Annotated in this window: 105 protein-coding genes and 6 tRNA genes (2 of these 111 cut by a window edge); 78 read left to right on the plus strand and 33 right to left on the minus strand. The window is 70.2% G+C overall.

Annotated elements, in window-relative coordinates:
• Positions 1 to 818: the 5' portion of a SirB1 family protein gene (locus tag VZL07_RS24370; RefSeq protein WP_426757369.1), read on the minus strand. It extends 7 nt beyond the left edge of the window; the window shows 818 of its 825 coding nt (coding positions 1–818); the start codon lies at positions 816 to 818; the stop codon falls past the left edge of the window.
• A gap of 84 nt (positions 819 to 902) precedes the next feature.
• Complete coding sequence (locus tag VZL07_RS24375; protein WP_426750027.1) at positions 903 to 1,178, minus strand: hypothetical protein; 276 nt, start codon at positions 1,176 to 1,178, stop codon at positions 903 to 905.
• A 330-nt stretch (positions 1,179 to 1,508) separates the two neighbouring features.
• On the opposite strand from VZL07_RS24375, the gene VZL07_RS24380 reads away from it, so the two are divergent.
• From VZL07_RS24380 to VZL07_RS24390, 3 genes are all read left to right on the plus strand, one after another.
• Positions 1,509 to 1,826 (plus strand): DUF2795 domain-containing protein, encoded by a 318-nt coding sequence (locus VZL07_RS24380; RefSeq protein ID WP_426750028.1) that lies wholly within the window; start codon positions 1,509 to 1,511, stop codon positions 1,824 to 1,826.
• A 79-nt stretch (positions 1,827 to 1,905) separates the two neighbouring features.
• Positions 1,906 to 2,811, plus strand: coding sequence for a hypothetical protein (locus tag VZL07_RS24385; protein ID WP_426750029.1), 906 nt, complete (start codon positions 1,906 to 1,908; stop codon positions 2,809 to 2,811).
• Positions 2,808 to 3,251: a CoA-binding protein gene (locus VZL07_RS24390; protein ID WP_426750031.1), complete on the plus strand. Its 444-nt coding sequence runs from the start codon at positions 2,808 to 2,810 to the stop codon at positions 3,249 to 3,251. Before VZL07_RS24385 ends, VZL07_RS24390 begins: the two co-directional genes overlap by 4 nt.
• A gap of 228 nt (positions 3,252 to 3,479) precedes the next feature.
• Here VZL07_RS24390 and VZL07_RS24395 read toward each other — a convergent pair whose 3' ends face one another.
• Positions 3,480 to 5,087 carry a S8 family peptidase gene (locus VZL07_RS24395; protein ID WP_426750032.1) on the minus strand — a complete coding sequence of 536 codons (1,608 nt, stop codon included), beginning with the start codon at positions 5,085 to 5,087 and terminating at the stop codon, positions 3,480 to 3,482.
• Between the two features lie 296 nt (positions 5,088 to 5,383).
• On the opposite strand from VZL07_RS24395, the gene VZL07_RS24400 reads away from it, so the two are divergent.
• A complete protein-coding gene (locus VZL07_RS24400; RefSeq protein WP_426750033.1) occupies positions 5,384 to 6,094 on the plus strand; it encodes a hypothetical protein in 711 nt (236 codons plus the stop codon).
• A 3-nt stretch (positions 6,095 to 6,097) separates the two neighbouring features.
• On the opposite strand, the gene VZL07_RS24405 is transcribed toward VZL07_RS24400, so the two are convergent.
• A complete protein-coding gene (locus tag VZL07_RS24405) occupies positions 6,098 to 6,988 on the minus strand; it encodes a patatin-like phospholipase family protein (protein ID WP_426750034.1) in 891 nt (296 codons plus the stop codon).
• 97 nt (positions 6,989 to 7,085) lie between these two features.
• Here VZL07_RS24405 and VZL07_RS24410 point away from each other — a divergent pair, with 97 nt between their 5' ends.
• Complete coding sequence (locus tag VZL07_RS24410) at positions 7,086 to 7,982, plus strand: ArsR/SmtB family transcription factor (RefSeq protein WP_426750036.1); 897 nt, start codon at positions 7,086 to 7,088, stop codon at positions 7,980 to 7,982.
• On the plus strand, positions 7,979 to 11,494 hold the full coding sequence (metH, locus tag VZL07_RS24415) for a methionine synthase (protein WP_426750037.1): 3,516 nt from the start codon (positions 7,979 to 7,981) through the stop codon (positions 11,492 to 11,494). The genes VZL07_RS24410 and metH overlap by 4 nt, the downstream gene beginning before the upstream one ends.
• 9 nt (positions 11,495 to 11,503) lie before the next feature.
• Here the strand turns inward: metH and VZL07_RS24420 are convergent, their stop codons facing one another.
• The gene (locus tag VZL07_RS24420) at positions 11,504 to 12,103 is read right to left on the minus strand and encodes a hypothetical protein (protein ID WP_426750039.1); all 600 of its coding nucleotides are present in this window, start codon (positions 12,101 to 12,103) and stop codon (positions 11,504 to 11,506) included.
• Positions 12,104 to 12,242: 139 nt separating this feature from the next.
• On the opposite strand from VZL07_RS24420, the gene VZL07_RS24425 reads away from it, so the two are divergent.
• The 3 genes from VZL07_RS24425 to VZL07_RS24435 all read left to right on the plus strand — a co-directional run bounded on the left by VZL07_RS24425 (position 12,243) and on the right by VZL07_RS24435 (position 14,675).
• Entirely contained in the window at positions 12,243 to 13,334 is a 1,092-nt protein-coding gene (locus VZL07_RS24425) for a hypothetical protein (protein ID WP_426750040.1), read from the plus strand.
• Positions 13,335 to 13,427: 93 nt separating this feature from the next.
• Positions 13,428 to 14,279, plus strand: coding sequence for an FRG domain-containing protein (locus tag VZL07_RS24430; RefSeq protein WP_426750041.1), 852 nt, complete (start codon positions 13,428 to 13,430; stop codon positions 14,277 to 14,279).
• A gap of 231 nt (positions 14,280 to 14,510) precedes the next feature.
• Entirely contained in the window at positions 14,511 to 14,675 is a 165-nt protein-coding gene (locus tag VZL07_RS24435) for a hypothetical protein (protein ID WP_426750043.1), read from the plus strand.
• A 101-nt stretch (positions 14,676 to 14,776) separates the two neighbouring features.
• Here VZL07_RS24435 and VZL07_RS24440 read toward each other — a convergent pair whose 3' ends face one another.
• From VZL07_RS24440 to VZL07_RS24450, 3 genes are all read right to left on the minus strand, one after another.
• Positions 14,777 to 15,001 carry a DUF2934 domain-containing protein gene (locus VZL07_RS24440; protein ID WP_426750044.1) on the minus strand — a complete coding sequence of 75 codons (225 nt, stop codon included), beginning with the start codon at positions 14,999 to 15,001 and terminating at the stop codon, positions 14,777 to 14,779.
• Between the two features lie 155 nt (positions 15,002 to 15,156).
• Positions 15,157 to 16,443, minus strand: a complete 1,287-nt coding sequence (gene mutY / locus VZL07_RS24445; protein ID WP_426750045.1) for an A/G-specific adenine glycosylase — start codon at positions 16,441 to 16,443, stop codon at positions 15,157 to 15,159.
• Positions 16,440 to 17,267 (minus strand): SDR family oxidoreductase, encoded by an 828-nt coding sequence (locus VZL07_RS24450; RefSeq protein ID WP_426750047.1) that lies wholly within the window; start codon positions 17,265 to 17,267, stop codon positions 16,440 to 16,442. The genes mutY and VZL07_RS24450 overlap by 4 nt, the downstream gene beginning before the upstream one ends.
• A gap of 96 nt (positions 17,268 to 17,363) precedes the next feature.
• On the opposite strand from VZL07_RS24450, the gene VZL07_RS24455 reads away from it, so the two are divergent.
• A complete protein-coding gene (locus tag VZL07_RS24455; protein WP_426750048.1) occupies positions 17,364 to 18,347 on the plus strand; it encodes a PD-(D/E)XK nuclease family protein in 984 nt (327 codons plus the stop codon).
• A gap of 10 nt (positions 18,348 to 18,357) precedes the next feature.
• Here the strand turns inward: VZL07_RS24455 and VZL07_RS24460 are convergent, their stop codons facing one another.
• Both VZL07_RS24460 and VZL07_RS24465 read right to left on the minus strand, forming a co-directional pair.
• Complete coding sequence (locus tag VZL07_RS24460; protein ID WP_426750049.1) at positions 18,358 to 19,224, minus strand: tRNA threonylcarbamoyladenosine dehydratase; 867 nt, start codon at positions 19,222 to 19,224, stop codon at positions 18,358 to 18,360.
• 28 nt (positions 19,225 to 19,252) lie between these two features.
• Positions 19,253 to 20,050, minus strand: coding sequence for a TatD family hydrolase (locus VZL07_RS24465; protein WP_426750050.1), 798 nt, complete (start codon positions 20,048 to 20,050; stop codon positions 19,253 to 19,255).
• Positions 20,051 to 20,171: 121 nt separating this feature from the next.
• Here VZL07_RS24465 and VZL07_RS24470 point away from each other — a divergent pair, with 121 nt between their 5' ends.
• Entirely contained in the window at positions 20,172 to 21,668 is a 1,497-nt protein-coding gene (locus VZL07_RS24470; RefSeq protein WP_426750052.1) for a TolB family protein, read from the plus strand.
• Between the two features lie 159 nt (positions 21,669 to 21,827).
• A complete protein-coding gene (locus tag VZL07_RS24475; protein WP_426750053.1) occupies positions 21,828 to 22,079 on the plus strand; it encodes a hypothetical protein in 252 nt (83 codons plus the stop codon).
• Between the two features lie 58 nt (positions 22,080 to 22,137).
• Here the strand turns inward: VZL07_RS24475 and VZL07_RS24480 are convergent, their stop codons facing one another.
• Entirely contained in the window at positions 22,138 to 22,323 is a 186-nt protein-coding gene (locus VZL07_RS24480; protein ID WP_426750055.1) for a hypothetical protein, read from the minus strand.
• A gap of 464 nt (positions 22,324 to 22,787) precedes the next feature.
• Here VZL07_RS24480 and VZL07_RS24485 point away from each other — a divergent pair, with 464 nt between their 5' ends.
• Together VZL07_RS24485 and VZL07_RS24490 are read left to right on the plus strand one after the other, a co-directional pair.
• Complete coding sequence (locus tag VZL07_RS24485) at positions 22,788 to 23,843, plus strand: zinc ribbon domain-containing protein (protein ID WP_426750056.1); 1,056 nt, start codon at positions 22,788 to 22,790, stop codon at positions 23,841 to 23,843.
• A 13-nt stretch (positions 23,844 to 23,856) separates the two neighbouring features.
• Complete coding sequence (locus tag VZL07_RS24490) at positions 23,857 to 24,819, plus strand: hypothetical protein (protein WP_426750057.1); 963 nt, start codon at positions 23,857 to 23,859, stop codon at positions 24,817 to 24,819.
• Between the two features lie 97 nt (positions 24,820 to 24,916).
• Here VZL07_RS24490 and VZL07_RS24495 read toward each other — a convergent pair whose 3' ends face one another.
• On the minus strand, positions 24,917 to 25,498 hold the full coding sequence (locus tag VZL07_RS24495; protein ID WP_426750058.1) for a Maf family protein: 582 nt from the start codon (positions 25,496 to 25,498) through the stop codon (positions 24,917 to 24,919).
• A 105-nt stretch (positions 25,499 to 25,603) separates the two neighbouring features.
• Between VZL07_RS24495 and VZL07_RS24500 the strand changes: the two genes are divergently transcribed.
• Positions 25,604 to 26,833, plus strand: coding sequence for a metallopeptidase family protein (locus tag VZL07_RS24500; protein WP_426750059.1), 1,230 nt, complete (start codon positions 25,604 to 25,606; stop codon positions 26,831 to 26,833).
• Between the two features lie 5 nt (positions 26,834 to 26,838).
• The gene (locus VZL07_RS24505; protein ID WP_426750060.1) at positions 26,839 to 28,026 is read left to right on the plus strand and encodes a class I SAM-dependent rRNA methyltransferase; all 1,188 of its coding nucleotides are present in this window, start codon (positions 26,839 to 26,841) and stop codon (positions 28,024 to 28,026) included.
• A gap of 25 nt (positions 28,027 to 28,051) precedes the next feature.
• Here VZL07_RS24505 and VZL07_RS24510 read toward each other — a convergent pair whose 3' ends face one another.
• Complete coding sequence (locus VZL07_RS24510) at positions 28,052 to 28,549, minus strand: caib/baif family protein (protein ID WP_426750061.1); 498 nt, start codon at positions 28,547 to 28,549, stop codon at positions 28,052 to 28,054.
• Positions 28,550 to 28,565: 16 nt separating this feature from the next.
• Positions 28,566 to 29,048 carry a hypothetical protein gene (locus VZL07_RS24515; protein ID WP_426757370.1) on the minus strand — a complete coding sequence of 161 codons (483 nt, stop codon included), beginning with the start codon at positions 29,046 to 29,048 and terminating at the stop codon, positions 28,566 to 28,568.
• A gap of 127 nt (positions 29,049 to 29,175) precedes the next feature.
• Between VZL07_RS24515 and VZL07_RS24520 the strand changes: the two genes are divergently transcribed.
• From VZL07_RS24520 to VZL07_RS24535, 4 genes are all read left to right on the plus strand, one after another.
• Complete coding sequence (locus VZL07_RS24520; protein ID WP_426750062.1) at positions 29,176 to 31,251, plus strand: ATP-dependent helicase; 2,076 nt, start codon at positions 29,176 to 29,178, stop codon at positions 31,249 to 31,251.
• A gap of 213 nt (positions 31,252 to 31,464) precedes the next feature.
• Positions 31,465 to 31,911, plus strand: coding sequence for a 50S ribosomal protein L13 (gene rplM, locus VZL07_RS24525; RefSeq protein ID WP_426750063.1), 447 nt, complete (start codon positions 31,465 to 31,467; stop codon positions 31,909 to 31,911).
• Between the two features lie 14 nt (positions 31,912 to 31,925).
• Positions 31,926 to 32,327 carry a 30S ribosomal protein S9 gene (gene rpsI, locus VZL07_RS24530; RefSeq protein ID WP_090491960.1) on the plus strand — a complete coding sequence of 134 codons (402 nt, stop codon included), beginning with the start codon at positions 31,926 to 31,928 and terminating at the stop codon, positions 32,325 to 32,327.
• Positions 32,328 to 32,459: 132 nt separating this feature from the next.
• Complete coding sequence (locus VZL07_RS24535; RefSeq protein WP_426750064.1) at positions 32,460 to 33,878, plus strand: type IV pilus twitching motility protein PilT; 1,419 nt, start codon at positions 32,460 to 32,462, stop codon at positions 33,876 to 33,878.
• 51 nt (positions 33,879 to 33,929) lie between these two features.
• On the opposite strand, the gene VZL07_RS24540 is transcribed toward VZL07_RS24535, so the two are convergent.
• Entirely contained in the window at positions 33,930 to 34,667 is a 738-nt protein-coding gene (locus VZL07_RS24540) for a hypothetical protein (protein ID WP_426750065.1), read from the minus strand.
• 35 nt (positions 34,668 to 34,702) lie between these two features.
• Between VZL07_RS24540 and VZL07_RS24545 the strand changes: the two genes are divergently transcribed.
• From VZL07_RS24545 to VZL07_RS24605, 13 genes are all read left to right on the plus strand, one after another.
• A complete protein-coding gene (locus VZL07_RS24545) occupies positions 34,703 to 35,209 on the plus strand; it encodes a regulatory protein RecX (RefSeq protein ID WP_426750066.1) in 507 nt (168 codons plus the stop codon).
• Between the two features lie 10 nt (positions 35,210 to 35,219).
• Positions 35,220 to 35,996 (plus strand): outer membrane protein assembly factor BamD, encoded by a 777-nt coding sequence (locus VZL07_RS24550; RefSeq protein WP_426750067.1) that lies wholly within the window; start codon positions 35,220 to 35,222, stop codon positions 35,994 to 35,996.
• Positions 35,993 to 36,697: a hypothetical protein gene (locus VZL07_RS24555; RefSeq protein WP_426750069.1), complete on the plus strand. Its 705-nt coding sequence runs from the start codon at positions 35,993 to 35,995 to the stop codon at positions 36,695 to 36,697. Before VZL07_RS24550 ends, VZL07_RS24555 begins: the two co-directional genes overlap by 4 nt.
• A 39-nt stretch (positions 36,698 to 36,736) precedes the next feature.
• On the plus strand, positions 36,737 to 37,459 hold the full coding sequence (locus tag VZL07_RS24560; RefSeq protein WP_426750070.1) for a tetratricopeptide repeat protein: 723 nt from the start codon (positions 36,737 to 36,739) through the stop codon (positions 37,457 to 37,459).
• A gap of 5 nt (positions 37,460 to 37,464) precedes the next feature.
• Positions 37,465 to 38,403, plus strand: a complete 939-nt coding sequence (locus VZL07_RS24565) for a DUF4388 domain-containing protein (RefSeq protein ID WP_426750071.1) — start codon at positions 37,465 to 37,467, stop codon at positions 38,401 to 38,403.
• A 58-nt stretch (positions 38,404 to 38,461) separates the two neighbouring features.
• Positions 38,462 to 39,520 (plus strand): selenide, water dikinase SelD, encoded by a 1,059-nt coding sequence (gene selD, locus VZL07_RS24570; protein WP_426750072.1) that lies wholly within the window; start codon positions 38,462 to 38,464, stop codon positions 39,518 to 39,520.
• 50 nt (positions 39,521 to 39,570) lie between these two features.
• A complete protein-coding gene (locus VZL07_RS24575; RefSeq protein WP_426750074.1) occupies positions 39,571 to 40,380 on the plus strand; it encodes an N-acetylmuramoyl-L-alanine amidase family protein in 810 nt (269 codons plus the stop codon).
• Between the two features lie 86 nt (positions 40,381 to 40,466).
• Positions 40,467 to 41,180 (plus strand): ribonuclease PH, encoded by a 714-nt coding sequence (gene rph, locus VZL07_RS24580; RefSeq protein WP_426750075.1) that lies wholly within the window; start codon positions 40,467 to 40,469, stop codon positions 41,178 to 41,180.
• Positions 41,177 to 41,770 (plus strand): RdgB/HAM1 family non-canonical purine NTP pyrophosphatase, encoded by a 594-nt coding sequence (gene rdgB, locus VZL07_RS24585; RefSeq protein WP_426750076.1) that lies wholly within the window; start codon positions 41,177 to 41,179, stop codon positions 41,768 to 41,770. The genes rph and rdgB overlap by 4 nt, the downstream gene beginning before the upstream one ends.
• 76 nt (positions 41,771 to 41,846) lie before the next feature.
• Positions 41,847 to 41,920, plus strand: a tRNA-Pro gene (locus VZL07_RS24590).
• 36 nt (positions 41,921 to 41,956) lie between these two features.
• Positions 41,957 to 42,030: transfer RNA gene (locus VZL07_RS24595), tRNA-Arg, on the plus strand.
• A 98-nt stretch (positions 42,031 to 42,128) separates the two neighbouring features.
• Positions 42,129 to 42,202, plus strand: a tRNA-His gene (locus VZL07_RS24600).
• Positions 42,203 to 42,221: 19 nt separating this feature from the next.
• Positions 42,222 to 42,295 (plus strand) — tRNA-Arg (locus VZL07_RS24605).
• A gap of 87 nt (positions 42,296 to 42,382) precedes the next feature.
• Here VZL07_RS24605 and bet read toward each other — a convergent pair.
• On the minus strand, positions 42,383 to 43,522 hold the full coding sequence (bet, locus tag VZL07_RS24610) for a phage recombination protein Bet (RefSeq protein ID WP_426750078.1): 1,140 nt from the start codon (positions 43,520 to 43,522) through the stop codon (positions 42,383 to 42,385).
• Between the two features lie 383 nt (positions 43,523 to 43,905).
• Here bet and VZL07_RS24615 point away from each other — a divergent pair.
• The 15 genes from VZL07_RS24615 to VZL07_RS24685 all read left to right on the plus strand — a co-directional run bounded on the left by VZL07_RS24615 (position 43,906) and on the right by VZL07_RS24685 (position 59,732).
• Positions 43,906 to 43,978: transfer RNA gene (locus tag VZL07_RS24615), tRNA-Lys, on the plus strand.
• A gap of 103 nt (positions 43,979 to 44,081) precedes the next feature.
• Positions 44,082 to 44,163: transfer RNA gene (locus VZL07_RS24620), tRNA-Leu, on the plus strand.
• A 105-nt stretch (positions 44,164 to 44,268) separates the two neighbouring features.
• Positions 44,269 to 45,546: a trigger factor gene (tig, locus tag VZL07_RS24625; RefSeq protein WP_426750079.1), complete on the plus strand. Its 1,278-nt coding sequence runs from the start codon at positions 44,269 to 44,271 to the stop codon at positions 45,544 to 45,546.
• A gap of 21 nt (positions 45,547 to 45,567) precedes the next feature.
• Positions 45,568 to 46,188, plus strand: coding sequence for an ATP-dependent Clp endopeptidase proteolytic subunit ClpP (gene clpP / locus VZL07_RS24630; protein WP_011552098.1), 621 nt, complete (start codon positions 45,568 to 45,570; stop codon positions 46,186 to 46,188).
• A 217-nt stretch (positions 46,189 to 46,405) separates the two neighbouring features.
• Positions 46,406 to 47,689, plus strand: coding sequence for an ATP-dependent Clp protease ATP-binding subunit ClpX (gene clpX, locus VZL07_RS24635; RefSeq protein WP_426750080.1), 1,284 nt, complete (start codon positions 46,406 to 46,408; stop codon positions 47,687 to 47,689).
• Between the two features lie 194 nt (positions 47,690 to 47,883).
• On the plus strand, positions 47,884 to 50,049 hold the full coding sequence (locus tag VZL07_RS24640; protein ID WP_426757371.1) for a prolyl oligopeptidase family serine peptidase: 2,166 nt from the start codon (positions 47,884 to 47,886) through the stop codon (positions 50,047 to 50,049).
• Between the two features lie 198 nt (positions 50,050 to 50,247).
• Entirely contained in the window at positions 50,248 to 52,707 is a 2,460-nt protein-coding gene (lon, locus tag VZL07_RS24645) for an endopeptidase La (RefSeq protein ID WP_426750081.1), read from the plus strand.
• Positions 52,708 to 52,846: 139 nt separating this feature from the next.
• The gene (locus VZL07_RS24650) at positions 52,847 to 54,553 is read left to right on the plus strand and encodes a peptide ABC transporter substrate-binding protein (protein WP_426757372.1); all 1,707 of its coding nucleotides are present in this window, start codon (positions 52,847 to 52,849) and stop codon (positions 54,551 to 54,553) included.
• Between the two features lie 232 nt (positions 54,554 to 54,785).
• Complete coding sequence (locus tag VZL07_RS24655; RefSeq protein ID WP_426750082.1) at positions 54,786 to 55,670, plus strand: ABC transporter permease subunit; 885 nt, start codon at positions 54,786 to 54,788, stop codon at positions 55,668 to 55,670.
• A complete protein-coding gene (locus VZL07_RS24660) occupies positions 55,667 to 56,479 on the plus strand; it encodes an ABC transporter permease subunit (protein ID WP_426750083.1) in 813 nt (270 codons plus the stop codon). Before VZL07_RS24655 ends, VZL07_RS24660 begins: the two co-directional genes overlap by 4 nt.
• Before the next feature lie 104 nt (positions 56,480 to 56,583).
• Entirely contained in the window at positions 56,584 to 57,045 is a 462-nt protein-coding gene (locus VZL07_RS24665) for a response regulator (RefSeq protein ID WP_426750084.1), read from the plus strand.
• Between the two features lie 71 nt (positions 57,046 to 57,116).
• Positions 57,117 to 57,662, plus strand: coding sequence for a YqgE/AlgH family protein (locus tag VZL07_RS24670; RefSeq protein ID WP_426750085.1), 546 nt, complete (start codon positions 57,117 to 57,119; stop codon positions 57,660 to 57,662).
• Complete coding sequence (locus tag VZL07_RS24675; RefSeq protein ID WP_011552107.1) at positions 57,662 to 57,919, plus strand: BolA family protein; 258 nt, start codon at positions 57,662 to 57,664, stop codon at positions 57,917 to 57,919. Before VZL07_RS24670 ends, VZL07_RS24675 begins: the two co-directional genes overlap by 1 nt.
• 14 nt (positions 57,920 to 57,933) lie before the next feature.
• Positions 57,934 to 58,254 (plus strand): Grx4 family monothiol glutaredoxin, encoded by a 321-nt coding sequence (gene grxD / locus VZL07_RS24680; RefSeq protein ID WP_426750086.1) that lies wholly within the window; start codon positions 57,934 to 57,936, stop codon positions 58,252 to 58,254.
• An 86-nt stretch (positions 58,255 to 58,340) separates the two neighbouring features.
• On the plus strand, positions 58,341 to 59,732 hold the full coding sequence (locus tag VZL07_RS24685; RefSeq protein WP_426750087.1) for a DUF2914 domain-containing protein: 1,392 nt from the start codon (positions 58,341 to 58,343) through the stop codon (positions 59,730 to 59,732).
• Positions 59,733 to 59,740: 8 nt separating this feature from the next.
• Here the strand turns inward: VZL07_RS24685 and VZL07_RS24690 are convergent, their stop codons facing one another.
• From VZL07_RS24690 to VZL07_RS24705, 4 genes are read right to left on the minus strand one after another with little or no spacing between them, the layout of a single operon-like run.
• Complete coding sequence (locus VZL07_RS24690) at positions 59,741 to 61,300, minus strand: aminopeptidase P family protein (RefSeq protein ID WP_426750089.1); 1,560 nt, start codon at positions 61,298 to 61,300, stop codon at positions 59,741 to 59,743.
• A gap of 31 nt (positions 61,301 to 61,331) precedes the next feature.
• Positions 61,332 to 62,096, minus strand: coding sequence for a 16S rRNA (uracil(1498)-N(3))-methyltransferase (locus VZL07_RS24695; RefSeq protein ID WP_426750090.1), 765 nt, complete (start codon positions 62,094 to 62,096; stop codon positions 61,332 to 61,334).
• Positions 62,097 to 62,139: 43 nt separating this feature from the next.
• Positions 62,140 to 62,373: an FUSC family protein gene (locus tag VZL07_RS24700; protein WP_426750091.1), complete on the minus strand. Its 234-nt coding sequence runs from the start codon at positions 62,371 to 62,373 to the stop codon at positions 62,140 to 62,142.
• Entirely contained in the window at positions 62,370 to 62,834 is a 465-nt protein-coding gene (locus VZL07_RS24705) for a MarR family transcriptional regulator (protein ID WP_426750092.1), read from the minus strand. The genes VZL07_RS24700 and VZL07_RS24705 overlap by 4 nt, the downstream gene beginning before the upstream one ends.
• 90 nt (positions 62,835 to 62,924) lie before the next feature.
• Between VZL07_RS24705 and VZL07_RS24710 the strand changes: the two genes are divergently transcribed.
• Positions 62,925 to 64,163 (plus strand): tRNA-uridine aminocarboxypropyltransferase, encoded by a 1,239-nt coding sequence (locus tag VZL07_RS24710; RefSeq protein WP_426750093.1) that lies wholly within the window; start codon positions 62,925 to 62,927, stop codon positions 64,161 to 64,163.
• 61 nt (positions 64,164 to 64,224) lie between these two features.
• Here VZL07_RS24710 and VZL07_RS24715 read toward each other — a convergent pair whose 3' ends face one another.
• Positions 64,225 to 65,904, minus strand: coding sequence for a FecR domain-containing protein (locus tag VZL07_RS24715; RefSeq protein ID WP_426750094.1), 1,680 nt, complete (start codon positions 65,902 to 65,904; stop codon positions 64,225 to 64,227).
• Positions 65,891 to 66,559 (minus strand): RNA polymerase sigma factor, encoded by a 669-nt coding sequence (locus VZL07_RS24720; protein ID WP_426757373.1) that lies wholly within the window; start codon positions 66,557 to 66,559, stop codon positions 65,891 to 65,893. Before VZL07_RS24720 ends, VZL07_RS24715 begins: the two co-directional genes overlap by 14 nt.
• A gap of 239 nt (positions 66,560 to 66,798) precedes the next feature.
• Here VZL07_RS24720 and VZL07_RS24725 point away from each other — a divergent pair, with 239 nt between their 5' ends.
• A complete protein-coding gene (locus VZL07_RS24725; protein WP_426750095.1) occupies positions 66,799 to 67,947 on the plus strand; it encodes a Dickkopf N-terminal cysteine-rich domain-containing protein in 1,149 nt (382 codons plus the stop codon).
• An 18-nt stretch (positions 67,948 to 67,965) separates the two neighbouring features.
• On the opposite strand, the gene VZL07_RS24730 is transcribed toward VZL07_RS24725, so the two are convergent.
• Positions 67,966 to 68,952, minus strand: coding sequence for a class I SAM-dependent methyltransferase (locus tag VZL07_RS24730; protein WP_426750096.1), 987 nt, complete (start codon positions 68,950 to 68,952; stop codon positions 67,966 to 67,968).
• Between VZL07_RS24730 and VZL07_RS24735 the strand changes: the two genes are divergently transcribed.
• The 7 genes from VZL07_RS24735 (at position 68,951) to VZL07_RS24765 (ending at position 74,315) form a co-directional block, all read left to right on the plus strand.
• Positions 68,951 to 69,637 (plus strand): UdgX family uracil-DNA binding protein, encoded by a 687-nt coding sequence (locus VZL07_RS24735; RefSeq protein ID WP_426750097.1) that lies wholly within the window; start codon positions 68,951 to 68,953, stop codon positions 69,635 to 69,637. The two genes, VZL07_RS24730 and VZL07_RS24735, sit on opposite strands and share 2 nt — an antisense overlap.
• 52 nt (positions 69,638 to 69,689) lie before the next feature.
• Positions 69,690 to 70,451: a crotonase/enoyl-CoA hydratase family protein gene (locus tag VZL07_RS24740; RefSeq protein WP_426750098.1), complete on the plus strand. Its 762-nt coding sequence runs from the start codon at positions 69,690 to 69,692 to the stop codon at positions 70,449 to 70,451.
• 47 nt (positions 70,452 to 70,498) lie between these two features.
• Complete coding sequence (locus VZL07_RS24745) at positions 70,499 to 71,644, plus strand: cystathionine gamma-synthase (RefSeq protein WP_426750099.1); 1,146 nt, start codon at positions 70,499 to 70,501, stop codon at positions 71,642 to 71,644.
• A gap of 154 nt (positions 71,645 to 71,798) precedes the next feature.
• Complete coding sequence (locus tag VZL07_RS24750) at positions 71,799 to 72,221, plus strand: hypothetical protein (protein WP_426750100.1); 423 nt, start codon at positions 71,799 to 71,801, stop codon at positions 72,219 to 72,221.
• A gap of 107 nt (positions 72,222 to 72,328) precedes the next feature.
• Positions 72,329 to 73,318 (plus strand): hypothetical protein, encoded by a 990-nt coding sequence (locus VZL07_RS24755; RefSeq protein ID WP_426750101.1) that lies wholly within the window; start codon positions 72,329 to 72,331, stop codon positions 73,316 to 73,318.
• A gap of 3 nt (positions 73,319 to 73,321) precedes the next feature.
• Positions 73,322 to 73,861: a hypothetical protein gene (locus VZL07_RS24760; protein WP_426750102.1), complete on the plus strand. Its 540-nt coding sequence runs from the start codon at positions 73,322 to 73,324 to the stop codon at positions 73,859 to 73,861.
• A gap of 10 nt (positions 73,862 to 73,871) precedes the next feature.
• On the plus strand, positions 73,872 to 74,315 hold the full coding sequence (locus VZL07_RS24765; RefSeq protein ID WP_426750103.1) for a MaoC family dehydratase: 444 nt from the start codon (positions 73,872 to 73,874) through the stop codon (positions 74,313 to 74,315).
• A 93-nt stretch (positions 74,316 to 74,408) separates the two neighbouring features.
• Here VZL07_RS24765 and VZL07_RS24770 read toward each other — a convergent pair whose 3' ends face one another.
• Positions 74,409 to 75,776: a cystathionine beta-synthase gene (locus VZL07_RS24770; RefSeq protein WP_426750104.1), complete on the minus strand. Its 1,368-nt coding sequence runs from the start codon at positions 75,774 to 75,776 to the stop codon at positions 74,409 to 74,411.
• Positions 75,777 to 76,066: 290 nt separating this feature from the next.
• On the opposite strand from VZL07_RS24770, the gene VZL07_RS24775 reads away from it, so the two are divergent.
• Both VZL07_RS24775 and VZL07_RS24780 read left to right on the plus strand, forming a co-directional pair.
• Positions 76,067 to 77,107 (plus strand): aminoglycoside phosphotransferase family protein, encoded by a 1,041-nt coding sequence (locus VZL07_RS24775; protein ID WP_426750105.1) that lies wholly within the window; start codon positions 76,067 to 76,069, stop codon positions 77,105 to 77,107.
• Between the two features lies 1 nt (position 77,108).
• Positions 77,109 to 78,137 (plus strand): nucleotidyltransferase family protein, encoded by a 1,029-nt coding sequence (locus VZL07_RS24780; protein ID WP_426750106.1) that lies wholly within the window; start codon positions 77,109 to 77,111, stop codon positions 78,135 to 78,137.
• Between the two features lie 10 nt (positions 78,138 to 78,147).
• On the opposite strand, the gene VZL07_RS24785 is transcribed toward VZL07_RS24780, so the two are convergent.
• Positions 78,148 to 78,912, minus strand: a complete 765-nt coding sequence (locus VZL07_RS24785) for a Stp1/IreP family PP2C-type Ser/Thr phosphatase (protein ID WP_426750107.1) — start codon at positions 78,910 to 78,912, stop codon at positions 78,148 to 78,150.
• A gap of 117 nt (positions 78,913 to 79,029) precedes the next feature.
• The gene (locus VZL07_RS24790; protein ID WP_426750108.1) at positions 79,030 to 79,386 is read right to left on the minus strand and encodes a DUF192 domain-containing protein; all 357 of its coding nucleotides are present in this window, start codon (positions 79,384 to 79,386) and stop codon (positions 79,030 to 79,032) included.
• A gap of 17 nt (positions 79,387 to 79,403) precedes the next feature.
• Here VZL07_RS24790 and VZL07_RS24795 point away from each other — a divergent pair, with 17 nt between their 5' ends.
• The 5 genes from VZL07_RS24795 (at position 79,404) to rsmA (ending at position 90,629) form a co-directional block, all read left to right on the plus strand.
• A complete protein-coding gene (locus VZL07_RS24795) occupies positions 79,404 to 79,907 on the plus strand; it encodes a tRNA (cytidine(34)-2'-O)-methyltransferase (protein ID WP_426750109.1) in 504 nt (167 codons plus the stop codon).
• A 34-nt stretch (positions 79,908 to 79,941) separates the two neighbouring features.
• The gene (locus VZL07_RS24800; RefSeq protein ID WP_426750110.1) at positions 79,942 to 85,500 is read left to right on the plus strand and encodes a J domain-containing protein; all 5,559 of its coding nucleotides are present in this window, start codon (positions 79,942 to 79,944) and stop codon (positions 85,498 to 85,500) included.
• Positions 85,501 to 85,699: 199 nt separating this feature from the next.
• Positions 85,700 to 88,726, plus strand: coding sequence for a response regulator (locus VZL07_RS24805; RefSeq protein ID WP_426750111.1), 3,027 nt, complete (start codon positions 85,700 to 85,702; stop codon positions 88,724 to 88,726).
• 50 nt (positions 88,727 to 88,776) lie between these two features.
• The gene (gene tsaD, locus VZL07_RS24810) at positions 88,777 to 89,772 is read left to right on the plus strand and encodes a tRNA (adenosine(37)-N6)-threonylcarbamoyltransferase complex transferase subunit TsaD (protein ID WP_426750113.1); all 996 of its coding nucleotides are present in this window, start codon (positions 88,777 to 88,779) and stop codon (positions 89,770 to 89,772) included.
• Positions 89,773 to 89,786: 14 nt separating this feature from the next.
• Positions 89,787 to 90,629, plus strand: coding sequence for a 16S rRNA (adenine(1518)-N(6)/adenine(1519)-N(6))-dimethyltransferase RsmA (gene rsmA / locus VZL07_RS24815; RefSeq protein WP_426750114.1), 843 nt, complete (start codon positions 89,787 to 89,789; stop codon positions 90,627 to 90,629).
• A 7-nt stretch (positions 90,630 to 90,636) separates the two neighbouring features.
• Here the strand turns inward: rsmA and VZL07_RS24820 are convergent, their stop codons facing one another.
• Positions 90,637 to 90,915: a hypothetical protein gene (locus VZL07_RS24820; RefSeq protein ID WP_426750116.1), complete on the minus strand. Its 279-nt coding sequence runs from the start codon at positions 90,913 to 90,915 to the stop codon at positions 90,637 to 90,639.
• Between the two features lie 210 nt (positions 90,916 to 91,125).
• On the opposite strand from VZL07_RS24820, the gene VZL07_RS24825 reads away from it, so the two are divergent.
• From VZL07_RS24825 to VZL07_RS24845, 5 genes are all read left to right on the plus strand, one after another.
• Complete coding sequence (locus VZL07_RS24825; RefSeq protein ID WP_426750117.1) at positions 91,126 to 91,770, plus strand: deoxynucleoside kinase; 645 nt, start codon at positions 91,126 to 91,128, stop codon at positions 91,768 to 91,770.
• Between the two features lie 163 nt (positions 91,771 to 91,933).
• Complete coding sequence (panB, locus tag VZL07_RS24830) at positions 91,934 to 92,845, plus strand: 3-methyl-2-oxobutanoate hydroxymethyltransferase (RefSeq protein ID WP_426750118.1); 912 nt, start codon at positions 91,934 to 91,936, stop codon at positions 92,843 to 92,845.
• A gap of 2 nt (positions 92,846 to 92,847) precedes the next feature.
• Positions 92,848 to 93,726: a pantoate--beta-alanine ligase gene (gene panC / locus VZL07_RS24835; RefSeq protein ID WP_426750119.1), complete on the plus strand. Its 879-nt coding sequence runs from the start codon at positions 92,848 to 92,850 to the stop codon at positions 93,724 to 93,726.
• Positions 93,723 to 94,211 (plus strand): SsrA-binding protein SmpB, encoded by a 489-nt coding sequence (smpB, locus tag VZL07_RS24840; protein ID WP_426750120.1) that lies wholly within the window; start codon positions 93,723 to 93,725, stop codon positions 94,209 to 94,211. Before panC ends, smpB begins: the two co-directional genes overlap by 4 nt.
• Before the next feature lie 33 nt (positions 94,212 to 94,244).
• Complete coding sequence (locus tag VZL07_RS24845) at positions 94,245 to 94,766, plus strand: ClpXP protease specificity-enhancing factor SspB (protein WP_426750122.1); 522 nt, start codon at positions 94,245 to 94,247, stop codon at positions 94,764 to 94,766.
• A gap of 168 nt (positions 94,767 to 94,934) precedes the next feature.
• Here the strand turns inward: VZL07_RS24845 and VZL07_RS24850 are convergent, their stop codons facing one another.
• From VZL07_RS24850 to VZL07_RS24875, 6 genes are all read right to left on the minus strand, one after another.
• Positions 94,935 to 96,821 carry a protein kinase domain-containing protein gene (locus VZL07_RS24850; protein ID WP_426750124.1) on the minus strand — a complete coding sequence of 629 codons (1,887 nt, stop codon included), beginning with the start codon at positions 96,819 to 96,821 and terminating at the stop codon, positions 94,935 to 94,937.
• A 15-nt stretch (positions 96,822 to 96,836) separates the two neighbouring features.
• The gene (locus VZL07_RS24855; RefSeq protein ID WP_426750125.1) at positions 96,837 to 97,175 is read right to left on the minus strand and encodes a DUF971 domain-containing protein; all 339 of its coding nucleotides are present in this window, start codon (positions 97,173 to 97,175) and stop codon (positions 96,837 to 96,839) included.
• A gap of 56 nt (positions 97,176 to 97,231) precedes the next feature.
• Entirely contained in the window at positions 97,232 to 98,938 is a 1,707-nt protein-coding gene (locus tag VZL07_RS24860; RefSeq protein ID WP_426750126.1) for an HD domain-containing phosphohydrolase, read from the minus strand.
• Positions 98,939 to 98,957: 19 nt separating this feature from the next.
• Entirely contained in the window at positions 98,958 to 99,857 is a 900-nt protein-coding gene (locus VZL07_RS24865) for a peptidoglycan-binding protein LysM (RefSeq protein WP_426750127.1), read from the minus strand.
• A complete protein-coding gene (locus tag VZL07_RS24870; RefSeq protein ID WP_426750128.1) occupies positions 99,854 to 100,306 on the minus strand; it encodes a FecR domain-containing protein in 453 nt (150 codons plus the stop codon). The genes VZL07_RS24865 and VZL07_RS24870 overlap by 4 nt, the downstream gene beginning before the upstream one ends.
• Positions 100,307 to 100,402: 96 nt before the next feature.
• Complete coding sequence (locus VZL07_RS24875) at positions 100,403 to 101,206, minus strand: carbon-nitrogen hydrolase family protein (RefSeq protein WP_426750130.1); 804 nt, start codon at positions 101,204 to 101,206, stop codon at positions 100,403 to 100,405.
• Between the two features lie 207 nt (positions 101,207 to 101,413).
• Between VZL07_RS24875 and rimP the strand changes: the two genes are divergently transcribed.
• From rimP to pnp, 9 genes are all read left to right on the plus strand, one after another.
• On the plus strand, positions 101,414 to 101,899 hold the full coding sequence (gene rimP / locus VZL07_RS24880) for a ribosome maturation factor RimP (RefSeq protein ID WP_426750131.1): 486 nt from the start codon (positions 101,414 to 101,416) through the stop codon (positions 101,897 to 101,899).
• A 62-nt stretch (positions 101,900 to 101,961) separates the two neighbouring features.
• A complete protein-coding gene (gene nusA / locus VZL07_RS24885; protein WP_426750132.1) occupies positions 101,962 to 103,662 on the plus strand; it encodes a transcription termination factor NusA in 1,701 nt (566 codons plus the stop codon).
• A gap of 58 nt (positions 103,663 to 103,720) precedes the next feature.
• Positions 103,721 to 104,017 (plus strand): YlxR family protein, encoded by a 297-nt coding sequence (locus VZL07_RS24890; protein ID WP_426750133.1) that lies wholly within the window; start codon positions 103,721 to 103,723, stop codon positions 104,015 to 104,017.
• Between the two features lie 81 nt (positions 104,018 to 104,098).
• Positions 104,099 to 107,323, plus strand: a complete 3,225-nt coding sequence (infB, locus tag VZL07_RS24895; protein WP_426750134.1) for a translation initiation factor IF-2 — start codon at positions 104,099 to 104,101, stop codon at positions 107,321 to 107,323.
• Positions 107,324 to 107,440: 117 nt separating this feature from the next.
• Complete coding sequence (locus VZL07_RS24900; protein ID WP_426750135.1) at positions 107,441 to 108,058, plus strand: DUF503 domain-containing protein; 618 nt, start codon at positions 107,441 to 107,443, stop codon at positions 108,056 to 108,058.
• The gene (gene rbfA, locus VZL07_RS24905) at positions 108,055 to 108,414 is read left to right on the plus strand and encodes a 30S ribosome-binding factor RbfA (protein ID WP_426750136.1); all 360 of its coding nucleotides are present in this window, start codon (positions 108,055 to 108,057) and stop codon (positions 108,412 to 108,414) included. Before VZL07_RS24900 ends, rbfA begins: the two co-directional genes overlap by 4 nt.
• 32 nt (positions 108,415 to 108,446) lie before the next feature.
• On the plus strand, positions 108,447 to 109,316 hold the full coding sequence (gene truB, locus VZL07_RS24910; protein WP_426750137.1) for a tRNA pseudouridine(55) synthase TruB: 870 nt from the start codon (positions 108,447 to 108,449) through the stop codon (positions 109,314 to 109,316).
• A 209-nt stretch (positions 109,317 to 109,525) separates the two neighbouring features.
• Positions 109,526 to 109,795, plus strand: a complete 270-nt coding sequence (gene rpsO, locus VZL07_RS24915) for a 30S ribosomal protein S15 (RefSeq protein ID WP_426750139.1) — start codon at positions 109,526 to 109,528, stop codon at positions 109,793 to 109,795.
• Positions 109,796 to 110,183: 388 nt separating this feature from the next.
• Positions 110,184 to 111,130, plus strand: the beginning of a protein-coding gene (gene pnp / locus VZL07_RS24920) for a polyribonucleotide nucleotidyltransferase (RefSeq protein ID WP_426750140.1). Its footprint extends 1,225 nt past the window's final position; only the first 947 of its 2,172 coding nucleotides appear in the window; the start codon lies at positions 110,184 to 110,186; its stop codon lies beyond the right edge, outside the window.

Consider the following 111,130-nt stretch of genomic DNA (forward strand, 5'->3'; position numbering starts at 1 on the left):
AGCAGCGCGGCGCGCTCCCTCAGCTCGCGAGCCGTCATCTCCAGGCGCTCGCGGTCGGGGGCGTCGGGCGACAGCTCCAGGCAGCGCTCCACGTCCTTCAGCGCCGCGCGGTAGGCGCCCAGGCTGCCCAGCAGCGCCGCGCGCGTGCGCAGCTCGCCCGGGTGGTCCGGCGCGAGCAGCAGCAGCATGTCCACCACCGCCAGCCCGCGCTCGCAGTCCTCACGGCCCAGGTACACGCGCCGCAGGTTGGACAGCATCCGGTACGCAATCAGCTCCACCGGCGCGGGCGCCAGCATGCTGCGGTCGAACTTGAGCTGCGGCGCCACGCGCTTGAGCAGCTCCGCGCAGCCGTGCTCGGTGAGGATGTCCCCGTGGTGGAACGGGTCCATGACGAGCTTGTGGTCCCCCGCGTCGTGCGCGACCAGGAAGTGGCCGGGGAAGGGCACCCCGTACAGGGAGATGCCCGCGCGCCGCGCCACCTCCAGGTAGACGACGGACAGCGTTATCGGCAGCCCCAGCTTCCGCTCCAGCACCTGGTCCAGGAAGCTGTTCTCCGGCGAGTGGTAGTCGTCCTCGTTGCCGCGGAAGCCCTCGATGTCCGCCAGCACGTGGCGCAGCGCTCGCAGCGGCGCCAGGACCTCGCCCTTCTCGCTGAGTCGCTCCGCCTCCACCTGCACCCGGCACGCGAGCACGTCCAGCATGTGCAGACATCCGGGGGCGTCCAGCAGGGGTTTGTCCAACGTGGCGATGGCCAGGGCCGCCAGGTCCAGCCGCGGGGGCTCCGCGGCCAGGGCCGATACCAGCCGTTCCCGGGCCAGCGGCGGGCTGAATCCAGAGGGAATGCTCACGGCGGGAACCAGTAACCCACGAGGGCTCGGACGGCAAAGGCAGGCAGCCGAGCGTCAGAATGCAGGAGGTTCAAGCGGCAGCCGTCCCTTGATTTCCGCCCGGAGGGCAATCTGGGCCGCAATCAGCCCGGACAGGATTCCATCCTCGAACTCGAATGTAGGATGTTCCTTGAGCTCCGGGAAGTCGTGGGAATTGCGCACCTCTTCCGGGGAGATGTTGGGGACGGCCTCACGGGCCAGGCGCAGGACCTTGGCCTGCTGTTGGGAAATCATCTTGTCGAAGAGCTGGGTGGACAGCTGCAGCATCTCTTCGGCCATCTGCTCCGTCATGGTTGTGTCGACTCCTGGGCGATGTCCCATCTGGCACGGCGGTAGCTGTAACGGAATGCGGCGGCGTCCGCCTCCCTCACATTGACTTCCGACCGGCCACACGGACCCGGGAATGCGCAGCGCACCAGGTCCGGGGGAAGACGTCCTGCATGGACGGCGTCGCGGGCACTCTACCCCGGGAGGCGAGCAAGGCGGCTGGCTCCCTGGACGTGCGGCGGCGCGGACGGGGGCGCCCGGGTGGTCTGGCGCCCCGGTCATCCCCAGGTTGTCAGGGCACACGAACGCACCGGGGCCGGGGCCAGGGCGCCCGGGCAGAAAGGCAGACGCACGATGGCTTATGGACTCGCGGAGGATCCGGCGCTCTCCATCACCCCGCATCTCGACGCCGTGGACTACCCCGTCGAGCGGGAGCAACTGGTGGCCGCCGCCGCGGACGCAGGCGCTCCCCCCGACATCATCAACCTCTTCAAGAGCCTGCCCCGCCAGGACTACGCCAGCCGTGAGGCGGTGATGCGGGACCTGGCCGAGGCTGCTCGCCGGTCCGCCCAGGGCGGCCTGAAGGACGACGACGGGGTGAACCGGGACCGCCGCAACATCGGCCGGGACCTGGTGGAGGACGCGCCGGAGGGCCAGACGCGTCATCCTTGAACAGGAAGGCGCCCCTGGTGGACGCCCGCTGGTGGAAGCGCTCGCGGGCGCGGGCGCTTTCTGCCAGCGTGCAGCCGCGATGCGTCCCGGGCCCTTGTCGTGCAGTCTCATGCTGTCGCTGACCGTCACCGCTTGCAGCCACAGGGCGTCGCTCTCGGTGCCGCCCTCGGAGCCGCGGCCGGCGACGGTCCGGCTGGACTTCCAGCCGCCGGTGGACCGCGTCCTCACGGAGACGCAGCGCAGCGTGCGCTCGGTGGAGCGCGGCGGCGAGGCCCTTCGCGAGGAGGTGGAGCTGACCACGCAGACGCGCTTCACGCCCTCGGAAGGCGGCTGGCTGCTGGCGCAGGTGGTGCCCCGCTCGCGGCTGTGGCGCAACGGCCAGGAGGTGCCTACCAGTGTGGCGGACGTGCTGGCCCGCTTCACGCTGCAGGCCTGGCTGGCGGCGGATGGAACCTTCGTGAAGCTCGTCGAGCCCGAGGCCGCCCAGGAGGCGCTGCGCCAGGTGGCGCCCACGGGCACGGAGGCCGGTGTGCTGGAGCGCTTCTTCGAACCCGAGGAGATGGAGGCCCGCGCGCGCCGCGAGTGGGAGGTGAAGTTCTCCGGCCTGCTCCAGCGCAACCTCACCGAGGGACAGCGCAGCTGGGCCGTGGACCTGGTGCCCATGGGCGACAGCCAGGTGGCCTACGTCCTGGAGCGCACCGTGCAAGGCACTCGCAACACGCCGCTGGGAGACGCGGTGGTGCTGAGCCTGCGCTGCCTGGACGCGCTGCCAGAGGAGGCGCCGGACGCGCTGACGGATGCGTGGGTGATGGCGGGCCGCCCGGAGCTCACGCCGGGCGTGTCCTGCGAGGGAGAGCAGCTGGTGGCGCGAGGGCGCTTCGTGCCGGTGAGCCGCCAGCTCACGGTGCGGGCGACGGTGGCGGGCGAGGCGTGGACTGTCACGACGGAGTCCCGGGCAGAGGGGCTCCAGGAGGAGGCGCGATGACCTGGGAGCAGAACCTCATCGAGGATGAAGCGGGCGTGGAGCGCGTGGTGAAGAGCGCGCGGCGGGTGGCCGTGCTGGGCATCAAGACGGAGCAGCAGTCGGGCCAGCCGGCCTACTACGTGCCGGACTACCTGGCGCGCGCGGGCGTGGAGGTGGTGCCGGTGCCCGTCTACTACCCGGACGTGACGCACATCCTCGGCAAGCCGGTGTACCGGCGGCTGACGGACGTGCCCGGCGAGCTGGACCTCGTGGACGTGTTCCGCCGGCCGCAGGACATCGACGCGCACGTGGACGAGCTCATCGCCAAGAAGCCGAAGGCGGTGTGGTTCCAGTCCGGCATCCGCAATGACGCCGCCGCGGAGAAGCTGGCGAAGGCGGGCATCCAGGTGGTGCAGGACCGCTGCCTGATGGTGGACCACCGGCGCTACGGCGCGCGGTAGGGACCGACGAAGCCGCACTGGGTGGCCGCGCTGCTTGGAGGCAGTGCCCCCAACATTCCGAATGGGCGGTGGGACCGACGAAGCGAGGGCGGCCGCGCTGCTTGGAAGCAGTGCCCTCGTCGTTCCGTGGACGGTGGGGACCGACGCGGCCGGGCTCGGTGGCCGCGCCTCGTCTATGGGCCTGCCGCCACCGTCTCAAGCGGGCGGCGGGCACCGGCGCGGCCTGCTTCAGTAGTCGCCGGCGATGACCCGGGGCAGGGCGTTGCGCAGGTTCGGCAGCGGGCCAATCTGCCGCGCGTTGGAGGCCTGCGGCGTTCCCGTCTCGCGCAGCAGCGCGCGCATCTGCGCGCTCGTCAGCCGGTCGCCGTTGGCCAGGGCCACGCCCTGCGCGCTGGCGGCGGCGCCCACCACGATGGGCGAGGCGCTGGAGGTGCCGCTGAAGCTGGACGTGTAGTACTGGTCCTCGCCGTGGCTGGAGCCGAACACGTTGCCGTAGCCCATGCTGTAGACGCGCTCGCCCCAGCCGTGCACGTCCACGCGACTGCCGTAGTTGGTCCAGCACATGGGCGCGCGGGTGGTGGCGGTGCTGGCGCCCACGACGATGGCCTCCGAGTCCCGCGTGTCGCGGTTGAACCGACCGCCGTAGGCGGACGCATCCAGGTTGGCGCTCCCGTTGCCCGCCGCTTCCACGACGATGACGCCGTTGGCCGTGGCCGTCTTGATGGCGTCGTAGTTCGCCTGCCAGTACTCCATCGCGATGTAGTTGCACTGAGTGGCGTTGCACGTGCACGCCGTGCCGTCGGACGGGCCTGTTGAGTGCAACTCGATGAGGACGATGCCGCCCCTGCCCACCGCGGCGGCCGCCCGGGAGATGGCGCTCGCCGTGCTCTGCGAGCCGATGGACTCGTAGCCCGCCTGGGCCTGGTGCGCGACGCCCGTCACGCCGTACGCATTGGGCGCGCCGACAATCTCGCCCAGCACCGCCGTGCCGTGGTTGCGCCAGCCCAGGTCGGAGTACTGGGTGCCGCCCATGTGGAAGAGGTCTGGCATGTCCTCGTGCGTGGTCCGCCAGCCGCCTTCGATGTCCACCACCTTCACGTTCTGCCCTTGGCCACCGGTGACCGTCCACGCGTACTTCGCGTCGACGCCGCCGGGCGCGGCGTTGAGGTAGCCCTGGTTGCTCTCATAGAGCGGGGTGGTGGGCGGGAGGTCCGAGGCGGCGAGCAGGCTCCGCACCGCCGCGTCCATGCCGAAGTTCACCATCGCCGGCTCGGGAGGAGGCTCGGCGTAGGCCACCTCCACGCCGTCCAGCGCGTTGAGCGCGGCGACCAGGTCGGCCACGCGCTCGGACGTGGTGCCGGGCAGCAGCGGCACCTCGAAGTAGAGGTTCAGGTCCGCCAGTTGCTCTCCGCTTCGCCGTTCGCCTTCGGCCTTGCGCGCTTCCAGCGTGGCCTCGGGCTCGTCGAAGAGCCGGGCTGGAGCGCCGGTGCGCGGCGCGCGCGCCAGCAGGGACTCCACCCGGGTGAGGTCGCCCTGGAGGCGTGCGTCATCCAGGCTCCGTCCGGCGAGGAGCGAGCGCTCCGCCGCGTCCCGCTCGGACGCGAGGGCCACCAGCCGGTGGTCGCGCAGGCGCACGCGGCTGCCCTCGTGGAACTTCACCACGATGCGCTCCACGTAGGTGTCCGCGGCCAGCTCGCGGCCGGTGGGCTTGGCGATGAGCTCGCGAGGCTTCAGGGCCTTCGGCGCCGCGTCCGCGGTGGGCGCGAACGCCAGCATCGACAGGGACAGCAGCGCGTAACGCAGGGGGCGCATCGACAGGAACGACGACGTCGTCATGGACAGCCTCCACTCCGGAAAAGGGGACGGCCGTGACGGGGCGCCAGCGTGGATGTCCAGGGGCCCGAGTCACCCGGACATCTTGCATTTCCATTCTGTCAGGAAATGAGGTGGCGCCCATCTCAGCCGTCCGGAACCGGACACCGCGCCGCCCTTCAGGAGGACGCGCGTGGGGCCCGTGGCTGGGGCCATCCCTGGTGCGAAGCCCGCCTGCATGGAATCGTTGCCCGACCCTGGAACCGGCGCTTCGCCGCTGCGGGGCACTGTGGGCGGTCTCCGCCCGGGAGCATCCGTCGATGCGCGTCGTGCGTGTGGTGGGGCAGGGGCTGCGAATGGCCTTGCTGTTGATGGGGGCAGGCCTGCTGGGGGCGTTCAAGGGCGGCGTGCTCTTCGGCCTGGTGGGGCTGGCTGTTGGCGCGGGCACCTGGTTCCTGCCGGGGTGGCTGGGGGGGGCGCCCCCGCCCACGTGGCTGGTGGTGCTGGGCGTGGTGCTGCCCCCGCTGGCGCTGTCCGTGTCGGGCGGCTACGCGTTCATGCTGCAAGCCGTATCGGGGCGGCTGGCCCACGAGGCGAAGGAGCGGGGTGTCGTGGGCCGCATGTACGCGGTCCTCAAGCCCGTCACGGTGCAGGTGTCGCGGCGGCTCCAGGGCACAGGCTCGCTGTCGCGCGAGGAGCTGTCGCGCGTGGTGGATGAGTCGCTGAGCGAGCACCTGCGGCAGGTCGAGCAGGCCCGGAGCGAAGCGTCCTCCTCGCGCATGGCGGAGGTGGAGCGCTTCCTCATGGAGCAGTCCCGCCGCGTCCTGGGCGTGCTGGCGCTGCGTGCTGTCGTCTCCGCGCCGGACTCCGCCACCGCGGTGCGGAACCTGGAGGCGCTGGGTATCGAGCGCGTGGAGATGACGCTGATGGAGCGGCTGGAGGACCTCTTCTTCCTCCAGGTGCTGCTGGCCTTCGGGGCGGGCGCGCTCGTCGCGGCCACGCCCGCGCTGCTCACGCTGTGGCTGCGCTGAGGCTCACCACTCCGCGTCCGCGAAGGACACCGGAGGCCGCGCCAGGGCGCGCTCCGCGGCGAGCTTCGCCTGGTCCAGCGCGTCGAAGCCGCGCTCCATGGTGGTGGGGGACACGGGTGGCAGGTTGGAGACGACGACGTAGACGGGCACCTGCTTCTGCTCCAGCACGGTGAGCTGGAGGCGGAAGTGGTCCTGCCGCAGCGCCGCCGAGCCCGCGGCGAGCCCCTGCGCGTACGCCATGGGGCCGCCCACCACCTTGCGCGTCTTGCTGGGCAGGTAGTGCACGAGGATGGCGTCCAGCTCCGCGCCCACGGCGCTCTCGTGCAGCGACAGCGCGGGGGCCTTGTCCACGAGGCCACCGTCCCAGTACAGGCTGCCCTCCAGGGGCACCGCGCGGAACAGGCCGGGGTACGCACACGTCGCGTGGACGCGTGGGGCCAGCTCGCCCGAGGTGAACACGTCGTGGCGGCCCAGCGTGAGGTTGGCGCCCACCAGCAGCAGCGGGTGCGGCAGCTCCTCGAAGGTGCGCACCGGCAACGTGGCGTCCAGCAGCTTGCGGAAGCGCTCGCCCTTGAGCAGGCCCGTCAGGCCGTGCCCGGCCGCGTCCGCGTTGAGCACCGCCCCAATGGGGTCCGGGTCCCAGAAGTTGGCGCGCGTCTGCCGCAGCACCAGCTCCTCCAGCTCACGTACCGGCGTGCCCGCCGCCGCGTAGGCCGCCACCATGCCGCCCGCGGAGGTGCCCGCGTAGGCGTGGGGCTTGAGGCCCGCGGCCGCCAGCCCCTTGAGGAAGCCGGCGTGACCGTAGAAGCCGAAATATCCAGCGGAGAGGACGAGCCCGAACCGCTTGCCTTCGAGGCGTTCGTGAAGAGTCGGGGTGTGGGTGGGAGTCGCCATGTTCCGCCCTGTACGCCACTGAACGAGGACAGGCAACGCGTCGCGTCTAGAGAATGCTGGCCTCCAGGCCGGCATCGACATATGTTGATGCAGCGATATGGAAGAGCTGTCCCAGTCATTCCGGGTCCTCGGGGACCCGACGCGCCTGCGCATCCTCCGGCTGGTGGCGGAGGCTCCGTTGAACGTGACGGAGCTGGTGTCGCTGGTGGGCGTGGCGCAGTCGTCCGTCTCTCATCACCTGGGCAAGCTGAAGGGGCTGGGGCTGCTGCGCGAGGAGCGCCACGCGGGCTACAGCTACTACTCGCTGGCGCTGGGGCAGTCGGACGCCCGCTGGCCGCTCATCCAGATGGCGCGCGAGGCGGAGGATGCGGCGGGGGACTCGGCGCGGCTGAAGGACCTGCTGCGGGCGCGTGAGGACCGGCAGGCCCTCAACGAGCGGCTGCTGGAGCCCGGGCAGTCCTGGTTCCTGTGGGCGGGCGCGCTGGCGTCGTTGCTGCCGCCGCTGGAGGTGGCCGACTTCGGCTGCGGCACCGGCGTGCTGAGCGTGGCGATTGCCCGCTGGGCCCGCCGCGTGTGGGCCATCGACCAGAACGCCGAGGCGCTGGAGCAGGCGCGGGAGCGCGCCGGCCGCGAGGGCCTGGAGAACATCCGCTTCCTGCGCGAGGACCTGCACCGCCTGTCGCTCGCGTCCGCGAGCCTGGACCTGGTGGTGATTTCGCAGAGCCTCCACCACGTGGAGGAGCCGCACGCGGTGCTGGCCGAGTCCGCCCGCCTGCTCAAGCCGGGCGGCCGGCTGGTGGTGCTGGAGCTGATGCCGCACGACGAACGCTGGGTGCTGGAGCGGCTGGGCCACCGGCACCTGGGCTTCGCGCCCGAATTCCTCGAAGCCGCGCTGCGCGAGGCGGGCTTCACGTCCCTCACTCGCGAAACCCATGCCCGGGATGGGGCCAGCCCCTTCCGCGTCTTCCTGCTCACCGGAGTCAAACCGTCATGACGAGCCATGCCCCCACCGCCCTCCCGCTGCCCCCTGGTGAGAATGGCCGCCGCGTGGAGGCGCTGCGCGCCGCGATGCGCGAACGCGTGCTGGTGCTGGACGGCGCCATGGGCACGCTGCTCCAGAACGAGAACCTCAAGGCGGCGGACTTCGGCGGCCCGGAGTACGAGGGCTGCAACGAGCACCTCGTCCTCACCCGGCCGGAGCTGGTGGAGGGCATCCACGCGCGCTACTTCGCGGCCGGCGCGGACGTGACGGAGACGGACAGCTTCGGCGGCACGCCGCTGGTGCTGGCGGAGTTCGGCCTGGGCCACAAGGCGCTCGAAATCAACGAGGCCTCCGCCCGCCTGGCGCGCAACGCCGCCGCCGCCGCCGAGGCGAAGGACGGGCGCATTCGCTGGGTGGCGGGCTCCATCGGCCCCACCACCAAGGCCATCAGCGTCACCGGCGGCGTCACCTTCGACGAGCTGGTGGACAACTTCGCCGTGCAGGCCGAGGGGCTGGCCCGGGGCGGCTCGGACTACCTGCTGATCGAGACGGCGCAGGACACCCGCAACGTGAAGGCGGCGCTGCTGGGCATCGAGCGCGCGTTCCAGAAGCTGGGCTACGCGCTGCCGGTGGCGGTGTCCGGCACGATTGAGCCCATGGGCACCATGCTCGCGGGGCAGAGCGTGGAGAGCCTGGCGGCGTCGCTGGAGCACGCGGACCTCCTGTACCTGGGCCTCAACTGCGCCACGGGCCCGGACTTCATGACGGACCACCTGCGCTCGCTGTCGGCGATGAGCGCGTTCCCCGTGTCGTGTGTGCCCAACGCGGGCCTGCCGGACGAGAACGGCCACTACCTGGAGACGCCGGAGATGCTGGCGCGCTCCGTGCGGCGCTTCTGTGAGCAGGGCTGGCTCAACGTGGTGGGCGGCTGTTGTGGCACGCACGCGGGGCACATCGAGGCGCTGGCCAGGGCCGTGGAGGGCCTGAAGCCGCGCACGGGCTCGCCGCGCCCGCGGGCCTCGCTGTCCGGCGTGGACTACCTGGAGGTGACGGACGAGCAGCGGCCCCTCATCGTGGGCGAGCGCACCAACGTCATCGGCAGCAAGAAGTTCAAGGAGCTCATCGTCGCCGGCCAGTTCGACGACGCGTCGGAGATTGCGCGCGCGCAGGTGAAGCGGGGCGCGCAGGTCATCGACATCTGCCTGGCCAACCCGGACCGCGACGAGCTGGAGGACATGCGCAGCTTCCTGGAGGTGGTCGTCAAGAAGGTGCGCGTGCCCTTGATGATTGACTCCACCGACGAGCGCGTCATCGAGATGGCGCTCACGTACAGCCAGGGCAAGGCCATCATCAACTCGGTCAACCTGGAGGATGGCGAGGAGCGCTTCGAGAAGGTGGTGCCGCTGGCGCGCCGCTTCGGCGCGGCGCTGGTGGTGGGCTGCATCGACGAGGTGGGCATGGCCGTCACGCGCCAGCGCAAGCTGGAGGTGGCGGAGCGCTCGTACGAGCTGTTGACGAAGAAGTACGGCATGAAGCCGGAGGACCTGTACTTCGACCCGCTCGTCTTCCCCTGCGCCTCCGGCGACGCGCAGTACACCGGCAGCGGCGTGGAGACGATTGAGGGCGTGCGCCTCATCAAGCAGCGCTTCCCGCGCTGCAAGACGGTGCTGGGCATCTCCAACGTGTCCTTCGGCCTGCCCACCGCGGGCCGCGAGGTCCTCAACTCCGTCTTCCTGTACCACAACGTCCAGGCGGGCCTGGACATGGCGCTGGTCAACTCGGAGAAGCTGGAGCGCTACCCGTCCCTGCCGGAGGAGGAGCGCAAGCTGGCGGAGGACCTGCTCTACAACCGGGGCGAGGACCCGGTGACGCCCTTCGCGGCGCACTTCCGCGAGCGGAAGGCCGCGCGCGTCCAGGTGAGCACGCTGCCCCTGGAGGAGCGGCTCCAGCGCTACATCATCGAGGGCACGCGCGACGGCCTCACCGCGGACCTGGAAGCGGCCATGCAGAAGTACACGCCGCTGGAAATCATCAACGGGCCGCTGATGAAGGGCATGGACGAGGTGGGCCGCCTCTTCGGCGCCAACGAGCTGATTGTCGCGGAGGTGCTCCAGAGCGCCGAGTCCATGAAGGCGGCGGTGAGCTTCCTGGAGCCGCACATGAGCAAGGCCCAGGCGGCCCAGCGCGGCAAGGTGGTGCTCGCCACGGTGAAGGGCGACGTGCACGACATCGGGAAGAACCTGGTGGAAATCATCCTGGCCAACAACGGCTTCCAGGTGGTGAACCTGGGCATCAAGGTGCCGCCGGAGCAGCTGGTGCAGGCCGTGCGCGAGCACCAGCCGGACATCCTCGGCCTGTCGGGCCTGTTGGTGAAGAGCGCGCACCAGATGGTGGCCACCGCGGAGGACCTGAAGCGCGCGGGCGTGGACACCCCCATCCTGGTGGGCGGCGCCGCGCTCAGCCGCAACTTCGTGGACCGCAACATCGCGCCCGCCTACGGCGCTGGCACCGTGGCCTATGCGCAGGACGCGATGAACGGCCTCGAGCTGGCCAAGCAGATCGTGGACCCGGCCGCGCACGAGAAGCTCCGCGGCGACCTGGCCGTTCGTCGGGAGAAGCTGGCGCGCGAGGTGAAGGAGCGTCCGGCGCCGGCGGCGGTGGTGTCGCGTGGGCGCAGCGCGGAGGTGAAGGTGCTGGACAGCGTGCCGTCCGCGCCGGACTGGGAGCGGCACGTGCTGACCAACACGCCGCTGGACCACATCTGGAAGTTCATCAACCCGGTGATGCTGTACGGCCGGCACCTGGGCCTGCGCTCCTCGTCGCGCGTGTTGGGCACGCCCGCAGAGGCGGAGCTGGCGAAGACGGAGGAGGGCCGCAAGGCGCTGGCGCTGAAGGAGGCGGTGGAGGAGCTGAAGGGCTACCTGCGCGGCGGCGTCATGCAGGCGCGCGCGGTGTTCCAGTTCTTCAAGGCGGGCAGCGACGGCAACCGGGTGGTGCTCTTCGACGGCGCCACGGGCAAGGAGGCCGCGGCCTTCGACTTCCCGCGCCAGGACCGTGAAGGCGGGCTGTGCCTCGCCGACTACCTGCGGCCGCTGGAGGGCGGCGTGCCCACGGACAACGTGGCCATGTTCGTCGTCACCGCGGGCGCCGGCATCCGCGAGCTGTCCGAGCAGCTGAAGACCCAGGGTGAGTTCCTGAAGATGCACGCGGTGCAGGCCCTGGCGCTGGAGACGGCGGAGGGCTACGCCGAGCTGCTGCACACGCAGCTGCGCAGCATGTGGGGCATGCCGGACCGGCCGGACATGACGATGCTGGAGCGCTTCCGCGCGGAGTACGCGGGCAAGCGCTACTCCTTCGGCTACCCGGCGTGTCCGCGGTTGGAGGACCAGTCCACGCTCTTCGCCGCGCTGCGGCCGGAGGACATCGGCGTGCAGCTCACGGACGGCGCCATGATGGAGCCGGAGGCCTCCGTGTCCGCCATCGTCTTCCACCACCCGCAGGCCTCGTACTTCTCCGTGACGTGACGGGGCGGCTCAGAAGCGCGCGCCCAGGCTGAGGTCGGCGCTGAAGAGGTTGCCGACGTCGGCGCTGGTGGGGGCGAAGTCCCGTGCCACGAGCACGCGGTAGGTGGCGCGCAGGCCGGCGGTGACGCCGCTGTACCGGTACTCGAGCCCGGCGGCGAGCGGCACCTCCGCGCCCCAGCCCTTCTCGAAGGCGGTGCCCACGTCCATGGGCGTGGGGTGGAAGTAGCTGACGCCCGCGCCCGCGCCCACGAAGGGCTTCCACTGTGAGAGGAGCGTCGGGCCCACCTTGGCCAGGACGCCGCCGTTGTGCCGCCACAGCGTGCCGCGCCGCGGCTCCGCGTAGCCGTTGGCGGAGCCCTCGTAGCCCAGCTCCAGGCCCACGCCCGAGACGACGGGGACTTCTCCCAGCAGGGCCAGGAACGCGCCCACGCCCGTCTCCCTGCCCACGTTGCCCGACCAGGTCGTCACGCCGCTGCGCACCGTCAGGCCCGCGGCCCCGAAGCCGGGGGCGGGCTGCGCCTTGACGCGAGGTGTCGCCGCGAGCGCGGGGCTGGCGACCAGCGCCGCCGCCAGGGCCCCTGTTCCCCACCATCCCCATCGCCTGTTCATGACCGTCCCCTCCCAGGTCCGCCGGGGTGCTCCCCGGTTCTCGGGTGGAACGTTGTTGCTGGACAGGAAGACAGGGAACCCGGCGCAACGGGGATGGGCAGCCACGCCGCGGCGCGGGGGAGCGGTTAGAGTCCGTGGCATGAGCGCGCCGAACATCCGTCGAGCCGTCCAGTTGCTGCCTGCCTGCGCCACCACCGGCATCGGGAGCCTGCCGCACACGCAAGTGGAGCTGGGGCTCCAGGCGGCGCTGGCCCTGGACATTCCATTTCTGCCCCAGCTGCCCGTGGGCAAGCCCTCGGAGCTGATGATTCCCGCCGCCCTGGAGGGACTGCCGGGCCTGTCCTTCGACGATGAAGGCCTGTGCACCGTGGACCTCGCGGCCTGGCAGGCGGGGCGCGCGGCCTTCGAGGCGCGGCTGGAAGCGGCGTTCCAGTCGGGCCAGTTCGAGGCCTTCGAGCCCTCACCCGAGGCGTGCCGGGCGTGGCGCCCCTTCCTGTGGGAGGTGGAGACGCGGAAGCTGGCCTTCGCGAAGGCGCAGCTCGCGGGGCCCTTCACGGTGCGCTCGGTGGCGCGCACGCCGGAGGGCCAGCCCACGCTGGACGTGCCGGGCCTGGACGAGGCGATGTTCCGCCTGACGCTGGCGCGCTCACTGGCCATGGTGAAGGCGCTGCGCCGCGCGGGCACTACGCCGCTCTTCTTCCTGGACGAGCCCGGGCTCTACGCGTTCCAGCGCACGAATCCCCGCCACCTGATTGCGATGCAGGAGCTGAGGCTGCTGGTGGTGGCCCTGCAGCGCGAGGGCGCGCTGGTGGGGTTGCACTGCTGCGGCAACACGGATTGGGCCGCGCTGCTGGACGTCCAGCCGGACCTGCTGTCGCTGGACGTGCGGCTGTCGCTGGACGCGATGGTGGAGTCGACCGCCGCGCTGGAGCGCTTCCTCGCCTCGGGCGCGACGCTGAGCCTGGGCATCATCCCCACGGACCTGGCGTCCACCTATGAAGTGGGGGAGCTGGTGGACGCGGTGGAGGCCACGCTGAAGGCGGCGCTGCCTGGCGGCTTCACCTTCGCGCAGGTGGTGTCCACCGTGGTGCTGACGCCGGCGTGTGGGCTGGCGATGCGCTCGGTGAGCGACGCGGAGCGCATCCTGGAGGAGCTGAAGGCCGCGCAGCGGCGGCTCCGGGGCGCACTCGCCGCCGAGCGCCCCGCCGTGGGCGCCACGAATCCCCACTGAGGGGCCCGCGCTCCGGGCCTCTCCCAGGGGACTGTCCCTGGGGATGCATGGGCCGCCAGGATGCCTATCCTGTCGTGGAGGGGACAGGGGGCCATGTTGGAGCAGCGCATCGGGACATGGTTGGAGCTGCAGGATGCGCTCTTCGCCGGCTCGTGGAACGAGGCTCTGGGGCGCCACCGGCCCACCTTCGCGTTCCGTGGCATGCCCCAGGTGACCAACGACCTGTCCACGGCCCTCAACCGCGACGGCCTCTTCGTGCGCAAGGAGCGGGACCTGCTGAGGGCCTTCCGCAAGTACGCGCGCGGTGAGAGTCCCCAGTCCGTGGAGTCCCTCTGGGACTGGCTCGCCCTGGCTCAGCACCACGGGCTTCCCACGCGGATGCTCGACTGGACCTTCAGCCCCTATGTGGCGCTGCACTTCCTCACCGAGAACACGGAACGCTATGGCGAGGACGGCGTGGTGTGGTGCGTGGACTACCGCCAGACGAACCGCCACCTTCCCAGGCGGCTGAAGGCGCTGCTCCGGCAGGAGGGCGCCGACGTCTTCACGGGGGAGATGCTGGCCACGACGGCGTCGGACCTCTCGACGTTCGACCGCCTCGCGAAGCACCCCTTCGTGCTCTTCCTGGAGCCGCCGTCCCTGGACGCCCGCATCGTGAATCAGTTCGCGCTCTTCTCGGTGATGAATGGGCCCGAGCTGCGTCTGGACGCGTTCCTCGAAGCGCAGGTGGATGGCGTGCGCAAGCTCATCATTCCCGCCGCGCTCAAGTGGGAGGTGCGCGACAAGCTCGACCAGAGCAACATCACCGAGCGCGTGCTGTTTCCTGGCTTCGACGGGGTGAGCCGCTGGCTCCGGCGTTACTACAGCCCGCGCCCTTCGAATTCGCAGCCCCGGCCCCCGGGCGCGCCCGCGGTGCGCAAGCGGCGGCGTGCGGCGAAGAAGTAGGCGGCCCGGTGGCTCGCCACCTCACCTGGCCCGCGGGCGTGCTCCTGGTTCCTCCCTTGGAGCAGCGGCAGCCAGGCACGTTCAGCCGGCTCGCCGGGCCTGCTCCAGTGCCAGCCCGGCACCCTGCACGCACTGCCTTGCCGTGCTCCGTGGGGCACCTGACTTTTGGGGACGAATTGAACCCAAGCCCTGGAGCGTCAGATGCCGCGCAAGAACAAAGAAGGTGCCCCCATGAACGAGGATGGAAAGCTGACCGACGAGGCTCGCCGGGCCATCTTCGGCAAGTCGGAAAGGGAGAGTGAGGCCAGCCCGCCCGAGGAGGACCGCAACCGCCAGTACAGCGGTGCCTCGGAGTCCGGCAGCCCCGACAGTCAGGGCAGTGACAAGCAGAGCTGAGCGCACGGTCCAGGCGAGGGTGGCCTGAGGACGGAGCGTGGCGGCCGCCATCCCGGGCGCTCCCACCCGGGGGGCGACGGCGGCCGCGCCACGGTGGCGTGTTACTGACGGCCGAGCCGCAGCTCACGCTCGGCCTGGAACCAGTCCTGCTCGGCGTAGCCGTGCGTGCCTCCCCTCGCGAGGAAGATTTCATAGGCCCGCCGAGCAATCTGCTCGCTGGTGGGGCCCGGACGCGGCTCGGGGGCCTGGAGCTTGACGCTGGCCGACGGAGCCGACGGCTTCCCTGCGGACGGGCCGGTCTGCTTGTTGGCGGTGTGACGTGCCATGCGGGGTTTCTCCGGTGAAGAGAGTCCGCGGACATTGGTGCGCCCGGAAGCCGGAGGAAACCGGCACGAGGTGCCCCGGGTTGTCAGTCCGACAGGAGGACTGGCTCTCTGTCGAGGGAACGACAGGGGTTGTGTGCGGGGAGGGCGAGCGGCCCTCAGGCGCCTGTCAGGACGCCCGCACCGAGCGCGGCGTCGAGCGCCCGCTGCATGGCGGTGCTCATCCCCAGCCCCGCGGCATCCGCGGGGGCGCACCAGCGCAGCTCCTGGAAGGCCGCGCTGTGGGTGGGTCGCCGGGGGCCGGAGACGCGCAGCAGCCGCAGCGTGAGGTCCCGGTGGGTGAGCTGCCGCTTCACTATGCCGAGCGGGCCCTCCAGCGTCACGTCCACGCCGAGCGCGGCGGCGAGCCGCGCACGGGCCTCGGTGTCCGGTGCGTCGTCGGCGATTTCCGCGGCGGGCAGCTCCCACAGGCCCCCGAAGAGGCCTGCGTCCGCGCGACGAGCGAAGAGAAGCGTGCCCGCATGGGGCCACACGGCGACAGCCAGCGTCAGCTTCTTGGGCGTGGCGCGCACCTTGGCCGGAGGCAGCTCGTCCACGCGGCCCTTGCGGAAGGCGACGCAGGCGTCGCGCACGGGGCACAGCAGGCACAGCGGATTCTCCGGCCGGCACGTGGTGGCGCCGTGCTCCATGAGGGCCTGGTTGAAGTCTCCGGGCCGCTGGCCCTTCACCAGCGCGGTGGCGAGCGCCCACAGCGTGGCCTCGCGCTGGCGGTCGCCTGGGAGCCCTTCGACCTCGAAGAGGCGCGACAGCACGCGCGCGACGTTGCCGTCGACCAGGGCCGCTTCCTCTCCGAAGGCGATGGAGGCCACCGCGCCGGCGGTGTAGCGGCCGAAGCCGGGCAGCTCGAGCAGCTCGGCCGCCGTGGAGGGCAGGGCACCGCCGAAGCGCGCGACGACCTCCTGCGCGGCGCGGTGCAGGTTGCGCGCGCGGCTGTAGTAGCCCAGGCCCTTCCAGCCCGCGAGCACGTCATCCAGCGGCGCCGAGGCCAGCGCGCGCGCCGTGGGGAAGCGCGCGAGGAACCGCTCCCAGTAGGGAATCACCGTCGACACCTGGGTCTGCTGGAGCATGACCTCGCTCAGCCAGATGGCATACGGGTCCCTGGTGCGACGCCAGGGCAGGTCGCGCTTGTTCCGGTCGTACCAGTCCAGGAGCGGCGCGCGCACGCGGGCGAGGTGCTCGGGCGTCGGCGAGACGGTGGCCACCAGCGGAGGGGCAGGGGGACGCCCGGCGCGAGGCTTCCGCGCCTTGCCCTGCTCGGGCGCGGCCGCGTCGGTCTTCGGCACGGGCGGCTGGCTCGGCAGCGCCGCGACCGTGGTGGCCGCGGGCCTGGCGCGGCCCTTCGGCGCGGCTTCGGCGGACTTCGCGCGGGGACTGCGGGAGGTCATGAACCCTTCTTCTTCGAATCCGCCGTCATGCGGCGGGCGACGCGGTCGAACAGGCCCGGGGCCCAGCGGTTGGCGAGCACCATCACCCGGCCGGGCAAGGTGAGCACGGTGTCGCGGTGCCCCCGACGGCTCGCGCGGACCATGGCGGCGGCGACCTCCTCCGCGGACATGGCCTTCAGTGGAATGGCGTCCTGCCGCCAGCCGTCGGCGTGGAGGCGATTCTCGCGGAAGTCGCTCTCCGTGAAGCCGGGCGACACGAGCAGCACCCGGATGCCCTCGGCGGCCAGCTCCGCGCGGAGCGACTCCGTCATCGCATTCACCGCGGCCTTGGACGCGCAGTAGCCGCCCAGCATCGGCAGGCCCCGGTGGCCCAGCACGGAGCTGACGTTGACCACCTGCGACCCACGGCGCTTGCGCAGCAGGGGCAGCGCCGCGCGTGTCATCCGCCACAGGCCGAAGACGTTCAGCTCGAAGACCTGCCGCAGCTGCGCCTCGCCCAAATCCTCCAGCGGCCCGTAGAGGCCCTGGCCCGCGTTGTTGACGAGCACGTCCAGCCCGGCGAACGCGGCGTCCGTCTCCGCCACCAGCCGCGCCACGTCGTCGCCCACCGTGACGTCGCACCGCACCGGCAGTGCCCTCACGCCCAGTGACGCCACTTCACGGGCCGCGTCCTCCAGCTGTGACAGGCGCCGGGCGGCCAGGACGACATCCGCGCCCGCCGCCGCGTAGGCCTTCGCCGCCGCCCTGCCAATGCCTCCGGAAGCCCCCGTGACGAGGACCACCCGGCCCTTGAAGGGTTGGGTCTTCATGTCGGCGCGCACCATACCTTCCTGGTCGTGTAACGGGACTGTCTTTCAGCGACCAGCGGGGGCCTGTTTCCTCGCCTGTTCCCCTTCTGGCGGAGCGGGCGAGCGCCTAGGATGCGCGCCTTCATGCGGCGTCCCCCTCTCAGCAACGACTTCTCCTGGTCCAAGAGCCGCCACGAGAAGTTCTCCGAGTGCCTTCGGGCGTACTACCTCTACTACTACCGCTCCTGGGGCGGCTGGGAGGCGGACGCGCCCAGGGACGTGCGTGAGCTGTACGTGCTGAAGAAGCTGGGCAACCGCTACACGTGGGCCGGCAGCGTGGTGCACGAGAGCATCAAGGATGTGCTGCTCGACTGGCGCGCGGGCCGCAAGGTGGACCCGGCGGTGGTGGAGGCGCGCACGCGCAAGCTGATGCAGGACGACTTCCGGCACTCGCGCGCGAAGAACTACTGGTCGCAGAAGTACCGCAAGCAGTTCACCGGGCTGGTGGAGCACGAGTACGGCGAGCCCGTGCCGGACGAGGCCTGGAAGCAGAACTGGGAGACGGTGCGCTCCGCGCTGGCGTGGTTCTTCTCCTCGCGCTGGAAGGACCTCGCGCTCAGCCTCAAGCCCGAGCAGTGGCTGGAGGTGGACGCGGGCTTCGACTTCGCCCACTTCACCCTGGACGGCCTCAAGGTCTTCGCCATCCCCGACTTCGCCTTCGTGGACGCGGACGGCACGCCGGTGGTGGTGGACTGGAAGACGGGCAAGGCGCGCGACGGGTACGACGAGCAGGTGCTCGGCTACGCGCTCTACGTGGCCCAGCGCTACCGCTTCCCGGTGGAGAAGGTGCGCGCCTCGCTGGTGTACCTCAACGAGGGCAAGGAGCAGGACGTCACGGTGGACCCGGAGGCCATGGCCTCCTTCCGCAAGCACTTCGACGAGAGCGTGGCGAAGATGCGCGCGCTCCTGAAGGACCCCGCCACCAACACGCCCCTGGACGCGTCCGCCTTCCCGCCCACCGACAACCTGGCGTCCTGCGCGCGGTGCGTCTTCCGCCGCCCCTGCGGGCGCGAGGGCGCCGCGGCGGAGGTGCTCCGGCCGCAGCAGGTGGCGTGAGTCCCGGGGCCTAGCGCGTCGAGGCGAGCCGCCGCACCACCACGCCCGCCGCGTTCATCCCGAAGCAGGAGGTGACGAAGGCGACGCTGCCGTCAATCTGCGTGCGGTGGTCGCAGGTGTGGAAGTCGTTGTCCTGCGGGCACACGCACAGGAAGCCGTCGGTGGCGTCGTCGTACTGGAGCGTCACCGGCAGCCGCCGCGCCTCGATGGAGTACACGGCGGTGATGCCGGTGTGCTTGTCCGTCTCCACTCCGTACTTACGCTTGAGCAGCTTGCGGATGTCCTTGGCGAAGGGGTCCATGTGCGTCTCGGACAGGTCCTCCACGCGGATGGCGGTGGGGTCCAGCCGGCCCGCGGCGCCCATGGAGCTGACCACCGGGATGCCCAGCGTCACGCAGCGGTGGAGCAGGTGCAGCTTGGCCTTCACGTTGTCGATGGCGTCCACCACGAAGTCGTACTGGCCGGGCTGGAGCATCTGCTCGGCCACGTCGGCGCGGTAGAACTCGCGCACCGCCTGCACCTTGGCCGCCGGATTGATTTCCTGGCAGCGCTGCGCCATCAGCTCCGCCTTGGGCTTGCCCACGGCCTTCACCGTCGCGTGGAGCTGGCGGTTGGTGTTGGTGACGCACACGTCGTCGTGGTCCACCAGCGTCAGGTGGCCAATGCCGCTGCGCACCAGGCCCTCGGCCGCGAAGCTGCCCACGCCGCCCAGGCCGAACACCACCACGCGCGCGTTGGCCAGGCGCTCCATCGCGGAGTCACCCAGCAAGCGGCCGGTCCGGTCGAAGCGCCGGGAGAGCTTGAAGGGGCGGGCGAGCGAGCCCGGCGCGGCGGGCGGAGTCTCAGTCTCGGGGGACGGGAGCGGCTGCGGATTCATGGCGGTCCTCTATAACGCGACCGCTCGCCTACCGCGAAGGCGCGGGGAAAGCTTCCCGGAAGAAGCGGCGGGCGTTCTCGGTCGTCTGCCGGGCGACCTCCTCGACGGGCTCCCCCCGGACGCGGGCCATGCCCTCCAGGATGTGGGGGAGGTAGCCCGGCTCGGAGCGCGTCCCCCGGTGGGGCGTGGGGGCCTGGTCCGGGGCGTCCGTCTCCGCCATCAGCCGCTCCAGGGGGATGGCCCGGAGCGCGTCCAGGGGCTTTCGGGCCTCCGCCCAGGTGACGGGGCCCGCGAAGGAGAAGTGGCAGCCCTTCTGGAGGTAGAAGCGCGCCAGCTCCACGCCGCCGCTGTAGCTGTGCATGAGCAGGCCGGCCTCGGGCAGGGGCTCCTCCTTGAGGAGGTCGATGAGCGCCGGGTGCAGCCGGTGGCAGTGCATGAGCACGGGCAGGCCGTGCTTGCGCGCCAGCGCGAGGTGCCGCTTCAGCACGCGGACCTGCCGCTCCAGGGGCGCTCCGGAAAGGCTGGGGCCGTCCAGGCCGCACTCGCCCACGGCCGCCGCGCCACCCTTCGTGAGCAGCGCGTCCAGGTGCTCGAGCACCGCGTCGTCCTGCTCCGGCGGCAGGTCCGGGAGCAGCTGCGGGTGGATGCCCAGGCCCGCCTGGAGGCGCGCGTCCTGACGGGACAGCTCGAGCAGGGGCTCCCAGTCATGGGGGCCGACGCCAGGGATGACGATGCCCTCGAGCCCCGCGGCCCAGGCGCGTGCGAGGACATCATTTCGATCTTCATCAAATCGCGCCGCGTCGAGATGGCAGTGTGTGTCTATCATTGAGCAGGCAATTTCCTCGGGTCGTTCAGTCAGGAACACGCCGCGCGCTCCCGCTCCACAGGGTAGTCACGGCCGGCAATGCCGACGGTATACGCGCCCCTCTGTTCTTCTGGAGGGTTCCATGACGATGCGTGTCGTTGTCAGCGCGCTGTGTGGCGCGCTGCTGGTGCTGTCGACGGGGTGCGGGGACGAGTGTGTCGATCAGTTCGATTGCCGCCGCGAAAATGGAGAGCCTCCCGCGGGGCAGCAGTGGACGTGTCGCTCTGGCGAATGCGAGCTGCAGGACATCGAGCCGCCCCCTGAAGAAGACGCCGGGACGGAAGAGGACGGCGGCACCGAGGACGACGCGGGCACCGACGCGGGCACCGAGGAGGACGCGGGTACGGACGCGGGCACCGAGGACGGCGGCACCGACGGTGGCGTGATTGTCATTGGCACGGGCGCCAAGGGAGATGCGTGCACGACCTCCGCGGACTGCGCCGCGGGCCTGCGCTGCGAGGGCACGGCGGAGGCCATGACGTGCCAGGCGCTGCACGTGGCCTTCACCGCCATGGACGACGCCGACCTGATGGCGGCGGTGGTGACGCGCTTCGACGAGCCGGAGCCCACGCGCCTGTCGGAGGACGCCGTGGACAGCCGCTACCCCCGCTGGAACCCGGCCGGCTCGCGCATCGCGTTCGTCCAGGGCGCCACGGAGACGGGCACCTCGACGGGGAACATCGCCGGTGAGCTGGTGGCGCGCGACGTCCCGCTCGTGGCGGGCCCGCCGGCGGTGCTCGCCGACGGCACCACGGGCACCACCGAGGGCTTCCTGTACCTGGAGTGGGAGCCGGGTGACTCCCTCCTCTACGTGCGCCGGGCGGGTGACAGCATCTCTGGCATCTCCCGCGTCCCGCCCGAGGGTGGCACCGTGGAAGAGGTCACCACGTCGGGCACGTTCCCGGCATGGCGCAACGGCAACACGTTCGCATTCAGCACCGCCACCATGGGCATCTCCACGTCCACCGTGGGCGGTACGCCCACGCCGCTGGCCATCGCCGGCCCCACGGCGGAGCAGCCGCACTACAACCGCGTCAACGACCAGCTCCTGTTCCTGCGGCCCAATGACACGGGGCCAGTGGGGCTGAACGCCGCGCTCTACATCGTCCCCGTGGGCGGCGCCGCCGTGCAGACGATTGCGGAGGCCACCTCGGTGCCCGGCGAGGAGGGCTCGGTGGATTCGTACATCGCCAACCCCACCTGGGCGCCGGATGGCAGCTGGGTGGCGTACGTCCGCGCCTACTTCTTCAACCCCACCACCGGTGAGCCGGTGCTCTGCGGCGGTGGTACGTCGCCCTGCGCGGGCGACCCGGGCAACATCATCTTCCTGCGCCGCATCAACCCGGCGGATGGCGCGCCCGTGGGCGAGGAGGTCAGCTTCGCCGAGGGCGCTACGCTGCCGTCGTTCTCTCCGGATGGCCACCACGTGGCCTACATCCAGGGAGGGCAGCTGTACGTCCAGCAGATTGACCCGGCGGCGGGCACCAAGGTGGGCGACCCCATCGTCCACCCGGCGGGTGACTACACGCTCCAGACGTCCCGCGGCGATGACCACCGCCCGCGCTGGCAGCCCCGCTAGTCCACGGACGGTGTAGGCAGCAGGGAGGCCCGCGTCTTCGGCAAGGAGGCGCGGGCCTTCGTCTGTTCACAGAGGGAGGGCGAAGCTTGCCTCCCCTGGGGAAGCGACGTAGGCAGGGCCTCGCCCGCCCGCACCTGGGCCCGAACTCGGAGGACCTGCATGAGGCGCTATCTGTTACCTGTCTTCCTGCTTTTCGCCGCCTGCGCCACCGTTCCGGCAGACCGCCTCGTCGCGGAGCGCGAAGGCAGCGTGGCCGGGGAGCCGCACGAGCTGGCCGCACCTGTGCGCCTGGAGACACGCTCCGGCACCTTCCTGGTGCACCCCAACAACGTGGAAGACTTTGGAAGGCTGCTCGCGGGAGAGCCCGCGCAGCATCGCTACACCGCGGGAATGCTGCTGGCTGGAGAGTGACGGCCACGCCCGCGCGCGTCGCCGCACGCACGTCACGGGGGCTGCCGCGCGGGGGCGCTCAGCCCACCACGACGATGCGCCGCCCGAGGGCCCGCGTCATCTGCGGCGAGGTGAGCTGCTCCAGGACGTCCACCAGCTCGCCGCCGGACGTCTCGAAGGCCGCCGCGATGACCTCGCCCACCGTCAGTTGGACCTTGCCCGCCGCCGCGCGGGCCCGCTGCGCCGTCCGGCGAAGGGCGGGCATCACCCGTCGGCCCTGCCTGGGAACTGCGCCGCTGCTGCGTTTCGTCCGCTTACCCATGGTTCCTCCCTCCGCTCCGTCCTTCGCGGGTGAGTACACCGTGGGTCTGACATATGCAGTTGGGGTGCCAGTCGCCTGACTACCTGCCCGGTGGGGCACCCACCCCTGTTTCCCTTGCGGAAGGCGAGGTTAAACAGACAAGACGCTCACCGGGTTCACGGCCTTGCCAGGGTATGAATCATTTCATCGAGGGAATTCGCTCACTCTGAGCGCGAACTCGACGTTTCGTTCAACGCCCGGTTTCGTCGCGTGGCTTACAATTCTTGGCACCCAGGTCCAATCTGACCTCGGTGTCAGAGTCGGGGGTTCCCGCCCAGAGCCGCCTTCCCTGGCGAAATGCCAGAACATCGTGACACGAATGTCGCGACCTCGTGGGCGGCACGGGCGGTGCGGTATACGCCAGGGGCATGCCCCAGACTCTCTGTCCGAACTGCGGCCACAGCCCGATTCCTCGCGGCGCCAGCGCGTGTCCCGCGTGCGGCGAACCGTTCGACCATCTCCAGGCCCACAAGAAGGTGGGCCGGATGCGGTTGGACCGGCCCATGGTGGAGGCGGACGACGACGCGACGGTGTTCGGCGGGGACCTCGTCACCAGCGCGGTGTCCGCCCATCCGGGCCCGGCGGCGGGGGTGCTGCTGGCGAGCGCGGCCGCGTGGTTCCTCCGCGCGTCGGGCCTCCTGGGCTCGCTGGAGGACCCGCAGTGGACGTACGGGCTGGTGTTCCTGGACGCGGTGCTGGCGCTGGTGCTGGTGGTCAACCGGGGGCCCGCGAAGGGGATGGCACAGGTCGGCCTGGTGGTGCAGTTGCTGGCCACGGGGTGGCTGGCGCGCCACGCGCCGCTGGCGCCCGTCCACGTGGCCTATCTCCTCCTCGGGGGGCTGGCGCTGGCCATGGTGGTGGGCGAGCCGGGGCCGGTGCGGCGCTACCTGGGATTGGGCCTGGGCCTGGGCGCCGCGGTGGCGTCCGTGGGACTGCTGGCGCTGCCCGCCGTGGGTGGGGCAGGGGCGGGGGCGCGTCAGTCCCTGGTGGGCAATGAGCTGGGCTACCGGCTGGAGCTCCCCGCGGGCTGGGGGCAGCTGACGCGCGAGCAGCTCTCGCCGTACCTGGTGCTGCCCGCATCCACGCTGCATGGTGGTGGCGTGGGCTTCGGCGACGCGGCCCAGGGGCGTTACGGGCTGCTGTGGGTGGAGCGCGGCGCGGCCAAGGGGGCGGGGTGCAAGGGTCTGCTCCAGGCGCTGGGTGGGACGCTGGGCGAGCCTCTGTCGCTGCCTGCGCCTCCGGCCCTGGGGAGCAGGGCCACCGTCAGCGCCCTGCGCACGCCGGGCGGTGCGCAGGGGACGCTGGGCTGCGGGGTGCTGGCGGATGGGCGGCTCGTGGGGCTCGCGGTGGTCGCCTCCCAGGCGAGTGGCGTGGTGGACGAGACGGCCTTCTCGATGGTGGGCGCGGGCCTCGCGTTGCAGTAAGGGGCACGGCCACATGAACGTCCAGGTCCTCTTTCACGACAGCTGCTTCGACGGCGCGGCGAGCGCGGCCGTGTTCTCTCGCTTCTACCGGGAGCGCATCCGCCCGGACGCGGCCTTCCGGTACCTCGGCCTGAGCCACAAGCCGGGCGCCGAGGGCATCGACCCGGCCGTCTTCACCGGCGAGGAGAACGTCATCGTCGACTTCCGCTACAGCCAGGACGCGCGGCTCACGTGGTGGTTCGACCACCACGCCTCCGCGTTCCAGCAGCCCGGGGACGAGGCGCACTTCCGCGCGGACACCAGCGGCCGCAAGTTCCACGACGCCCACCGCAAGAGCTGCACGAAGTACCTGGCGGACGTGGCGCGCGAGCGCTTCGGCTGGGACGCCGCGCCCATGGCGGACCTCATCCACTGGGCGGAAATCATCGACGGCGCGCAGTTCCCCTCGCCGCAGATGGCGGTGGCGCTGGAGGAGCCCGCGCTGCGCATCATGACGGTGCTCGAGGCCAACAAGGACCCGGCGCTCATCCCCGAGGTCATCCGCCGCATGCAGTCCGAGTCGCTCTCGGACATCGCCGCCTCGCCGCTCATCGCCCGGCCGCTCGCGCCGCTGCTGGAGCGCCACCAGAAGAACATCGAGCTGGTGCGCGCCCGCGCCCGTTACGAGCGCGGCGTCGTCTTCTTCGACCTCGTGGACGAGGGCGTGGACAGCCTCAACAAGTTCATCGCCTACGCGCTCTACCCGGACGCGCGCTACACGCTGTGGGTGGGGAAGGGGGCCTCGCGCGCCAAGGTGTCCCTTGGCTCCAACCCGTGGAAGCCGGAGCTGCGGCGGCATGACCTGTCCGCGATTGCCGGCCGCTACGGCGGCGGTGGGCACCCGGTGGTGGCCGCGGTGAGCTTCAAGGCGGACCAGGCGGACAAGGCCCGCGCGGCCTACGCGGAGATTCTCGCGGAGCTGTCCTCCGACGCGTGACAGGTGGCGCGTGGGTGGGCGCGGACGCCTGCGACGACGCAGCGCGAGCGCGGGCCCTCTGTGCACTCGGGGGGGCACGTGTCGTGACGGGAGGGCGTCAGCGGCGCTCGAAGAAGCGGAAGCCCGCGCGCCGCAGCAGCCGCACCACGGTCACCATGGGCAGGCCCTGCACGTTGGAGCGGTCGCCGTCGAGCCGCTCCAGCAGGGCCTGTCCGGCGCCCTCCACGCGGTAGCTGCCGCAGCAGCCCACCCACTCGTCCAGGTCCAGGTAGCGCTCCAGCTCCTCCGCCGTCAGCGCGTAGAAGCTGAGCCGCGCCGTCTCCACCGCCTCGCTCGCCTGGCCGCCTGGGCCCACCAGGCACACCCCGGTGTGGATGGCGTGGGTGTGCCCGAGCAGCTTGCCCAGTTGCTCGCGCGCCGCGTCGCGGTCCTTCGGCTTGGAGAGGATTTCGCCCGCCACCTCGACGAGCTGGTCCGCGCCCAGCACCCACGCCTCCGGGTTCCGCTGGTGCACCGCGCGGGCCTTGCGTGAGGCCAGCTCGCGCACGGCCGCCTCGGCCGACAGCAGCGGGGACACCGTCTCGTCCACGCCGGGCGCCTCCGCGCGGTAGGGCAGGCCCAGGCCATCCATCAGGGCGCGCCGGGCGCTGGAGGTGGAGGCCAGAATCAATTCGCTCATGGGGCGGGCAACCTAATGCAGTGCGGGGAAGGTGTGTCATGTGAGCAGGCGGGCATGCACGTCCCTGCTTCCCGCCCACGGGGTGATGCCGTACCCTGGCGGCCCATGTCGCGGCGCGGTCTGCTCGCCCTCTGTCTGCTCCTCGTTGCCTGCAAGCGCGGCGCTCCGGCTCCCGAAGCGCAGGACGCCGCGTGCCCGGCCGTGCCCGCCGGCGCGCCGGGGGGCGGAGCGCCCAGCGCCAGTGTGCGTCCCGCGCTGCCACTGGAGGACGCCACCCACCGCGTGCAGCCGCTGGCCGTGTGCCGCTCGGACGGCGCGGCGCCGCTGGACGCGTCGCGTCGCTACTTCGAGGAAGGGCGCTTCGAGGAGGCGCTCTCCTGCGCCGCCCAGGCCGCCGCGCTGGAGCCGGACCTGGCCGCGGCGCACGCGGAGCGCGGCGTGGCGCTGGCCGCCCTGGGGCGCGAGACGGAGGCGCAGCTCGCCTATGCGCGGGCGCTCGCCATCGACCCGGGGGACCCGTCGGCGCTGCTGGGCTCGGCCCACCTGTACGCCGTGCAGCTGCCCTCCTCGCGGGAGCGGGACGAGCTGGGCGCGCTCTACGCGGAGCGCGGCCTGTCCCAGCCCAGCACGCCCCCGGAGCTGATTCCGCACCTCGCGCTGGTGGCCGCCATGGCCTTCAACGATTTGGGGCAGTCCGAGTCGTCGCTGGCGCACTCCGCCATCGTCCTCGCGCGCAACCCCGGCAGCCGCGAGGCCCTCTACGAGCGCGCCCTGGCCCTCTTCGAGCTGTGCCGCTTCGCCGAGGCGCGCGCCGCCTTCGCCCGGCTGGTGGACGACCCGGAGCGCGCCGCGCACGCCCACCAGCACCTGGGGCTGCTGCTGGAGCGCGAGGGCAAGTGGAAGCAGGCGCAGGTCCACTTCGACAAGGCGCGCGCGCTGGCCCCGGACGACTTCCCGGAGCCGCCGCTCCCGTCGATGGAGGACTTCCGCGCCGAGGTACTCAACGCCGTGGCCGCGCTGCCCCAGGACATGCGCGGGGACCTGGACGGCGTGCCCGTCACCACGGAGGAGCTGCCCGCGGACGCGGACCTGCTGGCCAACCAGCCGCCGCTGTCGCCCACCATCCTGGGCCTCTTCCGGGGCCCGCCCCTGGGCGAGCCTTGTGACGGCTCCGAGGTGCCCTGCCGCTCCATGGTGCTCTACCGCCGCAACCTGGCGCGCGCCGTCCGCACGCCCGAAGAGCTTCGTGAGCAGATCCGCGTGACGTTGCTGCACGAAATCGGGCACCTTCGTGGCGAGGACGACGAAGAGCTGGCCGCGCGCGGCCTGGAGTGAGCCCGATGCCCCCCCATGCAGCCCTGCCCGTCGCGCGCGTCACCCCCAAGGGGGCCCGCTCGCTACGGCACTTCAACCCCTGGGTGTACCGCACCGAAATCGCCGCCCCGCCCGACGTGACGGGCCCCGGCGCGGTGGTGCTGGTGGTGGACGCCCAGGGCAACCCCATTGGCCAGGCCCTCTACGCCCGCCGCTCGCCCCTGGCGCTGCGCCTGCTGACGCGCAAGGGCCCCGCCGAGGAGCCGGTGGACGACGCCTTCTTCCGCCGCCGCCTGGAGGCCGCGCTCGCGCGCCGGGCGTCCCTCGCCGGCCGGGACGGGCTGCGGCTGGTGCACGGCGAGGCGGACCAGCTCCCCGGCCTCTTCGTGGACCGCTACGGCAAGGGCCTCACGCTCCAGACGCTCTCCGAGGGCATGGACGCGCGCAAGGCGACGCTGGCGAAGATGCTGGTGGAGCTCACCGGCGCCACCCACGTCATGTGCCGGGACGATGCCTCCGGCCGCGACTTCGAGGGCCTGCCCCGCGAGGCGCGCCTGCTGCACGGCGAGGGGCCCGCGCGCTTCACCTACCACGAGGGGGAGAACCGCTTCGAGGTGGACCTCCAGGGCGACATGAAGACGGGCGCCTTCCTGGACCAGGTGGACAATCACCTGCGCGCCGGCGAGCTGGCGCGCGGCGACGCGCTGGACCTCTTCAGCTACCACGGCGGCTTCGCGCTCTCGCTGGCGCGCACGTGCACCTCCGTGCTCGCGGTGGAGCAGGACGAGAAGGCCGCCGCGCGGGCGAAGGCCAACGCCGAGGCCAACGGCCGCGCCAACGTCACCGTGGAGAACGCCAACGCCTTCGACGTGCTGCGCCGCTTCGATTCCGGCGGCCGCCGCTTCGACACCGTGGTGCTGGACCCGCCCGGGCTGGCCAAGCGCCGCGAGGGCCTGGCCACCGCGCTGCGCGCCTACCACGAGCTGAACCTGCGCGCCTTCCGCTGCCTCAAGCCGGACGGGCTGCTCGTCACCTGCTCGTGCTCCGGCAAGCTGGACCGCGCCGCCTTCGAGCAGATGGTGCTCGCGGCCGCCGCGGACGCGAAGCGGCCGGTGCAGATTCTGGAGCGGCGGGGCGCGGGGCTGGACCACCCGGTGCTGGCCGGGCTGCCGGAGACGGAGTACCTGAAGGCCCTCTACGTGCGCGCCCTCTAGTCCGAGGGAGGCGAGGGGCTGGGGCCTACGGAATCCCCAGCTCCTTGCGCAGCCGGCCCACGACCTTGAAGTACTCCGTCCGCGGGAAGGGGACGTTGAGGATGTGGAAGTCCTTCTTCGCCAGGCCCACGCAGCCGAAGCAGTAGTTGCAGTCCTGCAGGTTGCGGCACAGCACCAGGTACGCGCTGGTGGAGCAGTTCTCGCTCTGGATGCAGTACGCGCACGCGTTGCAGCTCTTGCAGTCCACGCAGTGCGAGCAGTTGTTGCACAGCTCGCACCGGGTGCAGTGGGTGCACGTGAAGCAGCTGTCGCAGTCCTTGCAGAACATGCAGTTGGCGCAGCGCTGGCACCCCTCGCACGCGTAGGAGCCCGGGTTGCCCGGGTCGGACGCGTAGCTCTTGGCCAGCTTCTGGAACTGCTCCAGGAACTCCCGCTTGCCCAGGGTGGACACCACCTCGCGCGCCGCCTTCTCCTGCGCGACCGGGTCCGGCTTCTCCGGTCGCGTTCCTTTGTCCTTCACCACCAGGGCCACTCCTTCATCAGTTCGGGGCGGGCTTCAGGCGAGCCAGTCCCGCGAGGTCGATGCCGCGCGCCACCCGGCGCACCTCCACCGTACCCGGAAATCCCCGGCTGGTGACGGCAACCACGTAGCGGCCCCCCACCAGGAGGTTCGCTTCGGCCACGGACTCCTCGGCGTCATACCGGACGAAGCCCACGGCATCATCCAGGAGGATGGGGGCGGACGGGTCGCTGGCCGGCTTGTCCTTGGCCCGGTCGGCGGCCTCGCGGATGGCATGGCCGATGCGCTCCCCCATGGTGGTGTCCACGATGCGCACCTTCACCTCGCGTCCCTCACCCCGGGTGTAGAGCCGCTCGGCCTCGGACACGGACACCTCGCCGTACTTCCCGGTGGAGCCCTGGGTGTGCGTCACGGTGAAGCCGTCCAGCTTCTCTGGGAGGAAGGGGGCCAGTTGCTTGAAGTACACACAGGGCGCGCTCGCCGGGGACACCACCGGTGTCACCTCCGGGGAGGTGCCGGACTCGCCCAGGCATCCCGTGCCCAGGACGAATGCGAGAACAGCGCCAGAGCGCCTGGGGAAAAAAGAGTCGCGCACGAACGAATCAAAGGGTATCCCCGCGCCGCGCGCAATGGACCTCTCGAAGCTCAATCCTCCGCAGCGCGAGGCCGTGGTCACCCTCGAGGGACCGCTCCTCGTGCTCGCAGGCGCTGGCAGCGGCAAGACTCGCGTCATCACCCATCGCATCGTCCACCTGCTCAACGAGCGGCCGGGCTTCATCATGGCCCGGAACATCCTCGCGGTGACCTTCACCAACAAGGCCGCCACGGAGATGAAGGAGCGTCTGGTCCACATGGCGGGACCGCGGGCGCAGGGCGTGCTGGTGTGCACCTTCCATGCCTTCGGCGCGGAGATGCTCCGCGAGGACATCCACCGCCTGGGCTGGCCCAAGAAGTTCGCCATCGCCGACATGGGCGACCAGCTGGCCAATATCCGGCGCGCCATGCGCGAGCACAAAATCGATGATCGCGCCTTCGACGCGCGCAAGGTGCTCACGCTCATCTCCAAGGCGAAGAACTCGGGCAAGGTGCCGGAGCCCAAGCCGGAGGGGATGGGGGACGACTACGACCTCATCACCCACATGGTGTACCCGGACTACCAGCTGGCGCTGAAGGCGCAGGGCTCGGTGGACTTCGACGACCTGCTGGTGCTGCCGGCGCGCCTCCTGCGCGAGTACCCGGACCTCTACGAGAAGTACACGCGGCGCTTCCGCTACCTGCTGGTGGACGAGTTCCAGGACACGAACACCGCCCAGCTGGAGCTGCTCAAGCTGCTGGCCGGCCGCTCCCGCAACGTGTGCGCGGTGGGCGACGACGACCAGTGCATCTATTCGTGGCGCGGCGCGGAGGTGCGCAACATCCTCGACTTCGAGCGCTTCTTCCCTGGCGGGAAGGAAGTGCGCCTGGAGCAGAACTACCGCTCCGTCCAGACGGTGCTGGACGCGGCCAACGCCGTCATCGCCAAGAACCCCGAGCGCAAGGCCAAGCAGATGTGGACCGACCGCAAGGGTGGGGCAAAGGTGAAGGTGGTGACGTGCCCCAACGACGAGGAGGAGGCCCGCTTCGTCGCGCACGAAATCCAGAAGCACATGGCCCTGGGCATCGCCGCGGATGACATCGCGGTGCTCTACCGGACCAACGGCCAGTCCCGTCCGGTGGAGGAGATGCTGCGCGAGAAGAACATCGGCTACGAGGTGGTGGGCGGCAGCGAGTTCTTCGACCGGCGCGAGGTGAAGGACGTCATCGCGTACTTCAAGGTCATCGTGAACAAGCTGGACGAAATCTCCCTCATGCGCATCGTCAACGTGCCCGCGCGGGGCATTGGCGACGTCACCATGGAGCGCCTCCAGGTGCACGCGCGGGGCGAGGGCGTCACGCTATGGACGGCCATGAAGAAGGCCACCGAGTACGAGGACCTCCCGCCGGGCGCCGGGGCCCGGGTGGCGGAGTTCGTGGACCTGGTGGAGCGTTACCGCGCCGCCTACGAGCACGGCCAGCTGGCCAACGTCACCCGCAAGCTGCTGGAGGAGATTGGCTTCCGCGAGGCCACCCGCGCCCACGCCTCCAGCGCCACCGCCGCCGACAAGAAGCTCAAGGGCGTGGACGGCGTGCTCAACTCCCTGGAGAACTTCGAGAAGCGCGAGGGCCCCAAGGCCAGCCTGCTGACCTACCTCAACCGCCTGAGCCTGGACACCCGGCAGGAGGAAGAGGAGGTCCCGGGCGCCAGCCGCCGCGTCACCCTGATGACGGTGCATGCCTCCAAGGGGCTGGAGTATCGGCTGGTCTTCTTCATCGGCATGGAGGAGGACCTGATGCCCCACGGGGGCATGCAGGGCGAGGCGCAGAACCTCGAGGAGGAGCGGCGCCTCTGCTACGTGGGCATCACCCGCGCCAAGGAGGTGCTCTACCTCACCCGCGCGGCCACCCGCGTGAAGCGGGGCAAGGAAGTCCCCCGGACACCCTCGCGCTTCCTGGAGGACCTGCCCCCGGAGGTGGTGGAGGTGGTGGAGATGGATGCGCCGCGCCAGGGCCCCCCCACCGCGGAGGAGAAGAACTTCTTCGCCAACCTGAAGGAGCGCTTCAAGAAACCGGCGGTCCCCGGAGCCCCTCCCGGGGGCTCCGGGCCCGCCGGGGGAGCCGCCAGGTAGGTGGAAGCCCCCTGCGGGGGGCGTCCTGGCGGGGGTGGGCGGGGAATCCGGACGTCTGGTGCGGTGCGACCTTGACTTGATCCGTGACACCCACTAGGACGGTCGGCCTTTCCGGGCCTCCGTGAAGTTTTCGCGGTCGACCCGTGGTTGATTAGCACGAGCAGCGGTCCCTGGAATGCACACGGCGGCCGCGAGAAGTCTGGAGTGCACGAAATGTCGCAGAAGACCTACAGCGCGAAGGCTGGGGACATCAAGCGCCAGTGGCACGTCATCGACGTGTCCGACAAGGTGCTGGGCCGCGCGGCGAGCCAGATTGCCACCCTGCTGAAGGGCAAGCACAAGGCCATCTACACGCCGTCCATTGACACGGGCGACCACGTGATCGTCATCAACGCCGACAAGGTGAAGGTGACGGGCACGAAGGAGCAGGACAAGATGTACTACCGGCACCCGTTCGCGGGTTTCCCGGGCGCCCTGAAGATCACCAACCTGGCCAAGCTCCGCCAGCGTCACCCCGAGGACATCATCATCAACGCCGTGCGGCGCATGCTTCCGCGCAACGCGCTGGGCCGCCAGATGATGACGAAGCTGAAGGTGTACGCAGGTGACACGCACCCGCACGCTGCCCAGAAGCCGGCCGCGTTCGAGGTCGAGGCGTAAGGGAGACAACGTCCATGCCCATCAACCAAGAGCTCGGTTTCTACGCCACTGGCCGCCGCAAGGAGGCCACCGCTCGCGTCTGGATCCGTCCCGGCACGGGCCTTGTCACCATCAACGGCCGTGAGCTGAACGAGTACTTCGGCCGCGAGACGTCCAAGATGGTCCTCAACCAGCCCCTCGAGATTCTCGAGCAGAAGGGCAAGGTTGACGTCACGGTGAACGTCAAGGGTGGCGGTCTCTCTGGCCAGGCCGGCGCCATCCGTCACGGCATCGCCCGGGCGCTGTGCTCCTTCAACCCGGAGTTCCGTCCGGCGCTGAAGAAGGCCGGCTTCCTCACCCGCGATGCTCGCGCGGTCGAGCGCAAGAAGTACGGTCAGCCGGGCGCGCGTCGCCGGTTCCAGTTCTCCAAGCGCTAAGCAGCTCGCTCAGCAGCTGGGCTGTCTCACACGGCGGGGGTCCTCGAGCGAGGGCCTCCGCCGCTGTGTTTTCGGGGTCCATCACGCCCCATCGCTTGTGCCAGCAAGCGTCTGGTACCATCCCGATTGCTCATGGAACTCAACGAGATCCTTCAGATCGCCCTACGCGGCGGTGCCTCCGACATTCACCTCAAGGCGGGCCTGCCGCCGATGTTCCGCGTGGACGGCTCGCTGGTTCCGCTGAAGGACGGCCGCCGCCTCCCTCCCGAGGAGGTGGCGCGCATGGCCTTCGGCATCATGAACGAGTTCCAGAAGGAGAAGTTCAAGGCGAGCAACGAGGTGGACCTGGCCTACGGCGTGCCGGGCCTCGGGCGCTTCCGCGTGAACGTCTTCCAGCAGCGCGGCACCGTGGGCGCGGTGCTGCGTGTCATTCCCTTCAAGGTGATGACCATCCAGGACCTGCTGCTGCCCCAGATTCTCGCCAAGATTTGCGGCGAGGAGCGCGGCCTGGTGCTGGTGACGGGCACCACGGGCTCCGGCAAGTCCACCACGCTGGCGGCGATGATCGACCACATCAACGCCAACGAGACCAGCCACATCATGACGATTGAGGACCCCATCGAGTTCCTCATTCGCGACAAGCGCTCCATCGTGAACCAGCGCGAGGTGGGCGTGGACACGATGAGCTTCGCGCAGGCCCTCAAGAGCGCGCTGCGCCAGGACCCGGACGTCATCCTCGTGGGCGAAATGCGCGACCACGAGACGATCGAGACGGCGCTCCACGCCGCGGAGACGGGCCACCTGGTGATGTCCACGCTGCACACCCTGGACGCCACGGAGACCATCAACCGCATCGTCTCCGCCTTCCCGCCGCACCAGCAGAAGCAGGTGCGCCTCCAGCTCGCGAGCGTGCTCAAGGGCGTGGTGTCCCAGCGCCTGGTTCCGCGCGCGGACGGCAAGGGCCGCGTGGCGGCGGTGGAGGTGCTGCGCGTGACGGCGCGCGTGCGCGAGCTCATCGAGGACAAGGACCGCACGAAGGAGATTCACGACGCCATCGCCCAGGGCACGGACTCGTACGGGATGCAGACCTTCGACCAGTCCCTGATGAGCCTGGTGCGGCAGGGGCTCGTCACCTACGAGGAGGCCCACCGGCAGGCCACCAACCCGGACGACTTCGCGCTCCGCTTCTCCGGCATCAGCGGCACGTCCGACTCCAAGTGGGACAACTTCGATGCGAAGCCGGGCGAGTCGCGGCCCATCCCGGGCTCCTCGGCCTTCGCGCAGAAGGGGGCGCCCACCGGCGCTCCGGCGCCGCAGGCCGCGCCCGCCCCGGCGCCCATGGCGCAGGCCATGCGTCCGGCGCCGCAGGCCGCGCAGGCGATGCGCCCCGGGGCACCCGTGGGGCAGGCCATGCGTCCGGGGGCGCCGCCCGCCGGCATGCCGGTGGGGCGTCCCATGGCACCTCCCGCGGCGCGTCCGCCGCCGCCCGCGCCGGCTCCGGCACCCGCTGCGGCAGGCGGGGACGACGACTTCCAGATCGAGCGCTTCTAGCGAGGCGTCGAGGCGCCCACCCGGAAAGGGCAGGGCGCCCACCCGCGCCAGCTACGCGTCGTCCTCACCCAGCAGGGCGCGCAGCCGGGACAGGCGGATGGGGCCGATGAGGCCCTCCTTGGACAGCGCCTGGAGCAGCTGCGCGGTGGCCTGCACCTTGGCCTCCTGCTCCTCCTCGGGCCGGTCCACCACCTCCGCGTCGAGCACCGCCTCCATGTGCTCGGGGTTGATGGGCGCGGGCCCCTCGGACCAGGCGATGTCGAAGAGGGCCCGGGCCATGCCCTCGCGCACCTTGCGCTCGGCGTCGTTGGCGGCGCCCTTCACGAAGGTGAGGAACAGGGCGTCCACGGCCTCCTTGGTGAGCGCGGCCAGCGCGGGCACCTCGCCCAGCGCCTCCTTCACGTACTCACTGTCGAAGGCGTCCACGTCCTGCTCGTAGCCAAAGGCCTCCTCCAGGAGGATGGACGCGAGGAACGCATCCGTCTCCTCCGGGCTGGCGCCTTCCTCGGCCAGCGCCTCGCGGGCCTTCTTCGTGGGCTCGGCCAGGGTGGCGTCGTCGGCCAGGGCGCGGACCGCGGCGTGCGCCGCCAGCAGCACCAGCGAGGCCTGCGCATCGGTGGAGAGCACGCGGCCCCCCACGCCCAGCAGCACGGCCTTGTGCTTGGGGTTCGCGGAAGCGGCGTCGGTGAAGGCCTTCTCTTCGGGGGAGAGTTCTCCGCCCGACTGCTGCTTGTGAAGCGTCTCCCGAGCGGCGTCGGCGGCGAGGAAGCGAGCGAGTACCGGGTGCATGGATGGGCCTGTTACCACATGCTAGGTATCCCGCCATGCATCCGGAGGACGAAGGTCCCGACGCTGTTCGCCGCGCCACGGACGCGTGCCTGAAGCTCCTGTCCATGCGTGGACGCAGCCGTCATGAGCTGGACCAGGCCCTGGCCCGGAAGGGCTTCGATGAAGCAGTCCGCGAGGCCGCGCTCGCCCGGGTGAAGGACTGGGGCTACCTCGACGATGAGCGCTTCGCCCGCGAGCGCGCGGCCCAGCTGTTGGGGCGCGGCCGCCTGGGGCCCGCGGCCGTGGCGCACCGGCTGCGGGCGCACGGCCTGGAGGAGGGGACGGCCCAGCAGGCCATCACCGAGGCCAGCGACGCGGTGGCCTTCGATGCGCTGGCCGCGGCCCGGACGGTGCTGGAGAAGCGGGGCCTGCTCGGCCGCCCGCTGGGGGCCCGGGAGCGGGGGCGCGCCGGCCGGCTCCTGGACAGCCGGGGCTTCTCCGAGGACGTCATCTACCGGCTGCTCGGCGAAGCTTCGCTGGACCCCTCGGGGCCGGAGGAATAGCGTGGTGGCGATGCGTTCCGCCGTCGCCTTTCTGTCCGCCTTCCTGATGTTCGGTTCCGGTTGTGCCGCCCTCTCGCAGGGGCAGGCCGGTGAGCCCGACTACGCCGCCATCGCCGACGAGAACCTCCGGCTCGGCTCCGAGGCCCTGGAGAACAAGGACTTCTTCCGCGCCCAGAAGTACTTCGAGTACGTCCGGACGAAGTTCCCCTACCAGGAGGCCGCCCGCGAGGCGGAGCTGAAGCTGGCGGACGTGGACTTCGAGCGCGAGGCCTTCCCCGAGGCCAAGGAGCAGTACCAGGCCTTCATCAAGCTCCACCCCACGCACGCCAAGGTGGACTACGCCGCCTTCCGCTCCGCGATGACGCACGTGAGGGCCTACCCCTCCGAGTTCTTCGCCCTGCCGCCCTCCAAGGAGAAGGACCAGGGCGAGATCCGCTCCGCGCTGGTGGCCATGGAGGAGTTCCGGCGCCAGTACCCCAACTCGCAGTACGCGGACGAGGCCAAGGTGCACTGGGAGGACGCCCGGCGCCGGCTCGCCTCGCATGAAATGTACGCGGCCGACTTCTACCAGTCGCGCGACCGCTGGAAGGCCGTGGCCCAGCGCCTGGAAGGGTTGCTGCGCCGCTATCCGGGCACGGAGTACGAGGAGCAGGCCCTCTTCCGGCTGCACGAGGCCTACGTGAAGCTGAACGAGCCGGAGAAGGCGCAGGACACGCTGCGCCAGGTGCTGCGGCGGCTGCCCGGCACGCCCGCCGCGGAGCGTGCCCAGCGTATGCTGGGCTCGTGAGAACCCCCCAGGATTGGAGCCGCTTCGGCGGCGGCCTCATCGTGCTCCTGGCGCTGGGGGCCACCCTGGCCCTCTTCGCCCCGCGCATCCTGGGCGCGGCGGCCGGCCCCGAGCTGGAAATCATCACCGCGCTCAAGGAGACGGAGTCCCAGGGCCTGTCGCTGCCGGTGCCCGGCGCGCCCCAGCCCTTGATGTCCCGTCAGCACCGCTTCGCGCGCATCACCGTCAACGTGGCGCCCGGTGGGCAGCGGGCGGAGGCGTTCGCCACGCTCGACTTCGAGGGCACCCTGGGGGAAACCCGGGTAGGCACGGCGGGTGTGGAGCGAGTACCCTTCGTGGTGCGTGACGGATCGTGGGTGCCGGAGACGACGCCCGCGCCCCGGCTCGTGGCGGTGGTGACGGCGCTGGAGTCCCGGCGCAGGGCGCTCCAGGCGGCGGACGCGGAGGCCCTGGGGCGGCTGGCGGGGCCGGACACCCCGGGCGTGGGCGGGCCGGAGTGGGAGACGCTGCGGCAGGTGCGGGCGCGCGGCTACCGGGTGGAGGCCTGGTACGTCCGGCTGGAGCGGGACGACGCCATCGTCACGGAGCACTGGCGCCTCCAGGGGGCGCTGCCGGCGCGGCCGGTGGATACGCGGGGCCAGCGGCAACTGTCGTTGTCGTGGCGTGGTGATGAATTCTTGTTTTCTCCCAGCCTCATGTAGGCTAGCCGTCTCGGAGGCAGGGCCCTGGCGGGCCGATTCATGGAAGAGCCCCTCAAGCAGCTACTGACCCTCGGGCGCGGCTACTTCGAGAAGAAGCAGTACGCGCAGGCCGAGCAATACCTCGCGAAGGTCGTCGAGCAGCACCCGACGTTCGCGGACGTATTCAACATGCTCGGCATCATCTACCACGACCAGGGGCAGTTCGCCCGGGCGCAGCGCGCGTTCGAATCCGCGCTGAAGCTGAACCCCGCCTATACCGAGGCGGCGCTCAACCTGGCCGTCATCTACAACGACATGGGGAAGTACGCCGAGGCGAAGGAGGTCTACCAGGCCGCCCTCGCCCAGCAGAAATCCGGCCCGGACGAGCTGGACCCCTACGTCGAGAAGAAGATCGCCAACATGTACGGTGAGATTGGCGACGTCTTCGCGTCCAGCGGCGTGTGGGCGAAGGCCATCGAGGAGTACCGGCGCGCGCTCGCGCTGTGTCCGCAGTTCGTGGACATCCGCCTCAAGCTGGGCAACGCCCTGCGCGACGCGGGGGACAACGAGGCGGCCATCCGCGAGTACGAGCAGGTCATCGCCCAGAAACCCGGTTTCATTCCGGGACATATCCAGTATGGAGTCGCGCTGTACTCGGCCGGGCGGCGGGCGGAGGCGGTGCAGGTCTGGGAGGAGGTGCTGGCGCTCAGCCCCGGCAACAAGAGCGCGCAGATGTACCTCAACCTGGTGAAGGACCCCGGCAAGGCGGAGCAGGCTGGTTGACGACCATGGACACCCAAAAGACCTACGCCCTCAAGTTCATCTCAGGGAAGTACCAGGGCGGTGAATTCCCGCTGAAGGCGGACAAGCAAATCGTCATCGGCCGCTCGAGCGAGCTGGACATGGTCCTCGTGGAGGACATGGTCTCCCGCAAGCACGCGCGCATCAGCTTCTCCGATGGGAGCATCACCATCGAGGACCTGGGGTCCACCAATGGCACCTTCGTCAACGGCGAGAAGGTCAAGCAGTCGCGCCTGAAGGAGGGGGACCGCATCCTCATCGGGACCTCCATCCTCAAGCTCGTGCACCAGGGCGCCGACGGCGCCAGCGTGGACGAGGGCACCGCCCGGCTGAAGCTGGAGGAGGCCGCGGCGGCCCAGGCCGCCCGGACGACCAACAAGGCCAGCTCCATGACGGGGAAGATCGAGGAGATTCCCCTCCCGGACCTGCTCCAGCTGTTCCACACGTCCAAGAAGAACGGCGTGCTGGTGGTGCAGCGCAGCGACGTCGAGGGGCGCATCTACCTGCGCCAGGGCCGCGTGTACTACGCCGTCATCGGCGAGAACCACAACCTGGGGCCGCAGAAGAGCTTCAACCGCATCATCACCTGGGAAGAGGGCGACTTCGAGCTGCGCCCCGCGGACAGCCAGGAGTTCATGGTGGAGCTGGACTCGTCCACCGAGGCGCTCCTCATGGACGCGCTCCGTCAGCTGGACGAAATCAAGCGCCTCCAGCCGAGCCTGCCGTCCGCGGAGGCCTCGCTGGTGCTCGCCGCGCCGCTGACGCCGCCCCTCCGGGAGCTGACGCCGGAGCTGCTGGACGTGCTGCAGTTGGTGCACAACTACGGCTCGCTGAACGCGGTGCTGGACCACGCGGACGCGGACGACGTCGTCACCGCCGAGGCCGTGGTGCAGCTGCTCAAGCGGGACTACATCCGCGCGGCCTGAGCCTGGCGGATATCGGATTCCTGGGCCTGTGGCTTCACGGCGGAGTGGGGGGCGCACCATGGCGGACGAGAAGACGGTGAAGTCGAAGCGCCTCACCGAGATGAGCCACTGCGCCGGCTGCGCGGCCAAGCTGCGGGCCTCGGACCTGGCCCAGGTGCTGGGCGGGCTGAAGTCCGCCAGGGGCGCCCAGGCGCTGGTGGGGTTCTCCACCAACGACGACGCGGCCGTGTACCGGCTGGCACCCGGCATGGCCGTGGTGGAGACGGTGGACTTCTTCCCGCCCGTGGTGGACGACCCTTTCCAGTTCGGGGCCATCGCGGCGGCCAACGCCCTGTCGGACATCTACGCCATGGGGGCGCGGCCGCTCTTCGCGCTCAACCTGGTGTGCTTCCCGGACGAGCTCCCGCTCAAGGTCCTGTCGAAAATCCTCGCGGGCGGCCAGTCCAAGGCGGACGAGGCCGGCATCCCCATCCTGGGTGGCCACAGCATCCGCGACGCCGAGCCGAAGTTCGGCATGGCCGTCACCGGGGTGGTGCACCCGAAGAAGGTGCTCACCAACGCGGGCGCGAAACCGGGTGACGTGCTCTTCCTCACCAAGCCCCTGGGCTCGGGCATCGCCACCACCGCCATCAAGCGGGGCGTGGCGTCCAAGCAGCTGACGAAGCGGGCGCTTGGGGTGATGACCACGCTCAACCGCGCCGCTGGCGAGGTGTTCGCCTCCGGGAAGTTCAAGGTGAACGCCCTCACGGACGTGACGGGCTACGGGCTGCTGGGCCACCTGCTGGAGATGATGACCGCGGCGAAGGCGCGCGCCTCGCTGGACCTGGAGCGCATCCCCCTCATCGCGGACGTTCCCGCGCTGGCCGAGGAGGGCGTGGTGCCCGGGGGCACCCGGTCGAACCTCGACCATGTGCGCAAGAAGGTCCGCTTCCCGGAGGGGCTGCCCGAGTGCATCCAGTGGGTGCTCGCGGATGCGCAGACCAACGGCGGGCTGCTGGCCAGCGTGCCCGCACGTCAGGCCCTGAAGGCGCTCAAGGCGCTGGAGGCCGCGGGGGTGGACGCGGCCCTCATCGGCGAGGTGCAGGCGGGGAAGCCCGGCATCGACGTGGTGGGCTGAGGCCCGGATTTCGCCCTCGTGGCCGGGCTCCGGTAGCATGGCACCCCAGCATGCCGTCGCCGCGCCGCCCCCTCCTCGGCCTCCTGTCGTTGCTCTGGCTGGTCCCCGTCATCGCCGGGGCCGCGGAGCGTCCCGCGCGCATCATCATCGACCCGGGACATGGCGGCGCGAAGGAGGGCGCCAGGGGCCCCGGCAAGCTGCGGGAGAAGGACGTCGCGCTCCAGATTGCGCTCCGCCTGCGGGACAAGCTCGAGGCCGCGGGCGGCGAGGTCTACATGACGCGTGAGCGCGACACGCTGGTGTCGCTGACGGAGCGCGTGGCGTGGAGCAACGACCACACGCCCGACCTCTTCATCTCCATCCACGCCAACTCCATGCCCACGAAGCGGATGCGCGCGCGCACCGAGGGCATCGAGACGTACTTCCTGTCCGCCAGCGCGTCGGGTGACGCCGCGCTCGCGGTGGCGGACCGGGAGAACGCGGAGGCGCCCCTGTCGCGCGCCGCGCGCACGGACTCCACGCTGGCCTTCATCCTCCAGGACCTGGCACGCACGGAGGCGCACGCGGACTCCTCGCGCCTGGCCTACGCCATCCACCCGCGCCTCGTGCGCAGCACGCGCGCGGTGAACCGCGGCGTCCAGCAGGCGCCCTTCTTCGTCCTCTCCGGCGTGGAGTGTCCGGCCGTCCTCCTGGAGGTGGGCTACATCTCCCATCCGGTGGAGGGGCCGCGGCTGGCCCGGCCGGAGTACCAGGAGAAGCTGGCCGAGGCGATTACCGAGGGCGTGCTGGCCTTCCTCAAGGAGACGCGCCGACGGGACGCCGTCCGGGGGACCGAGGTGGCGGGCCCCGTGTCGCCCTGAGTGCACCAGCGCCGCGGCAATCACCACCCGCGCGGCGTGGCTCTGGTAGAGAAGGGGCGCTCGTCCTCATTTCCCAGGAGCCTGCCGTGCGTTCCTTCCAACGTGGTGCGCTGGACCTTCGCCCCGTCATCCTCACTCCCGGTGTCTCCCGCTACGCGGAGGGCTCGGTCCAGGTCGAGTTCGGCCACACCAAGGTGCTCATCACCTGCTCCACCGAGGAGCGCGTGCCGCCGCACCTGGTGGGGAAGGGCACCGGCTGGGTGACGGCCGAGTACGGCATGCTGCCCCGGGCCACGCACTCGCGGAACCAGCGCGAGTCGGCCAAGGGCAAGCAGACGGGCCGCACCATGGAAATCCAGCGGCTCATCGGCCGCTCCCTGCGCGCCGCGGTGGACCTGACCGCCCTGGGGCCGCGCACCCTCACGCTGGACTGTGACGTGCTCCAGGCGGACGGTGGCACGCGCACCGCGTCCATCACCGGGGCCTACGTGGCGCTGGTGCTGGCGCTGCGCTCGCTGCAGAAGGCGGGAACCCTGTCCAAGCTGCCCAAGCTCACCCCGCTGGCGGCGGTGTCCGTGGGCATCGTGAAGGGCGAGGTCCGGGTGGACCTGGACTACGACGAGGACTCCACGGCCGACGTGGACCTGAACCTGGTGGCCACCGCGGACGGCCGCATGGTGGAGCTGCAGGGGACGGCGGAGCACCAGCTCTTCGACCGCAAGGCCCTGGACGCCATGGTGGACGGCGGGCTGGCCGCCATCCAGAAGCTGACGGCCGCGCAGGCGCAGGTGCTGGGATGACGGTGAAGCCCCGGCTGCTGTTCGCGACGACCAACAAGGGCAAGCTGCGCGAGCTGCGCGGCCTCGTCGGAGACGCGGTGGAGGTGGTGTCCCTGGCGGACCTGCCCCCTGTCCCCGAGCCCGCGGAGGACGGCGCCACGTTCGAGGAGAACGCCGTGATGAAGGCCCGCGCCTACGCGGACGCCACCGGGTTGCTCACCCTGGCGGACGACTCCGGCCTGTGCGTGGACGCATTGGGCGGCCGGCCCGGCGTGCAGTCCGCGCGCTATGCCCCGGGGGACGACCGGGCCCGCTACGAGAAGCTGCTGGCCGAGCTGGCCGGCGTGCCCGACGCCCAGCGCACCGCGTCCTTCCAGTGCGCGCTGGCGCTGGTCCGGCCCGGAGGCGGGGAGGCCAAGGTGGAGGTGGGGCGCTGCCAGGGCCGCATCGGCCACGCGCCCAAGGGGAGCCATGGCTTCGGCTATGACCCCGTCTTCATCCTTCCGGACAGTGGCCGGGCCCTGGCGGAGCTGACGCCCGAGGAGAAGTCCGCCATCTCCCACCGAGGCAAGGCCTTCCAGAAGATGAAGCCCCACCTGCTGGGCTTGTAGGCGTCCGGAATGCGAGGCCGTCAGTCACGTCGGCCTTGCGCGTCCGTTCGGGATGGTTCAACAATGCCGGACTTCTCGGGGCGTAGCGCAGCCTGGTAGCGCACCTGCCTTGGGCGCAGGGGGTCGGAGGTTCGAATCCTCTCGCCCCGACTTGAAGTGCAGCATCGGAAGCAGGCGGCCCGGCCAGCTCCAGTAGCTCAGCTGGATAGAGCACCGGCCTTCTAAGCCGGGGGTCGCAGGTTCGAGCCCTGCCTGGGGCGCAAACCTGGCCGTAGTGACATTTGGGCCTTGTCAGGGTCCAGGTTTCCAAGGTAGGGAAGCCGCCGCTTCAAACGCCGTTCGCGGTAACGCTGTAACGGCGGCCATAGCTCAACTGGTTAGAGCGCCGGACTGTGACTCCGGAGGTTACCGGTTCGATCCCGGTTGGCCGCCCTTCTCCACCCTCGAATTTGCGTTCGTAGCTCAACTGGATAGAGCACCGGGCTTCGAACCCGGGGGTTGGGGGTTCAAGTCCCTCCGAGCGCGCACCTTCCAGCAGGCTGAAGCAGGAACGCCCCCGCCACTTTCGCAGCGGGGGCGCCCCCTCACAGCCTGACGGTTATCGACTCAGCCTCACGCATCATGGGCCGCGCCGTTGCCGCCCTTCGAGGCCGGCACCCGGCAACGCAGCTCCGTCTCCGCCTCCAACGCCAGCAGGTTCTCCCGCATCGCCTTGGCCCAGCGCGCCCGGGGCTGCTCCATCAGCTTCTCGTTGGCCAGGTCAATGGACTCGCTCAGCTCGTCGTCGGACAGCTCGGAGGCCGTCTTCCCCTTGTACGGGCCGAAGGCCACCACCACCGCGCTCGGCTTGGGCCGAGGCGCGGGCTCGGTGGCCGCCACCTGGGGCTCCCGCTCCGCCTGCTCCCGCTGGGGCGCCGCCACGGTGGGCACCGCCTCCACGGTGACTTCACGCGCCCGCTTGGGCTGCAGGGGCACGTCGATGTCCAGCTGCGCGGCGGCCGCGGCTGGCTGCTGCGGACGGGGCTCCTGCGGCGCCGGCGGAGGGAAGGACGCCTTGATGGGACCGGGCTTGGAGCCCAGCACCTCGTAGGGGCCGCTGCCGTGCTCGTCGGACGCGGACTCGTAGTCCTCGGCCGGCATCTCCTCCCGCACGTAGAGTCCGCCGAAGGCCTCGGGGTAGGCCTTGCGCAGGGCGGCCACGCGGGCGCACTTCTCAATCATCGTCGTGGGAATCTTGGACCACAGCGGCGTCTGCTGGACGTAGCCGCTGAAGTCCAACCACACCACCACCGGCAGCTTGTCCTCCCGCACCACGCGGGCCCAGGCGCCCACCAGCGCGCCCTTCCGCTTGGCGGGGTTGAAGCGGTGCACCACCTCGCCCCGACCCTGGTCCACGACGATGTCGTCCTCGGCGAACACCGCGCTCGCCTGGATGCCCTTGAAGTCCGGGAAGCGCTCGGCGCGCGCGAGCATTCCGGCCTCGGACGGCTGGAACTCGTACTTCGTCACCCAGTTGGGCCGCTCGCGGTTGCCGACGTTCTGCCGGCGGGCCACGCAGAAGGCCTCCTTCAGGAGCGGGTCCAGGCCGCTGCGCTTGCACTGCTCGATGAAGAGCGCGAACTCGTCCTCGCTGATGCCGCGAGGGCAGATGGTCCGCTTCACGAGCTCCACGCGCTCTCGCGTCCACCCGGCCTGCTGGGGGCCCTGGCCGGCGGCCGTTCCTTCCACCTTCTGTTGGGGGTTGGCTTCCATCTCTGTCTTCTCCTGCTACGTCCTGCGCGAAAAGGGCGGACGACCTCCGTCCGCCCGCATGGTTGCCGCGGGGTGCTCGGTGCTTGCGCTGTGAGTGACCGCGAGCCGTCGCGCGCCCGCCGTCCCGCTTGGCCGGGGCGGAAGGCGTGCTACGGCCATGTTGAACATCGGAGCGGCGCGCTTGCTTCACCTGCTCGCGCCGCGCGCCAGGGCCGGCCGAAGGGCATGCGGACCAGCGTCGCGCGCCCGAAAGCCCGGCGGGCGTTGATCGACAGGGACAGGAATGAAAGGGGGCTCGAAAAAACGTTTTGACACAGCCGACGGCGTTCTGTAGTTACCGCCGCCACCTGGACGCCGCGCAGGCGACGGACCGGGGCAGTGCCGGGAGCGTAGCTCAATTGGCAGAGCAATGGACTCTTAATCCATAGGTTGTGGGTTCGATTCCCTCCGCTCTCACTGCGAGGCCCCTCCAGAAATGGAGGGGCCTTTTTGTTTTCCAGCCTCTGCCGTCCCGTGGACGTTTCGCGGTAAGACGGTGCAGCGCACGACGACGCAGCCTGGGCGGGTGGCGAAACTGGTAGACGCGCCAGACTTAGGATCTGGTACCGCAAGGTGTGAGGGTTCGAGTCCCTCCTCGCCCATTTCGCGTTGACCCGTTCGTGCCTATCCCCTAAAGGCGCACGTCCCACTTTTCCGGCACCGCCCGAAGCGACGCACTGTCCATGGCGGTGGCGAGCGAGGCCCGCATGAAGGTCCAGGTCGAAGAGCTCTCTCCCATCGAGAAGAAGCTCTCCATCGAGGTCGACGATGCCCGCGTGGCGGAGGAGCTCTCCCGCGCGTACTCCAACCTGGGCCGCCAGGTGCGGTTGCCGGGGTTCCGTCAGGGCAAGGTGCCTCGCCGCATCCTGGAGCAGCGCTTCCGCGACCAGGTGGAGGACGAGGTCATCCAGCGCGTGGTGCAGAGCGCGTACGTGGAGGCCATCCGCGCGCACAACGTGGAGGTCGTCGCCACGCCGCAGGTGACCAACTCCGGCCTCAAGCCCAACACGCCGTTCACCTTCGAGGCCCGCGTCGAGGTGAAGCCCAAGGTGGAGGCGAAGGACTACGTCGAGCTGCCCCTGACGAAGTCCGACACCACCGTCACCGACGAGCAGGTGAACGAGCAGCTGGAGCGCATGCGCCAGTCCCTGGCGCGCCTGGAGCCCGTCACCGACCGCGACACGGCCGCCTCCGGCGACTACGCCACCGTGGACTTCGACGCCACCGTGGACGGCCAGCCCTTCGCGGGCAGCAAGGCCGAGGGCATCACCGTGCAGGTGCAGCCCGGTGAGCTGGTGGACTCCAAGATTGCCGCCCTGGAGGGCGTGAAGGTGGGCGAGTCCAAGGACATCGACTACGCCTTCCCGCAGGACTACCGGGTGGAGGAGGTGCGCGGGAAGACGGCGCGCTTCCACATCACGCTCAAGGGCGTGCAGAAGGAGATCGTCCCGGAGCTGAACGACGACTTCGCCAAGCAGACGGGCATCGCCCAGTCGCTGGACGAGCTGCGCACCAAGCTGCGCGAGGACATGGAGAAGGCGCGCAAGTCCCAGGTGGAGGGCGAGGAGCGCGAGGCCCTGGTGAAGGCGCTGCTGGAGCGCAACACCTTCGACGTGCCCCGCGCCATGGTGGAGCGGGCCATGGACTCCATGCTGCGTGGCGCGCTGCAGCAGCTCCAGCGCTCCGGCGTGGACCCCCGCCAGCTCAACCTGGACTTCAACCGCCTGCGCGAGGACATGCGCGAGAAGGCCATCCAGGAGGTGAAGGGCACGCTGCTGTTCGAGTCCATCGCCCAGAAGGAGGGCATCCAGGCCTCCGACGCGGACGTGGACGCCCGCATCGAGCAGCTCGCCAACGAGGCGGGCCAGCCGGTGGCCGTGGTGCAGAAGTACTTCAAGGGTGCCGACGAGCGGCTCGGGTTGTCTCTCCGACTGAGGGAGGAAAAGACGATTGAATTCCTGAGGAGCCGGGCGAAGTATTCGTGAGGTTCCCTCACCGAGGTCGACATGCCCTTCATGCCCGTTCCCTACGTCATCGAGCAGACCCACCGGGGTGAGCGCTCGTACGACATCTACAGCCGGCTCCTCAAGGACCGCATCGTGATGCTGGGTACGGAGATCGACGATGACGTGGCCAACGTCATCGTCGCCCAGTTGCTCTTCCTGGAGTCGGAAGACCCGGACAAGGACATCAACCTCTACATCAACTCGCCGGGTGGCTCGGTGACGGCGGGCCTCGCCATCTACGACACCATGCAGTACGTGAAGTGTCCGGTGTCCACCATCTGCGTGGGGCAGGCGGCCTCCATGGGGGCCGTCCTGCTGCTCGCCGGCGCGAAGGGCAAGCGCTACGCCCTGCCGTCCAGCCGCATCATGATTCACCAGCCGCTGGGCGGCGTGCGCGGTCAGGCCACGGACATCGAAATCCAGGCCAAGGAAATCCTCCGGATGAAGGCGAAGCTCAACGAGCTCATCGTCAAGCACACCGGGCAGTCCATCGAGCGTGTCGAGAAGGACACGGACCGCGACTACTTCATGGGCGCTTCCGAGGCGAAGGCCTACGGCATCATCGATGAGATCCAGAACCCCCGGAAGGTCGTGGGGCTGGGCAAGGAAGAGAAGAAGTAGGCGATTTGCCGAGGCTTCGGAGCCTCGGCGGGCAGCCGGAGCCGCGGGAATGCGCCCCCGCGACTCCGGCTTTCTGCTTTCTGCGTCACGGCACAGGCCCTGTTAAGTACCCGGAAGGCGCGTGGACGTTCCGGACGGGGGCTGACTAGATTGGACCCGAGCCGGGAACGGGGTGGAGTTCGGGGTTGGGGGCCTATCAGGCGCAGCGAGGGACGAAATGGCGGGCAAGAACGTGGAGAAGCGAGACAACCAGACCCTCTGCTGCTCCTTCTGTGGAAAGTCGCAGAAGGAGGTGAAGAAGCTCATCGCGGGGCCGACGGTCTACATCTGCGACGAGTGCATCGGGCTGTGCAATGACATCATCGCGGAGGAGATCGACCGCGAGGAGACGAAGGACACCAAGCTGCGCATCCCCCGGCCCTCCGAAATCAAGGCGGTGCTGGACGAGTACGTGATTGGGCAGGAGCGCGCGAAGAAGACGCTCTCCGTCGCCGTGCACAACCACTACAAGCGCATCGAGTCCAAGGTCTCGATGGAGGACGTGGAGCTCCAGAAGAGCAACATCCTCCTGCTGGGGCCCACCGGTAGCGGCAAGACGCTGCTGGCGCAGACGCTGGCGCGCATCCTCAACGTGCCCTTCACCATCGCCGACGCCACCTGCCTCACCGAGGCCGGCTACGTGGGCGAGGACGTGGAGAACATCATCGTCAACCTGCTGCAGGCCGCCGACCACGACATCGAGCGGGCCCAGCGCGGCATCGTCTACATCGACGAAATCGACAAGATTGCGCGCAAGTCGGAGAACCCCTCCATCACCCGCGACGTCAGCGGCGAGGGTGTCCAGCAGGCGCTGCTGAAGCTCATCGAAGGCACGGTGGCCAACGTCCCGCCCAAGGGCGGCCGCAAGCACCCGCAGCAGGAGTTCCTGCAGGTGGACACCACCAACATCCTCTTCATCTGCGGCGGCGCCTTCGGCGGGCTGGACCAGGTGATTGAGCGGCGCCTGGGCGGGCGCAGCCTCGGCTTTGGCGCGGACGTGCAGTCCAAGAAGCAACGCAGCCTCACGGAGCTGCTCAAGCACGTGGAGCCGGAGGACCTGCTGAAGTTCGGCATGATTCCGGAGTTCATCGGCCGCCTGCCCATCATCACCGCGCTGGAGGAGCTGGACGAGGCCGCGCTCATCAACATCCTCAACCAGCCGAAGAACGCGCTCACCAAGCAGTACCGCAAGCTCTTCGAGCTGGACGGCGTGACGCTGAAGTTCACCGATGGCGCCCTCAAGGCCATTGCCAACGAGGCCATCCGCCGCAAGGCGGGCGCCCGTGGCCTGCGCTCCATCCTGGAGTCGGCCATGCTGGACGTGATGTACGAAATCCCGTCCCGCAAGACGGCCCGCGAGGTGCTCATCTCCGAGGAAGTGATTCTCAAGAAGAGCGAGCCGGTGGTGCTCCACGCGCAGCCGGACAAGGACGCCGCGGAGCCCAAGAAGGAATCCGCCTGACGCCACCGGCCCCCGAGGGCCGGGTGCTGGCAGGTTGACGGGGCGCGTCACGGAGCCACCCAGGGTGGTCCGGGCGCGCCCCTTTCGTCAGGGGAGGGGCCGGGCACCGTTGGCCCCGCCACACTTTTTGTGGGATGGCCCCGGGCCTTTCTGTATGTGCTGGGGCCATGAGAAAGCTGCTCGTCCCCGCCCTGATGTCGCTCGCGGCGTGTGCCTCCCAGAAGGAGGCGGCGCGCGAAGAGCTTCCCGCTGCAGCCTCCGCGGCCCCCGTACCTGAGGAGTCTCCCCGCATGTCATACCCGGCGACCCGGGCGGAGCAGATTGTCGACACCCTGCACGGCGTCCAGGTGGCGGACCCGTACCGCTGGCTCGAGGACGAGAAGGCTCCCGAGGTCCAGGCCTGGATGAAGGCGCAGGACGCCTTCGCCCGCGAGCAGCTGGCGACGTTCCCCGGCCGCGACGCCCTGGCGAAGCGCTTCAAGGAGCTGTTCTACACCGACTCCATCTCCACGCCGTCCCGCCGCAACGGGCGCTACTTCTACACGCGCACGCACAAGGACAAGGAGAAGGGCATCGTCTACTGGCGCCAGGGCGAGAGCGGGCCGGAGAAGGTGCTGCTGGACCCGAACACGTGGAGCGAGGACGGCACCGTGTCGCTGGGCACCTGGTCCGTGTCGTGGGACGGCAAGAAGGTGGCCTTTGCCCAGAAGCCCAACGCCGCGGACGAGGCGGTGCTGCACGTCATCGACGTGGACTCGGGCGAGTGGTCCAAGGTGGACGTCATCGAGGGCGGCAAGTACGCCACGCCCCGGTGGACGCCGGACAGCAAGGGCTTCTATTACGAGTGGCTGCCCACCGACCCGTCCATCAAGGTGGATGAGCGGCCCGGCTACACCACCATCCGCTACCACGTGCTGGGCACGGACCCGGCGAAGGACGCGGTGGTGCACGAGCGCACGGGGGACCCGACGACGTTCCTCCAGAGCGACCTGAGCCGCGACGGCAAGTACCTCTTCGTCTACATCCTCCGCGGCTGGAGCGAGAACGACATCTACTGGAAGCGCCCGGGTGAGAAGGACTTCCGCCTGCTGGTGAAGGGCGAGGGCGCCAAGTACGAGGTGCACGCCTGGAAGGACCGCTTCTACGTCCTCACGGACGAGGGCGCCCCGCGCCAGCGCATCTTCGAGGTGGACCCGGCGAAGCCGGCCCGCGCGGCGTGGAAGGAGATTGTCGCCGAGGACCCGGTGGCCTCGCTCCAGTCCGTGAACATCGTCGGCGGGCACCTGGCGCTGGAGTACCTCAAGGACGCCACCACCGAGGTGCGCGTGGCCACGCTGAAGGGCCAGCCGGTGCGCACGGTGCAGCTGCCGGGCGTGGGCGCCGCTTCCAACCTGGTGGGGCTGGAGGACCTGGATGAGGCCTACTTCGTCTTCACGTCCTTCACGACGCCGCGGCAGATCTACAAGACGTCCGTCAGCACCGGGAAGTCCGAGCTCTGGGCCAAGGTGGACCTGCCCATGAACCCGGAGCAGTACAAGGTCGAGCAGGTCTTCTACCCGTCCAAGGACGGGACGAAGGTGCCCATGTTCGTGGTGCACCGCAAGGACCTGGCGCTGGACGGCAACGCGCCCACGCTGCTGTACGGCTACGGCGGCTTCAACGTGAGCATGGAGCCGACCTTCCGCGCGAGCATCCTGCCCTGGCTGGACGCGGGCGGTGTGTACGCGGTGGCCAACCTGCGGGGTGGTGGCGAGTACGGAAAGGCGTGGCATGACGCCGGCCGCCTGGACAAGAAGCAGAACGTCTTCGACGACTTCCACGCGGCGGCCGAGTACCTGGTCCAGGCGAAGTACACGCAGCCCAAGCGGCTGGCCATCCATGGCGGCAGCAACGGCGGCCTGCTGGTGGGCGCGGCGATGACGCAGCGGCCGGAGCTCTACGGGGCGGTGGTGTGCGCGGTGCCCCTGCTGGACATGGTGCGCTACCACCTCTTCGGCAGCGGCCGGACGTGGATTCCGGAGTACGGCACGGCGGACAAGGCCGAGGACTTCAAGACGCTGTACGCCTACTCGCCTTACCACCACGTGCGGCCGGGCGTGCGCTACCCCGCGCTGCTGATGATGGCGGCGGACCACGATGACCGGGTGGACCCGATGCACGCCCGCAAGTTCGTGGCAGCGGTGCAGAACGCTCCGGGCAACCCGGCGCCGGCGCTGCTGCGCATCGAGGCCAACGCGGGCCACGGTGGCGCGGACCAGGTGGCCAAGGCCATCGAGTCCAGCACGGACCTCTACGCGTTCCTGTTCCACGCCCTGGAGGTCCAGGGGGCACAGGGTGGGGTGGCGGCGCAGGGCCGCTGACACCCCCGGCGAACACCCGAGGGAGCCTCGGGTGTTCCCTTGATGGCACGACGCCGTTCCCCAATCTTGAGGCGGGGAACGGCGCCGCGAATCGCCGTGTTATAGAACTGCTGCATCCCGTACGAATGCTCGACGAGCGAGCAGGCGGGCAACTCTTCTAGGGGCCGGCATCCATGACGGCCCGCAGGTGGCGGATACATGTTCTTCGGACGTGACGACAAGAAGGAAGCCCAGAAGCGGGGTCTGACGGTCCCGCTCTTGCCCCTTCGGGACATCATCGTGTTCCCGCACATGGTGGTGCCGTTGTTCGTCGGCCGGGAGAAGTCCATCGCCGCGTTGAAGGACGCGATGGCGCACAAGGGGCCGGACGACAAGGCCGTCATCCTGCTGGCTGCGCAGAAGAAGGCCAAGACGAACGACCCCACCCCCGACGACATCTTCCACTTCGGCACGCTGGGCCACGTCATCCAGCTCCTCCCGCTGCCCGACGGCACGGTGAAGGTGCTGGTCGAAGGCGTGCGCCGCGCCAAGGTGAAGAAGTTCCACCCCAACGACGCCTTCTTCATGGTCGAGGTGGAGGAGGTGGAGGAGCAGACGGAGAAGACGGTGGAGCTGGAGGCGCTCGTGCGCAGCGTCCACTCCGTCTTCGAGGCCTTCGTCAAGCTCAACAAGCGGATTCCCCCGGAGATGCTGATGCAGGTCGCCAGCATCGACGACCCGGCGCGCCTGGCGGACACCATCGTCGCGCACCTCTCCCTGAAGCTGAACGACAAGCAGGCCCTGCTCGAGACGGAGTCCCCGGCCAAGCGCCTGGAGAAGCTCTACGAGCTGATGCAGGGTGAGATCGAGATTCTCCAGGTGGAGAAGAAGATCCGCACGCGCGTCAAGAAGCAGATGGAGAAGACCCAGAAGGAGTACTACCTGAATGAGCAGATGCAGGCCATTCAGAAGGAGCTGGGTGAGCGCGACGAGTTCAAGAACGAGATCCAGGAGATTGAAGAGAAGCTGAAGAACAAGCGGATGAGCAAGGAGGCCACGCTCAAGGTCAAGAAGGAGCTGAAGAAGCTCCGGATGATGAGCCCGATGAGCGCCGAGGCCACCGTCGTCCGCAACTACATCGACTGGATCATCAGCCTCCCCTGGTACGACGAGACGCAGGACCGCCTGGACGTCACCGAGGCGGAGACGGTGCTCAACGAGGACCACTACGGCCTGAAGAAGCCGAAGGAGCGCATCCTCGAGTACCTGGCCGTGCAGCAGCTGGTGAAGAAGCTCAAGGGCCCCGTGCTGTGCTTCGTCGGCCCGCCGGGCGTCGGCAAGACGTCGCTGGCGCGCTCCATCGCGCGGGCCACGGGCCGCAAGTTCGTGCGCCTGTCGCTGGGCGGCGTGCGTGACGAGGCGGAGATTCGCGGCCACCGGCGCACGTACATCGGCGCGATGCCGGGCAAGCTCATCCAGTCGCTGAAGAAGGCGGGCAGCAACAACCCCGTCTTCCTGCTCGACGAAATCGACAAGATGTCCACGGACTTCCGCGGCGACCCGAGCGCGGCGCTGCTGGAGGTGCTGGACCCCGAGCAGAACCACAACTTCAACGACCACTACCTGGACCTCGACTACGACCTGTCCAAGGTGATGTTCATCTGCACCGCGAACACGATGCACAACATCCCCGGTCCGCTGCAGGACCGCATGGAGGTCATCCGCATCGCGGGGTACACCGAGCCGGAGAAGCTCTCCATCGCCCGGCGCTACCTCATCCCGAAGGAGCAGGAGGCCAACGGGCTGACGGACATCAAGGTCGACATCTCCGACCAGGCGCTTCGCACCATCATCCACCGCTACACGCGGGAGTCGGGCGTGCGCTCGCTCGAGCGTGAGATTGGCGGCGTGTTCCGCAAGATTGCCCGCGACGTGCTGAAGAACGGCAAGCGGGACATCGAGGTGGACCGGAAGATGGCCATGAAGTTCCTGGGCACGCCCCGCTACCGCTACGGCGTGGCGGAGCGCGAGGACCAGGTGGGCATCGTCACCGGCCTGGCGTGGACGGAGCTGGGCGGCGAAATCCTCACCACCGAGGCCACGGTGATGCCGGGCAAGGGCAAGCTCATCATCACCGGCAAGCTGGGCGAGGTGATGCAGGAGTCCGCGCAGGCCGCCATGTCCTACGTGCGCAGCCGTGCCGAGCGCTTCGGCATCGACCGCAAGGTGTTCGAGAACTACGACATTCACGTCCACCTGCCGGAGGGCGCGATTCCGAAGGACGGTCCGTCCGCCGGTGTCACCATCTGCACCGCCCTGGTGAGCGCGCTCACGCGCGTGCTCATCCGCCGCGATGTGGCCATGACGGGTGAAATCACCCTGCGTGGCCGGGTGCTCCCCATTGGCGGCCTGAAGGAGAAGACGCTGGCCGCGCACCGGGCGGGCATCAAGACGGTCCTCATCCCGAAGGCGAACAAGAAGGACCTGAAGGACATCCCGCTGAAGATTCGCAAGCAGCTGCGCATCGTCCCGGTGGAGTTCGTGGACGAGGTGCTGCGCGAGGCGCTGGTGCTGGAGAAGCCGGAGGAGTTCGGCCGCAAGCCCGTCACCCAGGATGGCGGGAAGGTGGGCCCCGGCGCCGAGCTGCCGGCCACCTCGCCGGCCGTGGCTCCGGCCTAGCGGTGACGTGACAGCCTCCGGCGGGCCGCCGTGCCCGCCGGGGTGAGCTGAAGGGAAGCCAGGACGCCGGTCGACCGAGGTCGCCGGGGTGCCTGGCTTCTCCTTTTTGGAGGGCTGTTGCTTCGGGGTAGAAGGGGCGCTGGTGGCTCCGCGCGCTCGACTCCGGTGGTGGTGGTACCTGGTGGCGGTGGTGGCCGCCTCGTGCGGGCCGTGCGGCTTCCAGCCGGAGCCGGGCGTGAAGGTGGTGGTGCCGTCCATGCCCACCACGCTGGACTGGAATCACTCGGACCCGGACAGCTGGGCGAACTACCCGGTGATGCTGGCCACGCAGCGCGGGCTCACGCAGCTGGCTCCGGACCACACCGTGGGCCCGGGGCTGGCGGAGCGCTGGGAGCGCGTCACGGACGCGCAGGGGCGTGACGTCTACACGTTCCATCTGCGTCAGGATGTGCGCTGGTCCAACGGCGCGCCGCTCGTGGCGCGGGACTTCGTCATCGGCTGGCGGCGCGCGCTCCGGGGCCGTGAGCGCGGGGAGATGGCGGACCTGGAGGGCGCCTCGGAGGTGCTGGCCCTCCAGGAGCAGGGCGCGCCGGAGGCCGAGGTCCGCGCCGCGCTGGAGCGCGTGGGTGTGGAGGCCGTGGATGCGCACACGTTGCGCGTCACCCTGGCGCGGCCCCGCAGCTACTTCCTGGCCCGTGTGGCCAACGTGTACCTGTTCTATCCGGCGCCCTCCGCGGACCTGGAGGGGAAGTCGGACGAGGAGGTGCGGGACTACTTCGACCGCCCTCGCGACGGCCGGCCGCTGGCGCTGGGGCCCTACCGCGTCGAGCAGTGGGACCGGGCGGGGGAGCGCGTGCGGCTCGTGTACAACCCCGCTTCGGCGTTTCCACCGCCGCTGGCGGAGGGCGAGGTGCCCGCGCCCGTCCTGACGTTGATGAAGTCGGAGATTGGCCCGGCGCTGTATGAGCGCGGGCGCGTGGACTTCGTCTTCGTGGACAGCGCCGCGGCGCTGCGCATCCACCGGCCGGTGGACCTGCGCCGCGAGCCGCTGCTGTCGACGTACTTCCTCGCCTTCAACACGGAGAAGGCTCCGCTGGATCGGCCCGAGGTGCGGCGCGCGCTGGCCCGGGCGCTGGACCGCGAGGCGCTGGTGGCGGGGCTGTTGCCCGCGGCGCGGCCATCGCACGTGCTGTTGCCACCGGAGCTTCCGGGCGCTGCGACGGCGGAGGAGGCCGCGCGCCTGCCGCAGTACGCGCCGGAGCAGGCCCGGGCGGAGCTGGCGGGGGTGGCGGGGTTGGACCGGCCGCTGCGGCTCATCTACCGGTCGGGGGATGGCTTCGTGCCGGAGGTGGCCATCGCGGAGCGGGTGGCCGCGCAGCTGGCGCGCGTGGGAGTGCAGGTGGTGCTGGAGGCGCGCTCGGACTTCTCGGCGGAGATTGCGCGGCGTTCGGCGCAGGGGCCTCGCACGTATGACCTGTACTTGCGGCGGCTGGGCGCGGACTACGCGCACCCGAACACGTTCTTCACGCTGTTCGAGCGGGAGGGCAATCACCAGACGGGCTGGGAGACGCAGGCGGGCGGCGAGCCCATGGCGCGCTTCGAGCGGTTGCTGGAGGCCGGGGACGGTGCTCGGGACGAGGCGAGCGCCCGCGCGTGGTACGTCCAGGCGCAGGAGGTGCTGGTGGGGGAGCAGGCGGTGATTGCGCCCCTGTACCACCCGGACCGCTACTACCGCGTGCGCGCACAGCTGCGCGGGCTCGACGTGGACCCGTTCAACTTCCTGGCGCTGCGAGCGCTGCGTTTCGGGGCTCCGGCGGGGGCGCCCCAGGCTCGGGAGGCGCCGTGAGCGCTCGGGCTGGACATGGCTCCCTGCATCTCTCGCGTGCTGGGTGCCCGGTATGTGGGAAGTGCGGCGGATTCACCGCGCTCGTAGGCGGCGCCGTGTGTGGCTGCGCCGGGCACGGCCAGCGACCGCGCACCGCGCAGTTTTGCCTCACGGGAGGGCGACTCTCCTTGGGGCGCCGGTCGCCCATCCGGGACCGGGCAGGCCGCGTCGCCTCTTCAGCGCGAGGCGCGCCATGAAGGCGGTGGCCCAGCGTCTGTTGCGGCAGGTGGTGCTGGTGCCGGTGGTGGCGCTCGCGTCGTACTTCCTCATGGCCGCGTTGCCGCTCACGACGGAGACGGATGCCAAGCGGCAGGTGTCGCGCGAGCTGGCTGCCTCGTACCGGCGCGACCTGGGTATCGGCGAACCCCTGGGCTTCCTGCGTCCGTGGGAGAAGCTGTTCCGCGGTGAGCGCCTGGGCACGAGCGCACAAGGCATCACCGGCGACGAGCTGCTGACGAAGCTCTCCGGCAGCGTGGGCGTGGGGTTGATGGCGCTGCCGCTCGCGCTGACGTGGGCCCTGGGCTTCGCGCTCCTGCGCACGCGCTGGCGAAAGGGGCGCTGGGCCGCGATGGGCGATGTCGTGCCCGCCGTGGCCTTCGGCACCCCCGTCTTCATCCCCGCGTTGCTGTTGGCTCCCAGCGTGGTGGAGCGCGGGCACCTGCTGCCGGAGCTGTGCGCGGCGCTGGTGACGTCCATCTGGCCCGGCATCTTCCTGGGCACGCTGGTGGGGGATTCGCTGGAGGCCGAGCTGTCCCGTGACTACGTGCGCACCGCGCTGGGCAAGGGCCTCTCGCGGGCGACCATCCTGCGCCGTCACGTCCTGCCCAACGTGTGGCCCGCGATGCTGGACGCGGTGGGGCCGGTCGCCACGTCGCTCCTCGCCGGCTCTTTCGCGGCGGAGCGCGTGCTGGGGCTGCCGTACTTCGGCCAGCTCTACGTCCTGGCGGTGCTCAACAAGCAGGTGGCCGTCGTCGTGGTGGCCACCACCACCTTCGCCACGTTGCTCGTCCTCGTGAGCCTCGCGGTCGAGGTGCTGCGCTACGCCGTGGACCCGCGCTCCCGGGAGGCCACGGTATGAGCCGCGTCCCCGCGCGCGCCCGTGTCGGCCTCGCGCTCCTCGTCGGGCTGGGCCTCCTCAGCCTCGTGGCGGGGCGGCTCTTCCCCGAGGCACTGGCCCAGGCCTGTCCGCTGGGCATGGACCCCACGCGTCCGGACCGCACCGTGTGCGAGCTGGCCTTCGGTGGGCTCTGGGTCTCGCTCGCCGTGGGCCTCGCGGCGGGCGCGCTCTCCACGCTCATCGGCCTCACCGTCGCCGCGGTGGCCCGGCTCTCGGGCGGCGCCGTCGAGCAGGCGCTGCTGCGCGGCGTGGACGCCGTCTTCGCCCTCCCGGACGTGCTGGTGGTGATGGTGCTCCAGCTCGCGGGGCAGTCACTGTCGGACGCGGGGCAGGGTAGCGGCCTGGGCCCGTTCGGATTGATGGTCGCCTCGCTGGCCCTGGTTGGCTGGGCGGGTCCCGCGCGCATGTTCCGCAACCGCCTGGCGACGCTCGAGTCGCAGGAGTACGTGGCCGCGGCCCGCGCGCTCGGAGGCGGTGGCCTGCACCTGCTGCGCGTGCACCTGTGGCCCGCGCTGCGCCCCTTCGCGCTGGCGGTGTTCCTCTCCCGCCTCCCCGCCGCCATCCTCACCGAGTCCACCGTGAGCTTCTTCGGCATCGCCCGCATGGAGCCCATGTCCCTGGGGCGCTACCTGGGCACCAGCTACGCGGCCCTCATCTACGAGGGCGGCGGCCGGGTGGTGCTGCCTGCCTGGGCCCTGCTCGTGCTGCTGGTGCTCGGCGCCTCGCTCGCCTCCCAGGCGCTCTCCGGGGCACCTCGCCGGGCGACCTGACGGACACCGCGCGCAGGGCGCCCGCTCCCGAGTGAAGTGGAATTCCCAACGTTGAGGGAGGGGTTCTCCTCACACGGAAACCTTTTGCCCACATCGGTGCCCTCATGTCCCTCACGCCCAGCGAAGAGCTTGCCATCTCCACCGGACTCGACACCCGTGAGCGCGAGCAGCAGACGGACGCGCTCAAGCTGGAGCCCGTGCGAGGCGCGGTGCTCGTCGTCGAGGACGACCCCGCCCACCGCGAAATCCTCGTGGAGATGCTGGCGGGCTGGGGCTACGAGCCCCTGCCCGTGGGCAGCGCCGAGGAGGCCGAGTTCGCCGTGCGCAACAAGCGCATGGACGCCGCCATCGTGGACGTCTTCCTGCCGGGCCGCAGCGGGGCCACCCTGATGTCCCGGCTGCGCGAGCGCTTCCCCCAATCCGTGCTCATCGGCGTGAGCGCCATGAGCGACGCGGCCATGGCACGCAAGTGCAAGGGCCTGGGGGCGGACCTCTTCATCGGCAAGCCCCTGGACCCTCAGCGCCTGGCCGAGGCGCTCCAGTCCAGGCATACGAGCTGGCACTGACGCCCCTCCGGCAGGGGCCGCCGGGGCGGGTTCCGGTTGCGCCATCCGCGTGAACGGTTGATGCTCCTTCCGTGAAGAACCTCGCTCCCGGCTTGCTGCTGGCCATGCCCCAGCTCGGCGACCCGAACTTCTACCGCTCGGTCGTCCTGATGCTCGAGCACAGTGAGACGGGCTCCATGGGGCTCGTCATCAACCGCGGGGCCCCCTTGACGCTCGGCGAGCTGGCGCGCGGGCAGAACCTGGGCATCGCCGCCGGGCGCAAGGAGCACGCCGTCTTCCTGGGCGGCCCGGTGGAGCCGCAGCGCGGTTTCGTCCTCCACGACGACGCGGAGCAGCGGGAGAAGCACCCGGTGCTTCCCGGCCTGTTCCTGAGCGTGACGCTGGACGCGCTGGGACCGCTGCTGACCAATCCCCACCCGCGCCTGCGCTTCTGCCTGGGCTACGCGGGCTGGGGCCCCCGCCAGCTGGAGAGCGAGATTGCCGCCGGCTCCTGGCTCTTCACCGAGGCCACCGCGGAGGCGGTGCTTGGCCAGGAGCCCTCGAAGCTGTGGGATACGACGTTGCGAAGCATGGGGGTGGACCCCGCCATGCTGGTGATGGGAAGGGGAATGAACTGATGCTCGACGCCGAATTCATCCGGGCCCGCATCCTGGAGGCCCTGCCGGGCTCCGAGGTGGAGGTGCGGGACTACACCGGGACGGGAGACCACTACGAGGCCCGGGTGGTGAGCCCCGATTTCGCGGGGAAAGCGATGGTGCAGCAGCACCAGCTCGTGTACGCGCCCCTGCAGCAGTGGCTGAAGAGCGGCGAGCTGCATGCGCTCGCGCTAAAGACCTACTCACCCGAGCAGTGGAAGAAGCTCGGGACACGCTAGAAGGAGCGGTACCCATGACGCCTGAACTCAAGGCCCGGCTGGAGCAGGAGACGAAGTCGCACAAGATTGTCCTCTTCATGAAGGGCAACGCCCTGTTCCCCCAGTGCGGCTTCTCCGCGCGAGCCCTGCAGCTGCTGCAGCCCTTCGGGGACATCCACACGGTGGACGTGCTCGCCGACCCGGAGATTCGCCAGGGCATCAAGGACTTCACCAACTGGCCCACGATTCCGCAGGTCTTCATCAACGGGCAGTTCATCGGCGGCTCCGACATCCTCATGGAGCTGGCCGAGCGCGGTGAGCTGGCCGACCTGGTCGCGGGCAAGAGCCCGGCCTAGCGGACGCCCCTCGGGGCCTGTCGGGCGAGGGGAGACCACCTCCCCTCGCTGCGGCTAGGATGGGCGGCCGCTGCCCCGAGGAACCCGTGGTCACCGCCAACCGTCACAACGCCCCCCAGACTCCGGACGAAGCCGCCGACGCGCCCGCCGTCCCCGCCGTCGAAGCGAACGTCCCCGTCCCTGAAACCAACGCCGCCGTCGCCCTGACGGACACCGTGCTGCCGGCCCAGGCGCCAGGCGTGGCGGTGGACCCGGACGACCTGGTGGAAACGGCGAAGACGCCCACGCTCCTGGACAAGGTGCAGCAGTTCCGCGCCCGCCACGAGAAGTGGGAGATGGCGCTCTTCTTCTTCGGCGGCTTCCTCTACGACGTCCTCACGCTCAGCCGCATCGACGACACCCTGACGCTGGGCCAGAACTTCGGGTACCTGCTGGGGCTCACGGGGCTCTTGCTGCTGGAGCAGCGCTACCCGGACGGCGTGGAGCCTCCGAAGTTCCTCCAGAAGGTGTGGCGCTGGCGCGAGGACGCCATCCACTTCCTCTTCGGAAGCCTGCTCAGCGCGTTCATGCTGCTGCTCTTCAGGAGCTCGTCGGGCGCGCTGCCCTACCTGTTCGTGGTGGGGCTCTTCGTCCTGCTGGCGGCCAACGAGCTGCCCGTGTTCCGCAAGCTGGGCCCCGTCATGCGCATGGTGCTGCTCAGCCTGTGCGTGACGATGTACTTCGTGTGCCTGCTCCCGGTGGTGCTCGGGCGCATGGGCTTCTGGGTCTTCCTGCTGGCCGTCGCGCTGGGCTCGGGGAGCATCTTCGGGGTGATGCGCCTCATCAAACGCTGGCGGCCGGACAACCGCTACCTGCTGCGCAACGTGGCTATCCCCGGCTTTGGTGTACAGGCGGCGCTGCTGGGCCTGTACCTGGTGGGCGTGATTCCGCCGCTGCCGGTGGCGGTGCAGTTCGCGGGCATCTACCACCAGGTGGAGCGGGTGAGCCCGGGCGTCTACCACCTGTCCTCGGTGGACTCCGGGGCCTGGTACAAGCCCTGGACGTGGGGCGACCCGGACTTCCTGATGCAGCCGGGGGACAAGCCCTACTACTTCTTCCGCATCTTCGCGCCGAAGCACTTCCAGTCGTACAAGGTCCGCGTGCGCTGGTACTTCGACGACCCGCAGAAGGGGTGGACGACGTACGGCAACGGCTTCATGGCCACCGTCAGCAGCAACGGCACGGACGGCGGCTACCGCTACTACGCGACGACGTCCCACCTGAAGCCGGGCAACTGGCGCGTGGTGCTGGAGACGGAGGACGGGCACGAAATCCACCGGCTGAACTTCACCGCCGGGCCGGATACGAATTCGGGGCCGCGCACGTTCGACGTGTCGGTGTCCACGCTCAAGGACGTGAAGCCGCTGTCGCTGGCCGACTGGCAGGAGCGGACGGCGGCGAGCGCGAAGCCCGTCCCCGCCCCTGAGAAGCCGAAGTAGCCCGCGGCCTACTTCTTGTTCTTCTTCTTGGCCTTCTTGCCGGTCTTGCCCTCCGCCCAGAGGGACTTCATCCACGCCTCCACGTCCCTGGTGGCGCGGGGGATGTTGGCGGAGAGGACCTTGCAGCCGCGCGCGGTGACGACGACGTCATCCTCGATGCGCACGCCGATGCCGCGGTAGCGCTTGGGCACGGTGAGGTCGTCCGTCTGGAAGTACAGGCCGGGCTCCACCGTCAGCACCATGCCCGGCTGGAGCTTCCCGTACTTGTAGGCCTCCTGCCGCGCCTGGGCGCAGTCGTGCACGTCCAGGCCCAGCATGTGGCTGACGTTGTGGAGCGAGTAGCGCTTGTAGAACTGGTGCTCGTCCTTGAGCGCCTCGGCCGCGTCCTCGAGGATGCCCAGCGACTCCAGGCCCTCGGCGAGCACGCGCATGGCCGCGCGGTTGGGCTCCATGAAGTCGTTGCCCGGCTTCACCGCGGCGAAGGCCGCGTCCTGCGCCGCCAGCACCAGTTCGTAGATTTCGCGCTGCTCCTTGGAGAACTTCCCGCTGATGGGCAGCGTGCGCGTGATGTCCGCGGTGTAGAGCGTCTGGCCCTCCACGCCCGCGTCCAGCAGGAGCAGGTCGCCGGGCACGAGCGGCCCGTCATTGTGGTGCCAGTGCAGGATGCAGGCATGGGCACCGGAGGCGGCGATGGTGCGGTAGCCCACGTCGTTGCCCTCCACGCGAGCGCGGAGGTTGAAGATGCCCTCCACGTAGCGCTCCGTCTTCGCCGTCTTCAGGCCGCGGATGACGTCCTCGAAGCCGCGATGCGTGGAGTCGATGGACGTCTGCAGCTCGCGCAGCTCCTGCGCGTCCTTGAGCAGCCGCATCTCCGACAGGGCCTGGGCCAGCCCCTTGTCCTTGTCCTTCTCGCTGGGCTCCGGCACGGCCCCGTCCACCTTGGGCGACAGGCCGCGCAGCACGCGCGTGGGCTGGCTCGTCGCGCCGCGGAGGCTGGAGAGGAAGTCGGGAAGCTCGTTGAGGCCCCGGGCCTGGTCCACGCCGTAGCGGGCCTGGCTCTCCTTCACGCCCAGGCGCGGGCCTTCCCACAGCTCGCCCTTCACGCGGTCGGTGAAGAACGTCGCGTCGGTGCGGCCCGGGTTGGGCTCCACGAAGAGCACGTCGGTGTGGCCGCCCTTCTCCTTGGGCTGGAGGACGAGCACGCAGTCTGGCTCCAGGTTGCCGGTGAGGTAGTAGAAGTCGCTGCCCGGCCGGAAGCGGAAGTTGGTGTCGTTGGCGCGCACCTTCTCATGCCCGGTGGGGATGACGAGCGTCTCACCAGGGAACAGCTTGGAGAGCGCGCGGCGGCGGGCCTTGAAGGACTCCGCGTTCTTGATTCTGGGCGGGAGCTTTTTCGAGCGCGGCTTCCAGTCCTTCATCATGAAGTCGAGCAGGGCCGGTGGCGGCGCCGTGTCGTGCGATGCGGGCTTCGCCGGCACGGCCTCGGGGGCCTGTGGCTCGGACGTGACGAGGGGCTGTTGCTCGCCCGGGTCGGGCTGCGCTGCGGCGGAAGAGCGGGTCGTGGCCATGGACAACTCTTCACCCGCGCCCGGCGGCACTTCAAGCGCGAGTTGGCTCGAAGTGTGCCGCGATGTCTTCCCGAAGAAGCGCCACCTGCCCCAGGAGCACCGGCACGGCCGTCTCCACCCGGAGTATGCGGGGCCCCAACGAAAAAGGATGGAACCCGTGGGCTTCCAGGAGGTCGGCTTCGAAGGGCACCCAGCCGCCGTCAGGGCCGATGGCCAGCACGACGCGCCGTGCCGAACCCACGCCCAGCGCGCGGAGGGGTTGCTTCGCGGGCGGGTGGGGGAGCAGGCGGAGCGCCTCGGCGCCGAACAGGGCGTCGAGCTCGTCCTCGACGAAGGGGCGGAAGCGCTCGCGCACCAGGACCTCCGGAAGCCGGGTGTCCCGGGCCTGCTCCAGGCCCTGGATGAGCAGCTCGTGGACGAAGGCGGGGTCCAGCACCTTGGAGTCGAAGTAGCTCTTCTCCACGCGCGCCGCGTTGACCAGGACGATTCGGTCCACGCCCAGCGAGGCCACCGCGGGCAGCACCTTCTTCAGCGCCTTGGGACGGGGAATGGCGAGCAGCAGGTCCACGCCCGCGCGGGGCGGTGGGGGCTCGGTCAGGGTGACGCGCACGTGCAGGACGCCGGCGCTGTTCTCCAGGACCTCGCCCGTCCCGGTGAGGCCGCCCAGGCGCCCCACGCGAAGGGACTCACCGGGCTCGGCGCGCAGCACCTCCCGCGCGTGCTGGGCCCGCCGTCCGGTGAGCCGCGCGGTGCCATCCGGCAGGAAGTCCTCGTCGAGCAGGAGCAGCAGATTCACTGCGCCTCTGTACTCCGTCGCCCGGCGAGGTGGGAGAACATCGTCACGGGGAGGGCAGGGCCTTGTCGAACGCGACGACGAAGCGCGGCGGATGCGGGGCGAGGACCCAGACCGTCATGGCGGCCCAGTGGGGGCTGGGAAGGCCCATCGCGAAGGCGGCGAGGAAGGCCGCGAGCGCGGTCGCCGTCGTCCGCAGGCTGAACAGGCGCGCGGGCCGGGGCGGGGTGAGGAGGAAGCCCCACTTCGCCTTCCACGTCGGCGCGTGCGGCTCGCTCATGGGTTGTTCCGGCTCTGTCGCGCGCTGACGGCCTGCATCCCCTGATCGAGCTGCTCGAAGATGCGCCCACACTGTTCGAGCTGGGCGTCTCGGAGCCCACCGAGAAACTCGCTCTCCAGCTCGGAGAGGACCCCGCGCACGCGCTGCGACAGCTCCCTGCCTGCCTTCGTCAGCCGGATGCGCTTGGCGCGGCGGTCTTCCGCATCGTCATCGCGTTCGATGAGGCCTTGTTCTTCCAGGGCATCGAGCAGCCGCACCAACGCGGGGCCGCCAATCCCCAGGCCGCTGGCGAGGTCCTTCTGCCGCACGCCGTCGCCCAGATGGCTGAGATGCACCAGGGGCCGCCAGGTGGCATCGGACAGCTGGTACGCCTCGAGCTCGGCGTCGACCAGCTGCCGCCACCGACGCGCCAGCAGGAGGAGCTGGTAGCCGAAGTTGGAGCGAGTCAGGGGTGGGCTCATCGGAAAGATTGTATTGATATAGTTCGCATGTGAATCAATTTGTCGAGGTTGCTCGCCCGCTGATTCGGAAGGCGGGAGGCAGGGCGGTCCATGGGTGGTGCTTGCCCGGCCCCAGGGTGTGCCGTAAAGGCGGGAGCCGTGCGTAACCTCTGTCTGCGTTGCCGCCGTCCCGAGAGCGCGTGCTATTGCGCGCAACTGCCGCCCCAGCTGGAGACCCGCACGCGCGTCGTGTTCCTCCAGCATCCACGCGAGCGGCGCGTGGCCATTGGCACCGCGCGCATGGCCCACCTGGCGCTGTCCAACTCCGAGCTGCATGAAGGCGTGGACTTCACCGGCCACAAGCGCCTGGAGGAGCTGGCGGCCCACCCGGAGTCGGTGGCCGTGCTGTTCCCGGGCGAGGACGCCATCTCGGTGGAGGAGGCGCGCCGCAACCCACCCAGGACGCTCATCGTGGTGGACGGTACCTGGCCGCAGGCGAAGAAGGTCGTCTCGCGCAACCCGGTGCTGGCCGGGCTGCCGCGCATCGGCTTCGTGCCTCGCCGGCCGAGCAACTACCGCATCCGCTCCGAGCCCGCGGACCACTGCGTGTCCACCATCGAGGCGGTGGTGGAGATGCTGGGCATCCTGGAAGGTGACCCGGCGCGGTTCGACACCATGCTGCGCGCCTTCGAGTACATGGTGGACACGCAGCTGGCGCGGCAGGCGACGCGCACGACGCCCAACCGGCGCCGCATCTACTTCGGTCCCTGGCGCCCGCCGCTGGAGCTGCGCACGCTGGCCGAGCGCTTCGAGAAGCTGGTTGTCTTCTACGGCGAGGCCAACGCGCACCCCGCGGGCGGCGAGGAAATCCCCACCGAGCTGGTGCACGCGGTGGCGTGCCGGCCGTCCACGGGGGAGCGCTTCGAGGCCATCATCGCGCCGGAGCAGCCGCTGGCCTACAGCACGCCGCTGCACGTGGAGCTGTCCGAGGCCGTCCTTCGCGCGGGCGAGCCCCGGGCGGAGGCGATGAAGCGCTTCGAGGCCTTCCTGCGCCCGGATGACGAGCTGGCGGTGTGGACGACCTTCGCCCTGGACCTGCTGTGGGCTGGCGGCATCACCCGGCGCCCCGCGAGCAGCGTGCGGCTGGCCACCGCGCGCGCGCTCAAGGGCAAGGCGGGCGGGGTGGAGCAGGCGATGCAGCTACTGAAAGGGCCGGAGGTGCCGCAGTGGGCCCCTGGCCGCGCGGGCCGGCGCATCCGCGCGCTGGAGTCCGTGGTTCGCGAGCTGGTGGCGCGAGGCAACGCCACGGAGCCGCCGCAGAAGCTGCCGCGCACGGGCACCGAAGGCTGAGCCCTTCCGTGCGCGCGGTGGACGCGTGTCGGGACAGGGACGGTGACACCCGGCGGCACCCTCAGGGGAGCAGCCCGGTGCGGGCCTCCTTGGCGTAGCGCCCGCGCGGGAACTCCTGGAGGTACTGGCGGTACTCGTCCCGGGCCCGGTGGGACTCGAGCTTCTCCTCGAAGCAGCGGGCGCGCAGGTAGCGTGCCTGCTCTCGATGCGAGGCGCGGGGGCTGCGCTGGGCAATCTCCTCCAGCCCCACGAGGAAGCTCTCGCACTTGCGCGAGTTCACCTGGAGCCGCGCGTATCCCAGGAAGCGCTCGTCCGCGTTCCTGGAGACCAGGGCCATGGGAATCAGGGGCTCGCGCTTCTTCGATGCCTGCTTCGTCGCCACGGCCTCTGACCGAGGCTCCGGCGGCGCCTCGGGCGCGGGAGACGCGGGAGGATTCACCGAAGGCACGGGGTAGGGGGCGAACTCCTGGGCCGGGTCGACCGGGGGCGGGGACGCGGTGGCCGTGCTGCCCGCGGCGCTGGCTGGGGCCAGGGCATGGGCGGGCGGCGGCGCTGGCGGGGCCGCGGGGGCATCGTTGGGAAGTGTGTGGGGACCGGGCGTCACGGCCGCGACCGCTCCTGGCGTGGTCGGCGGCGTCACCACGACGGGCTCCTTCGCCTTCTGACTGGAGGCGGGACGGGACACGCCGGGCCGTGGTGGGCGCGCGGGCGCCGGGACGGCGGAGGCCTTGAGCTCCTCGAAGGCGCGCAGGTCTGGGTTGGACACCTTCCGCTGGCTCAGGGTGTGATTCTTCGTGTGGAGCTCCACACGCTCGCCCGGGCCGACCAGGCGGGCCGGTTGGCCTTCCGCTTCGACGCGGACCTGGCCCTCCGCCACCGCCACCGCCGCGCCGTCCGTCGTGCGCTCGACGGTGAAGAGGGTGCCCACCACGGACACGCGCAGGCCCGCGACTTCGACCAGGAAGCCGTGCCGCTCGGCGTGCGAAGCCTCCACGGCCACGCGCCCCTCCTTCAAGGTGAGGTGCACGTCGCGCGACTCCGCTCGGGAGAGCTCGACCTCCGAGCCCGCGGACAGGCGCACACGGCTCGCATCCGGCAGGCGCAGCAGCGCACTGGCGCGTGCGGGGGTGCGCACGGCCGTGCCCGACTCCAGCCGCATGCCGGGCTTCAGCGCACGCTCCTGGCCGCCGGTCTCTCGCAGCACGGCGCCCGAGGTGGCAACGCGCTCCGCCTCGACGATGGTGACGCGGTCCAGCGATGCGTCCTGGGGAGAGGTAGGCGTGTCGCTGGTGCCCATCGCGCTGGAAGTGGCGACGCTCCCGGGGCGGGGGGCATCGCTGGGCGGAGCGGTCTGGCCCGAAGCCCCAGCGCCCTGAACGGGCCGCTCCGTCACCAGCACCCCGCCTCCATCCGAGGAGGTCGGGCTCCGTACCAGCCACAGCGCCAGCATCACCGCGCAGGCGCCTGCGAGGGCCACGGCCCACGGCCAGCGGGGGCTGGGCCGCGCACCCTCGAGTCTCCGCGCCGCCGCCGCGCGCAGCGACTCGCTCATCGCCTCGGTACGCGGGACAGGCGTCACGCCGCGTGCTTCGTGCAGGACGGCGCGGGACTGCCTGACCTGCTCCAGCGCCTGGGCACACGCCGCACACGACGCGACATGCGCCTCCACGCGGCTCCGTTCCTTCGCGTCCAGCTCCCCGGCCGCCAGTGCCCACAGGGCGAGGTGCTCATGGCGCGCCATGGGGACCTCCGGGACGGCTGGCGCCGAGCAGTCGCTGCATGGCCTCGTTGAACTCCAGCCGCGCATGGTGCAGGCGGCTGCGGACGGTGTTGGGCGAGCTTCCCACGGCCTCGGCTATCTCGTCCGGGCTCATGCCACACAGCTCGTAGTACACGAACACGATGCGCTTCTTCGGCTTCAGCCGCTCCAGCGCCAGCTCCACCAGCCGGGCCGCCTGACGCCGCGACGCGGCGCGCTCAGGGTCCTCGCCGTCGGCCTCCGTTTCGGGCAGCTCCCACACGCTGTCCTCGGGCCGGCGCCGCTTCCAGCGCAGGTGGGACAGGGCCACGTTCGAGCAGACCCGATAGAAGAAGGTCCGGAACCGGGACTCACCCCGGTAGCGCTTCACGGCCGTCAGCAGCCGGAGATAGGCCTCCTGGAGGAGGTCCTCCACGTCCACGCGGTTTCCCACCAGATGCCACAGCGTGCGGGCGGCATCCGTCCGCGTGAGCGCATAGAGCTGTTCGAAAGCGGTCGAGTCTCCATCCTGGATGCGGCGGACCAGCCCCTGGAGCCGGGGCTCATCCAACGCCGGTGCCCCGGACGCGACGGCGTCCGTCCTCGCCTCCGGGAGGCCGGTGACGTGCGTGAATGAGCGGGCTCCGCGCAGGAACACCGGCGGGTCTCCCTCGTCGGGTGGCGGCCACGGTCCGACCCGGCTCGATGCCGGCCCGGAGGCCAGATGGATGGTCCAGGCCACTACATACCTCCATGGCCATGGGTCTCCGGAAAGACGAAAGCCGATCAAATAAATTTTTTGATCATCCGTCTGCGCTACGGAGTCCATCGCTGCTGAAGCCGGACAACCCCTCCGGTGGCCGGACCGGTCCCCCAGAATTGTTGGAGTCCCCACTCATGCGGAACACGCCCAGACGTGGCCTGATGTGGCTGTCGCTGCTCGCCGTACTCGCCATCCTTCCCAGCTGCATCGTCCATGGTGAGGACGACTGGTACGATGACGACTATTACGACGACATCTACGACTGCTCCTCCGATTGGGATTGCGGCAGCGGCGAGAGCTGCCGGGGGGGCGTGTGTCGGGACATCCCGAGCGGCTCGGGCGAGTGTTCGAGGTCCAGCGACTGCCCCGGAGCGCAAATCTGCATCAACTCCGTCTGCTCGCAGTTCTGCGCCCGTGACTCCGACTGCGGCCCGGGCCAGCGGTGCGACGACCGCTACTGCGTCGGGAACGGGTCCGGGGACGGCGGTACGCGTCCGGACGGCGGCACGCGCCCGGATGGTGGCGCGGTGGACGGTGGCCCCGGTCCTCAGCAGTGCCGGGTGAGCTTGGACTGCGGTGGGGGGAACTACTGCATCAACAACGAGTGCGTCCGCGGCTGCTATGACGACACCTGGTGCGCCGCCACGGAGATGTGCGTGAGTGGCCTGTGCCGCCCGCGCCCGGTGGTGGACCCGAATGCCTGCACCACCGCCGCGGACTGCACCGGCGGGAAGGACTGCGTGGATGGCCAGTGCCGCGCGGCCTGCGACTCCACCACCCAGTGCCCGGAGGACTACTCCTGCCAGATTGGCTACTGCATGCCCATCCCGGACGGGGGCGAGTGCCGCGCCAACTGCGAGTGCCCCGCCGGCCAGGTCTGCTTCAATGGCCAGTGCAAGTCGCCCCAGCCGGACCCGGGCCAGACGTGCCTCGCCAACTGCGACTGCCCCTCGGGTGAGGTCTGCACCAACGGTTACTGCCGCCCGCCGGCCCCGCCGCCTCCGCCGCCGGACGCGGGCACGGGCACGGCTTGCCAGGCCAACTGCGACTGCCCCTCGGGCCAGGTCTGCTCCAACGGCCAGTGCAAGGTGCCGCCGCCTCCGCCGGAGCAGGACGCCGGGACGTCGACGCAGGTGTGCCGCGCCAACTGCGAGTGCCCGTCGGGCCAGGTCTGCACGGACGGCATCTGCAAGCCCGTCAACACGGGCAGCGGCAACAGCTGCCAGGCCAACTGCGAGTGCCCCGCCGGCGAGCGCTGCATCGACAACGTCTGCTGGCTGTAGTCCGGGCGGACGGCCGCGTCAGGGAGCCACCATGCGCCAGCAGCGGTGGATCTCCTTGCGCTGGAAGTCCTCGGGGATGGAGCGTGGGGTGATTTCCTCCACCTCCATCCCCCGCGTGGCCTTCGGCTCCAGCTGGAAGCCCAGGAAGTTGGTGGAGAAGTAGAGGACGCCGCCGGGGGCCAATAGCGCCCGGATGGCGGCAAGCAGGCGCGGGTGGTCGCGCTGCACGTTGAAGCTGCCCGACATCTTCTTCGACGTGGAGAAGGACGGCGGGTCGCACACCACCAGGTCGTACCGCTCCGGTGCATCCGCCTGGGCTTCCACCCAGGCCTTGGCGTCCGCGCGCACCAGGACGTGGCGCGCGTCGGCGAGCCCGTTGAGCTCCAGGTTGTCCTCGGCCCAGTCGAGGTACGTGTTGGACAGGTCCACCGTCATCGTGCTCGCGGCCCCTCCGGCGGCGGCGTAGACGGTGAAGGCGCCGGTGTACGCGAAGAGGTTGAGGAAGCGCTTGCCCCGGGCCTCCTGCCGCACGCGCGCGCGGGTGTTGCGGTGGTCCATGAAGAGCCCGGTGTCGAGGTAGTCGCCCAGGTTCACCCAGAACTTCAGGCCCTGCTCTTCCACCACCAGGCGTCCGCTGTCCTGGCCCACCCGGCCGTACTGCGAGCGGCCCCAGGGCTGGGGCGTGTGCGTCTTCACGAAGATGCGCTCGGGGGGCACCGCCAGCACCTGCGTCACCGCGGCCAGGACCTCCTCCCGCTGCGTGTCCGCGGCGCCGGAGGCAATCGCGCGCCGACGCGGGTACTCCACGACGTGGGCGCAGTCGCCGTAGACGTCGATGGCGAAGGGGTACTCGGGAATGTCCCGGTCATAGACGCGGAAGGCCGTCAGGCCCTGCGTGCGGGCCCACTTGCGGAAGCGCTTGTCGCCCTTGCGCAGGCGGTTGGCGAACATGCCCGAGGGGCCGGTTGCGTCGTGAGTGCCGTGAGTACCTTGTGAGTCAGCCATGCCCAAGCGTCCTTCCGTCCAGACCACCGCGGCCCCCCTCATCCCCGAGTCTCCGACGTACGACAAGCTCCGAAAGGCCGCCGCGGGCTGTCAGGCCTGCCCGCTGTGGCGCACGGGGACCCAGACTGTCTTCGGCGAGCCCGAGGGCCACCCCCGTCCCGGCCCCCGGGTGATGCTGGTGGGGGAGCAGCCGGGGGACCAGGAGGACCGGGCCGGCAGGCCCTTCGTGGGGCCCTCTGGCCGGCTGCTGGACGAGGCGCTGGAGACCGCCGGAATCGACCGCTCGCAGGTGTACGTCACCAATACGGTGAAGCACTTCAAGTGGACCGGCCAGGGGCCCCGCCGCATCCACGCGAAGCCGACCACGACGGAGATTCGCGCCTGCCTGCCGTGGCTGGAGGCGGAGATTCGCGTGTTCCGCCCGGACGTCCTCGTCTGCCTGGGGGCCACGGCGGCGCAGGCACTGCTGGGCAAGGACTTCCGGGTGACGCAGTCGCGAGGCCAGCCGGTGGCGTCGTCGTGGGCGCGCGTGGTGGTGGCGACGGTGCATCCCTCCTCCATCCTCCGGGCGCCGGACCCTCGGGCCCGGGAGGCCGCGCTGGAGGCCTTCGTCGAGGACCTGCGACAGGTGGCGCGCATCATCCACGGCCTGTCGGCGGGGGAGGGCGCCTTCGCACCCATGTGAGCGCGGCGTGGAGGATTGCGAACCACGCGCAGGAGCAGAAGACTCCGCCGCCATGAGCGTGCGCGTCGAGAAGAACGGCCCCGTCACCACCGTCATCCTGCACCGCCCCGAGGTGCGCAACGCCGTGGACGGCGCCACCGCCCAGGCGCTGGCGGACGCCTTCCGCGCCTTCGACGCGGACCCGGATGCGCGCGTCGGCGTGCTGCATGGCGACGGGGGGACGTTCTGCGCGGGCGCGGACCTGAAGGCCGTGGCGGAGGGCCGGATGCCCCGGCTGGAGCTGGACGGCGACGGCCCCATGGGCCCCTCGCGCATGCTGCTGTCCAAGCCCGTCATCGCGTCCATTGGCGGACACGCGGTGGCGGGCGGGCTGGAGCTGGCGCTGTGGTGCGACCTGCGCGTGGCCGAGGAGGACGCGGTGCTGGGCGTCTTCTGCCGGCGCTGGGGCGTGCCGCTCATCGACGGAGGCACCGTCCGGTTGCCCCGGCTCATTGGCCTGTCGCGGGCGCTGGACCTCATCCTCACCGGCAGGCCCGTCGCGGCCCAGGAGGCGCTGGCCATGGGGCTGGTCAACCGCGTGGTGCCCCGGGGGAAGGCGCGCGAGGCGGCCGAGGCGCTGGCCCGGGAGGTGGCGGCCTTTCCCCAGGCCTGCATGAACGCGGACCGGCAATCCGCCTACGTCCAGGCGGGGCTGGGCCTGGAGGAAGCGCTGCGTCAGGAGTTCGCGCGCGGCGTCAAGGTGCTGGAGTCGGAGTCCATTGCCGGCGCCACGCGCTTTGCCCAGGGGGCGGGGCGTCACGGGAAGTTCGAATAGGCAGGTCCTGATGCGCGGGCGCGAGGGTCTGTGTTAGGTCCCCCGCCATGCGCTTCGACACGCTTGCCATTCACGCCGGTCAGGAGCCGGACCCCACCACGGGCGCCATCATGACGCCCGTCTACCTGACCTCCACCTACGTCCAGGACGGCCCCGGAGAGCACAAGGGCTACGAGTACAGCCGGACGCAGAACCCCACCCGCAAGGCGCTCCAGGACTGTCTGGCGGCGCTCGAGGGCGCGAAGTACGGCGCGGCCTTCGCCTCCGGCCTGGCGGGCACGGACATGCTGATGCACATGCTGGACTCGGGCGACCACGTGGTCGTCTCGGACGATGTGTACGGCGGCACCTTCCGCATCTTCGACAAGGTGTTCCGGCGGGCCGGGCTGCACTTCTCCTTCGTGGACCTGTCCAAGCCGGAGAACTTCGAGGCGGCAATCACGCCGAAGACGAAGATGGTGTGGGTGGAGTCCCCCACCAACCCGATGCTCAAGCTCATCGACCTGGCCCGCATCGCCGAGGTCGCCAAGAAGCGGAACATCCTCTCCGTCGCCGACAACACCTTCATGACGCCGTACTTCCAGCGCCCTCTGGACCTCGGCTTCGACGTGGTGGCGCACTCCACCACCAAGTACATCAACGGGCACAGCGACGTGGTGGGCGGCTTCGTCTGCACCAGCCGCGATGACGTGGCCGAGCGGATGTACTTCCTCCAGAACGCGGTGGGCGGCGTGTCCGGCGCCTTCGACAGCTTCATGGTGCTGCGCGGCGTGAAGACGCTGCACGTGCGCATGGACCGCCACGCCTCCAACGCGATGAAGGTGGCGCAGTTCCTGGCGACCCACCCGAAGGTGAAGAAGGTCACCTACCCGGGCCTGGAGTCCCACCCGCAGCACGCGCTGGCGAAGCAGCAGATGAAGGGCTTCGGCGGCATGGTGACCTTCGACATCCAGGGCGGCCTGGAGGCGGCGCGCACCTTCCTCAAGACGGTGAAGGTGTTCGCCTGCGCCGAGTCGCTCGGGGGCGTCGAGTCGCTCATCGAGCACCCGGCCATCATGACCCACGCCTCCATCCCGAAGGAGACGCGCGAGCAGCTCGGCATCACCGACGGCTTCATCCGCCTGTCGGTGGGCATCGAGGACGCGCAGGACCTGGTGGAGGACCTGGCCCAGGCGCTCGACGCCGCGAAGTGACACGGCCGGCGCGCGTGCGCCGCTCCCGGGGCCTCCCGCGCTCGCCTTCGCGCAGCGTGTGGAGGCCCTGGCCGTTTTCCTCCAGGGTGGAGGCGGCGTGCCGATTTGCTAGGCTGAAGCCTCAGCAGTCCGTGCCCCTGGAGACCGACACCCCATGACCCGTGAAGAAGCGCAGATGCTGGCGCAGGCGTTCCTCGCCGCCAATGGAAACCCCAACAGCGTCGGCATCAACCCGCAGGGCTTCGGTGGCATCGCCCTGGGCGACGCCCAGCTCTACTTCGAGTGGCACGACAAGGAGCAGGCGCTGGAGTGCAGCGCGCTCATCCACCGGTTCCGGGACAACCCCAAGCCGGGCATCCTGGAGGGATTCCAGGCGGAGCAGAAGGCCGGCACCGATACCGGCGGCGGCACCGTGGACTTCGAGCCGGAGAACAAGTCCCTGTTCCTCAGCCGCACCTACACCACGGCCCCGCAGATCCCCATCTTCAACGACGACATGAAGCGGCTGATGAAGGCCAGCCTCGAGTGGAGCAGCACCGTCCTGAACCGGGTGGCGGACCGCGTCTTCGGGCGCTGATCCTCCGCCGCGGTGCGGCAAAGTGAGGGGCAGCGCAACTTCCGGGACTCCGGGGCGATAATCCCCACACTGTCGTCCTTTCCTTTCGAATCGCCCTGGAGCCCCCCATGAACCCCATCGGGAAGTTCATCAACAAGGTCCGTACCGGTGCCGAGAAGGCCATTGACCGCACGCAGGACGCCGTTGGCAACGCCGTCGACAACGTGAAGGACGCCGCGGCCGCCGGTGGCCGCAAGGTCGGCCAGTTCGTGGATGGCTTCGAGAACGCCGTCACCGGCACGGCCCGGGGCGTGGGCAACGTCGTCGGCGGCGCCGCCCGGGGCGTGCAGGAGTTCTTCGGCGGCGGCAACCAGCCGGACCGCGTGCACGACGGCAAGCTGGTGGGCGCGGGCGGCGAGACGTTCCCGCCGGGCACCCCGCTGTCGGACATCCCGGGCGTGACGCCGGCCAACAACCCGAACCCGGAGTCGACGGTCCTCTACGTCAACGGCATCCTGACGTCGAAGGACGCCCAGTACGACAGCCTCCAGGCCATCGCCGAGGCGACGGGCTCGCGCGTCATCGGCATCCACAACGCCACCGAGGGCATGGGCGCGGACCTGGCCCAGTGCGTGAAGGACAAGCTGGACAAGGGCACCAACCCCGCCGTGGACACCCTGGCGGATGCGCTCTACACGGAAATCAAGGCGGGCCGTGACGTGCACCTGATGGCGCACAGCCAGGGAGGCCTCATCTCCAGCCGCGCGCTGAACGACGTGTACAACCGGCTGCGCATCGAAGATGGGATGTCCAAGCAGGACGCCCAGGCGCTGATGGGGAAGATCAACGTGGAGACGTTCGGCGCCGCCGCCACCACGTACCCGGACGGCCCGAACTACGTGCACTACGTGAACCGTGGCGACCCGGTCCCGGCCATGTTCGGCCTGGGGCCCGTCCCGGACGCCTGGAACCCCATCGCGGACGGTGGCAAGGGCTCCAAGCTCCACCAGTTCAACGAGTTCCACCTCAACCCGTTCGACGGCCACAAGTTCGAGGACGTGTACCTCAAGCGCCGCGTGCCGTTCGAGCAGGCCCGCGAAGGCAACTTCAACCAGTAACCCATGGCGACCGCTCCCCGCAGTGGCCTCGCTGGCCTGCTCCGGTCCTGGATTGCAGGCCTGGGCCCCGCAGCTCCTCCCGACACGCCGCTGACGCGGGAGTCGGCGCAGCGGCTCGTCCAGGGCTTTCTCCACGAGGAGGGCACGCCGCCCAGCCCGGGCATCAATCCCCAGGGCTTCGGCGGGCTCTCCGCGGGGGGCGCATCGCTGTACTTCGAGTGGTTGGAGGACACCCAGGCGCTGAAGTGCAGCGCCCTGGTGTACCGCTTCCGCGAGCCGCCCAAGCCCGGCGTCATCGAGGGCTTCCAGGCGGAGGAGCGGGAGGGCACGGACGCGGGCGGCGGCACCGTGGACTACGAGCGGGAGAACCGGGGCCTCTACCTGGCCCGGACCTACACCCGCATGCCGCACGAGCGCACCTTCGCCAAGGAGATGCGCCGGCTGATGAAGGCCAGCGTCAAGTGGAACTCCGAGGTGTTGGACCGTGTGGCTTCGCGCGTGTTCCACCCGGAGGAGCTGGAATCCAAGGACACGTCGCGTTGAAGTAGCGCCCATGCGCTACTTCGAGGACTTCCAGCCGGGGGACGTGAGCGAGCACGGCCCCCTCGTCGTGTCGCGCGAGGACATCATCGCCTTCGCGACACGGTTCGACCCGCAGCCCTTTCACCTGAGTGACGAGGCCGCCCGAGACAGCATCTTCGGCGGGCTGGTGGCCAGCGGCTGGCACACCGCCTCCCTGTGTCATCGCCTGCTGGTGGACAGCTTCCTGAGCCAGGCCGCGAGCCTGGGCTCTCCGGGGCTGGACGAGCTGCGCTGGCTCAAGCCGGTGCGCCCCGGGGATGCGCTGCGCGTGCGCGTGGAGGTCGTCTCCACCACGCCGTCGCGCAGCAAGCCGGACCGCGGCGCCCTCAAGCTGCGCATGGAGGTGCGCAACCAGAAGGACGAGGTGGTGATGACGGAGCTGGCCAACGTGCTCTTCGGCCGGCGCCCGCAGTAGGCGCCCACCTCCTGAAGGACAGAGGGCCTCCCGCTCCCGCGACTTGCGGAACGTGGAGGCCCTCCGTGCTTCCTGGCGCGGGTGCGCCGGGGACTACGCCGCCGTGCGGTGCAGGTAGTCGATGAGGTCGATCTTGGTGACGATGCCGACCACCTTCTCGCCGTCCTTCACCACCGCCACGTTGTCCTGAGCGAAGACTTCGCGCAGGCGGGCGATGCTGGTGTCGAGCGACAGCGCGCCCTGGAGCGGCGCGACGATGTTGTCGATGGTGTCGGAGAACTTCGCCTTGCCGGCCACCAGCGCGTTGAGCAGGTCGTACTCGTGCACCATGCCCACCGTGCGGCCGTCGTCGCCCACCACCGGCATCTGGCTGATGCCGTGGCCGCGCATCGTCTCCACCACCTGGTCCACCTTGTCACCGCGGCGCGCCGTCTTCACGTCCTTGGGCTTGTCGCCCAGGATGTCGCGGACGGTGCCGGAGCCCTTCTCCTCCAGGAAGCCGTTGTCGCGCATCCACTCGTCCGAGTGGAACTTGCTGATGTAGCTGCTGCCCGAGTCCGGCAGCACGACGACAATCGTCTTGCCCTTGCCCACTTCCTTGGCCAGCTGCACCGCGACGTGCACCGCCGCGCCCGCCGAGCCGCCGGCGAAGATGCCTTCCTCGCGGGCCAGGCGGCGCGCCGCGATGAAGCACTGCCGGTCATCGACCTGGCGCACGTCGTCCACGTGGGTGAAGTCCATGGCGCCGCACAGCATGTCCTCGCCGATGCCTTCCACCTTGTAGACGTGCGGCTCGGTCAGCTTGCCCGTCTTGAAGTAGCCCTCGTAGACGGAGCCCTCCGGGTCCACGCCCACGTTCTTCAGGTCGGGAATCTTCTCCTTCAGGTACTTGCCGGCGCCGCTCATGGTGCCGCCAGTGCCCAGGCCCGCGACGAAGTAGTCGAACTTGCCCTCGGTCTGCTCGTAAATCTCCGGACCGGTGGTGTGGTAGTGCGCCTCGATGTTGTCGGGGTTGTGGTACTGGTTCAGCATGAACGCGCCCGGCGTCTCGCGGTGCAGGCGCTTGGCCGTCTCGTAGTAGCTGCGCGGGTCCTCGGCCGGCACGTTCGTCGGCGTCACCACCACCTGCGCGCCCAGCGCCTTGAGGCGGTTGATCTTCTCCAGGGACATCTTGTCCGGCATGGTGAAGATGCACTTGTAGCCCTTCACCGCCGCGGCCAGCGCCACGCCCATGCCGGTGTTGCCGGACGTGTTCTCGATGATGGTGCCGCCGGGCTTGAGCTTCCCCTCCCGCTCGGCCTTCTCGATGATGTAGAGCGCCATGCGGTCCTTGATGGACGCGCCCGGGTTCATGAACTCGCACTTCACCAGCACGGTGGCGTCGTTCGGCCCGACGAGCTTGTTGAGCTTGACCAGCGGCGTGTCGCCAATGGCGGTAAGGATGTTCTCGTGGATGTCCATCGCGGCTTCCGTAAGTAAATGAGGGTTCGCGGCGCGTCTTATATGCCGCCGCACCGGCCCGGTCGACAGCGTGTGGCCCCTCGAGCCCCCGAGAGTGATGAACCCGCCCCGGGGGGCGGGGTGTTCCGACGCACCCGGACGTGGATGAGGGAAAGTCTGGCCGCCCGTCGGGTTGGCGACAGCCCGGGGGGCGTCCGGGCATCCTCCTGGCCAGGGCTTTGACCCCGGTGGGCGCGCCTCCGATACTCGTGCGGGACTTGCATCAACCCCCTCCGGAGAACCCCGTCGATATGGAACTCGAGGCCGCCCTGCGCGACCAGGTGGGACAGGCCATTGGCCGTCCCGTTCCCAACGCCCCCGTCACGAAGCTGAAGGGCGAAGCGAGCAGCCGCTCGTACTACCGCGTTGGCGCGCCGCCCGAGAGCTGGGTGGTGATGGTGATGCCGCCCGACTCGACGAAGAAGAGCGACGAGGCCACCAAGGGGGAGCCGCCCAGGGAGCTGCCCTTCGTCAACGTGCACCGCTACCTGGAGAAGCTGGGCGTGCGCGTGCCGCGCATCTTCCGCTACGACGAGCCGGCGGGGATGATGGTGATTGAGGACCTGAGCGACATCACCTTCGAGTCCGCGCTGGAGGGCGGCAAGCACCACGAGGCGCTCTACACGCGCGCGGTGGACCTGCTGGCGCGCCTGCGCGCGGCGGCGGAGAAGCAGCAGGACCCCGACTGCCTCGCCTTCTCCCGCGCCTTCGACGAGGACCTCTACGACTGGGAGCTGCACCACTTCCGCGAGTGGGGCCTGGAGGCGTGGAGCGGCAAGAAGCCCACCGACGCCGAGCGCGCCGAGCTGGACGCCACCTTCCGGGACATCGCCCGGCAGCTGGCCGCCGCGCCCCGGGGCTTCACGCACCGGGACTACCAGAGCCGCAACATCATGGTGAAGGAGGGCGAGCTGGTCGTCATCGACTTCCAGGACGCGCTCCAGGGCCCGCGCCAGTACGACCTGGTGGCGCTCCTGCGCGACAGCTACGTGGAGCTGGACCGCGACTTCGTGGACCGGATGCTGGACCGCTACATCGCCACCTTCGAGGAGGTGAGCGGCGAGCGCATCGACGCGGCGTCGTTCAAGGCCTTCTTCGATTTGCTCACCATCCAGCGCAAGCTGAAGGATGCGGGCCGCTTCGAGTTCATCAATCGGGTGAAGGGCAACCCGGGCTTCCTGGTGTCCATCCCCGCATCGCTGCGCTACGTGCGCGAGGGCTTCGCGCGGCGGCCGGAGCTGCGCAAGCTCCAGGACCTGGTGGCGAAGTACGTGCCGGAGCTGGCGGCCTGAGATGAAGGCCATGGTCCTCTGCGCGGGCCTGGGCACGCGCCTGCGTCCGCTCACCGAGCGCTGGCCCAAGCCGGCGCTCCCGCTGCTGGGCCAGCCGCTCTTGCGCTACCACCTGTCGGTGCTGAAGGCGGCGGGCGTGACGGCGGTCGGCATCAACACGCACCACCTGCCGGACACCATGGCGGAGGTGGCCCGCGCGGAGTGTGCTCGCGCCGGGCTGCCCCTCCACGTGGTGCACGAGCCCGTCATCCAGGGCACCGGCGGCGGCATCCGCGGCCTGCGTGACTTCCTGTCGGGCGACGACTTCCTCGTGTTCAACGGGGACATCCTCTACCCGGTGGACCTGCGGCCGGTGGTGGCCGTGCACCAGGCGTCGGGGGCGCTGGCCACCATGGTGCTCCAGCCCATGCCGGCCGGGGAGAAGTACGCCGCGGTGGAGCTGGACGCGGCGGGGCGGGTGCGGCGCATCGCCGGCTTCGGCCCCGGCGGCGAGGGCCTGTCGCCGTGGCACTTCACCGGCGTGCACGTGATGTCCCCGCGCGTCTTCGACTTCATGTCGCCGGAGGGCGCGGAGGACATCAACCGCGACGTCTACGTGCGCGCCATGGAAGCCGGCGAGACGGTGCGCGGCGTCCGGGTGGACGGGTACTGGTCCGACCTGGGGACGCCTTCGCGCTACCTGGCCACCGTGCAGGACGTGCTCGCCGGGCGTGTGCGGCTGGAGTGGCTGGGCGCGGACTCCCCACTGGCGGGCACGGCGCGCGGCGCGGGCGGCACGTGGGCACACGCGACGGCGCGCGTGGACGGGACGGTGGAGGGGCCTGCGTACGTCGGGCGGGGCGCCACGGTGGCCGCGGGCGCGGCCGTGGGGCCGGGCGTGTCCCTGGGGGCGGGGGCGCAGGTGGCGCCCGGCGCGCGGCTCCAGCGGGCCGCCGTCTTCGAGGACACCGAAGTGTCCCCGGGGGAGGCCCTCTCCGAGGTGCTCGCCTGGGGAGCGCACCGGGTGGCCGCGCCGCTGAACGGGCGCTGAGCGCCGCGGCTCAGGCGGCGTGGTAGCGGGCCAGCACGCAGGTGACGTTGTCGTTGCCACCCGCGGCGTTGGCCATGTCGATGAGCTGCGAGCAGGCCTTCTCCAGCTCCGGCGTGCGCTGGAGGATTTCCTGCATCTGCGCGTCCGTCACCATGCCGCTCAGGCCGTCGGAGCAGAGCAGGAAGACGTCGTCCTCCTGCGGCTCCACGCGGGAGACGTCCACCTGGACGTTCTCCTTCATGCCCAGCGCCCGGACGATGACGTTCTTGTGGGGGAAGTTCTCGATTTCCTCCGGCGAGAGCTTCTTCGCCTTGAGGTAGTCGTTGAGCAGGGAGTGGTCCTCCGTTACCTGCTTCAGGGTGCCGCCGCGGAAGTAGTAGACGCGGCTGTCGCCCACGTGCCCCACGTAGACGGCGTTCTGGCAGAAGTGCACCGAGACGATGGTGGTGCCCATGCCCTTGAACTTCGACTCGGAGCTGGCCTTCTCGAAGATGCGCGCGTTGGCGAGCTTGATGCCGGTGGCCAGCCGGTTCTCGTCGTAGTTGCGCGTCTTGTCCATCTTGAAGGGCCAGGTGCAGTCCTGGTCCCTGGACGTGAGCTTGTAGAACTCGCCGAGCTCGTCCACCGCGATGCGGCTGGCGATTTCTCCCGACGAGTGGCCGCCCATGCCGTCCGCCACGCAGAAGAGAAACTCTTCCGGGAGCATCAGGAAGTTGTCCTCGTTGTGATTCCGCTTCATCCCAACGTGGGTGCTGCCAGCTACCTCGATGCGCATGCGCGAGAACTCTTCAGAAAGGCCGGGAAAGAGGCGGCCGAGGTTAACAAAGCGCTCGGAAATCGGTCAAAACTCGTGCATTCCGGCCAGACAGGCGGGGGCCTCCCGGGCCGGGCCTCAGGGAGCCGGCTCGAAGCTCAGCACGTCCCCCTCCTGGGTGCCGCTGGCCGCCAGTACACCTGCGGGCAGCTCCAGGACCGAGCGGGATTGGAAGTACACCGAGGTGGCCCGCCAGGGGGGCAACGCGGCCATCTGCTTGACGATGCGACCCTGGGCGTCCAGGAACAGCACGTCGATGGGGATGCGCATGAAGAACGTATGGATGGAGTTGCAGGGGGCGATATGGAGCCCCTCGCCCATGGCCAGCGAGCGGCGCCCCATGAGCCCCTTGAACCGGTGGAGGAACGAGCTCGCCCGTTCTGCCCGGTCCGCGAGCAGCCGTTGCCGCGTCTCGTTGTTCACCTTCCAGCGCATGTAGCGCCTTCTACCCCATGCTCGAGCCCCTGGCGCGTCCTCTCCACCTGGTCCTCGTTTCTCCCCAGATTCCCCCCAACACGGGCAACGTGGCCCGCTTGTGCGCCGTGACGGGCTGCCGGCTCATCCTGGTGGAGCCCCTGGGCTTCTCCATCGACGACCGGCAGCTCAAACGGGCGGGGCTGGACTACTGGGACAAGGTATTTCTCCGCCTGTATCCAACCTACGCGGCGTACGTGGCGGACTACCCGGACGCCCGCCGCTGGCTGTTCTCCGCCCGGGCGACGCAGTCCCTCTACGAGGCCCGGTTCGAGGAGGGGGACCACCTGGTGTTCGGCTCGGAGGTGTCCGGGCTGGGGCCGGAGGTGATGGAGGGGGGGACGGGGACGGCGCTCACCATCCCGATGCTGGAGGACCGGCGCAGCCTGAACCTGTCCACGTCCGTGGGGATTGGGGCCTACGAGGCCCTGCGACAGGTCCGTTTCGCCGGAGCGGGCAGGCAGGCACCCCCGGCAAGTTGAGGGGGCGCGTGGAGGGACTACACTGCGGCGACGCATGACCCCGTCGCAGGCCGCCGAAGCGCTGTACTCCGCCCACAAGTCCCGAGCCACCGGGTGGCTGACGCTTTCCTCGGGAGGGCGTGAGTCCCGGCTGCTGCTGCGCGAAGGGGACCTGGTGGGGACGCGGCTGGGCTTCGGCTACCAGAGCCCGGCCCAGGCGCTGCTGCAGTCCGGGCTCTTGGGGGCCGAGGCGCTGGATACCCTGTGGGCGCGGGGTGGGGCGGGGGCGCCGGACGAGGAGACGCTGGAGGAGTTCGGCCTAGTTCCGGAGGTGGTGACGGAACAGCAGGTCCTGGCGCACGTGCGGAGACTGAGCGCGCTGGCCGAGCGCGCCGCCTTCGAGCCAGGGGCGGTGGAGGCCGAGGAGTTCCGGCCCATCGCGGGGGCGCGGGTGGTGCGCGCGGCGCTGGAGGCGCCGGTTCGTGACGGCGCGGGGGCGCGGGTGTTCCGCTGTGAAGATGTCGAGGCCTGTGGCCCGTGGCTCACGGATGCGTCGGAGCGGGCGTTCCTGGAGACGCTGGCGGAGTTCCGGGAGCCGGAGTCGCTGACGCCCGCGCAGGAGGCCCTGCTGCTCGTGTTGGAGCGCGAGGGCTGGGTCCAGGCGCTCTCCGTGGAGGAGTGGGAGGAGCGCGAGCGGCTCCGGCGCGAGGAGGAAGAGGCACGGCGACGGGCGGAGGAAGCGGCGCGGCTCGAAGCAGAGCGCCTTGCTGAAGAGGCGCGTCTGGCGGAGGAGGCTCGGCTTGAAGCAGAGCGCCTTGCCGAGGAGGCGCGTCTCGCGGAGGAGGCTCGGCTCGCTGAAGAGGCGCGCCTCGAAGAGGAGCGTCGCCTCGAAGAGGAGCGTCGCCTCGCGGAGGAGGCGCGCCTCGCGGAGGAGGCGCGGCTTGAAGCGGAGCGCCTCGCGGAGGAGGCGCGGCTTGAAGAAGAGCGCCGACTTGCGGAGGAGGCGCGGCTCGAAGAAGAGCGTCGTCTCGCTGAGGAAGCGCGCCTTGCCGAAGAGGCCCGGCTCGCGGAAGAGGCGCGGCTGGCGGAAGAGGCACGCCTCGCGGAAGAGGCACGCCTCGCGGAAGAGGCGCGGCTTGAAGCGGAGCGCCTAGTCGAGGAGGCGCGGCTGGCGGAAGAGGCTCGTCTCGCGGAAGAGGCCCGGCTCGAAGAAGAGCGACGCTTGGCTGAAGCGGCCCGGCTGGCGGAAGAGGCGCGGCTGGCGGAAGAGGCTCGTTTCGCGGAAGAGGCCCGGCTCGAAGCGGAGCGCCTTGCCGAAGAAGCCCGGCTCGCCGAAGAGGCCCGGCTCGAAGCGGAGCGCCTTGCCGAAGAAGCCCGGCTCGCCGAAGAGGCCCGCCTTGCCGAAGAGGCTCGGCTCGAAGCGGAGCGCCTTGCCGAAGAGGCCCGGCTGGCGGAAGAGGCCCGGCTTGAAGCCGAGCGTCTCGCTGAAGAGGCTCGCATCGCAGAGGAGGCGCGGCTCGAAGCCGAGCGTCTCGCCGAAGAGGCGCGGCTTGAAGAAGAGCGGCGGCTGGCCGAAGCGGCCCGACTTGAAGCAGAGCGTCTCGCCGAAGAGGCGCGGTTGGCCGAAGAGGCGCGCCTCGCCGAAGAGGCGCGGCTCGAAGCCGAGCGTCTAGCTGAAGAGGCGCGCCTCGCGGAAGAGGCGATTCTTGAAGAGGAGCGTCGGATCGCTGAGGAAGCGCGTCTCGCCGAAGAGGCCCGGCTCGCGGAGGAGGCTCGCCTTGAGGCCGAGCGCCTTGCCGAAGAGGCGCGTCTTGCTGAAGAAGCTCGTCTCGAAGCCGAACGCCAAGCTGAAGAGGCTCGACTTGAAGAGGAGCGGCGTCTTGCGGAAGAGGCTCGGGTCGAGGCAGAGCGTCTTGCTGAGGAGGCCCGGCTCGCCGAAGAAGCTCGGATCGAGGAAGAGCAGCGTCTAGCCGAAGAAGCGCGCCTTGAAGAGGAGCGCCGCCTTGCTGAGGAAGCCCGGCTCGAAGCGGAGCGCCAAGCAGAAGAAGCCCGGCTTGCTGAGGAAGCCCGCCTCGCCGAAGAGGCTCGCCTTGAGGAAGAGCGACGACTCGCGGAGGAGGCGCGGCTTGAAGCGGAGCGACTAGCCGAGGAGGCGCGGCTGGCCGAAGAGGCGCGTCTCGCCGAAGAGGCTCGCCTTGAAGAGGAGCGTCGCCTCGCCGAAGAAGCTCGGCTCGAAGAAGAGCGGCGCTTGGCTGAAGAGGCGCGTCTGGCGGAGGAGGCGCGGCTCGCCGAAGAAGCTCGGCTCGAAGAAGAGCGGCGCTTGGCTGAAGAGGCGCGTCTGGCGGAGGAGGCGCGGCTCGAAGAAGAGTGGCGCTTGGCTGAAGAGGCGCGTCTGGCAGAAGAGGCGCGCCTTGAAGAGGAGCGTCGCCTCGCTGAGGAAGCGCGCCTCGCCGAAGAGGCGCGGCTCGAAGAAGAGCGTCGTCTCGCGGAGGAGGCGCGCCTTGAAGAAGAGCGCCGACTTGCGGAGGAGGCGCGGCTCGAAGAAGAGCGTCGTCTCGCTGAGGAAGCGCGCCTTGCCGAAGAGGCCCGGCTCGCGGAAGAGGCGCGGCTGGCGGAAGAGGCACGCCTCGCGGAAGAGGCACGCCTCGCGGAAGAGGCGCGGCTTGAAGCGGAGCGCCTAGCCGAGGAGGCGCGGCTGGCGGAAGAGGCTCGTCTCGCGGAAGAGGCCCGGCTCGAAGAAGAGCGACGCTTGGCTGAAGCGGCCCGGCTGGCGGAAGAGGCGCGGCTGGCGGAAGAGGCTCGTTTCGCGGAAGAGGCCCGGCTCGAAGCGGAGCGCCTTGCCGAAGAAGCCCGGCTCGCCGAAGAGGCCCGGCTCGAAGCGGAGCGCCTTGCCGAAGAAGCCCGGCTCGCCGAAGAGGCCCGCCTTGCCGAAGAGGCTCGGCTCGAAGCGGAGCGCCTTGCCGAAGAGGCCCGGCTGGCGGAAGAGGCCCGGCTTGAAGCCGAGCGTCTCGCTGAAGAGGCTCGCATCGCAGAGGAGGCGCGGCTCGAAGCCGAGCGTCTCGCCGAAGAGGCGCGGCTTGAAGAAGAGCGGCGGCTGGCCGAAGCGGCCCGACTTGAAGCAGAGCGTCTCGCCGAAGAGGCGCGGTTGGCCGAAGAGGCGCGCCTCGCCGAAGAGGCGCGGCTCGAAGCCGAGCGTCTAGCTGAAGAGGCGCGCCTTGCCGAAGAGGCCCGCCTCGCGGAAGAGGCACGGCTTGAAGCCGAGCGCGCAGCCGAAGCGGCACGTCTTGCGGAAGAGGCCCGCATTGAAGCCGAGCGCGTGGCCGAAGAGGCCCGCCTCGCGGAAGAAGCCCGCATTGAAGCCGAGCGCGCAGTCGAAGCGGCCCGCCTCGCCGAAGAGGCTCGGCTCGCGGAAGAGGCCCGCATCGAGGCTGAGCGCCTCGCCGAGGAAGCCCGGCTCGCGGAGGAGCGCCGGCTCGCCGAATCGGCCCGCGTGGCGGAGGAGGCCCGCCGAGCCGAGGAGATCTGGGCCGCGGAGGAAGCCCGCCTCGCCGAGGTCGCGCGCGTCGAGGAGGAAGCCCGTCGCGCCGAAGAGGCCCGTCAGGCCGAGGCGGTCCGCCTCGAGGTCGAGCGCCGTCGCGCGGAAGCCGTCCGTCGCGCCAAGGAGACGCGCGCCGCCGAGCAGGCCCGTGTCGCCGAAGAGGCCCGTCTCGCCCAGGAGGCCGCGCAGTCCGCCCAAGCCATTCCCGAGCTCGCGCCCGAAGACGTCGAGGCCCTGACGCTCGACGTGGGCGACATCCTCCTCACGGAAGTGCCCGCGCAGGACACCGACACCGAGGCGGACACCTGGGCTGATGACACTCCCGAAAAGCGCGCTGCCGGGCTGGACCTGTCGTCGCAGGCCGAAAGCCCCGATGCCATCCGCGTCGCGCGGCAGAAAGCCCAGGCCGAGCTCCTCCGCGACATGGAGGAGGCGCTGCGCCGCTCGAAGTCGCAGCCGCTGGAGCCTTGGCTCGCGGACGAGCCACCGCGTCCTACGCCGCCCACGCGGACGCAGGACCGCGTCCCCGTCCAGAACGAGCCCTGGCGCACCTCGCAGATCTCCCTCACCGACTCGACGGAGTCCGAGGCCGAGCTCCCGCTGCTGGAAGTCGAACCGGAACCCGAGGTGTGGGACTCCGCCGTCGCCGTCTCGGAGCCGCTGCCCTCGCCGCAGTCCGCCCAGACCTCCTCGAAAGGCCCGCCAGTCCTCCTGCCCGTGCCCGAAGACGACGCGGACATCCTCCTGGAGGCCTCCCCGGAGGAGGAGGACGGCAGCGACTGGGCCACGCAGCAGCCCGCGGCGACGCCTGTCAAGGCAGGGTCGGCCGCGCCCAAGTCGGGTGACGAGGACCTCTGGCGCATCGTCGCCTTCGACAAGGACGAGGGCGCCGACACGCTGACGGCATCCTTCGAGGCCGCGCTCCTTCAGGTAGACTCGCACCTGGAGTCGCTCGTCCGCTCGGATGTCAATCAGGCGAACGCGGGTTTCGACGAGCCCCCCGTCGAGGCCATTGTCGAAGCGACCATCGAACCGGTAGCACCTGCACCATCGGGGGCCTTCCCCGGTGACAACTCATGGCCAAGTGGCCAGACTGACTGGGACGAGCCGTCCGGAGATCTGGACGACTGGGACTTTGACGAGGACGACGTGTCGGCTGATCCCTCCAACCCCGACGAGGCAGCAAAGCTCCGGCGTCAGCGCCTGTTGCGCCGCGCGATGGAGAACATGGGTGTCCTCGGTGGACGCACGCCCCCGGTGCCGGGCGCCGCCGCCACGCCCGAGCCCGCCGCGGCGCCAGCCGCCGCCGAGCCTCCCAGGCCCGATGAGGCGCGCCTCGTCCAGCAACTCGAGCAGCGCTACGCGGACGTCCAGGCCAAGCGCGACCACTTCTACGTGCTCGGCGTTCCGCAGGACGCCACGCGTGACCAGGTGAAGACCGCGTTCCTCAACCTGGCCAAGGTCTTCCACCCGGACCGGCTGCCGCCGTCGCTGCCGCACATGGCGCCGAAGATCACCGCCGTGTTCGAGGCCATCCGCGAGGCCTACGAAGTCCTCTACGACGACGCGCGCCGCAAGACGTACCAGCAGAACCTCCAGGCCCAGCAGGCCCTGCCCAAGCCTCCCGCGTCCGCGGCTCCCGCCGCCCCGGTGCTTCGCCCGCAGGGCCGCGCCGACAGCAACGCCGATGACCTCTACAAGATGGGTGAGGTCTTCTTCCGCAAGCGCGACTTCACGACGGCCTCGGACCACTACGAGCGCGCCTACGCCCTGGACCCCAAGCCGATGTACCTGGCCGCCCGCGCCTGGGCCATCTACATGGACCCCGCGCGCAAGGCGGACATGCCGAAGGCCAAGCAGATGATGATCGACGCGGTCAGAACTGACCCGAATTGTGATCGCGCGCACTACCAGCTCGGTGTCATCGCCCGCGTCGAGGGCGACATGGACCGCGCCGAGCGCTGCTTCCGCGAGGCGGTGCGCGCAAACCCCAAGCACCTGGAAGCGAACCAGGAGCTGCGGCTCATCGACATGCGCAAGAAGAACCCTCCGAAGAAGGGAGGCTTCTTCCGCTGACGCGGTAGGCCTCACCCTGGGTACGGGTAGTCCACCCAGGCCCGATTCGACCCTCCCCCGCACCTGGCTTTCGCCGCCTGTCCAGCAGGAGGCCAGCCGGGCTCCCTACCGGCCCAACCCATTGACATGCCTGGAAAGCGGGCAGGATGCTGCCGCGTCAGGCTCCCTGGGCCGTCTGCAGTGACGAAAGGCATGGAACGTGGCCAAGCAGCACCTGCTCCTGGTCGATGGTGACGCGAAGAGCCTCCGGGTCATGGAGGTCAGCCTGAAGAAGGCTGGCTTCTCCGTGACGACGGCCATTCACGGCAAGGATGCGCTCGAGAAGGTCCAGATCAGCCCTCCGGACCTCGTGCTCGCGGACACGAAGATGCCGGAGATGGACGGCTTCGAGCTGTGCAAGACGCTCAAGTCCGACGAGCGCTTCAAGTTCATCCCGTTCGTCTTCCTGACGAGTCAGAAGTCGGTCGAGTTCAAGGTGCGCGGCCTGGAGCTCGGCGGTGACGACTACCTGACCAAGCCGATCTACATCAAAGAGATCGTCACCCGCGTGAAGATGATCCTCCAGAAGGCGGAGAAGGAGAGGATCGAGAAGCGGGAGACGACGAAGGGCGGCTTCGCCGGCAGCCTCGCCGACATGGGCGTGGTGGACCTGGTCCAGACGTTCGAGATTGGCCGCAAGACGGGCCTCATCAACATCCAGGGCGAGCGCACCGGCACCGTCTACTTCAAGGATGGCCGCGTCATCGACGCGGAGCTGGGACGGCTCAAGGGCGAGAACGCCTTTTACCGGATGCTGAACACCTTCGAGGGGCAGTTCGAGGTGCAGTTCAGCGCGCTGGACCGTCCGGAGCGCATCGAAATCTCCACGCAGGGTCTGCTGATGGAGGGCATGCGCCGCCTCGACGAGTGGGGCCGCATGCTCGAGCAGCTGCCGCCGCTCGAGACGGTGTTCGAGATTGACTACCACCAGCTCGCCGACCGCCTGTCGGAGATTCCGGACGAGGTGAACGGCCTCCTGCGGCTCTTCGATGGCAAGCGTGCCCTGAGCCGCGTGGTGGAGGACTCGGACTTCGAGGACCTGGCCGCGCTGGGCATCATCAGCAAGCTGTACTTCGAGGGCCTCATCCGCGAGCTGGGCCATGCGCCGCTGGAGCCGGTGCAGAGCAGCAAGCCCGGCATCGAGCAGTGGCTCAACACGGCGCCGCCGGCCAGCTCGGCCGTGGAGCCCGCGCCGCCCGCGCCGGAGACTCCGCCGCAGCCTGTCCCCGAGGCCGCGGTGCCCGAAGCGTCGCCCGAGGCCGCGCCCGTCGTGCCGGAGGCCTCGGCACGGCCCATGCCGCAGAGCGTGCTGGCGCCGCCCGCGGGTGTGGAGGAAGAGCCGGCAGCGCAGCCTCGAACGCCCACCGCGCCGCAGCAGCCGGCGAACGTGGTCGTCTTCCACGCGCGGCCCAAGACGCCTGAACCCGAGGCCCCATCGCAGCCGCCGGACGCGCTGCCCCCCGCGCAGGAGGGGTCGTCCTTCCTGGTCGAGCCGCCGCCCGCCCACCGCGCCGTGGAGCACGCGCGCCGCAGCCTGCTGCTGGACTGGAGCCGGGTGGACACCGAGGGCATCAGCGCGCCCACCACCTGGGGCCCCGGCTCCGGCTGGTCGCATTCGGCGCGAGCGCAGCGGGCGCCCGCCTATTCCGCGAGCACTGCTTCCACCGAGCCCGCCCCTGCGCCGCGCGCGCCCATCTTCGGTGGGGCGGCCATCGCGCCCAACCCGTTCCCGCCGGTTCCTCCGCCGACGCCCGCGCCCCCTTCGTCCGAGGTGACGCTGGTCAGCGGCAGTGGCTACGTGACGCCGCCGGTGCCGTCCGTGGCACCGGTGCACGTCGACGCCGAGCCCATTTCCTTGGCTGAGGAAGCGCCTGCCGCGCCCCAGCTCGCGCTTCCGCCCTATCCAGGGCATGGCGTGCCCGAGCTGGCCGTCGAGCCGCCTACGCCGAGCGCGCCGTTGTCCAGCACCGTGGGGCCGTCGACGTCTCCCGCGGACGTTGCTGTCGCGACGGGCTCGCCGGGGCAGTCGGCTGCTGCCATGCCGTCCGGCCCGGTGAATGGTGCGCTGGATTCATCGGCGCCTCCCGTGAACGGTGCGTTGGCCTCGTCGGTGCATCCCGCGACGGGTGCGGCGTCGTCGGCGGCTTCTGCACATGCCGCGACGGGTGCATTGGCTTCGGCGGCGCATGCCTCGAATGGAGCGCCAGCCGCATCGACGCATCCCGCGAATGGTGCGTCGGCCTCGTCAGCCCCGTCCGCGAATGGTGCGTCGGCCGCGTCGACGCAGTCCGCGAATGGAGCGCCAGCCGCTTCGGCGAACCCCGCGAATGGCGTCCCGGCTTCGTCGACGAAGCCCACCAACGGCGTGTCGGCTTCGGCCACGAAGCCTGCCGATGCGAAGTCCGCGGCGCAGTCGACGGCCACCCGGCCGGGCGATGACGCCGCGGTGGCCAGCGCGGTACGCCCCAAGCGCACCGGCCTCATCATTGGTGCGGCGCTGGTGCTGATGGGGGCTGTCGCTGCCGTCGTTGTCGGCACGGGCGGGAGCTCTTCTGAGACGCCGCCGCCGAAACCGTCGCCCGCCGCGGTGGAAGCGCCGCAGCCCTCCAGCAATGGGGCCACGCAGAAGCCTCCGCCGCAAGAGACGCCGCCCGCTGAAGCCGCGGCCCAGGCGCCCGAGCCGCCGCCCGTGGAGCCTCCCGCCGCCACGCCCGACGCGGGCGCCGCGGTCGCGGAGGCGCCCAAGACTCCCGAGGAAGCGCCCACGGAGCCCGCGGCGGCGCCAGAGCCCGCGGCACCCGCCGTGGACCCGGAGGTCGAGTTCGCCACGCTGGTGAAGCAGGCCAAGTCCGCCATCGTTGCCGGGCGGTTCCGGTCGGCCGCGGGCAGCTACCGCAAGGCGCTGGCGCTCAAGCCGTCCGCCACGGAGGCGAAGGCGGGGCTGGGCATCGCGCTGGTCAACGGCTTCACCTCCGACGGGGCCTACCGCGAGGCGGCCAAGCTCCTCCAGGAGGTGGTCAAGGAGGAGGCCTCCAACGCCCGGGCCTGGCTGTCGCTGGGCATGGCGCTGCAGTTCACCGGAAAGAATTCCCAGGCAGCCGAGGCCTACAAGCAGTACTTGTTGCTGGAACCGACGGGGTCCTCCGCCGAAGAGGTCCGCACGTTGCTCAGGGGGCTGGGCAACTGAGCGGGTGGCGGCCCCACTTCCCCTCAATGGCCCCTGAGAAGTGAGCCGCCTTGCTCGTCCTTGGACTGGAAACCTCGTGTGATGAGACCGCTGCCGCCGTCGTGGAGGACGGCCGCCGCGCGTTGTCGGATGTCGTCTCCACGCAGGTGGACATCCACCGGCGGTGGGGCGGGGTGGTGCCGGAGCTGGCCAGCCGCAACCACATCGTCCAGGTGCTCCCCGTCGTCCACGAGGCCCTGACGCGCGCGAACAAGACGCTCGACGACGTGGACCTCATCGCCGTCACGTCCGGCCCCGGCCTCATCGGCGCGCTGCTGGTGGGCGTGCAGGTGGCCAAGGGCCTGAGCCTCGCGACAGGCAAGCCCTTCGTGGGGGCCAACCACCTGGAGGGGCACCTGCTGGCCATCCGGCTGCTGGAGGTGGCGCCGGAGCCGCCGTTCCTCGGGCTCGTCGTCTCTGGCGGACATACCAGCCTCTATGAGGTGCAGGCGTATGGCCAGTACCGGCTGGTGGGCAGCACCCGCGACGACGCGGCCGGCGAGGCCTATGACAAGACAGCGCGCATCCTCGGCCTGCCGTACCCGGGCGGGCTGCCCATCGACCAGCTCGCGCAGCAGGGGAACCCGGAGGCCATCCGCTTCCCGCGCGCGTTACCCGGCGACAACTTCGATGTCTCCTTCTCGGGGCTGAAGACGGCGGTGCTGCACCACGTGCAGAAGCACGGCGTTCCGCAGGGTCAGGCGCTGGCGGACCTGTGCGCCTCCTTCCAGGAGGCCGTGGCGGACGTGCTGTCGAAGAAGCTGGTGGCCGCCGCGCGCCGGCTGGGCCACAAGCAGCTCGTGCTCTGCGGCGGCGTGGCGGCGAACTCGCGGCTGCGGGCGCTGTGTCAGGCGAGGGCCGAGGAGCGCGGGCTGAACATGTTCCTGCCGCCGGTGCGGCTGTGCACCGACAATGGCGCCATGATTGCGGTGGCGGGGTATGAGGCGTACCGCCGCGGCCTGCGCGGAGACTTCCGCCTCGCCGCCGACCCGGCCTGGCGCATGTAGAGGGGAGCAGACGGGTGGAATCGCCAAGAGACATCCTCAAGCGGCATGGCCTGCGCGCCAAGTACAGCTGGGGACAGAACTTCCTCGGGGACGAGGACGCCCTGGAGGCCATCGCCGACGCACTGAACCTGCGCGCGGACGAGCCAGTGGTGGAGCTGGGCCCGGGCCTGGGGCACCTCACGCGCTTCCTGGCCGCCACCGGGGCCCGCGTCACCGCCGTGGAGCGGGACCGGGACATGGTGATGGTGCTGGAGAAGGAGGCCATCCCCGGCGTGCGCGTGGTGTCTGGCAACGCCGCCACGGTGGACTTCGCGGAGGTGGCCGGCGCCCCAGACGTCGCGCTGGCGGGCAACCTCCCGTATCACCTGACCAGCCCCATCCTGTTCCGCGTGCTGGAGCAGCGCGCCCATGTCTCGCGCGCCGTCTTCACGCTGCAGAAGGAAGTGGTGGAGCGGCTCGCCGCCGAGCCCGGCAATCGCGATTACGGCCTGCTCACGGTGCTGCTCGGCATGCACTACGACGCGGAGAACGTCCTCACCCTGGAGGCGTGGCGCTTCCATCCACCGCCGAAGGTGGACTCCGCGGTGCTGCGGCTGACGCGCCGCAAGGCCCCGCGCGCGCCCATCCTCGACGAGGCCCGCTTCACCCGCGTGGTGAAGGCGTCGTTCGCGCACCGGCGCAAGACGCTGCTCAACTCCATCAAGTCGGACCCGACGCTGGGCACGCAGGAGACGCTCACCGCCGCGCTGGAGGCCGCGGGGGTGGACCCGCAGCGCCGCGCGGAGACGCTGTCACCCGAGGAGTTCGCGGCCATCGAGCGCGCCCTCGGGCCCGTGGATACCCGGTCGGCGGGGTAGGGCGCCGCTAGCGCGCGCGCATGCCCAGCGCCTGGAGCAGGCCACCCTGCTGCTCCAGGTACGCGAAGAACTCGGCCTCCGGAATCCGCATCCGGGTGAGCACGCTCCGGAGGATGTCCTCCACCGTGCCGTCCTGCCGCCGCTTCAGCTCCATGGCCGTCTTCAGCAGCACCACGCCGTAGAGCGGATCCGGCTCCACGGGCGGTGCGGGCGCGCGCTGGGTGGGCGTGCTCTGGCGGGCCTCTTCCAGCCGCACCACTGTCTTCGCCCGTTGCCTGCCACTCATGTCCGGAGACCACCCCGCGCACACACCAAGAAGTCGCGCGGACCGTAGGGGATGCGTCCCGGAGCGTCAAGGGAGGCGGGGCCCCGTGGAAAATTGCCGGATTCCAGCGGCCATGTTGTGTTATCCGCCCGCGTGCGTGGCCGCGCCTTCGCGCGACGTCTCGCGCGCGCGGTCTCAACGCGCATTCCGCGGGCGGGAGGCCTCGGGCGGATGGACTACCGGTATATCGTGGTGGAAGGGCCCATTGGCGTGGGCAAGACGAGCCTCTCCAACATCCTCGCGGAGCGTCTGTCGGGACGTCGCATCCTCGAGGTGGTGGAGGAAAACCCCTTCCTCTCCAACTTCTACACGGACCGGCAGAAGTTCGCGTTCCAGACGCAGATCTTCTTCCTGCTCTCGCGCTTCCGGCAGCAGCAGGAGCTGTTCCAGCAAGACCTCTTCAGCTCGATGACGGTCAGCGACTACCTGTTCGCCAAGGACCGCATCTTCGCGCACCTCAACCTGGACGCGCACGAGCTGGCCCTCTACGAGCGCGTCTTCGAGGCGCTCGGGCCCCGCGTGGCCAAGCCAGACCTGGTCATCTACCTCCAGGCCCGCCTGGACGTCCTCCTGCACCGCATCAAGAAGCGCGGCCGGGAGTTCGAGCGCAAGTTCGACGCCTCCTATCTGGAGGGGCTCGTCCACGCCTACAACAACTTCTTCTTCCACTACACGGACACGCCGCTCCTCGTAGTGGATACCTCGGACATCGACTTCGTGAATGTCGAGGCAGACAGGGAAGACCTGCTCGCCACCATCCGGAAGGCGAAACCGGGCACCCAGCATTACGTTCCAAAGGCCTCCCGCCGGGGCTGAAAGCCAGGCTCCCGGCGGGACGCCCGCCTTCAATGCCCCCACGGCGAGCGCGGGGACGTTAGAGTGCGGTGGCGGACCCAGGACTCCCGGCGATCCCCAGCGGACGGCGAGGGGCGAATGGGCCCGTGCAGGCCGTTCAACCCGTAGCCATAGGAGGTGAACCGTGAAGGACAAGGTCACCATCCACACGCTGAAGCGCTTCAAGCAGATCGGTCAGAAGATCTGCATGGTCACTGCCTACGACGCCACGTTCGCCCACATCCTCGAGGAAGCGGGCGCGGACGTGCTGCTGGTGGGCGACTCGTTGGGCATGGTCATCCAGGGGCATGACTCCACGCTGCCAGTGACCATGGACCAGATGGTCTACCACACGGCCGCCGTCGCTCGCGGTGCGCGCAGGGCGCACGTCGTGGCCGACCTGCCCTTCATGAGCTACCAGGTGTCGACCCAGGAGGCGGTCCGCAACGCGGGCCGCCTGGTGGCGGAGGGTGGCGCTGGCAGCATCAAGCTGGAGGGCGGCGCCGAGTTCGCGGACACGGTGCGCGCCATCGTCCGCGCCAGCATCCCCGTCATGGGGCACCTGGGCCTGACGCCGCAGTCCGTCCACAAGATGGGCGGCTATGTCGTCCAGGGCCGTGGCGAGGACCAGGCGCGGCAGATTCTGGACGATGCGCTGGCGCTGGAGCAGGCCGGTGCCTACGCGCTGGTGCTGGAAGGCGTGCCCATGGACCTGGCGCGCACGGTGACGCAGAGCCTGTCCATCCCCACCATCGGCATTGGCGCCGGCGTGGAATGTGATGGCCAGGTGCTCGTCTGCTACGACCTCTTGGGGATGAACCCGGACTTCAAGCCCAAGTTCGTCAAGCGCTACGCCAACCTCCACGGCTCGATTACCGAGGCCGCGGGCGCCTACTTCGCGGAGGTCCGCAAGGGCTCCTTCCCGGACGAGGAGCACTCCTTCAAGGCGAACAAGAACATCCGTCTGGCGGCCAGTGCGCCGGCGGCCCGGGTGGAGCCGGCCGCGCCTGCCGACGGCGGCGAGAAGATGGGCCCCGTGTACGGGAGACCCGCCTAGTCATGGCGCCCGCCGTCCTGAGAACCGTGGCGGACGTGAAGGACTGGACGGCGGGCCTGCGCCGGGAAGGGCGCCAGCTCGCGCTGGTGCCCACCATGGGCTACCTGCACGAAGGTCACCTCTCGCTCATTCGCGAGGGCCGCCGGCGCGCCGACGCGGTGGCCGTGTCCATCTTCGTCAACCCCACGCAGTTCGGGCCCCGGGAGGACCTGTCCCGCTATCCCCGTGACTTCGAGGGGGACGTGGCCAAGTGCGCCAGCGCTGGCGCGCAGGCCATCTTCGCGCCGGAGAGCCCGGGGGTGATGTACCCGGGGGGCTACCAGACCTACGTGGAGGTGACGGACGTCAGCCAGGGCCTGTGTGGGGCCCGGCGGCCGGGGCACTTCCGCGGGGTGGCCACCATCGTCACCCAGCTCCTGTGCCTCTTCCGTCCGGAGGTGGCGCTCTTCGGCGAGAAGGACTACCAGCAGCTCCAGGTCATCCGTGCCCTCAACCGGGACCTGCACCTGGGCGCGGACATCGTTGGCATGCCGACCGTACGCGAGCCGGATGGCCTGGCGATGAGCAGCCGGAATGCCTACCTGTCCCCCGAGGAGCGGCAGCGGGCGCTGTCCCTCTCGAGAGGCCTGCGGGCCGCCCAGGCGCTGCTGCGCGAGGGCACGCGGGAGTCAGGCGCCCTGGTGGGGGCGGTCCGGCGCGAATTGGAGGCGGCCGGGCTTCGCGAGGACTACGTGGAACTGGTGGATGCGGAGCGGCTGTCCCCCCTGGCTTCGGTGGCGCCCGGGCAGCATGCCCGGTTGCTCGTCGCCGCCTTCAGTGGCACGACGCGCCTCATCGACAACATGCCATTGGGTGGTGAGGAGAACGCGGGACGCGTATGACATCCGGAGGGAAGGCGAAGGGAGTGGGCCGCGAGCCCGGCGTGAAGGTCATCGCGGAAAACCGTCGTGCGCGGTTCGACTACACGGTCGACGAGAAGCTGGAGGCTGGGCTGGCGTTGACGGGAAGCGAGGTGAAGTCACTGCGGGATGGAATCGCCAATCTGTCGGATGCCTACGCGCTCCCCAAGGGGGACGAGCTGTTCCTGCTCAACGCGAACATCGGCTCCTACAAGGCGGCGAGCGTCTTCGACCACACGCCGACCCGCGGCCGGAAGTTGTTGCTGCACCGAGGAGAAATCGACCGTTGGTCAGCCAAGGTGCGTGAGCGGGGTTATTCCATCATCCCGCTTGTGCTGTACTTCAGGAAAGGCCGTGCCAAGGTGGAGCTGGGGCTCTGCCGGGGCAAGACGCACGAGGACCGGCGCCACGACATCAAGGAGCGGGAGACGAAGCGGGAGATGGACCGGGCGATGCGCCGACGTTGAGAGGGGCGCCCGAAGTTCTTTCGCCGTACACCGATGGACGAAAAGAAGGTTCTCGACAAGAAGGAGCGGCTGCTGGCCGCGCTCGACCAGGGCATGGTGATGATTCACCTGGACGCGCGTCGTCCGGGCGTGCTCGTTCCGGCCTCCGTCAAGGGGGAGGCCCACCTGCGCCTCAACCTCTCCTACCGCTTCGACCCGCCCGACCTGACGGTGGGGGAGTGGGGCATCCGCTCCACCCTGAGCTTCTCCGGCTCGCGCTTCACCATCGCGGTGCCGTGGTCGGCGCTGTTCGCCATCGCCAGCCACGTGACGAAGGAGTTCTGGATGTATCCGGAGGACATGCCGCCGGAGCTGCTCCAGCAGAGCGCGCAGTCCCGTCCGGCCCAGCCGCTGCCCGTCGCTCCCGCGCCGGCTGCCGCGGAGCGCCCGCGGACCTTCCTGCGCGAGGTGCAGGGAGAGCGGCGTGACGAGCCGCCCTCCGACGTCCCTCCGACGGATGGCCCACCGGACGAGCCGTCGCCGCCGCGCCGCGGTCATCTGCGTCTGGTGAAGTAGGGCGCGCCCGGCGCGAGGGGGCCCCTGGCCCCGCTGCAGCAAGCGCCTTGCGGGGCTCGGGGCCGAGCGCCACGTGCCTCGCTTCGGCGCACTGCCTACGGGCGAGTCACTGGACTCGCCGCCGTGGCATGACAGCGGCGCTCGTCACTTGGCGACAGTGCGGCGCGCTCAGCGCTTCAGCTTGGCGTCGATGTGTGCCGCCTCGCCACCGGCGAATGTCCCCTTCCACGTGCGGTACCCCTTGAGGCGCACCTGAATGGGGACGCGCTTCTCCGAGAAACGGTTGTCGAGCCGCAGCGGCGTCGTCCCCACGGCCGTGTCACCAATCCAGACGGTGGCTCCGGATGGCTCGCTCTCCACGCTGAGCGTCGGGGCCGACAGGCGGAGGCCGGTGGCCGCCATCACCCGGATGAGCAGGGTGGAGCGCTGCGGCCACAGCCACAGGCCGCCTCCCAGCAGCGCCAGCACGATGAGCAATCCCACGGCCCGTTTCGCCCACGAGCGCCAGCCGCTGCCGGCTTCGTCGAGGCCGTCGCTCGCGGGCGGCCGCGGGCGCTCCTCCAACTCCAGCGCATCCGCGTCGGTGTGGAGCACGCTCTTCACGCCCGTGGTCGTGAACGACTGAGGAACGCTCTCCGCGAGCGACTGCTGCGCCGAGAGCTCCGGAAGCACTCCATGGCTGGACTGCGGCGCAGGGTAAAGCGCCGCCGAGGCCGCGCCCGTCATCGATGTCGCTGGCGCTCCTTGCGATGCCGTAGCGGTGCCTGACATCCCACAGTGCTCACAGCGAGCCGCATGCGCGGACCGCACCTGGTTGCAGCGAGGGCATCGATGCACCATCCGCCCACTGATGCTCAGGGCCGCGCCGCCCGGCATGGCGATGGGGCCTTCCTCGGGCTCACCGGCATGGGCGGCCGCCGACAGGGCGGAGGCCCTGCTGGAATCCGGCGAGGGCTCGGCGTGGTTCCGGGAGCGCGTCTCCGCCATCTTCAGCGCGGGCTCGGGCCGGTTCTTGATGCGTGTCTCCGCAAGCTTCTGCGCGGGGGCGGCCCCGTCCTTGGTGCGTGGCTCCGCCGTCTCCAGCACCGGTCCAGCGTGGCTCCGGGAGCGCGTCTCCGCCAGGGTGGCAGGCCCCGCCGCCTCGGCCTGTTCCCGCAGCGTGGGTGGCAAGCCCAGCTCGCGCATGAACGCAGCCAGCGTCTGCGACGTCGCGGGCTGGCCCGACTGCGCGAGCCAGCGCGCGAAGCCGTCGCTCAGTGACTCCGGCGAGTGGAACCGCTCCCCGGGCGCCGGGGCCAGCATTCGCATGACCGCGCCCGCAAGCGGAGCGGGCACGTCCTGGGGCGGCGGCACCGGGCGCGTCAGGATGGCATAGGCCACCGCGCTCGCGTCCTGCTCGGTGTGGAACGGATGCCGTCCCGTGAGCAGCTCGTAGAACACGATGCCCAGCGAGAACTGGTCGCTCGCGGCGGTCGCGGGCTCTCCGCGTAGCACCTCGGGCGCGCTGTAGGCCTCCTTCCCGCGAAAGAGGCCGGGGGCGGTGTGCGTCGGGCCGGCCATCCGCGCGATGCCGAAGTCCGTCAGCTTCACTTCACCCTCGCGCGACACGAGGATGTTGGAGGGAGACACGTCCCGGTGGGCCACCATCACCGGCTGCCCGTCGTGCACCTTCCGGTACGCATGGCCGAGCCCCGCCAGGCACTGGTGGACGACGAAGGCGGCCAGGTGCGGTGGGACGCGAACGCCCCGGCGCGCGGCCGTGCGCAGCAGCACCCCCAAATCCCAGCCGTCCACCAGCTCCATCACCAGGAAGAGCCCTTCGGGGCCCTGGCCCACGTCGTAGACGGTGGCGATGTTCTGGTGCTGGAGCAGCGTGGACAGCCGCGCCTCGGCCAGGAACATGCGCGCGATGTCGGGCTCACGCGCCAGGTCCGGCAGCACCCGCTTGATGGCCACCGGGCGCTCGAAGCCCTCCGCGCCGCGCGCCACGCCGAGGAACAGCTCCGCCATGCCTCCCGAGGCCAGTGGCCGGACAAGACGGTAGCGTTCGCTCATAGGGCCCTCACCAGGTCAGGCGGCGGGCTGGGTGACTTCGCGCAGCAGCTTCCACGGATAGATGCCGGTGGTGTGGCCGTCGCTGAAGCTGAAGGCCAGCGCATAGTTGCCCACGGGCTGCAGTTGCTGGATGCGGAGGTCGGCGGGGACCTTCGACGGGTCCAGCGTCCGCTTGTTCGTCCACTCGTCCACACACGCGGCGCAGGGGCACTGCTGGCGCAGCACCTGCGCGGTGGCGCCTGTCTTCACGCCGTCATCCCACGTCAGCTCCAGGCGCGCGCCGTCCGAGGACAGGCGTGCGTCCGTCGCGGTGACGGCTTGGGGGGCGGGCTTGATGCGGTCCCAGAAGCTCAACGTTTCACCTTCCAGCGTCTCAACAGTCTGGCGTCCTCCCTACCATCCTTCCAGCGTCAGGAGGCGAGCTTCACGGGCAGCCGGTGCCCTTCCAGCCGCACACCCTGCTTCGCCAGCACCTGCTTCAGGGCCTGGACCACCTTCGGGTCCAGCTGGGCGCCGCTGAGGTTGTCGAGGATTTCCATCGCCTTCTCCAGCGGCATGGCCTTCTGGTAGGGGCGGGTGGAGGTGCACGCGTCGAACGTGTCCGCGCACGCGACGATGCGGGCCAGCAGGGGGATGTCCTCGCCCTTCAGCTTGTCCGGGTAGCCGGTGCCGTCCCAGCGCTCGTGGTGGTGGCGGACGCACGCGCGCACGGCCCCCAGGAAGCTCACCGGCCCGATGATGGCGTCACCGATGGCGGGGTGCTCGCGCATGATGGCCATCTCCTGGTCCGTGAGCTTCGTCTGCTTGCAGAGGATGGACTCCACGATGCCAATCTTGCCGATGTCGTGGAGGATGCCGCCGTACTGGAGCTGCCGCAGCTCGCGCTCTGTGAGGTTCAGCTCCCGGCCAATCTGCACGGACACGTCGCCCACGCGCTGGCTGTGGCCCCGGGTGTACGCGTCCTTGGAGTCGATGGAGTTCGCCAGCGCGACGATGGTCTCCAGGTAGCCCTTCTCCAGACTCTCGTAGAGGCCCCGGTTCTCCATGTCGTACGCGAGCAGCTGCTTGCTCATGTAGTTGAACGTCTGGGCCAGCTCGCCCAGCTCGTTCTTCTGCGGGATGTCCACCTCGACGCCGAACTTGCCGTGCGCCAGCTCCAGCGCGCCGCTGATGAAGCCCTTGAGCGGGCGGGTGAGGTTCCGGGAGAAGAGCGCCGCCAGCACCACCGCCACCAGGATGGCGGCCCCCAGGCCCAGGAGGATGCGCTGCTCCATGGTGTCCACCTGGCGGTAGGCGTGCTCCACCGGCTGCTCGGAGACGATGGCCCAACCCAGCTCGGGCAGCGCCGTGTACGCGGCCACCACGGCGTTCCGGCCCTCGCCGAAGTTGCCGACGTGGAACATCTCCATGTCCGGCTTGCCCTCGAGCTGCTTGAGCAGGTGCGCCACCGGGCTGCGCCGCGACAGGTCCTCGCCCAGGTCCGCGATGCCGCCTCCGCCCGCGACGAGGTGCCCGCGCCGGTCCGCCAGGTAGGCGAAGCCGGTGCTGCCCACGCGCTCCTGCTCCAGCATGTTCCGCAGGTCCGCCAGCGACAGGTCCGCCGCGATATAACCCCGGACGGGCTCGCCCACGGGGAAGGCCAGCGTCAGCACGGGCTCGCCGCCATGGGTGTCCTTCACCACGTCCGCGTAGCGCACACCCTCCAGGTTCTCGAGCAGCGCGAGCGCGCGCTCCTCGTGGCCGGCCAGCGCTGTGGGGGGCACGTCGTGCTTGGAGAAGGCCTGGAGCCCCGGCAGCCGCTGGCCGTTCGCATCGAACACGGTGAGCGCCAGCACCTCGCGCCGCTGGTTGAGCACCGAGGCCAGGTGCGTCTGCTGGGCCTCCAGCGGCAGGCCGAAGAAGCCGGGCACGCGGGCCAGGCCCAGCACCGCGTCGGTGGGCTCACCCAGGATGATTTCGGCCTTGAGGCGCAGCTGCTTCACCCGCTCCTGCGCCAGCTCCTGCGCGTCGCGCACCAGCAGCTCGCGCGTATGGGAGACGGAGAGCCACCCCACCATCAGCGTGGGGACGACGCCCACGACCAGCATCAACAGGAGGATGGCTTTGAACAGGCGCACGGTGGGGATCCTCCAGGGGTTACTGCCACTGGCCCTTCTTCACCTCGAGCTTGAGGCGCTCCGGCACCAGCTCGAAGTGCCGTGCGGCGCTGGGCTCGGAGCGTCCGGCGTTACCCAGTGCGCGCACCGTCCAGCGGTACCGCCCCGCGGGCAGCACGGGCAGCTTTGCCTCCAGGGCGGTGACCGTCTGGGTGAAGACGGCGCGCTGTTCCTGTTCGCGCGACACCTCCACCTCGTAGCGCTCCGCGCCGGACACTGCCTCCCAGGTCAGCTTCACCGGGCCCAGGTGGCCGTCCGCGTCCGGGCGCCGCTTCAGGCGCGCGGTGTCGGGCGGCTGCATCGGGGCCGGAGCCGCCAGCGGCCGGGTGGGGGCGGGAGGGGGCCGGCCCTTCTCGACCCGGATGGACTCGCCCTTGGCGACGGGCTGGGTGACGCCTTCGGCCTCCACGCGCACCGGCGGACCGTCCTTCACGGTGACGGTGGTGCTGTCCCCGCCGTCGCCCACCTCCACGGAGAACGCGGAGGACTGTGGCGAGCGGACCGCCGCCACCAGCTTCCCCGCGGCATTGGCCGCCGCGGCCGCCTGGCTGTAGCGGGCCCCGCGGAAGTGGGCCTCGGCGTCCTTGAGGTGCGCGGAAGCCTCGGCGGGGACCTTCGCGCCCCGCGCGCTGGCCAGCAGGGTGCGGGCGGTTTCAATCGCCTTCTGCGCCAGCACGCGCTCGTGGCCAGGTACCTTCAGCCGTGTGCCAGCGGCCACCGCGTCCGACGTGAGTCCGTTGAGCGCCTGGAGCTCCTCGGCCGCGCGCGGGTCGCCCAGGGCGCGCTCGGCCACCTGACGCAGCGACTCGCCAGGGCCCACCACCACGGTTTCCGGAGGCGTCGCGCCCAGCCAGGCCAGGAGAAGGAGGGCCGCCTTCATTGAAAGACAATCTCCCTTCCCGCCTGGATGGTGGCGGACGGCGTCGTGACGGAGAGGGACTGCGTCGCGGGCTTCTCCAGCTCCGCGTCGATGCGGCCTCGCAGCACGGTGAGGTCCGTGCGCTGCTGGCCGGGGCGGGGACGCGTCTCCGCGATGCTGATGAGTGAGTCTCCGCCCAGGTGCACCGTGCTGCCGTTGGCGGCGAAGACGATGTCGGTGACGGCGCCTGCCTCGGTGCGGACCTTGTCGTTCTCGTAGAGAGGCTGACCCTCGCGCGCGGGGCTCCAATCGTCGCCGGCGGCGCGTTTTATCTGCACGCCTCCCTTGATGGCGCGCAGGTGGGCGCGGTGCGTGGCCACGGGGGCCGGCGTCGCCGCGTCGGGCGCGGAGGGGCGCTCATCGGCGGTGCAGCCGGCGGGGAGGGCCGAAAGCGCGAGCGCAAGCAGCATGGGTGACCAGCGTCGTCCGTTCACGAGAGGAGTTCCGGGGGACCCGAAGTCTATCGAAGGTGGACCCGAGGGGGGACGGGCCCGGGCACGCGCACGCTAGTCCAAACGACGGTGCTCCAGGCAGGGCAGGTTGCGTCGGATGCGGGCTTGCAACGCCGGGTCCACCGGCGCCAACGCCAGGCCCTCGCCCTCGGACGCCCGGGCCGTCACCAGGCCCCAGGGGTCCACCACCATCGCGTGGCCGTAGGTGAGTCGGTTGGCCGAGTGCCGTCCGCCCTGGGCGGGCGCCAGCACGTACGCCTGGTTCTCGATGGCTCGCGCCCGCAGGAGCACCTCCCAGTGGTCCTTGCCCGTCATCAAGGTGAAGGCCGCGGGGACCGCCAGCAGGGTGGCGCCTTCCCGGGACAGCCGCCGGTACAGCTCCGGGAAGCGCAGGTCGTAGCAGACCGACAGCCCCAGCCGGCCCACCTCTGTCTCGGCCCCGACGACCTCCGTGCCCGGCGCCACCGCCGCCGACTCGTGATAGGTCGCACCGTCTCCCACCTCCACGTCGAAGAGGTGGATTTTCCGGTACACGGCGAGCCGTTCTCCACCCGGGCCGAAGAGGACGCTGGTGTTGTAGAGGCGTCCGCCGGGGGCACCTGTCTCCAGGACGCTGCCCGCGAGCAGCGTCACCTGGAGCTCCCGCGCCAGGCTGGCCATCCGGGACAGCGTCGGACCGTCGAGCCCCTCGGCGGCGTCCTGCCGCTCGGGCTCCGGACCCATCCAGGAGAAGTTCTCGGGCAGGCCCACGAGCCTCGCGCCGAGGCTGGCGGCTTGCCGGACGAGCCGGGTGGCCGACTCCAGGTTGTGCGCCTTGTCGGCGGTGGACACCATCTGCGCGGCGGCGATGAGGTGCATGGCCGCGTTATAACGCTGGTGGGGTCTCGGAACCCCTGGGAATTCCTCGCCCTGTCGGGCGCGTTTCACCCGGAGCGGGAGGGTGCGTCCTTCCTTTACACTCCGACGGGGCGTGTGCTACGGACGCCCCGACATTTTTCGATGATGCACTTCGAAAAGTGGGCCCCGTGCCCGCTTTTCGTGTTTTTGGAGACTGGTTTCCCGGTTATGTCGGAGAAGAACCTCAAGCAGACGGTGGAGGAGCGGGCCATGGCCCTGCTCGAGCCCATTGTCGCGGGTGAAGGCCTGGAGCTCGTGGACCTGGAGTTCCTCCGGGAGCGCGAGGGCTGGGTCCTCCGGTTGTTCATCGACAAGCCGGGTGGTCGGGTCGGGCTGGACGAGTGCACCCAGGTATCGCGCGCGGTGGACCCCGCGCTCGACGTGGAGGACTTCATCCCCCACGAGTACAACCTGGAGGTCTCCAGCCCCGGTGTGGACCGGCCGCTGAAGAAGCCCGCGCACTTCGAGCGGGTGAAGGGGCAGAGAGTGAAGGTGAAGACGTTCGGCCCGGTGGGAGAGCCCCCGCGCAAGAACTTCACCGGCACGCTGACCGAGGTGGCGGGCGACGGGATCGCGGTGGAGGTGGAAGGTGCCGGAACCTTCCACATCCTGTTCAAGGACATCGCCAAGGCGAATCTGGAGTTCCAGTTCTAGACGCCGACATACAGGGTGCCCCTCCGCGCGAGGGCGCCCGTGGACCCTTTTAGGAGAAGACCATGCCCACGCAGCAAGCCAACCCGAGCGTCAACCTCAACCTCGTCCTGGACCAGGTCGCCAAGGACAAGGGCATCGACCGGGCTGTGCTGATTGCCACCCTCGAGGACGCGATGAAGACCGCGGCCAAGAAGCACTTTGGCCAGGACCGCGAGCTCGAGGCGAAGTACGACCCCGAGAAGGGCGTTGTGGAGCTGTTCCAGGCCATCACCGTGGTCGAGGAGATTGTCGACCCGGTCCAGGCGGTGAACCAGATCTCCCTGGTCGAGGCCCACAAGAAGGGCATGGAAGTGGAGCCGGGCGACGAGCTCGTGTTCCAGATTTTCTACCGGGACGAGGACGCCGCCGAGGCCAAGGCGCAGGACGACCAGTACGGTGACATCCTCCGCCTGAAGACCTTCCGCCGCGGCTTCGGCCGCATCGCCGCGCAGACGGCCAAGCAGGTCATCCTGCAGCGCACGCGCGACGCGGAGCGGGAGAACGTCTTCAACGAGTACCGCGACCGGAAGAACGAAATCGTCACCGGCATCGCCCGCCGGTTCGAGCGCGGCAACATCATCGTGGACCTGGGCCGCGCCGAGGCCGTGCTGCCGGTGCGCGAGCAGGTCCCCCGCGAGACGTACCGCCCGGGCGACCGCGTCCAGGCCTATGTGCTGGACGTGCTGCGCGAGTCCAAGGGGCCGCAGATCGTCCTCAGCCGCGCGTCCGTCAACCTGCTCACCAAGCTGTTCGAGATGGAGGTGCCCGAAATCGCCGAGGGCATCGTCGTCATCGAGGCGGCGGCGCGTGAGCCGGGCGGCCGGGCGAAGATTGCCGTGTCCAGCCGGGACTCGGACGTGGACCCGGTGGGCGCCTGCGTCGGCATGAAGGGCAGCCGCGTCCAGGCGGTGGTGCAGGAGCTGCGCGGCGAGAAGATCGACATCGTCCCGTTCGACGAGGACCCGGCCCGCTTCGTGTGCTCGGCCCTGGCCCCCGCGGAGGTCAGCCGCGTCATCATCGACGAGGCCAACCACGCCATGGAGCTCATCGTCCCGGACGACCAGCTCAGCCTGGCCATCGGCCGTCGCGGCCAGAACGTCCGCCTGGCGGCCCAGCTCACCGGCTGGAAGCTGGACATCAACAGCGAGAGCCGGGTGCGGGAGCTGCGCGAGTTCGCCAACCGCTCGCTGGGCTCGCTGCCGGGCGTCAACGAGATGCTCGTGGAGACGCTCTACGCCCACGGCTTCCGTCAGGCCCGGGACATCGCCGAGGCCAACGCCGAGATGCTGGCGCAGCTGCCGGGCATCGACCCGGCCCGCATCCCCTCCATGCAGGAGGCCGCCCGGACCCGGATGGTCGAGGACCAGGCAGAACTGTCGCGCATGGATTATGAAAGAGAGCAGGCCCGGATCGCCGAGGCCCGGCGGCACCCGGACGAGCTCAGCCAGCCGGAGCGCATGGCCCGCGTGCGGGGCGTCGGTGAGAAGACCATCGAGCAGCTCATCCTGGCCGGCTACCGCTCGGTGGAGGACATCGCCAACGAGAAGGACCTGGCGAAGCTGGGCGACGTGCCGGGCGTGGGTATCAAGAAGGCCCGCCAGCTGAAGAGCGCGGCGGAGAACTACCTGGTGGAGGAAGCCAAGCTGCGCGCGGAGCTGAATGCCGAGCGCGGCGCGATGACGGCGACGCTTGAGGGTGGCGCGGAAGCCACCAAGTCGCCGTAAGCTAGGCAAGGGAGGGGACGTGGGGCGCCCGGCTGGCCGGCCCAAGCCGGAAGCTCACATGACGGAGTCAGGCCCGGTCCGGACGTGCGTCGGATGCGGGTCACGGCGACCACAGGCGGAGCTCACCCGGTTCGTGGTAGGCCCCGGAGGCGCCATCGAGGTCGATAGGAAGAGGCGGCTGCCAGGACGGGGCGCCTACCTGTGCGGTGCCGGTTGTCTGACGGCGGCGCTGAAGCGGAAGGCGTTTGGTAGGGCCTTTCGCGGAAAGGCGGGCCAGGTTGACCCGTCGCAGCTCGGACAGGCATGGGAGCCGGGGGTCGGGGAGCGGAGGGGTGCGGGGGGGAGTGGGTGTTAGTGACCACTCGCACACATTTTCGGGTTTGGACTAGGGTGCTGCGCCCCGGAGTCGGCGGAGCAGAAGGCCAACAAGGGCAATATGTCGAAGAAGCGCGTCCACGAAATCGCCAAGGAACTCAAGAGCCACGGGATTGAGCTCGACAACAAGGAGGTCGTCACCGAGCTTGCGAACCTCGGTTACGACGTCAAGAGCCACTCGTCGTCTCTCGATGACGACCAGGCGACCGCTGCCGTCCAGAAGATTCTGGACAAGCGCAAGCCGAAGCAGGCCACGCCGCCCGTGACGGCGAAGGGCTTCGTCGTGCGCCGCAAGGTGGGACCGCCCGCCGGTGCGACCGCGGACACCGGAGCCGAGGCCCCACCGGCCGCCGAGCCAGCGCCGGCCCATGAGCCGCCCGCCGCGCCGCCCGAGCCCGTGGCCGCCGCTCAGATGACCGAGGCACCGGCCCAGGCCGCCGCGGAGGCGCCTCGCGCGCCTGTCGAGGCGCCGAGCGCACCGGAGCCCCAGCGGGTCGAAGCCCCGGTCGCCGCGCAGGAGCCGGTCGCAGCGCCTGCAGTCACGTCTACGCCCCCCACGCCAGCGGCCGAGGCCCCTCGGGCCCCCGCTGCCGTGGAGGTGGCCCCAGCTACGCCCGCCGCCGAGGCCCCTCAGGCCCCTGCGGAGGCTCCTCCGGCTGCCGTCCCGGCTCCCGCCGCCGCGCAGCCTCGTCCCACTGTTCAGGAGAGCACCACCTTGCCCCAACCCCCCCAACGCTCACCGGTACCGCCGACCGTCCGGACGCCTACGAGCACTTCCACGTCCGCGACCGTCGTGTCCCGGGGCCCCGCGCCTGGCTACCCGCAGCGCGGACCCGGCGGTCGTCCCGGTGGCCCGGGTGGCCCCGGCGGTCGTCCCGGTGGTCCGGGCGGCCCGGGTGGTCGTCCCGGCGGTCCGGGTGGCCCCGGCGGTCGTCCCGGTGGTCCGGGCGGCCCGGGTGGTCGTCCCGGTGGTCCGGGCGGTCGTCCGTCGTACCAGGGGCAGGGCTCCTACCAGGGCCCGGGGGCGCGTCCCGGTCAGGCACCGGTGCGTCCGACGTCCGCGCCCGGAATGGGCACCCAGGCCTCGGCCTCGGCCACCCCGACGCCGCAGGGGCCCACCATCATGGTGGGCGGCGTGCCGCACGCCCAGGTGACGCCGACGGGCTCGCAGGCCCGCCCCACGGCGACGCAGGCCGTCGTCATCTCGCGCCCGCTCATCCAGGTGCGCCGCGTGACGCCCACGGCCGGTCAGGCCAAGCAGTACCCCATGGCGCCGGGCCGCACGGGCATCCCCGAGCGGCGTGAATACAAGGTGGTCCCCGACCACCTGGGCCGCGGCCGCGAGCTGGTGGACGTCTCCAAGAACAAGGAGCGTGGCCAGCGCAAGCGCACCAGCGGTGATACGCAGAGCGTGTCCAAGCAGGAACTGACGGACATGGTCTGGGGCCGCGTCACCATCCCCATCCGTGGCAAGAAGCGCAAGCCCACGAAGAAGGGCGCCAAGACGCAGATCACCCAGATGGCCGAGGAGAAGAAGGTCATCAAGCTCCAGGAGGGCATCTCCGTGTCCGACCTGGGCCAGCGCATGGGTGTGCGCAGCGCCGAGCTCATCAAGAAGCTGATGGGCCTGGGGAAGATGGCCACCGCGAACCAGATGGTGGACGCGGACACGGCGGAGATGATTGCCGGCGACTACGGCTGGAAGATCGACCGCGTCGGCTTCGAGGTGGAGGACTACCTGCCCGAGGTGGAGGCCCGTCCCGAGGACGAGCGTCCCCGTCCGCCGGTGGTCACCATCATGGGCCACGTCGACCACGGCAAGACGAGCCTCCTGGACGCCATCCGGAAGGCCAACGTCGCGCAGGGCGAGGCCGGGGGCATCACCCAGCACATCGGCGCGTACAGCATCAGCACCGCGCGCGGTGACGTGACGTTCCTCGACACGCCGGGCCACGAGGCCTTCACGTCCATGCGCGCCCGTGGCGCCGACGTGACGGACATCGTGGTGCTGGTGGTGGCCGCGGACGACGGCGTGATGCCGCAGACGGTGGAGGCCATCAAGCACGCGAAGGCGGCGGAGGTGCCCATCGTCGTCGCCATCAACAAGATGGACGTGCCGGGCGCCAACCCGGACCGCGTGAAGAAGGACCTGGCCAACCACGAGCTCGTCCCCGAGGAGTGGGGCGGCGACACCATCATGGTGCCGGTCTCCGCGAAGACGAAGGAGAACCTGGAGCTGCTGCTGGAGAACCTGGCCCTCCAGGCCGAGGTGCTCGAGCTGACGGCCAACCCGAGCCGTCCGTCCGTGGGCGCCATCATCGAGGCCAAGCTGGACCGCGGCCGTGGCCCGGTCGCCACGGTGCTGGTGCAGGAGGGCACGCTGAAGGTGGGGGATGCCGTCGTCACCGGCTCTCACTACGGCCGCGTCCGCACGATGATGAACAGCCGCGGCGAGCAGGTGAAGGAAGTGAAGCCGGGCTACTGCGCCGAGGTCGTCGGTCTGTCCGGCGTGCCGAGCGCGGGCGACGCCATCAACGTGGTGGCGGACGAGAAGGCGGCCAAGCAGATCGCCGAGCACCGTGGCATGAAGGACCGGCAGACCGAGCTGTCCAAGGTCAGCCGCGAGTCCCTGGAGCAGCTGTTCGCCAAGACGAAGGCGGGCGGCGGTCCCAAGGAGCTGCGCGTCGTCATCAAGGCGGACGTGCAGGGCTCGGCCGAGGCCGTCAAGCAGGCCGTCCAGAAGCTGTCCACGCACAAGGTCAAGGTGGAGGTGGTCCACTCCGGCGTGGGTGCCATCACCGAGGGCGACGTCATGCGCGCCGCGGCCTCCAAGGGCGTGGTGCTCGGCTTCAACGTCAACCCCGAGTCCGGGGCCGAGGCCGCGGCCAAGGCCCAGGAAGTGGTGCTCAAGAGCTACTCCATCATCTACGAGCTCATCGACGGGGTTCGTACGGAGATGGAGGGCCTGCTGGAGCCCATCCGCACCGAGCGCAAGCTGGGCCGTGCGGAGGTGCGCAACACCTTCAACGTGCCGCGCCTGGGCACCATCGCCGGTGCGGCGGTGCTCGACGGTGTCATGAAGCGCGGCGCCTTCGTCCGCCTCATGCGCGAGAACAAGCAGCTGTTCTCCGGGAAGATGGCGTCGCTGCGTCGCTTCAAGGACGACGTCAAGGAGGTCGCGCAGGGCTTCGAGTGCGGTATCGGCATCGAGAGCTTCAACGACCTCAAGCCGGGCGACATCATCGAGGCGTACGAGATCGAAGAGACTCGGCAGAGCCTCACCTAGTTGAAGGAGCGCGCCGGCGCCTCCCTGAAACCCTGGGAAGACCCCATCTTCCCAGGGTGCTGAGGCCCTGGTGGCCGCTGCCCCCCGGCGCGGCCGCCAGAGGCAAGGGGGACTTGTATGTTCGTTGGTGTCGCACGCCTCACCCTGCAGATTCCGGACAGCGGCTCGCTGAAGTCCAAGCGGCAGGTGCTCCGCCGGGTGACGGACCGGCTCAAGGCCCGCTTCAACGTGGCCGTGGCCGAGGTCGAGGACCAGGACCTCTGGCAGAAGGCGTCCCTGGCGCTCGCGGTGGTGGGCAACGAGCGCCGCCACGTGGACGAGCAGCTGGAGAAAATCATCCACTACGTCGAGGAGATGTACGTCGCCCCGCTGTTGTCGCGAGAGACGGAAATCCTCGGCATGGGCGATCAGCTCTTCACCCGCGGCCCGGCTCGCGAGGGCCCCACCCGGGGCTCCTTCTCGGCGGAGGCCGTGGACGAGGACCTGGAGGAGCTGCCGCTCTCTCCGGAGCAGGCGGCGGCGCATTCGGAGGCCGCCATTGCCCGCTTCCTGCGGGGCGAGCGCTCCTCGCTGGCCGAAGCCGAGGGACTGGGGGATTGGGAGAGCCGCCACGAGGGCGGCATGGATGGCGGCACGGGCCGCCCGTCTCCGTCGAGCGGTGGACGGATGACGTTCGATGAGGCGCGGGCTCGGGCCCGCTCCCTGCGCAACCCGCGAGACTGGGAGAAGAAATGACGACGCATTCCCGACCGGAGCGGGTGGGGCAGGAAATCCAGGCGGCCATCGGTGACTTGCTCACCCGGGGCATGCTGAGAGACCCGCGTATCGGCTACATCACGATTACCGGCGTGAAGGTCTCCCCGGACCTGCGCGTGGCCCGCGTCTTCTATTCGATGATGGGCAGCGAGCAGGAGCGCGCCGACACGCAGAAGGGCCTGGAGGCCGCCAAGGGCTTCGTGCGCCGCGAGGTGACGTCGGCCGTCAACCTGCGCGTGTCCCCGGAAATCTTCTTCACCTTCGACGAGTCCGTGGGCGAAGGTGACAAGATCGACCGGTTGCTGCGCGAAGTCCGGAACAAGGAAGGCTGGTAGTTCCAGCCCCGGGCCTCCACTATTGGCGTGACATGGACGGCGTCCTCGTCATTGACAAGCCCTCTGGTCCCACGTCGTTCGACGTGGTCCGGCAGGTGCGCTCGCTGCTCCGCCTGAAGAAGGTGGGCCACACCGGCACCCTGGACCCGCTGGCCACCGGGGTGCTGCCGCTCTGCCTGGGAGAAGCCACCAAGGTGGCGGGCTTCATCACCGAGGGAGACAAGGCCTACGACGCCACGGTGCGCCTGGGCTCGGAGACGGACACGCTGGACGCCGAGGGGCAGGTGACGGCCCAGGCGCCGGTGCCCGCCCTGACGCCCGCCCTCATCGAGGCCGCGCTGGCGCGCTTCCGCGGCACGTACGACCAGGTTCCGCCCATGTACTCGGCGGTCAAGGTTGGCGGGAAGCGGCTCTACGAGCTGGCCCGGGCGGGTGAGGAAGTCGAGCGAGCCGCCCGCCAGGTCACTGTCTACGAGCTCGTCCTGCGCGACTTCTCCGCGGACCGGCTGCAGCTGTCGGTGCGCTGCTCCAAGGGGTTCTTCGTGCGCACGCTGGCCCAGGACGTGGGCCGTGCACTGGGCTGCGGCGCCCACCTGGAGGCGCTGCGGCGCACCGCCAGTGGGCCCTTCTCCCTGGCCCAGGCGCTGCCGCTGGCGGACCTGCCGGACCAGGTGAAGGCGGGCACGCTGGCCAGCCGGCTGGTGTCCATGTCCGACGCGCTGGTAGACCTGCCCGAGGTCCGCGTGGGCGCGGCCGAGGCCCGGCGCGTGTCCCATGGCGTCCCGGTGGAGGTGCCCGCGGGGCGCTCCGGACGGGTGCGCGTGATGGGGCCTGATGGCGCGCTGCTGGCCGTGGCCGAAGTGGTGGGCGGGCGCCTGCGCTATCAGCGGGTGTTCGTCTGACGCCGGGACTTTTCGCGGGGTTGTGGCTGTACGTCTTCGCACGTTCCCGGACCTTCCGGGGCTGGCGGGCAGGCGTCGAAGGTTGACCCCACGGGGGGTGAAGCTTATAAGCCCCCCGCTCGTTAGAAGGACGAACCCGGTCTGTACCCCTCCGCGGACCGTGGCGACGCGAGCAGCAACCTCCACCGGAGCGGGCTAGGAAGAGTCGAATGTCGCTGCATCAGGAGCGTAAGTCGGAGCTGGTGTCGAAGTTCCGGACCCACGAGACGGACACGGGGTCCCCCGAGGTGCAGGTGGCGCTGCTGTCCGAGCGCATCACCATGCTCACGGAGCACTTCAAGACGCACAAGAAGGACCACCACTCCCGCCGCGGTCTGCTGAAGCTGGTCGGTCAGCGCCGCCGCCTGCTGGACTACCTGAAGTCCAAGGACGTCGCGCGGTACAAGAAGCTCATCGACGGCCTCGGCATCCGCAAGTAGGCAGTTGAGCAGGACCCGGGGCGCTGGCAGAAACCAGCGCCCCGCGCGTTTAGGACGTAGGGATTCACGCAGTGAGTTGATGCAGTGGAAGCGCGGCGGGTGGAGGCGGGCAAGGGAGTGGTGGCTGCGGAGGTTTTGGTTTCCGTTCGGAGGGGCTGACCGCGGTCGGCCCATGCGATCAGGGATCAAAAGTTCCGAGGCATCCCTCCGGCGCTCCGCAAGCGCCCTCCGCAGTACATGCTGGCGGTTGCCTCAACTTGGCGCCTGACTCGAGGCGCGGGTGACCGCTCAAACACCCCGAGGGCCCTCCCGCGGGGTGCCGGGCCCATTTTCCGGGCCGGGTGCGCGCGGTGGGGTCTTCGCCCCTGAAGGATCCAGAGGCACGGATATGTTGAAGAAGAGCGTCAAGATTGGCGAGAGCGAGCTGAGCATCGAAGTGGGCCGCATGGCGAAGCAGGCCGACGGTGCCGTGGTGGTCCGCTATGGCGACACCATGCTGCTTGTGACGGCGGTGAGCGCCCGGGAGAAGAAGGACGTCGACTTCCTCCCCCTGACGGTGGAGTACCAGGAGAAGCTGTACTCGGCGGGCCGCATCCCCGGCAGCTACTTCAAGCGCGAGGGCCGCCTTACGGAGAAGGAGACGCTGGCCAGCCGCCTGGTCGACCGCTCCTGCCGCCCCCTGTTCCCGGACGGCTACGCGTACGAGACGCAGATCATCGCCAGCGTCATCTCCTCGGACCCGGAGAACGAGGGTGACATCCACGGCATCACCGGCGCCTCCGCGGCGCTGTGGGTGTCGGACATCCCGTTCAACGGCCCCATCGCCGGTATCCGCGTGGGCCGCGTCGGCGGCCAGCTGGTGGCCAACCCCACCGCGAAGCAGCGCGAGCAGAGCGACCTGGACCTGGTCATGGCGGTGAGCCGCGAGGCCATCGTCATGGTGGAAGGTGGCGCGGAGGAGGTCTCCGAGGCCGACATGGTCGCGGCGCTCGACTTCGGCTTCAAGACGGCGCAGCCCGCGCTGGACCTCCAGGACGAGCTGCGGCGCGAGCTGAACAAGCAGGTGCGCGCCTACGACAAGGCCCCGGCGGTGGACGAGGCCCTGCGCGCCAAGGTGCGCGAGCTGGTCATGGACGGCATCAAGGCCGGCTACGCCATCAAGGAGAAGGCCGCCCGCTACGAGGCGCTCTCCAAGGCGAAGAAGGACGCGCTCGCCAAGCTCAAGGAGCAGCTGGGCGAGGGCTTCACCCCGCTGGTGGAGAAGCACGCCAAGTCGGTGGTGGAGGACCTGAAGTACGAGCACATGCGCGAGATGACGGTCAACGGTGGCCGCAT

The organism is Pseudomyxococcus flavus, assembly GCF_050038885.1.
Taxonomy (GTDB): domain Bacteria; phylum Myxococcota; class Myxococcia; order Myxococcales; family Myxococcaceae; genus Myxococcus; species Myxococcus flavus.

Coding starts and splice junctions, on each gene's coding strand:
- VZL07_RS24375 (WP_426750027.1), bottom strand. CDS start 1,178: ATGACGGAGCAGATGGCCGAAGAGATGCTGCAGCTGTCCACCCAGCTC.
- VZL07_RS24380 (WP_426750028.1), top strand. CDS start 1,509: ATGGCTTATGGACTCGCGGAGGATCCGGCGCTCTCCATCACCCCGCAT.
- VZL07_RS24385 (WP_426750029.1), top strand. CDS start 1,906: ATGCGTCCCGGGCCCTTGTCGTGCAGTCTCATGCTGTCGCTGACCGTC.
- VZL07_RS24390 (WP_426750031.1), top strand. CDS start 2,808: ATGACCTGGGAGCAGAACCTCATCGAGGATGAAGCGGGCGTGGAGCGC.
- VZL07_RS24395 (WP_426750032.1), bottom strand. CDS start 5,087: ATGACGACGTCGTCGTTCCTGTCGATGCGCCCCCTGCGTTACGCGCTG.
- VZL07_RS24400 (WP_426750033.1), top strand. CDS start 5,384: ATGCGCGTCGTGCGTGTGGTGGGGCAGGGGCTGCGAATGGCCTTGCTG.
- VZL07_RS24405 (WP_426750034.1), bottom strand. CDS start 6,988: ATGGCGACTCCCACCCACACCCCGACTCTTCACGAACGCCTCGAAGGC.
- VZL07_RS24410 (WP_426750036.1), top strand. CDS start 7,086: ATGGAAGAGCTGTCCCAGTCATTCCGGGTCCTCGGGGACCCGACGCGC.
- metH (WP_426750037.1), top strand. CDS start 7,979: ATGACGAGCCATGCCCCCACCGCCCTCCCGCTGCCCCCTGGTGAGAAT.
- VZL07_RS24420 (WP_426750039.1), bottom strand. CDS start 12,103: ATGAACAGGCGATGGGGATGGTGGGGAACAGGGGCCCTGGCGGCGGCG.
- VZL07_RS24425 (WP_426750040.1), top strand. CDS start 12,243: ATGAGCGCGCCGAACATCCGTCGAGCCGTCCAGTTGCTGCCTGCCTGC.
- VZL07_RS24430 (WP_426750041.1), top strand. CDS start 13,428: ATGTTGGAGCAGCGCATCGGGACATGGTTGGAGCTGCAGGATGCGCTC.
- VZL07_RS24435 (WP_426750043.1), top strand. CDS start 14,511: ATGAACGAGGATGGAAAGCTGACCGACGAGGCTCGCCGGGCCATCTTC.
- VZL07_RS24440 (WP_426750044.1), bottom strand. CDS start 15,001: ATGGCACGTCACACCGCCAACAAGCAGACCGGCCCGTCCGCAGGGAAG.
- mutY (WP_426750045.1), bottom strand. CDS start 16,443: ATGACCTCCCGCAGTCCCCGCGCGAAGTCCGCCGAAGCCGCGCCGAAG.
- VZL07_RS24450 (WP_426750047.1), bottom strand. CDS start 17,267: ATGGTGCGCGCCGACATGAAGACCCAACCCTTCAAGGGCCGGGTGGTC.
- VZL07_RS24455 (WP_426750048.1), top strand. CDS start 17,364: ATGCGCGCCTTCATGCGGCGTCCCCCTCTCAGCAACGACTTCTCCTGG.
- VZL07_RS24460 (WP_426750049.1), bottom strand. CDS start 19,224: ATGAATCCGCAGCCGCTCCCGTCCCCCGAGACTGAGACTCCGCCCGCC.
- VZL07_RS24465 (WP_426750050.1), bottom strand. CDS start 20,050: ATGATAGACACACACTGCCATCTCGACGCGGCGCGATTTGATGAAGAT.
- VZL07_RS24470 (WP_426750052.1), top strand. CDS start 20,172: ATGACGATGCGTGTCGTTGTCAGCGCGCTGTGTGGCGCGCTGCTGGTG.
- VZL07_RS24475 (WP_426750053.1), top strand. CDS start 21,828: ATGAGGCGCTATCTGTTACCTGTCTTCCTGCTTTTCGCCGCCTGCGCC.
- VZL07_RS24480 (WP_426750055.1), bottom strand. CDS start 22,323: ATGCCCGCCCTTCGCCGGACGGCGCAGCGGGCCCGCGCGGCGGCGGGC.
- VZL07_RS24485 (WP_426750056.1), top strand. CDS start 22,788: ATGCCCCAGACTCTCTGTCCGAACTGCGGCCACAGCCCGATTCCTCGC.
- VZL07_RS24490 (WP_426750057.1), top strand. CDS start 23,857: ATGAACGTCCAGGTCCTCTTTCACGACAGCTGCTTCGACGGCGCGGCG.
- VZL07_RS24495 (WP_426750058.1), bottom strand. CDS start 25,498: ATGAGCGAATTGATTCTGGCCTCCACCTCCAGCGCCCGGCGCGCCCTG.
- VZL07_RS24500 (WP_426750059.1), top strand. CDS start 25,604: ATGTCGCGGCGCGGTCTGCTCGCCCTCTGTCTGCTCCTCGTTGCCTGC.
- VZL07_RS24505 (WP_426750060.1), top strand. CDS start 26,839: ATGCCCCCCCATGCAGCCCTGCCCGTCGCGCGCGTCACCCCCAAGGGG.
- VZL07_RS24520 (WP_426750062.1), top strand. CDS start 29,176: ATGGACCTCTCGAAGCTCAATCCTCCGCAGCGCGAGGCCGTGGTCACC.
- rplM (WP_426750063.1), top strand. CDS start 31,465: ATGTCGCAGAAGACCTACAGCGCGAAGGCTGGGGACATCAAGCGCCAG.
- rpsI (WP_090491960.1), top strand. CDS start 31,926: ATGCCCATCAACCAAGAGCTCGGTTTCTACGCCACTGGCCGCCGCAAG.
- VZL07_RS24535 (WP_426750064.1), top strand. CDS start 32,460: ATGGAACTCAACGAGATCCTTCAGATCGCCCTACGCGGCGGTGCCTCC.
- VZL07_RS24540 (WP_426750065.1), bottom strand. CDS start 34,667: ATGCACCCGGTACTCGCTCGCTTCCTCGCCGCCGACGCCGCTCGGGAG.
- VZL07_RS24545 (WP_426750066.1), top strand. CDS start 34,703: ATGCATCCGGAGGACGAAGGTCCCGACGCTGTTCGCCGCGCCACGGAC.
- VZL07_RS24550 (WP_426750067.1), top strand. CDS start 35,220: ATGCGTTCCGCCGTCGCCTTTCTGTCCGCCTTCCTGATGTTCGGTTCC.
- VZL07_RS24560 (WP_426750070.1), top strand. CDS start 36,737: ATGGAAGAGCCCCTCAAGCAGCTACTGACCCTCGGGCGCGGCTACTTC.
- VZL07_RS24565 (WP_426750071.1), top strand. CDS start 37,465: ATGGACACCCAAAAGACCTACGCCCTCAAGTTCATCTCAGGGAAGTAC.
- selD (WP_426750072.1), top strand. CDS start 38,462: ATGGCGGACGAGAAGACGGTGAAGTCGAAGCGCCTCACCGAGATGAGC.
- VZL07_RS24575 (WP_426750074.1), top strand. CDS start 39,571: ATGCCGTCGCCGCGCCGCCCCCTCCTCGGCCTCCTGTCGTTGCTCTGG.
- rdgB (WP_426750076.1), top strand. CDS start 41,177: ATGACGGTGAAGCCCCGGCTGCTGTTCGCGACGACCAACAAGGGCAAG.
- bet (WP_426750078.1), bottom strand. CDS start 43,522: ATGGAAGCCAACCCCCAACAGAAGGTGGAAGGAACGGCCGCCGGCCAG.
- tig (WP_426750079.1), top strand. CDS start 44,269: ATGAAGGTCCAGGTCGAAGAGCTCTCTCCCATCGAGAAGAAGCTCTCC.
- clpP (WP_011552098.1), top strand. CDS start 45,568: ATGCCCTTCATGCCCGTTCCCTACGTCATCGAGCAGACCCACCGGGGT.
- clpX (WP_426750080.1), top strand. CDS start 46,406: ATGGCGGGCAAGAACGTGGAGAAGCGAGACAACCAGACCCTCTGCTGC.
- VZL07_RS24640 (WP_426757371.1), top strand. CDS start 47,884: ATGTCGCTCGCGGCGTGTGCCTCCCAGAAGGAGGCGGCGCGCGAAGAG.
- lon (WP_426750081.1), top strand. CDS start 50,248: ATGTTCTTCGGACGTGACGACAAGAAGGAAGCCCAGAAGCGGGGTCTG.
- VZL07_RS24655 (WP_426750082.1), top strand. CDS start 54,786: ATGAAGGCGGTGGCCCAGCGTCTGTTGCGGCAGGTGGTGCTGGTGCCG.
- VZL07_RS24660 (WP_426750083.1), top strand. CDS start 55,667: ATGAGCCGCGTCCCCGCGCGCGCCCGTGTCGGCCTCGCGCTCCTCGTC.
- VZL07_RS24665 (WP_426750084.1), top strand. CDS start 56,584: ATGTCCCTCACGCCCAGCGAAGAGCTTGCCATCTCCACCGGACTCGAC.
- VZL07_RS24675 (WP_011552107.1), top strand. CDS start 57,662: ATGCTCGACGCCGAATTCATCCGGGCCCGCATCCTGGAGGCCCTGCCG.
- grxD (WP_426750086.1), top strand. CDS start 57,934: ATGACGCCTGAACTCAAGGCCCGGCTGGAGCAGGAGACGAAGTCGCAC.
- VZL07_RS24690 (WP_426750089.1), bottom strand. CDS start 61,300: ATGGCCACGACCCGCTCTTCCGCCGCAGCGCAGCCCGACCCGGGCGAG.
- VZL07_RS24700 (WP_426750091.1), bottom strand. CDS start 62,373: ATGAGCGAGCCGCACGCGCCGACGTGGAAGGCGAAGTGGGGCTTCCTC.
- VZL07_RS24705 (WP_426750092.1), bottom strand. CDS start 62,834: ATGAGCCCACCCCTGACTCGCTCCAACTTCGGCTACCAGCTCCTCCTG.
- VZL07_RS24710 (WP_426750093.1), top strand. CDS start 62,925: ATGGGTGGTGCTTGCCCGGCCCCAGGGTGTGCCGTAAAGGCGGGAGCC.
- VZL07_RS24715 (WP_426750094.1), bottom strand. CDS start 65,904: ATGGCGCGCCATGAGCACCTCGCCCTGTGGGCACTGGCGGCCGGGGAG.
- VZL07_RS24725 (WP_426750095.1), top strand. CDS start 66,799: ATGCGGAACACGCCCAGACGTGGCCTGATGTGGCTGTCGCTGCTCGCC.
- VZL07_RS24735 (WP_426750097.1), top strand. CDS start 68,951: ATGCCCAAGCGTCCTTCCGTCCAGACCACCGCGGCCCCCCTCATCCCC.
- VZL07_RS24730 (WP_426750096.1), bottom strand. CDS start 68,952: ATGGCTGACTCACAAGGTACTCACGGCACTCACGACGCAACCGGCCCC.
- VZL07_RS24740 (WP_426750098.1), top strand. CDS start 69,690: ATGAGCGTGCGCGTCGAGAAGAACGGCCCCGTCACCACCGTCATCCTG.
- VZL07_RS24745 (WP_426750099.1), top strand. CDS start 70,499: ATGCGCTTCGACACGCTTGCCATTCACGCCGGTCAGGAGCCGGACCCC.
- VZL07_RS24750 (WP_426750100.1), top strand. CDS start 71,799: ATGACCCGTGAAGAAGCGCAGATGCTGGCGCAGGCGTTCCTCGCCGCC.
- VZL07_RS24755 (WP_426750101.1), top strand. CDS start 72,329: ATGAACCCCATCGGGAAGTTCATCAACAAGGTCCGTACCGGTGCCGAG.
- VZL07_RS24760 (WP_426750102.1), top strand. CDS start 73,322: ATGGCGACCGCTCCCCGCAGTGGCCTCGCTGGCCTGCTCCGGTCCTGG.
- VZL07_RS24765 (WP_426750103.1), top strand. CDS start 73,872: ATGCGCTACTTCGAGGACTTCCAGCCGGGGGACGTGAGCGAGCACGGC.
- VZL07_RS24770 (WP_426750104.1), bottom strand. CDS start 75,776: ATGGACATCCACGAGAACATCCTTACCGCCATTGGCGACACGCCGCTG.
- VZL07_RS24775 (WP_426750105.1), top strand. CDS start 76,067: ATGGAACTCGAGGCCGCCCTGCGCGACCAGGTGGGACAGGCCATTGGC.
- VZL07_RS24780 (WP_426750106.1), top strand. CDS start 77,109: ATGAAGGCCATGGTCCTCTGCGCGGGCCTGGGCACGCGCCTGCGTCCG.
- VZL07_RS24785 (WP_426750107.1), bottom strand. CDS start 78,912: ATGCGCATCGAGGTAGCTGGCAGCACCCACGTTGGGATGAAGCGGAAT.
- VZL07_RS24790 (WP_426750108.1), bottom strand. CDS start 79,386: ATGCGCTGGAAGGTGAACAACGAGACGCGGCAACGGCTGCTCGCGGAC.
- VZL07_RS24795 (WP_426750109.1), top strand. CDS start 79,404: ATGCTCGAGCCCCTGGCGCGTCCTCTCCACCTGGTCCTCGTTTCTCCC.
- VZL07_RS24800 (WP_426750110.1), top strand. CDS start 79,942: ATGACCCCGTCGCAGGCCGCCGAAGCGCTGTACTCCGCCCACAAGTCC.
- VZL07_RS24820 (WP_426750116.1), bottom strand. CDS start 90,915: ATGAGTGGCAGGCAACGGGCGAAGACAGTGGTGCGGCTGGAAGAGGCC.
- VZL07_RS24825 (WP_426750117.1), top strand. CDS start 91,126: ATGGACTACCGGTATATCGTGGTGGAAGGGCCCATTGGCGTGGGCAAG.
- panC (WP_426750119.1), top strand. CDS start 92,848: ATGGCGCCCGCCGTCCTGAGAACCGTGGCGGACGTGAAGGACTGGACG.
- smpB (WP_426750120.1), top strand. CDS start 93,723: ATGACATCCGGAGGGAAGGCGAAGGGAGTGGGCCGCGAGCCCGGCGTG.
- VZL07_RS24845 (WP_426750122.1), top strand. CDS start 94,245: ATGGACGAAAAGAAGGTTCTCGACAAGAAGGAGCGGCTGCTGGCCGCG.
- VZL07_RS24850 (WP_426750124.1), bottom strand. CDS start 96,821: ATGAGCGAACGCTACCGTCTTGTCCGGCCACTGGCCTCGGGAGGCATG.
- VZL07_RS24865 (WP_426750127.1), bottom strand. CDS start 99,857: ATGAAGGCGGCCCTCCTTCTCCTGGCCTGGCTGGGCGCGACGCCTCCG.
- VZL07_RS24870 (WP_426750128.1), bottom strand. CDS start 100,306: ATGCTGCTTGCGCTCGCGCTTTCGGCCCTCCCCGCCGGCTGCACCGCC.
- VZL07_RS24875 (WP_426750130.1), bottom strand. CDS start 101,206: ATGCACCTCATCGCCGCCGCGCAGATGGTGTCCACCGCCGACAAGGCG.
- rimP (WP_426750131.1), top strand. CDS start 101,414: ATGTCGGAGAAGAACCTCAAGCAGACGGTGGAGGAGCGGGCCATGGCC.
- nusA (WP_426750132.1), top strand. CDS start 101,962: ATGCCCACGCAGCAAGCCAACCCGAGCGTCAACCTCAACCTCGTCCTG.
- VZL07_RS24890 (WP_426750133.1), top strand. CDS start 103,721: ATGACGGAGTCAGGCCCGGTCCGGACGTGCGTCGGATGCGGGTCACGG.
- infB (WP_426750134.1), top strand. CDS start 104,099: ATGTCGAAGAAGCGCGTCCACGAAATCGCCAAGGAACTCAAGAGCCAC.
- VZL07_RS24900 (WP_426750135.1), top strand. CDS start 107,441: ATGTTCGTTGGTGTCGCACGCCTCACCCTGCAGATTCCGGACAGCGGC.
- rbfA (WP_426750136.1), top strand. CDS start 108,055: ATGACGACGCATTCCCGACCGGAGCGGGTGGGGCAGGAAATCCAGGCG.
- truB (WP_426750137.1), top strand. CDS start 108,447: ATGGACGGCGTCCTCGTCATTGACAAGCCCTCTGGTCCCACGTCGTTC.
- rpsO (WP_426750139.1), top strand. CDS start 109,526: ATGTCGCTGCATCAGGAGCGTAAGTCGGAGCTGGTGTCGAAGTTCCGG.